The organism is Ornithinimicrobium cavernae (genome assembly GCF_003121625.1).
Classification (GTDB): Bacteria; Actinomycetota; Actinomycetes; order Actinomycetales; family Dermatophilaceae; genus Ornithinicoccus; species Ornithinicoccus cavernae.
This window is the reverse complement of sequence record NZ_QDDJ01000014.1, coordinates 55,351-148,941: the sequence shown is the minus strand read 5'-3', so window position 1 is coordinate 148,941 and position 93,591 is coordinate 55,351. Positions and strand designations below refer to the sequence as shown.

Below are 93,591 nucleotides of genomic sequence, written 5' to 3'. Positions count from 1 at the left end.
GAACAGACATCACAGCACCTCCGACAGCGCAGACAAGCAGCCCCAACGGCTGATACGAATGTCCTCCCGGATCACGTGCATAACAAGCAGAGTCGTGATGTCGCGACCCTCGAGAGAACAGCAAGCCCGCGCCGTGCGAGCAGTCCACCGGGGCTGCGGGCTGTATGCGATCGAGGTCCTGGCTGCTCTCCGCGGTCTGGTCAGACCGTCCGCTGCCGCATCCTGGAGCAGGGTGGCGGTCAGCAGAGGATCGCCTGCAGGCTGCGGGCGAGCCACTGCTCGTACCGGGCCGCGGACCAGCCGCAGCGCCGGAGCAGGCGGTCAGCCACCTCCGGCGACGTGAGCGTCCACACCACGTCGACGGCATCCTCCAACGACGTCCCGTCGGGCAGTCCGTGCCTCTCGCGCAGGGCCGTGACCATATGGGTGTTGCCGGTGCGCCGCTCGGCATCCATGGTGGACACGAGGTCGGCGATGACCCGGTCGGAGGCGGGGCCCGCATAGATCAGCTGCGCCAGGAGGGGCCCGACACCCACCATGATCCGCCGGCTGTGGGCGGCGTACGCGGCGAGCATCGTCGCGCGGTCGGGGGCCTCGGTCATCGCCAGGAACTCCGGCCGCTCGCTCATCGGCACCGGTGCCGTGTCGCCGGCCAGGAGCACGTCATACACCGCCTTGACGACGGCCGCCTTGCCGCCCACGGTGTTGTAGACGGTCTGGGGACTGACCCCCGCCGTGCGCGCGAGGTCGGCGACGGTCATCGTGCGGTAGCCGCCGGCGAGCAGCAGGTCCCTGGCCGCCTCGACGATCTTGCGACGGGTCTCCTCGACGCCGAGGTCACGCTTCGGGCTCCGGTACCGACGACCCATTGACAACCACCCTTTCGATGGAACACCATTCTAGTGGAAGTGTGTTCCACCCAAGGAGTACCTCATGTCGAACCCAGCCACGCCAGCCGCTCTCGCCGTGTTCGAGGCCATCAACACCGCGGACCTGAGCCGGCTCGACGAGTACGTGACGCCGACCTTCGTCGACCACGGCTCGCCCTTCCCCATCCCACCCGGCCCCGAGGGCTACCGCCAGATCCTCACCTTCGTCACCGGGGTCCTGAAGATCCGCTACACGCTCGAGGACCTCATCGAGACCGACGACCGGATCGTGGTGCGTGCGACGGCCCGCGGTGAGGGCGTGCCGAACGTGCACGGTCCCGCCGCGGCCGGCCGGTCCTACGCGATCACCACGGCGCACATCTATCGCACCGAGGGCGACCGGCTCGCCGAGCACTGGGGCGTCCGCGACGAGGTCGGCGCGATGGTCCAGATGGGCGTGCTACCCCCACCGGAACCGATGCCGGCCACCGCCTGACGCGACGCAGGCGGTCCTGCGCGGGCCAGTCGGGCGCCCAGCCGCTGGAGCCAGCGCCCTTGCCGCCGGCAGAGTGCGGGTGGACGATGAGGCATGGCCGTCAATCTCTGGCAGAGCGCGTTCGAGACCCTCCCGGAGCTGAGGTTCGCGCCGTGCGAGAAGCGTCTGCGCGCGTTCCGCGACGGTGACCCCGTCGCGGACACGACCTCGGCCCTGCTCGTGTGGGAGCCAGGTCGCCTCGTCCCGGAGTATGCCGTGCCGGCGGCAGACCTGCTCGTCACCCTGGTCCCGGCGCGGGTAGCGGAGCAGCCGGACCCCCTGCCCGAGGTCCTGGTGCCGGGGAACTTCGCCTGGCACTCCAGTCCCGGGACGCGACTGGCCCTCGAGGAGGGCGGCCCAGAGGTGGCGTTCCGGCCGGACGACCCGACCCTGGCGGGCAGGGTCGTCCTCGACTTCTCCGCGTTCGACTGGGTCGAGGAGGAGCAGGCGGTCCTGGGGCATCCCCATGACCCGTTCCAGCGGATCGACTGCCTGGAGAGCAGCCGGCACGTGGTCGTCCGGCTGGGTGACACGGTCCTGGCGGAGTCGACGCGTCCGGTCGCGCTCTTCGAGACGCACCTGCCACCCCGCTGGTACCTCCCGCGGGAGGACGTCCGACTGGACCTGCTGAGGGCGTCGAGCACGCACACGGTCTGTGCCTACAAGGGCGTGGCGAGCTACCTGGACAGCGACCTCGAGGGTGGCAGCGCCATCGCCTGGTTCTATCCGGACCCACTCCACGATGCCGAGCCCGTGCGGGACCTGATCTGCTTCTGGTCCGAGCGCTGCGAGGTCGTCGTCGACGGCGCCCCGGTCGCCGGGCGGATGCCCGGCATCTAGCCGGGCGGCACCGGCCCGCGCGGCAGCTCCACCCGGAAGGTCGCGCCACCGCCGGGGGTCGGCTGGTGACGGACCGTGCCCCCGTGGCGCGCCACGATCGAGGCCACGATGGACAGTCCCAGCCCGGTGCCGCCACCCCGACCCGGCTCCCGGCTGCGCGAGGGGTCGGCACGGTAGAACCGCTCGAAGACGCGGGCCGCCGCGTCGGGCGGGATGCCGGGCCCGTGGTCGGCCACCTCGATGACCGCCCGGTCCTCGGTCTGCCCGACCAGCACATCGACGGGAGTGTCCTCCGGCGTGTGAGCCACGGCGTTGGCCACCAGGTTCGTCAGCACCTGTCGCAGGGCGAAGTCGTCCCCGGGCACGACGACGGGGCCGTTCGGGTCGCCGTAGCGGCGCAGGGCGATGGTGCGCCCCGGGGCCCGCACGCGCGCGTCCTGGACGACGTCGTTCGCGACGACGGTCAGGTCGACGGCATCGTGCGGTCGGTGGGGTGTCGTGTCCAGCCGGGTGAGCATGAGCAGGTCCTCGACCAGTCGTGCCATCCGCGACGACTCGTCCTCGATCCGCCGCATCGCGCTCGCGACGTCCTCCGGGTCGGAGACGCCACCGAAGCGGTAGAGCTCGGCGTAGCCCTTGACGGTGGCCAGCGGTGTGCGCAGCTCGTGGGAGGCGTCCGCGACGAACTGGCGCATCCTCGCCTCGGAGGCCTCACGGACGGCGAACGACTGCTCGATCTGCGCGAGCATCACGTTGAGCGAGTCGGAGAGGGAGGCCACCTCGTCGTTGGCGTTGCGCTCGGGGATGCGCCGGGTCAGGTCTCCTGCGGCGATGGCCGCGGCGGTGTCCTCGATGCGGGTGAGGGGCCGGAAGGCGCGGCGCACCGCGAACCAGCCGATCAGGGCCACGGCGACCAGTGTCGCCAGCCCGACGACCGCTGTCAGCACGAGCAGCTGTTTGACCGTGTTGGTGACCGGGGACAGCGGCAGCGCGACGGCAACGGTGCCCTCACCGCTGGAGAAGCGGCCGAGCAGGACGCGCCACCGGGTGTCCCCGTCCAGGGACTCGACGGTGAACGGTCCCTGGCCGATCCGCGGATCGTCCATCGGGACCCGGCCGAAGTCGGGCACCTGGTCCCGACCGTGGGCGCTGACCTGGAAGGTCGTGCCGTTGGCTGCGGTGATGAGCAGGTAGTAGGGGCTGGGCGGCGCGCCACCGGAGGACTGGCCACGGAGCCCGTCGAGCGCGGACAGCGCCAGCGGCTCGATGTAGGCCTCCAGCTCGGAGTCGGTGCGGTCCGTCAGGTAGTCGCGCAGCAGGGTGGCGGTCAGCGCGGTGGTGATGACGTAGGCGGTGAGCACCAGCATCACGACGACGGTCACCAGGCGCGCCGTCAGCGACAGGTTGTGCAGCCGCGTGACGGCGGACCGGCGCGAGGAGCCGATCCACCCCACGGGGCTCAGGCGCTCTCGTGGTCGCGCGGCTCCCGTAGGACGTAGCCGACGCCGCGCTTGGTGTGGATCAGCGGCTCGCCCTCGGTGTCGATCTTGCGACGCAGGTAGGAGATGTAGGACTCCACGATCCCCATCTCGCCCCGGAAGTCGTAGTCCCAGACGTGGTCCAGGATCTGGGCCTTGGACAGCACCCGGTTGGCGTTGAGCATCAGATAGCGCAGCAGCTTGAACTCGGTGGGGGAGACATCGATGACGCGGCCGGCGCGGGTGACCTCGTGACGGTCCTCGTCGAGCTCGAGGTCGGCCACCCGCAGGGTGGTGTCCTCGTCGGCCGGCTCGAACGTCTGGGTCCGCCGCAGCACCGCGCGGATGCGGGCCACGACCTCCTCCAGGCTGAACGGCTTGGTGACATAGTCGTCGCCACCGACAGTGAGCCCCTTGAGCTTGTCGTCCAGGCTGTCCCGGGCGGTGAGGAACAGGACGGGGACGTCGCGCCCGTGGTCCCGCAGCTTGCGGGTGACGGTGAAGCCGTCCATGTCGGGCAGCATCACGTCCATGACGGCGAGGTCGATGTCGTGCTCCTCGGCCAACCGCATGGCGGTGTTGCCGTCCGGGGCGGCATGGACCTCGAAGCCCGCGAACTTCAGGCTCGTGGTGAGCAGCTCACGGATGTTGGTCTCGTCCTCGACGACGAGCAGGGTTGCCTCGGCGGTACTCATGACACCAGTGTGTGACCGAACTCTGAGAACTTCCTGACAAGGCGCTGGGGTGCCTGCTGTCGTCATCCCGTGCAGGCGCGTCGGTGAGCGCGTCGCCCAGGCTCTCCGCCTACCATGCATGGCCTGATGCGACGCCTGCCCCGGATGACGTCCCTGCCCGTGCTGGCGGGGGCGTTCGTCGTCGTCACCCTGCTGGCGGCGGGGCCGCTGCGCGACCTGGACCACGCCCTGCAGGCCTACTGGTCACGGCGGTACACCCCGAACTGGCACGAGTTCCTCGACACCGTGCCCAACGCGGTCGCCGGGCAGGCGGTCTGCCTCCCGGCGCTCGTGGCGGTGGCCGGCTGGCTCGCCGTGCGACAACGCACCTGGCACCCGGTCCTCGTGGCGCTGGCGGCCGAGGGTGCGTTCCTCGTCGGGGTCGGCGGGCTCAAGGTGCTGCTGGCGCGCACGTCACCGGCCGTCGGTGACGGCTCGTTCCTCTCCGGGGGCTTCCTCGAGCACGGCTGGTACGGCATGGCCTACCCCTCCGGGCACGCCGCGGAGGCGGTGCTGGTCTACGGGGCGGCGGCCTACCTGGTGCGCACCTACTCCCACCCCGACCTGCGCGTGCGGACGCGCACGTTCTGGCTCGTGCTGCTCATCGCGGCGGGGGCCCTCCTGGTCGCGTTCTACCTCGGCTTCCACTGGCCGACCGACCTGGTCGGTGGGGTCCTGGCCGGCGGCATGCTGCTGCGGCTGGTCGTCGACGTGGACCGGTCCGTCGCGGCACGTGCGCGCGACCGTCAGACCGGGTCGAGCGTGCCCAGCTCCTCGGCATCGACGATGCGGTAGGCGTAGCCCTGCTCGGCGAGGAACCGCTGCCGGTGCGCCGCGAACTCGGCGTCGACGGTGTCCCGGGACACGATCGTGTAGAAGTGCGCCGTCCGGCCGTCGCCCTTGGGGCGCAGCACCCGGCCCAGGCGCTGGGCCTCCTCCTGCCGTGAGCCGAAGGTGCCCGACACCTGGATGGCGACCGAGGCCTCCGGCAGATCGATCGAGAAGTTGGCGACCTTGCTCACGACAAGCAGGTTGATCTCACCGGTGCGGAACGCCGCGAAGAGCTTCTGCCGCTCGGCGACCGTCGTCTCCCCGGTGATCAGGGGCGCGTCGAGCCGCTCGGACAGGGTGGCGAGCTGGTCGAGGTACTGCCCGATGACCAGGGTCTGCTGCCCACGGTGCCGTTCGACCAGCTGGTCCACGACCTTGTCCTTGGCCGGTGCGCACGAGGCGAACCGGTAGCGCTCGTCGGGCTCCGCCACGGCATACGTCATCCGCATCGCGTCCGACAGGGTGACCCGCACCTCCACGCAGTCGGCCGGCGCGATGTAACCCTGCGCCTCGATGTCCTTCCACGGGGCGTCGTAGCGCTTGGGGCCGATGAGGGTGAACACCTCGGACTCCCGGCCGTCCTCGCGCACGAGCGTCGCCGTCAGACCCAGCCGGCGACGGGCCTGCAGGTCAGCGGTCATCCGGAAGATCGGCGCCGGCAGCAGGTGCACCTCGTCGTAGACGATCAGGCCCCAGTCGCGGGCGTCCAGCAGGTCCAGGTGCTTGTAGACACCGCCGCGCCTGGTGGTGAGCACCTGGTAGGTCGCGATGGTCACCGGGCGGATCTCCTTGCGGGAGCCGCTGTACTCACCGATCTCGTCCTCGGTGAGGCTGGTGCGCGCGAGGAGCTCGTCGCGCCACTGGCGGGCCGAGACCGTGTTGGTCACCAGGATGAGCGTCGTCGTGCCCGACTTGGCCATCGCCCCGGCACCAACCAGCGTCTTGCCGGCCCCGCAGGGCAGGACGACCACACCGGAGCCGCCGTCCCAGAAGCCGTTGACGGCCTGCTCCTGGTAGGGCCGCAGGGCCCAGCCGTCCTGGAAGAGGTCGATCGGGTGCTTCTCGCCGTCGACGTAACCGGCCAGGTCCTCCGCCGGCCACCCGACCTTGATGAGCTCCTGCTTCAGGTGGCCCCGCTCGGAGGAGTGCACGACCACCGTGTCGGGGTCGAGACGGTCACCGGTCAACGGCTTGATCTTCTTGTGCCGCAGGATCTCCTCGAGCACGGCACGGTCCGTGGTGCGCAGCAGCAGGCGCGACGGCTCCGTGGAGTCGTCCTTCTCCAGGGTCAGCCGCCCGTAGCGGTCCATCGTCTCGGCGATGTCCAGCAGCAGGGCGTTGGGCACCGGGTAGCGGCTGTGCGTCACCAGGGCGTCCACCACCTGCTCGGCGTCGTGGCCCGCGGCGCGGGCGTTCCACAGGCCCAGCGGGGTGATGCGGTAGGTGTGGACGTGCTCCGGGGCGCGCTCGAGCTCGGCGAACGGCGCGACGGCACGCCGCGCCTCCTGGGCGTCGGGGTGGTCGACCTCGAGCAGCAGGGTCTTGTCGGACTGGACGATCAGTGGGCCATTCATCGTGAGGTCAACGGTATGCGGACCCGCTGGCATTCCAGCAGCCGCCCGGCAACCCCTCGGGCGGGCCGGCTCCCGGGCCCCTCCGCGGATTGCCGGGAAAGACCGAGAACGAGTGCGTGACGGGGAGGGTGACCTGGCTCTACCATGAGGCATGGGCCTCCGTGACGGGCTTGGGTGTCTCTCCCCTCCTGTTGGCCTTCGAGAGAAGGATCCGGTCGGCTGGCCGACCGGGATGCTGCCATGAGCCAGGTCGCCGGCTCCGTCGACAGCGGACGTGTCGCGGCCGAGCAGGGACGGTGGCGGGACGCCTATGCCGCCTTCGCCGGGGCGGACCCGGAGCTGTTGTCGGAGGCTGACCTGGTGGCGTTCGGGGAGGCGGCGTGGTGGACCGGCCGGGCGGATGAGTCGATCAGGCTGCGGGAGCGCGCCTACCGGGCCTTCCTGGCCCGGGACGACCGCACGCAGGCGGCCCGGGTGGCGATCATGCTCGCGTGGGACCACGCCGCCCGGGGCGCCGAGGCCGTGTACCACGGTTGGATGGCCCGGGCCGAGCGGTTGCTCGAGGGGCTCCACGACTCCGCCGAGTTCGCCTACCTGGTGACGGTGCGCGGCTTCAACAACATGGAGGGCGGCAATATCGAGGAGGCCCTCGTCGACCTCGAGCGTGGCGAGGAGATGGGCGTCCGGCTCGCTGACCGGGAGGTCCAGGCGCTCGCGCGGACCTCCCGCGGACGGATCATGGTCCAGAGGGGCGAGGTCGACGAGGGTCTGGCCCTGCTGGACGAGGCCTCGGCCGCCGCGGTCAGCGGCGAGCTGCGCCCGTTCGAGTCGGGGCTCATCTACTGCGTCACGATCTCCTCGTGCCAGGAGGTCGGGGACTACCGCCGCGCAGCCGAGTGGACCGAGGCGGCCAACCACTGGTGCGACCAGCACGAGGTCACCGGCTTCCCGGGGGCCTGCCGGGTGCACCGGGCCCAGGTGCTGCGCCTGCGTGGTCTCTGGTCGGATGCGGAGGTGCAGTGCCAGGCCGCCTGCGACGAGCTGCGCGACTACAACCGGTGGATCACGGCTGACGGACTCTACGAGATCGGCGAGATCCGGAGGCGACGCGGAGACTTCGCCGCGGCGCTCGAGGCCTACCGGCAGGCGGCGGAGATCGGTCGTCCGGCACAGCCCGGGCTGGCCCTGCTCCGGCTCGCCGAGGGCAAGGTCGATGCGGCCGCAGCCGCGATGCTGCGCACGCTGGACGAGGTGTCCACGCCGCTCGCGCGGCTCGCCCTCCTCCCGGCGCAGGTCGAGATCGCCCTGGCAGCAGGTGACCTCCCCGGGGCGCGGGCGGCCGCGGACGAACTGGAGACCTCGGTCGCGAGATACCGGGTGGGGAGGCGCACCACGCCGGCGTTCGATGCGCAGCAGCACCTGGCCGCGGGACGGATCCAGCTCGCTGAGCGGGACTGGGCCGGCGCGGTCCGCAGTCTGCGACGGGCACGGGAGATGTGGCAACAGGTCGGGGCGCCCTACGAGGTCGCCCAGGCGCGGATGCTGCTGGGGATGGCCTACCGGCACCTGTCGGACGACGACGGTGCCACGGAGGAGTTCCAGGCCGCGGAGGCGACGTTCGCCCGTCTCGGTGCCCGGCTGGACGAGGAGCGGGTCAAGGAGCTGCTGGGGCGCCTGCAGACCCGCCGGACCTTCCTGTTCACCGACATCGTCGGTTCGACGACACTGCTCGAGACCGTCGGCGACGAGAAGTGGCGCAGGCTGCTCGCCCGGCACGACGAGCTGCTCCGCGCCCGCATCGTCGAGGCCGGCGGCGAGGTCATCAAGCAGACCGGTGACGGGTTCTTTGCCGCGTTCGCGCAACCGCAGGTGGCGGTCCAGGCTGCCGTCGCCATGCAGCGGGCCCTGTCCGAGGAGGTCTTCGCCCCCGACATCCGGATCGGTGTCCACACCGGCGGAGCGTTCCACGTCGGGGGCGATGCCGCAGACTACGGCGGCCAGGGCGTGCACATGGCGGCCCGGATCGGTGCCGCGGCCGGCAGCGGCGAGATCCTGGTCAGCCGGGAGACCCTCGATGGTGTGCCCATCACGGGGATCCGGTCCGAGCCGCGCGAGCTCACGCTGAAGGGGTTCGAGTCACCGGTGACGGTCGTGGCGATCGAGTGGCGCTAGCCCGGTGCCGGTCCGGGCCCTGCCGAAACCGGCTCGCGCGCGGACCCCACCTGCAGAACCATGGGGTGCGTGGCACTGGACGGCACGACCGACCGGACCCTCGTCCTGCTCGAGGGGCCGAGCGACGTCGCGGCCCTGACCGCCCTGCTCCGCCAGGCACCCACGGGTCCGGGGGAGCGGCCTGCGGGAGCCGGCCGTCCGGCATACGAGCTGGTCGACCTGGGCGGGGTGACCAACGTCGGGGCGCACCTGCGACGCGCCCGTGAATTCGACCCCGCGCCGCGGGTCCTCGGACTCTGTGATGCCGGCGAGGTGAGGGTGCTGCTGCGTGCGCTGCAGCGGGTGGGACGAGAGGTGGCCGAGCCGCAGGACCTGGCGGCGGAGGGGTTCTTCGTGTGCGACCGCGACCTGGAGGACGAGCTGATCCGGGCGCTCGGCCCGCAACGGTGCCTGGAGGTGCTCGACGAGCAGGGACTGGCCGACCGGTTCGCGACGTTCAGCCGGCAGCAGGCCTGGGCGGGCAGACCCCTGACCGAGCGGCTGCACCGGTTCAGCGGCATCGCCTCCGGGCGCAAGATCCTGCTCGCCGGTGCCATGGCCACCGCGCTGGAGCCGGACCGGGTCCCGCCCCCGCTCGAGGGACTGCTGCGGTGTCTGCTCGGTGCCGGTGCGCGGGCCTGAGAGGATGACGCCATGACGAGCAGGACACTGCCGATGACCGAGCCGGCCGCAGGCTTCCCGGAGCAGGTGACCATCTACGAGGTCGGCCCCCGGGACGGCCTGCAGAACGAGAAGGCCGTCGTGCCGGTGGAGGTCAAGGCCGAGTTCGTGCGCCGCCTGGTGGACGCGGGGCTGCAGACCGTCGAGCTGACCTCGTTCGTCCCGGCGAAGTGGGTGCCGCAGCTCGGGGACGCCGAGGAGCTGCTCGACCTGCTCGGCCCCGTCGCCGCCGGTCAGCAGCGACCGGTCCTGGTGCCCAACGAGCGGGGGCTGGACCGGGCGCTGGAGAAGGGGGTGAAGGCCGTCGCCGTCTTCGGCAGCGCCACCGAGACGTTCGCCCGCAAGAACCTGAACCGCTCCGTCGAGGAGTCCCTGGCGATGTTCGCACCCGTCGTGCAGCGCGCGCTGGACGCCGGTGCCTGGGTGCGCGGCTACGTCTCGATGTGCTTCGGCGACCCCTGGGAGGGGCCGGTCCCGGTGAGCCAGGTCGTCGACGTCTGCTCCCGCCTGATGGACCTCGGCTGCGACCAGCTGTCCGTCGGCGACACCATCGGGGTGGGGACCGCCGGCCACGTGAGCCGGCTCCTGGAGGCGCTCGACGCGGCGGGGATCGGCCCCGACCAGGTCGGCGTGCACTTCCACGACACCTACGGGCAGGCGCTCGCCAACACGATGACCGCGCTGTCGCACGGGGTCAGCGTCGTGGACGCCAGCACCGGTGGGCTGGGCGGCTGCCCCTACGCCAGGTCGGCGACGGGCAACCTGGCCACCGAGGACCTGGTCTGGGCGCTGGACGGCCTCGGCATCGAGCACGGTGCCGACCTCGACGCGCTGGTCGAGACCTCGGTGTGGATGGCCGGCCAGCTGGGCCGCCCGTCCCCGTCCCGTGTGGTCAGGGCGCTCTCCGGAGGCTGAGCACCCGCGGAGCCCGCTCAGGACTCCGGGTCGAGGGGGACGTCCTCCGGCGCATCGACGTCGAAGGCGAACTCGTCGCCGGCCGCGGGTGCCGCCACGGTCTCCACGTCCTCGTTGGCGCCCTGGGTCAGGGTGCCCTCGACATCCCGGACCTCGCCGCCGGTCTCGATGACCAGGCCCTCGTCGGTGTCGTCGTCGAAGCCGGGGATCGACGTGGTCAGGTCCACGGCCGCCTCGCCGGCGCCCGTCGCGTCACCGTCAGCGGTCGACTTCGTGTCGCCCACGTTCTCCTGCTTGTGGTTGGAGTTGAACAGGCCGCCTGCAATGCTCACGCGATCGCCTCTCGCTCGGTGTCCCCGCCGGTCACGGCCGGTGCTCCCTCGACCGTAGCCGCCAGGGAGCCCCTCGGCTAGCCCTCCCGTCCCGCATCGCGGGCGGGCGCCCCCTCGAGCCGCGCGAGGAGCCCGTCGCGCACGGCGGGCCACTCGTCCACCAGGACGGAGAAGACGGCGCTGTCCCGCCACGTGCCGTCGGCGCGGCGGCTGTCGCGCCGGGTGATGCCCTCGAAGGTGGCGCCGAGCCTGCTGATCGCGGCGCGGGAGCGGGCGTTGATGACGTCGGTCTGGATCCGCACCCGCCCGAAGCCGCACGTGTCGAAGGCGTGGGTGAGCAGGAGCAGCTTGGCCTCCGGGTTGACGGAGGTGCCCCACCACCGGGACCCGTAGAAGGTCCAGCCGAGGTGCACGTGCTCCCGGACCAGGTCGACGTCTCCCAGCGAGCTGGTGCCCACCACGGTCCCTGCCGCGCCGAGCTCACTGTCGGCGACCAGCCGGACCGTGTAGGCGGTGCGGCCGGTCCCGTCGGCCGCCCGTGCGGCGACCGCCTCCGCGACGGCCTGCCGGGTCTGGTCCAGCGACGTGTGCCGCCGGTCCATCGCATAGCCCTGCTCGTATGCCGCAGGGTCGCCGTAGACGGCCAGCAGTCCGTCCGCGTCGGCCGGGACGGTCGGGTCCAGCCGCACCATCGTGCCGATCAGCGGCTCCCCGGTCGGCGGCACGGGCGGTGTGTCGGTGGAGGTGACAGGGGCCATGGCGGAAGCGTAGTCACCGGGTCAGGATGTCGCGGCGGGAGTAGCCGAGCAGGCCGCCGGCGACCAGCAGCAGGGCGAGGGCCGTGGTCACCGCGACCGGCGTCCAGGCGAACGGCTCGACGGGCACCGCCGCCAGCTGCGCGAACGGGGTGAGGCCGGTCAGCCACCCCGGCAGACCGATGACCTCACCGAGCAGGCCGACCAGCAGCGACCACGCGACGACGGCCCACGGCAGCGGGGAGAGCCCGGGGAGGGTGCCGTGGACCAGGGCGCCGAGGCCGACCACGAGCCAGACGCCGGGCAGCAGGGCGGCGGCGCCCTGCCCCGCCGCCACGACGGGGCCCCAGCCGCCCGACGTGAGAGCCAGCGCGGTGCCGAGCAGCGCACCGACGAGGGGGAACAGCAGGGTCGGGACCCCGAGGGCCAGCGCCAGGTGGGAGGCGGCGAACCGGGTACGGGGCACCGCGGTCGCCAGGACGGCGTCGACGTGTCCGGACTCCTCCTCGTGGTGCAGCCGGCCCAGCACCTGCAGGGCCATGGCCGCCGCCATGATGACGAGGAGCCCGAGCATCGCGACGAAGAAGGCATCGGTCAGCACGTCCGCGTCCTGTCCCATCCGGCGCAGGGCCTCCGCCAGCTGGGGCGTGTCAGCGAGCATCTCCTCGAAGCCGGTCGCCACCGAGCCCATGAGGGCGCCGAAGACCAGCAGCCCGACACACCAGCCGGCGATGCTCCCGCGCTGCAGGCGCCAGGCCAGCCCGAGCGGTCCGGCCAGCCACGGTGCCGCCGTCGCCGCTCCGCGCCGCTCCGCCCAGAGGCCGGAGCCGTGGTCCCGGCGCGCCTCCAGGGTCACGGCGAGCCCGGTCAGCAGGAGGGTCAGGGCGAGGGGGAGCAGCAGGACCAGGGGCCGCTCACCCGCATACGGACGGCTCAGCGCCATCCACTCGACGGGGGAGGCCCAGGCCAGCGGCCGCAGGGCGGACCCCTCGGGGGCGCCGTCGGCGACGGCCCGGATCAGGTATGCCGTCACGAGGGTCGCGAGCGCAGCGCCGCGGGCCGCGCGGGCCGAGCTGGTGAGCTGGGCGGTGACCGCCCCCACGCCCACGAACACCGCCGCGGTGAGGGCCGTCCCCGCCCCGAACACCAGCGAACCGAGCAGTCCGGTCCGGACGACGGTCATCCCCGCGGCGACGAGCGTGCCGAGCACGAGACAGGCGCCGAGGCAGACGACCAGGGAGGCGGTGAGCGGTGCGTGTCGGCCGACCACGGCCGAGCGGACCAGCTCGGTCCGGCCGGACTCCTCGTCGGCGCGGGTGGTGCGGACGATGCCGAGGACGGCCATCACCCCCGCGACGGTGGCGGCGAAGGTCCCCACGCGCCATACGGTGAACCCGCCCGCCCCGACCAGAGAGGTCGGCGGACCGAAGATGGCCCGCATCGTCGGGTTGTCCGAGAGGCTCTCGATCGTGCGGGACGCCGCCGCGGGATCGGGGATGATCGTCTCGTAGGCCGTGGCGGTCAGGGGCACCACGGCGGCCAGCACGGCCAGCCACGCCACCCAGAACCACCGGCTCCGGCGCACGGCCAGGCCGATGAGGACACCGACACCCTGCACGTCCTGAACGCTACTCCGTTGCTGCTCCTGTCCGGGAGACCGCATACGGTTGGGGCAGTCACCGATCCGAAGGAGAACCGCTGATGAGGTCCGGAGTCCGCCGCGAGTTCATGAACCCGGCCGTCCGCGTGCAGGACGACCTGTTCGAGCACGTCAACGGCGGCTGGCTCGCCACCACCGAGATCCCGCAGGACAAGGGCCGCTACGGCGCCTTCGACATCCTGCGCGAGAACGCGGAGGCAGACGTCCGGGCCCTCATCGAGGAGAGTGCGACCGCCGGCGCCGACGCCGCCCCGGGCAGCGCCGAGCGCAAGGTCGGCGACCTCTACGCCTCCTTCATGGACACCGAGCGCATCAACGCCTTGGGGACGGACCCCCTGCTCGGGGACCTGCGCGCCATCGCCGCGGTCGCGGACCCGTCCCAGGTGGTCCGCGAGTCGGCCCGGCTGCAACGGGGCGGGGTGGACGCGCTGGTGTTCCTGTTCGTCACCGCCGACGCGGGCAACCCCGAGGAGTACATCGCCTACCTGCACCAGGGCGGCCTCGGGCTGCCGGACGAGGCCTACTACACCGACGAGGAGCACGCCGCCGCCCGGGAGGCCTATGTCGCCTACCTGGGGAGGCTGCTCGAGCTGGCGGCCCCGGCGCTGCAGGAGGCCGGTCTCGACCTGGGTCCGGACGCGGCGCAGCGGGTCTTCGACCTGGAGACCCGGATCGCCGCGGGCCACTGGGACCGGGTGACCGCCCGCGACGCCGTGCGGTCCTACACCCGGTGGTCGCGCGCCGAGCTCACCGAGGCCACGCCCGGCTGGGACTGGACGGCGTATGCCGAGGGGCTGGGTCTGCCCGACGGCGCCCTGGACCACGTCATCGCCCGGCAGCCGGACTTCCTCACCGCCACCGCCGAGGCGCTGCGCGACGTGTCGGTGGCCGACTGGCGGGCGTGGCTCACCGTGCGGCTGCTGGACAGCAGCGCGCGCTACCTGACCGACGACTTCGTCGAGGTCTCCTTCGACTTCCACGGCCGCACGCTGACCGGCACCCCGGAGAACAAGGAGCGCTGGCGGCGCGGGGTCGCCCTGGTCGAGGAGCTCATCGGGGAGGAGGTCGGCAAGCTCTATGTCGAGCGGCACTACCCGCCGGAGGCCGGTCAGCGGATGGCCCAGCTGGTCGACAACCTGCTCGCCGCCTTCCGGATCCGCATCTCCCAGCTGGAGTGGATGGGGGAGGCCACCCGGGCCAAGGCGCTGGACAAGCTGGCCGCCTTCCGGCCCAAGATCGGGCACCCGACGCGGTGGCGCGACTACTCGGCCTATGCCGTCGAGGCCGCCGACCTGCTCGGCAACGTCCGTCGTGGCAACGCGGCGGAGGTCGACTACCAGGTGGCGCGGATCGGTGGCCCGATCGACCGCGAGGAGTGGCAGATGACGCCGCAGACGGTCAACGCCTACTACCACCCGATGCTCAACGAGATCGTGTTCCCGGCCGCGATCCTGCAGCCGCCGTTCTTCGACGTGGAGGCCGACGACGCCGTCAACTACGGCGGCATCGGCGCGGTCATCGCGCACGAGGTCGGGCACGGCTTCGACGACCAGGGCTCACGCTATGCCGGCGACGGCTCGCTGACCGACTGGTGGACCGAGCAGGACCGGGCCGCGTTCGACGAGCGCGCCCAGCGGCTGATCGCCCAGTTCAGTGAGCTCGAGTCCCGCAGCGCCCCCGGCACCAAGGTCAACGGCGGGCTCACGGTCGGCGAGAACATCGGCGACCTGTGCGGTCTGGCCGTCTCCCTGGAGGCCTATCGCCTCGCCACCGACGGCGCCGCCCCCGAGATCGACGGCTGGACCGGCGACCAGCGGTTCTATCTCGGGTTCGCGCAGATCTGGCAGGGCAAGGCACGGCCGGAGGAGGCGCGGCGGCTGCTGGCGGTCGACCCGCACGCACCCGCCGACCTGCGGGCCAACCTGGCCCGCAACACCGACGCGTTCCACGAGGCGTTCGGGGTGCAGGACGGCGACGGCATGTGGCTGGCGCCGCAGGACCGCGTCCGGATCTTCTGAGCCCCGTGAACGCCTCGACCGCGCTGGCCCGGGTCCTGGTCGACGAGCTGGTCCGGTGCGGCGTGCGGGAGGTCGTGCTCGCGCCGGGCTCGCGCTCGGCCCCGCTGGCGTATGCCGTGCAGTCGGCCGAGCGGGCCGGCCGCCTGCGGCTCCACGTCCGGGTGGACGAGCGGTCGGCCGGGTTCCTGGCGCTCGGGCTGGCCAAGCTCAGCCGCCGGCCCGCAGTGGTGATCACCACCTCGGGGACCGCGGTCGCCAACCTGCACCCCGCGGTGCTGGAGGCCCACCACGCGGACGTGCCGCTGGTCGTGCTCAGCGCCGACCGGCCGGACGAGCTGCGGGGCACCGGGGCCAACCAGACGACCGTGCAGCCCGGGATCTTCGGGCCGGCCGTCCGCTGGCAGCACGACCTCACCCATTCTTGGGGAGGTTCGGACCGCTCTGAGCGTCTTCTTGGGGAGATTCGGACCGCCCAGACGAGGTGGCGCACCACCGTCGACCGCGCCTGGGCCGCTGCCGTCGGCGCGCTGGGCAGCCCGGGCCCGGTGCACCTCAATGTCGCCTTCCGTGACCCGCTCGCGCCCGACCTGCCTGGGGCGGACCGGGCCGTCTCCGCCGGGCACGCGCCGCCTCCCGACCCGTCCGCGCCCGACGTCGACCCGCTGCCGCCCGAGCTCGCCGGACGCCCGGACGGGCGCCCGTGGACGGAGGTGACCGTGACCGGGACCGGGCTCCCGGCGCCGGTCGGCGCCCTGGCCGACACGGGGCGACAGGTCCCCCCGGCGGAACCGGAGGACCCACCCGCGCACGACGACCCACGGGCGCCGCGCGCGCCGGAGCCGTCCCGGGTGCGGACCCTCATGGTGCTCGGTGACCTGCCCGATCCCGCGCTGACCGAGCAGGCGCTCACCGTGGCGGAGGCGCAGGGCTGGCCCGTCGTCGCCGAGCCCTATGGTGCGGGTGACCGGGCCGCGGTGCTGCCCCACGGCTCGCTGCTGCTGACGGCGTCAGCGTGGCTGGGAGCGCACCTCCCCGAGCGCGTGGTCGTGGTCGGACGGTGCACGCTGAACCGTGAGACCGGTGCCCTGCTGCGCTGGCCGGGGGTCCGGGTCGACGCGGTCACCGCGACCGACGACTGGGCCGACCCCTCCCATGCCGTGGACACCGTGCACCCGTGGTCGGCGCTGGTCACGGGTGCCCTCCGGGGGCAGGATCCGACCTGGGCGCAGGGCTGGCGGGAGGCCGGGCGGGCGATCACCGGGCCCGTGAGCGCCCTGGTGGCGGGCTCGTGGCCGTCCGGTCCGGCCGTGGCCCAGACCGTGCTGCAGACGCTCGGCGAGGCCGACGTGCTGGTGCTCGGCTCCTCCAACGCGGCCCGCGACGTGGACCGGGCCGGCCTGGCCGGACACCGCCTGCTGGTGACCGGCAACCGGGGGCTGGCCGGAATCGACGGCACGCTCGCGACCGCGGTCGGCATCGCGCTGACCCACGGGGCCACGGTCGCGCAGACCCGCGCGACCGACGCCTCCGCCGCGACCGCCCCGGGCCGTGGTCGGACGGTTGGCCTGGTCGGGGACCTCACCTTCCTGCACGACCTCAACGGCCTGCTCATCGGGCCGCTGGAGCCGCGCCCGGACCTGACCCTCGTCGTGGTGAACGACGACGGCGGCGGGATCTTCGGCACCCTCGAGTACGGCGAGCCGGAGCGCGCGGACGACTTCGAGCGGGTCTTCGGCACGCCCACCGGAGCCGACCTGCAGGCCCTCGCCACGGCATACTCCGTGCCGTTCGAACGGGTGAGGACCGCCGCCGCGCTCCGCGACATCCTGGACCAGCCGGCCCGGGGGGTCCGGGTCGTCGAGGTCACCGTGCCCCGCACGGGTCAGCGCCCGCTGCGCGCCGCCCTGACGGAGGGTGTGGCAGAGGTGCTGGCCGAGCTGCCGTGACGGTCAGTCCGCGGTGTCCCGGCGGTGCTCGCCGAGCACCATCCGGTCCATCTCGGCGTCCGTGAGCCCCTCCTGCGCCGACCGGTGCATCAGGTAGAACACCGCGCCGAGGACGACCCACACCGCGAGGGCGACGAGCGACGGGGCCCCCAGTTGGGCGGGGGAGCCGGGGGTCATCAGCAGCAGGAAGAAGCCCACGCCGGTGGCCGTGCCGAGACCACTCATCACCTTCTTGAAGGTCGAGCGGACCCCCTCGGGGTCGCCCGGACGTGCCGGTGAGTCGGACCACCGGAACATGCGGAACGCCGCGAGGCAGGTGTAGGTGTAGGCGATCGTCACGCCGACCGAGCTCATGTCGACGACCCAGACGAGCGCCTCGCGCCCGAACCACGGGGCGATGAGGCAGGCGGCGGTCACGAACCAGATGGCCAGCGCGGGCGTGCCGGTGTCCTTGTGCAGCCGGGCGAAGGCGGGCGGGATGGTGTGCGCGCGGCCCATGGCGAAGAGCAACCTGCTGGCTGAGACGTAGAAGCCGTTGAGGCCGGTGAACACGCCCATGCACAGGCCGAGCGCCAGGACGAGCAGGCCGAGGTTGCCGAACAGGGCGGAGACCGCGTCCGCGGTGCCCCACGCCGGGGCCCCGCCGACCAGCTCCGGCCAGGGGAAGGCGACCGCCGTGGTCAGCACCATGGCGACGTAGATGCCGGCCGCGACCAGGATGGCCATGATGATCAGCCCGAACGCCCGGCTCGGTGCGAAGTCGAACTCCTCCGCGGCCTGCGGGACGTTGTCGAAGCCGACGTAGGCCCACGGCGCGATCGCGACGATGGCCAGGACGGCGGGGAGGGCGCCGGTGCCCTCGGGGAACGCGGGGCTGAGGTTCGACAGCGGCGTGCCCGGGTGCAGCAGGGCACCGAGCAGCAGGAACCCGACGGCACCGAGCATGACCAGGCAGAAGATGAACTGCATCCGGCCCGAGAGCGTGGCGCCGCGGACGTTGAGGACGGCGAAGACCAGGAGGGCCAGGCTGGCCACGACGACCTCGCCGAGGTAGACCTGCCAGCCGGCGACCTCCCACAGCGGCACCCACTCCACCACCCACGGCACCATCCGCCGGAAGATCAGCGCGAAGGCGGAGGCGTTGAGGGCGACGATCGACATGTAGCCCAGGGTGAGGAACCAACCGCAGATGTAGGCGTTCAGCCGCCCGAACGCGGTGTAGGCGTAGGCGTACTCACCGCCGGAGACCGGGAAGGTGCGGATCAGGAACCCGTAGCTGACCGCGATGAGGCACATGAGGGCGCCGCCGAGCAGCAGCCCGATGACCGTCCCCAGCGGTCCGGCGGTGCTCAGCCAGTCGGTCGGCAGCACGAACGCACCCCAGCCGATGGCCGACCCCAGGGCGATCGCCCAGACCCACTGTGGCCTGAGCGAGCGCTTCAGCTCGGTGCGGGTCTCCGGTATCTCGGCTGTGCTCACAGTCGTTCACTTCCGTCGGTCAGAAAAAGAGCCTGGTCGACCGTATGCGGGTCGCGCCGCCTTTGCGAGTCGGCCACGCCCGAGGTGACCAGATGCATACGGAGGCGATGAGCCGGCCCGGTCAGTCGGCGGCGGCGACGCCGGAGATGCGGTGCAGCAGGAAGGTCCGTGGCGCGTCCTGGTCGGCGACCGTGCCGCGCACCCGTCCCTGCTCGACGGCGGTCGGTCGCAGCAGCAGCCGCTGGATGCCGCCGACCTCGTCCGCATAGCCGATCCAGACGGGTAGGCGCTCGGCCGCGGCCTCCCTCAGCATCGCGGAGGTGACCACGGGGTCGGTCGGCGCGGGCAGGCCGTTGCCGCCGCGGGGCCGGTTGGACTCGCCGCTGATCATCGTGGCGACGATCCGGGCTGCGGTCTCCGCGTCGACGGTGCTCACCCGGGTGGGCGCCATGGCCCGTCGCGTGGCCCGGTGGTCCTGGAGCGACACCAGCGTCAGGCCGCCGTCCTCCCCCTCGGGGACGGGGCCGTACCGGCCCTCGCGCAGGACGTCCAGGACCGTCGTCGCCGGCACGGGGCTGACCAGCACCGTCGGCGCGACGCGCCGCAGCTGCAGCAGCCCGAGATCGCGGTCGGCCAGGACCCGGTCCAGCAGCGCGGTGTCGTCCGAGCGCACGTAGGAGCCCACCGAACCGACCCGGGCGACCCCGTGCCTGCGGGCGACGTCGCGGACCAGGTACTCCAACGGCTGGGGCACGCCGGTGCGGCTGATCGCGGAGACCTCGCTGAGGACGCGGTCGGCGGACCACCCCAGGTCGAGCGCGCGGCGGATGCCGTCCTCGGTGATCCGGTGGACGGTGGCGCCCCCTCGGGACTCCACCTGACCGAGGAGCCGCATCACGGAGCGCGCCGGGCCGTCCAGGCGGCCGGGGGCGACGGCGGTCAGGTCCGCCTGCACCAGCACGTGCTCGACGGCCTCGGGGATGTGATCGCTCATCACCCGGCCGGCGTGTGCCGTGTCCCCGCTCAGGACGCCGCCGGCGGCGCTGGCGAGGGCGCCCCGACCGGTAAGGCCCGCCCACTCCGCCTCGCGCACGACCGTCTCCACACCGGGGTCGGGGGAGCGGCTCAGCCGGATCGGGTGGTGCCAGCGCAGCAGCTCGACCAGCCGGTCGGCGGTGGGGGCGGTGCCCGCCGGCAGTGTCGCAAGCACGGCCAGGGTGTCGTTGCGACGCTGCCGACCGTAGGGCCAGGACGTCTGTGGGCTGAGGGCGTTGACCCGGCCCGTGCCGTCGGGGGACCCGACCAGGGAGGGGGCTGCCGGCATACCGAGCCAGGCGCCGGCCAGGACGGACCACCGCTCCCCTGCAGGTCGCTCGGCCCAGTCGTCGGACTCCCCTGTCGGCATCCAGGCGGGCTCGCGCGACTCGTCCGCCGCGACCAGGCCGGCGGCTTGCAGCACCTCCACGAGCCAGGCGGTCTCGGCCGTCGTGGCCTCCAGCAGGGTTGCGGCACGGGACAGGTCGCGCACCGCCAGGCCACCGGTCCGCAGGACGCGCGGAGGGCGCGTGCCCCACTCGTCGAGCAGCTCAGCGGTCTGCTCGAGCAGCTGTGCGGCGCGGCCACCGGCCGTGGCATCGACCAGGTCGGTGTCGAGCAAGCGGTCGTCGCCGACCGGCGGTGACAGCTCCGGTCGGCGGTGCACGAGGCCGCAGCGCAGGCGGAGAGCCACCTGGCGGGGGAGCAGCACGTGGCTCTCGTCGGTGCGTCGCAGCAGGCGTCGCTCGAGCAGGTGCTGCCCGGCCTCCCACACCCCCCGGTCACCGCTGCCGCCGGAGGGCAGCACACCCACCGGCGGTCCCCACGTCAGGGCGTCCAGGATCGCCCGGGCCCGCCCGTCCAGGTCCTCGAGTGCCTCGGTGAGGCGGTCACCGGTGGGAGCGTCCTCCGTCTCGGGCCCCAGCCCGGCAGGAGCCCCGATCACCTCCTGCACCGTGCGCGCGGCGCGGTAGCCCTCCGGGCTCCGCCAGCACAGGGCCAGGTCTGCGAGACGGTCGACGAGCTCACCGACCCGCGGTGAGCGCGCTGGCTCCCCGAGGGCGGCCGCGATCGCCGTCACCGGGGCCGCGCCGAGGACGCAGATCACCTCGAGGGTCTGCAGGTGCGCCAGGTCCAGGCTGTCGAGCGCCCGCTGCACGCTGGCTCGCGTGGTGGCACGCGCCGCGAGGGTGGTCAGGTCCGCCGGGGTGGGTCGGGCCAGGTCCGGTCGGCGCACCAGCAGCGCGACCAGCTCTTCCGGTGAGCGTCCGCGCAGGTCGTCGGCGAGGCTCCGGGCACGGGTGGGCACCCGACTACGGTAGCCGCCGCAGGTCCGCCTGCCGCTATCGCGATCTCGGTCCCCACCGTGCCGCCTCCGAGACCTCGTGTGTCAGGCAGCGAGGGGGCCGGACCCAGGACCCTGACATCCAGGCGAGCGGGCGCGGGCGTGCGCGAGTCGCGCCGGCAGTGTCCTGCCTCAAAAGCGTGACGAGCTCCCTGCGCCGCTGAAGCTCCCGCCGCTGCTGCTGTAGCCGGACGTGGACCCCCCGGAGGACGCGGACCGGGCCTGCGCCACCTCCTGGGTCCCCGTGGAGTAGCCACTGGTGAAGGAGTTGATGCTGATCCAGGTCCAGGTGCGGTCGGTCGTGCTCAGGATGGTCGGCTCGGCGCGGGCCCGCTCCCGCCGGAAGGCGTCCTCCATGCTCTCCCGCTCCGACTCGTCCTCGCTGTACTCGCGGGCCACCGCCCCGGCGAGGGCGTCCAGGTGACCGCTCAGCGTGTCCCGCACGGCGCGCAACGCGTCCAGCGCGTCGTCGGGACTGGTCGCCCCGCTCGCCAGGTCACCCCGCAGCTGGTCGAGGTCCGCCAGGGCCTGCGAGGCGAACTCGCGCAGCGGCTGTGCCGCGTCCAGGCCGCGCACCTCCTCGTCCAGGGTCGAGGTGAGGAGTGGCTCCACGCCCTCCAGGTCCTCGCGCAGCGTGGCGACCTGTCGCTCCCAGGCCTCCGGCCAGGCGCGGTCGAGGTTGAGGAGCGCGGCGGTGTCGGCGATGACGTCGTCGAGCTCATCCAGCTCTTCCCCCGCGCCCTGGTACTCCGTGAGCACGGCCAGCGTCTCGGTCCTGTCGTAGGCGTTGGCCGGGATCGCGCGGGCGCGGTTGCCCAGCTCGGTCAGCTCACGGAAGGAACGTGTGTACTCCTGGTAGCGACCGAGCATCGCCCCGCCGTAGCGCGACTGCTCGGGGATGAGGTGGGCATGCACCTGCGTCTCCTCGTAGTCACGGACCACGTTGGCCATCGCGCGGTCCCCGGCCGCCCGCGCCGCGCGACTGCGGTCCCTCCTGCGCAGCCCGACGAACAGGTAGGCACCCGAGCCGGCCAGCGTGGCGGCCGAGAGACCGATGGCGCCGTTGACCCCTGCCCCGGACCGCGCGAACGGGCGGTTCATCCGCTCGGCGGCGGTCTCGATGCCGGCGATCGAGCCCTCGGTCCACCGGCCGCTGCGGAAGTCGTCCTTGGTGGCGTCCTGGATGTCCAGCTGGTTCTGCTCGCTGACCGCGCGGTTCTCCCCGAAGTAGGTGCCGACGAGTCGGCCCTCTGGATCGACGCCGAGGATGAACAGGTCATCGGCCCACTTCTGGCCGTTGCTGCTCAGCCAGTCGGTGCGGGTCTCGCGGGCGAAGGCGAGCGTCGCGTCGTTGAGCGCGTAGTCGTCGGTCAGCGCCTCCGCACCGCCCCGGTGGGTGAACACCGCCACGGTGGTGGGCTCGTAGAACTCGAGCCGCTCCACTGCGGCCCGCAGCTCGGGGGCGTAGAGGATCTGCGCCGTGTCCTCGACCTGGAGCACGGTGGCCGGGTGCTCGGGGCCCTGCGCGGCAAAGAGCCCGATCCCCGTCCCCACGACCCCGATGCTGGCCAGCCCTCCGATCAGTGCCCATTGCCGGATCGACATCCCGCCCTCCTCATGCCCGTTCCCCTGGTGTCACCCTGGCGCCGGATAGCACCCACTCCCCGAGCGGTCCCACTCTAGACAAGCGGTCGGAGCGTGCCGGCGGCTCCTCAGAAGTTGATGGCCGCGATGGGCTCCACGTCGCCGCGCATGGCACGCGACAGCTCGGCGGCGGCACCCGGCCGCAGCTCGGTCACCGCGCCGGCGGCTGCCTGCGCCGCGATCGGGCGCGACCCCAGGTAGGCGGCACCCAGCGCGGCGACCGGCAGCCGTAGGTCGGGCTCGTCGTCGGTCGGCACGCAACGCCCCACACCGTCCGCACCGGCCGTCAACCTCCAGCGTCGCTCGTTCCACGGACACACCGGGTCCACGACGTCCAGCACCACGTCCACGGCCTGGGCGTAGCCGCGGGCCGTCATCGCCTTGTCGACGTCCACGAGGCGAACCCACAGCGAGTCCCCGGACCGCAGCCTGGTCTGCCGCGGACCACCGGCCCACCACAGCAGCGGGTCGTCGATGCCCCGGCCGTGTACGGTGACCGTGGAGGTCAGGTCGAAGTCGACGAGCCGTTGTGCCAGCGCCAGCAGCGAGGCGGGGTCCACGGCCCCGATCTCGCGGACCGTCACCTCGCCACCGGGCAGGTTGTGCTCCCACTTCGAGCTCCGCCGGAAGAGCGCGTAGCCGGTCAGCTCGTCGCCCCGCGTGGCGAACATCGCCTGCAGTGGCTCCTTGTTCCCCCGCGCGGTGGGGTGGTCACGGAACCAGACGCGGGCCATGCTGTCGGTCCGGGTCACCGCGCCGAGCGTGTGGTCCGCCGCGCCCAGGTGGGCGCGCTGGATGACCTCCATCGCCTCAGGGGTGCCTGCAGGCACGAAGTGCGTGCCGACCTGCCGCGCCGCCTCCTCCAGCGCGGGGCCCGCACTGAGGTCCGCGCCCCGACCGAGGGTCAGGGTGACGTCGAGCGAGGCGGCGCCGTAGCCGAACCGGCCGTAGATCCCGGGCTCGGCCGCCTGGAGCCCGGCGACGGCCTCGCCATGGTCGTGCGCCGTGCCGAGGTGCTCGGTCATCATCTGCCGCAGGATCCCGCGCCGGCGGGCATCGGGGTGCACGCCCACCCAGGTGAGGCCGTTCATCGGGAGCCGGGCCAGCGTCCCCTTCGGCCCCGGCGCCGTCACCGCCATCGCCCAGGAGGCGTACATGCCCGCGAGCGGCGCGCCGGCTGCGGCCGCTGCCCCGAGCCGGGGCGCCGGGGAGGTCAGCTCGGCCCCGCGCGTCCGCTCGAAGTCGAGCTCCGCCAGGTTGTCCTCGACGCTGACGCCGGGTGCGATCTCGAACCAGACCAGGTGCTCCAGGGCCATGATCCGGTCCGCGTCGGCAGGGATCAGCGCGACCATGGTGGCCTGCGTCGTGGACTGTGCCGGGCCGGGTTCGGGCAGAGTGGCACCAGGGTCATTGCTCATCGGGCCAGTGTCACGCCCGAGGACGTCTGTGGGCCAGCGGTTATCGGACAGTCACCCGACGCGCGGGTGAAGGACAGGAGACCAGGTGGAGCACGCCCCCAACCCTCCCGGTGGGACACGCTCGGGGACGGCGGGCCGTCCGGCGACGACGTCGCGCGCGGGCTCGCCCGCTGCGGTTGCTGTGGTGTTCGGGGCGGCCGGGTTCGCCATGGCACAGACCCTCGCCCGCGTCCCCGCGCTGCGGGACAGCGTCGGAGCCTCCCAGGCCGAGCTCGGGATCGCCCTGGTGGGAGGCGGGCTCGGGTCCCTGCTGGCGATGCCGCACACCGCCCGCCTCGTCGACCGGTTCGGCAACCGCGCGGTCACCGCGGCAGCGCTCGCGCTGGCCTGCCTCGGTTGGGGGAGCCTCGTGCTCGCGCCGGACGTCTGGGTCCTGCTGGGGCTGTTCGTCCTGGCAGGGGCACCGGTCGGGCTCTGGGACGTGTCGATGAACATCCAGGGCTACCGCGTCGAGCAGCTCCGGGCCCGGACGCTCATGCCCTATCTGCACGCCGCCTTCTCCGGCGGAGCCGTCCTCGGGGCCGGCGTCGGGGCGCTCGCGGCGTGGCAGGGTGTGGGGCTGGTGCAGGTGCCCGTCGGGGCCCTCCTGGCCCTGGTGATCGGGATCGTCGCGGTGCGGGCGTTCGTCCCGGTGGAGCAGCACGACGACGCAACGGCTCCCCGGCCGCCGGGGAGCGTGGCTTCAGAGGGCCGGGACCGGCCACGCACCCTCACCCGGCTGGAGGTGCTCATCGGGCTGGTCTGCCTCGGCGCAGCCCTGGCCGAGGGAGCCGCCAACGACTGGCTGGCCCTGCTGCTCGTCGACGTGCACGGTGCCCCCGAGAGCTTCGGCGCGCTGGCCTACATGGCGTTCAACGTGACCATGATGGTCGGCCGGCTCCTGGGCGGTCCGGCGACCAGACGCTGGGGCCGCGACGGGTTGGCCCGCGCCGGGGGCCTGCTCGCCGCCGTCGGCATCCTCCTGGTCACGCTGGTGCCGTCGCTGCCGGTCGCGGTGGTCGGCGGCCTGCTCTGGGGTCTGGGTGTGTCCACGATCTTCCCGGCCGCGATGTCGGCAGCGGGGGAGGTGCCCGGTCGCGGGAACCGGGCGATCGGGGTGGTGAGCACGATCGCCTATGGCGCGTTCCTGTTCGGTGCGCCAACGATCGGGCTGCTGGCCGAGGTGTTCGGGCTGGATCGGGCGCTGTGGGTCGTGGTCGGCTTCCTGGTCCTCATGGTGGCGATCGCCGGCTCCCTGCGCCGCCGGTGACGGGGCGGCAGTCGCTCAGCGCGGACCGAGGTCGATCCAGTAGCGCCGCTTCGCGGCCTCGCCCGGGTCGCCGGGCCGGATGTCCTCCAGGACGCCACCGCAGGCCTCGATGGTGCCGATCGAGCCCAGGTTGTCGTCGTCGCAGGTGACCAGCGCCCGGTCGAGCCCCAGGCCGCGCAGCATCTCCAGTGACTGGCGCAGGATCTCGGTGGCGTGTCCCCGCCGGCGGCGCCCCGGACGCACGCCGTAGCCCACGTGACCGCCGACGGCGAGCAGGAAGTCGTTGAGCTCGTGCCGGACCGAGACCCGGCCCACGAGGTCGTCTCCCACGACCGCGAGGAGGAACGTCGCCGGCACCCGCCCCGCGGGCAGACCGGTGCCGGCACGCTCACGGGCGATCCGCGCGAGCCACTCGGCCCAGCACTCACCGTCCTGCATCAGCAGGAAGTCGAAGCCGTCGTCCGCCAGCTCTGCCTGGGCACGCCGTGCCTCGGCCTCGTCACCGACCGTGGGAGCGCGCAGGACCAGTCCACCTGAGGGGTCCGGTCCGATCCTCCCCGAGAAGGTGCTGGAGGCGGTCCGATCCTCCCTATTTTTGGGTTGGGGGCGGGGCACCGTCAGGACCCCAGCCCGAGGGCGTGGCGCATGGCCGCGAGCTTCACCTCGGTCTCGGCGAGCTCGGCCTGCGGGTCGGAGGCGGCGACGATGCCACCGCCGGCGAAGAGCCGCATCGACCGGCCACCGGGCGCCAGCTGCCCGCAGCGCAGCGCGATGCCCCAGTCACCGTCACCCGAGGCGTCGAGCCAGCCGACCGGACCGGCATACCGCCCGCGGTCCATGCCCTCCAGCTCGGCGATCAGCCGCGCCGCGTCCTCGGACGGCGTGCCGCACACCGCCGCCGACGGGTGCAGGGCCGCGGCCAGGTCCAGCGAGGTCGCGTCGTCGGTCGCCTCGCCGCTCAGGTCCGTCGCGAGGTGGTAGACGTCGGGCAGCTCGAGCACGAACGGCTTCTCAGGCACCTCGAGGCTCGCGCAGTGCGGGGCCAGGGCGTCGGCGACCGAGTGGACCGCGTAGGCGTGCTCCTCCAGCTCCTTGGCGTCCGACACCAGGTGCAGGCGGGGGTCGCTGGAGTGCGGCTCCTCCAGCTCGGGGTGGGCCTCCGTGACCGACGGTGCCGGGGTCCGGTCGCGGCGCACCGTGCCCGCCAGGACCCGCGAGCGGACCCGGCCGTGCTGCAGCCGCACGAGCATCTCCGGGGTGGCACCGATGAGGCCGTCGACAGCGAAGGTCCACGTGGCGGCGTAGCGCTGTGCCAGTCGGCGCAGCAGGAGCACGGGGTCGATCGGTGTCGGGGACGAGGCGACGACGTCGCGGGCCAGGACCACCTTGCTGACCTCCCCTCCCTCGATCCGGCTGATGGCCGAGGCGATGAGCGCGGGCCAGTCCTCGGGTGCGACCGCACCGGGACGCAGCCGTATGCCGTCAGCCGGGTCAGCGGTCCCGTCCGGCAGGTGCGGGCCGGCGGGGGAGACCGGTCCGGTCGCCGCGATGGGCGTGCTGGACGGGTCGACCGGCTCGATGCTGGTCACCCAGGCGCGGCCGTCCCGCTGCCCGGCGATGACGCGGGGCACGACGAGTCCGCCGCCGTCGGGGGACGCGGGGGAGAAGGCGAAGGACCCGAAGGCGACCAGGCCGGTCCCGGGCAGGTCGACCTCGTCGAGCACCTCGGCCCCGGCCACGACGTCCTCCCACCAGCGGACGGCCGCGTCGAAGCGGTCGGGACCACCCGTCATACCGAGGTCGCCGCTCGAGGCCGCTCGCCCCCAGCCGACCAGGCCGTCGCCCTCACGCACCCAGCTGACCACGGTGGTCGGGTCGGCGTCGGGTGGGAGCAGGTCGAAGAGGTCCGGCACCGGCGGCGCCTCGAGGGTGCGGGCGCGCAGGCGGGGAAGGACAGGGACGGTCACGGCAGGTCAGCCTATGCCGTGCCGGGATGGGAGGATGACGGGCATGAGTCGCGCGAGTCTGGACAAGGCCCCCCACGAGGTCGCCGAGATGTTCGACGGGGTGGCCGGTCGCTACGACCTGACCAACGACGTGCTGTCCCTCGGCCAGGACCGGCTCTGGCGCCGTGCGGTGGTCCGGGCCGTCGCCGCGCGCCCCGGTGAGCGGGTCCTGGACATCGCCGCCGGCACCGGCACCAGCAGCGAGCCGTTCGCCGACGCCGGTGTCGACGTCGTGCCCGCCGACTTCTCGCTGGGCATGCTGCGCCAGGGCAACCGGCGCCGACCCGACCTGGCCTTCACCGCCGCGGACGCGCTGGCGCTGCCGTTCGCGGACGGCTCGTTCGACGTGGTGACGATGTCCTTCGGCCTGCGCAACGTCGCCGACACCGGGGTCGCCCTCGAGGAGTTCCACCGGGTGACCAGGCCCGGCGGGCGCCTGGTCGTCTGCGAGTTCAGCACCCCGACCTTCGCCCCGTTCCGCACGGTCTACCAGGAGTACCTCATGCGGGCGCTGCCCGTCGTGGCCCGGCGGGTCAGCAGCAACCCCGACTCCTACGTCTACCTCGCCGAGTCCATCCAGGCCTGGCCCGACCAGGAGGGCCTGGCACGGCAGGTCCGTGCCGCCGGGTGGAGCGGGGTGCGTTGGCGCAACCTGTCGGGCGGGATCGTCGCGCTGCACCACGCGGTGCGCTAGCCGGGGGCGCGGCAATGGTCGGCGAGGTCACCGAGGTCGCGGACTTCCTCGCCGCCCACGAGCCGTTTCGCGAGCTGCCGCAGCCCCTGCTGTCCACGCTGATCCGCCGGTCCTCGGTCCGCTACGCACGTCGCGGGACCCGGATCCTCTCGGTCGGCGAGGACAACGACGTGATGTATGTCCTGCGCTCCGGCGCGGTCGACATCACCGACTCCAGCGGCGGGCTCGTCGAGCGCAGCGACCCGGGGACCTCCTTCGGCATGTCCACGCTCGTCGAGCGGGCCCCGTCGCGCTACGACTTCACCGCGATCGAGGACTGCCTGCTGCTCGTCGTCCCCGAGTCCGCGTTCCGTGACCTGTGCGAGCGCGACCCCGGGTTCGCCGCCTTCTACACCTCCGCGCACACGGCGCGGCTGCGACGGGCACTGGGGGTGTTGCACGCGGCGAACCGGGGCGGTGCGGTGCTGCGCACCTCGCTCGGCGACCTGGTGCGCAGGCCGCCCGTGTCGGCCGCGCCGACGACCTCGGTCCGCGAGGCGGCCCGGCTGATGGCCAAGGAGCACGTGTCCTCGGTGCTGGTGCTGGACCGCGGCGAGCTGGTCGGCATCGTGACCGACCGTGACCTGCGCAGCCGGGTCCTCGCCGCCGGTCGTGACCCCGCCGTGCCCCTGTCGACCGTGATGACGCCACGGCCGGCGACGGCGCGCCCGGACGCGCTGGCCTTCGAGGCCCTCATGGAGATGGTCGACCGCACCATCCACCACCTCCCGGTGGTCGACGTCGGCGGGCGGGTCCTCGGTCTGGTCAGCAGCACGGACCTGATGCGACTGGAGCACAACAACCCCGTCTACCTGGTCGCTGACCTGCAGGCCGCCCCCGGTGCTGCGGAGCTGGCGGGGCTCGCCCGCCGCATCCCGGTGATCCTGGAGCAGCTGGTGGCCGAGGACGCCACCGCGCAGGACATGGGGCGGGTGGTCACCTCACTGGGTGATGCGATCGTCCGCCGGCTCCTCGTGCTGGCCGAGGCGGAGCTCGGGGCACCGCCGGTGCCCTACTGCTGGGTGGTCCTCGGCTCGCAGGCGCGGCACGAGCAGGGTCTCGGGAGCGACCAGGACCACGCGCTCGTGCTGGCTGACGGGGTGACCCGCGAGCAGGACGCCTACTTCGCGGCCCTGGCCGACCGTGTGTCGGCGGGTCTCACCGCGTGCGGCTATCCGCCGTGCCCCGGTGACGTGATGGCCACCAACCCGCGGTGGCGGGTGCCGGTGAGCACCTGGCGCGGCCACTTCGCGCGGTGGCTGGACACCCCTTCGCCGCAGGCGGTGCTCAACGGCTCGATCTTCTTCGACATGCGGCCGCTGCACGGCACCCACGAGCTGGTCGGGGCCCTGCGGGCCGACGTGCTGTCGCGCACCGGCCGGGCCGACCTGTTCCTGGCCTACCTGGCACAGCACGCTGTCGCGCGGCGCCCGCCGCTCGGCTTCTTCCGTGGCCTGGTGCTGGAGAAGGAGGGCGCGCACCGGGACAACCTGGACCTCAAGGCCGGTGGGGTGGCGGCGGTCGTCGAGCTGGCCCGGGTGCACGCCCTCCTGAACGGGCTGGATGAGGTCAACTCGCAGGCCAGGATCGTGGCAGCCACCCGTGCCGGGTCGCTGTCCGAGGGACTGGGGGCCGACCTGCAGGACGCGCACGAGTTCGTGTCCTACCTGCGGCTGCGGCACCAGGGGCGGCGGGTGCGTGCCGGTCACGCGCCGGACAACTTCGTGGACCCCTCGACACTGACCGACTTCGAGCGGCGCCACCTGCGCGACGCGTTCCGGGTCCTGCGCACCGCCCAGCAGGCGCTCACCCAGCGGCTGCCGCTGGAGCACCTGTCGTGACCCGTCCCCGCCGGCGTGGCGGTGCCGACCGGGCGCGGCCCGTCGGGGACCTGGAGCTCCTCGCGCTGGACCTGGAAACCACAGGCCTCGACCCGGCCCGGCACGAGGTGCTGAGCATCGGCACGGTCCCGGTGCACGGGCTCACCATCGAGCTGGGCGGCGCGCGGCAGTATGCCGTACGACCGGCCGGGAGCTCGGGCGTCGGTGGGAGTGCGGTCGTGCACGGCATCACCGACGACGCCGCGGCGGCCGGTGCCGGGCTCGAGGAGGTGCTGCCCCTGGTGCTGGCCGACCTCGGTGAGCGGGTCCTGCTGGCGCACCACGCGGCGATCGAGGTCGGCTTCCTGCGGTCAGCCTGCCGGACGCACGGCCTGATCCTGTCGGACGTCGTCGTCGTCGACACGGTGCGGCTACAGCGGCGGGTCCTGCGCCGTGACCGCCCGCACGGCCACGTCACCGAGGACGAGCTCGGTCTGGCCGCGGCACGTCGGCACCTCGGGCTCCCGCGCTACCGCTCCCACGACGCCCTCACGGACGCGCTCGCCTGCGCCGAGCTCTACCTCGCCCAGGTGGCGGCGCTCGGTGAGGGGCTCACGCTGCGCCAGCTCGTCCGCTGACCCGGGGTCGGGGGGTTCGTGAGTGAGTTCAGCACCCCTCTGGGGGCCTGGAACTCACTCACGAGCGTCAGACCGGACGCCTGGGCCGGGTCGCCGGAGCGTAGACCCAGCTGACCGCCTCGTCGATCGCGTCGTTGCGGTGCATCACCCAGCGGTTCCACAGGGTGACCAGCCGCGGCGAGAGCAGCAGCACCGCAGCCAGCCCGAGCAGGATGCCGGTGATCTGCCAGGTCGTGGCCTGCCGGTCGAACAGGGCGATCACCAGGAGCAGCAGGCCCATCACGGCACAGAACCCACCGGCGGCCAGGCTGACCAGCCCCAGGCAGAACGAGGAGCCGACCGTGGCCTGCTCGTCGATCCGCGTGCGCAGACCAGGCAGGCCGCGCTCCAGCTGGCCCGGTCGGTGCACGGCCCAGCCGAACAGGGCCGCCCGGGCACGCCGTTCGCCCCGGGCGGCCAGTGCCGGGGCGACCACTGCGAGCAGGAGGAGGGAGGCGACGAGGCACACCGCGCTGACGACGAGCAGCAGCTGCAGCCCCGGGACCATGCCGAGCACGCCACAGACCAGGAACCCCCAGCCGATGACGAAACCGGCCACGGCGCTCCAGGTGGACAGTCGCTGCCAGCCCCGGCCTGCCGCCCGACCCACGGCGCGCCCGGACTCGAGCTCCTCGCGAGCCGGCCCGGGCAGCTGGGGCGGCCCCACGTCATACGAGCGGCCCCTGACCCTCGGGTTCTGGGTCTCCTGCCGCCACTCCTGCCAGCGCTCCCGGAACGCCGCCGCCTCCTGCAGGGCCGTCACGCGGTGCTCGGCGAAGTGCAGGGCGGCCCGCTCGCGCGAGGCGTCCGCGGGGAGCCCGCTGGAGCGCAGGTAGGCCGACACCTGCTCCTCCGACAGGTGCCCCATCACCAGCAACGACTGCTGGTGCGGGGTGAGGGTGTCGGCGGGTTTCGGGGACCACGGCGGCTCCGGGTCGTCCAGCCGGCGCCCCGCCGCCGCCCCCGTCAGCCGGCCCAGGGCCTCGCGTGCTCTCGGTCTCATGTCGGCGTCCAGTGTCCGTGACGGGGCGGCTGCACACGAGGTGAGGGTCACCTAACTCCGCACTCCCGAAACGTCGTCCTAGACTGGCGCGGAGTTCGTGAATCCCTTCACAAGCGAGGCAGCCCAGGTGTCCCAGCCCACCCCGAGTGGTCCCCCCGTCGCGGCGGACGAGCCGGTCGACGTCACTGTCGTCGGCGCCGGTCCCGGCGGTTCGACGACCGCGGCCACCCTGGCGGTGGACAGCCCGGACCCGCTGCCGGGGGAGAGGACCGTCTTCGTCCGTGGCCGGGTCGATGACCGGCTGATCACGGCACTCGCGAAGCCGGCCCCTGCGGCATGATGACCACTGTGACCCCTAGGATTGGGCTGCCGACCAGCCAGCGCCGAAAGGAGTGTGGGTGATGGACTACCACCCGTACCTGCCGCTGTTGTTCTTCTTCGCACTCGGCCTGCTGTTCGCTGGTGGCTCGATGGGTGCCGGTGCCGTCGTCGGGCGCAGGACCTACAACCGCGCCAAGTCCGAGGCCTACGAGTGCGGCATCATGCCCACCCCGCGCGCCGCGGAGGGCGAGCGGGTGCCGATCAAGTTCTACCTGACGGCGATGCTGTTCATCATCTTTGACGTCGAGGTGCTCTTCCTCTACCCGTTCGCGGTGGCGTTCGACCAGGTGGGGCTCTTCTCCCTGCTGGCGATGCTGCTGTTCCTGGTCGTGGTCTCCGTGCCGTTCGTCTACGAGTGGAGCCGGGGTGGCCTGGAGTGGGACTGACCACCGACCGATGGAGTATGCCGTGTGCCCGGGTGCGCGGGACCGCTGAGTGTTGTGAAGGGACGGTGTGAGACGTGGGTCTTGAGGAAAAGCTCCCCTCGGGCTTCCTGCTGACCACGGTCGAGGGCCTGGTCGGGCAGATGCAGGCCCGTTCCGTGTGGCCGGCGACCTTCGGTCTGGCCTGCTGCGCCATCGAGATGATGGCCGTCGGGACGCCCGACTACGACATCGCCCGGTTCGGCATGGAGCGGTTCGCCGCGACGCCGCGCCAGGCCGACCTGATGATCGTCGCGGGCCGGGTGAGCCAGAAGATGGCACCCGTCGTGCGACAGGTCTACGACCAGATGCCCAACCCCAAGTGGGTCCTGTCGATGGGTGTCTGCGCCAGCTCCGGCGGCATGTTCAACAACTACGCGATCGTGCAGGGTGTGGACCACATCGTGCCCGTCGACATCTACCTGCCCGGCTGCCCGCCGCGCCCGCAGATGCTGCTCAACGCGCTGCTGTCCCTGCACGACTCGATCCGGGACACCAAGTTCGGTGTCGACCGGGTCGAGGCGGCGCGCAGGGCCGAGGCCGCCGCGCTGGCCGCGACGCCGACGCACGAGATGAAGGGGCTGCTGGCATGACGCACCCCACCCACCCGACCGACGACCTGCCGGCCGAGCAGAGCGAGGACGTCGCACGGGCCGCCGGCGAGCCCGTCGTCGTGGGCCGCAGGGTCGGGATGTTCGGCCCCAGCAGCGGCGGCGACACCTCCGGCTACGGCGGCCTGCAGCGGGACATCCTGTTCCCGGGCGCCGCCGACCGCCCCTACGGCGGCTACTTCGACGAGGTCGCGGACGCTCTGGAGCGAGCGACCGGCCCGGCCTACACCGAGGGCGTCACCGTGGTCATCGACCGTGGGGAGATGACGCTCCACGTGGAGCGTGAGCACCTGCTGACGATCGTGTCCGCGCTCCGCGACGAGCCCGACCTGCGGTTCGAGCTCTGCCTCGGCGTCAACGGCGTGCACTACCCGCAGCTGACCGGCGCCGAGCTGCACGCGGTGTTCAACTTCCTGTCGATCACCAACGGTGGCCGGCGGGTCCGGGTCGAGGTGTCCTGCAGCGATGAGGACCCGCACGTGCCCTCGATCGTGCCCATCTACCCCGCCAACGACTGGCACGAGCGGGAGACGTGGGACATGTTCGGCATCGTCTTCGATGGTCACCCGGCACTCACCCGCATCCTCATGCCGGACGACTGGCCGGGGCACCCGCAGCGCAAGGACTACCCGCTGGGCGGCATTCCGGTCGAGTACAAGGGCGCCACCATCCCGGCGCCGGACACGCGCAGGAGCTACAGCTGATGTCGACCCGCACCCACCAGGACCTCTACGCCGACGGTGAGGACCTCGGCGCCCCCGTGTTCACCGCCAGCGGCGGTGACTGGGACCAGATCGCGGCCGACGCGGCGACGCTCGGCGAGGAGCGGATCGTGGTCAACATGGGGCCGCAGCACCCCTCGACCCACGGCGTGCTCCGCCTCGTGCTGGAGCTGGACGGTGAGACGGTCCGCGAGGCCCGCGCCGGCATCGGCTACCTGCACACGGGCATCGAGAAGAACATGGAGTACCGCAACTGGACGCAGGGCACCACGTTCTGCACCCGGATGGACTACCTGACCCCGATCTTCAACGAGGCGGCCTACTGCCTGGCCGTCGAGAAGCTGCTGGGCATCACCGACCAGATCCCTCAGCGCGCCAACGACATCCGCGTGCTCATGATGGAGCTCAACCGGATCGGCTCGCACCTGATCTGCATGGGCACCGGCGGCATGGAGCTCGGTGCCACGACGGTCATGACGATCGGCTTCCGTGAGCGCGAGCGCATCCTGCGGTTCTTCGAGGCGGTCACCGGCCTGCGGATGAACCACGCCTACATCCGCCCCGGCGGCGTCGCCCAGGACGTGCCGGCGGAGGCCCTGGACGCCCTCGAGGCCGAGCTGCCCGACCTGCGTCGCGGCATCCGCGACCTGGAGAACCTGCTGCTGGAGAACCCCGTCTTCAAGGGGCGCACGGTCGACGTCGGCCACCTGGACCTGACCGGCTGCATGGCGCTGGGCATCACCGGGCCGATCCTGCGCTCCACCGGGCTGCCGATGGACCTGCGCAAGACCGACCCCTACTGCGGCTACGAGACCTACGAGTTCAACGTCGTCACCCGGGACAGCGCCGACGCCTACGGCCGTGCCTGCATCCGCATCGAGGAGATGTGGGAGTCGCTCAAGATCGCCGAGCAGGCCATCGCCCGCCTCCGCGAGAGCGAGGGGCAGCCGGTCATGGTGGCCGACAAGAAGATCGCCTGGCCCGCCCAGCTGTCCGTCGGCGCCGACGGGCAGGGCAACAGCCTGGAGCACATCCGGGCGATCATGGGTGAGTCGATGGAGTCGCTCATCCACCACTTCAAGCTGGTCACCGAGGGCTTCCGGGTGCCGCCGGGCCAGGCCTACGTGGGGATCGAGTCGCCCAAGGGCGAGCTCGGCGTGCACGCGGTCTCCGACGGCGGCACGCGACCGTTCCGGGCGCACTTCCGGGACCCCTCGTTCCACAACCTGCAGGCGGCGTCCGTGATGGCGGAGGGCGGCCTGGTGGCCGACGTCATCGTCGCGGTCGCCTCGATCGACCCCGTGATGGGAGGCGTGGACCGATGAGCACCGACGCCCACACCGACGACCCGCTGCACCGCTACACCCCGCTCCAGGCGAGCGAGGAGCCGTATGCCGAGGACGTCCTTGCTGGTCTGCGCGCCGACGCGGCGCAGATCATCGCCCGCTATCCGCAGAAGCGCTCGGCGCTCCTGCCGTTGCTGCACCTGGTCCAGTCCGTGGACGGTTATGTCACCGGCCGGGGTGTCGACCTGTGCGCCGAGCTGCTGGACCTGACGCGGGCGGAGGTGTCGGGTGTGGCGACCTTCTACACGCAGTACAAGCGCCACCCCAACGGCGAGTACACCGTCGGTGTCTGCACCAACACGCTGTGCGCCGTCCTGGGCGGAGACCAGATCTTCGACGAGGTCAGTGAGCACCTGGGGATCGGGCACGACGAGACGACCCCCGACGGCAAGATCACCCTCGAGCGGGTCGAGTGCAACGCGGCGTGCGACTTCGCGCCCGTGGTGATGGCCAACTGGGAGTTCTTCGACAACCAGACCCCGGAGAGCACCAAGAAGCTGGTCGACGACCTGCGCTCGGGCGCTCCGGTCGCCCCCACGCGCGGCGCGTCCCGGGTCTGCACCTTCAAGCAGGTGTCCCGGATGCTCGCCGGCTTCGAGGACGGTCTCGCCGACGAGGGCGTGGGCGCCGGACCGGCCTCGCTGGAGGGGCTGCGGATCGCCCGCGAGCGCGGCTGGACCGCGCCGTCTCCCGAGGGCTCGACGAAGGACACCGCGACGGACGAGGAGAAGGACGCGTGAGCACGCAGCTGACCCCGATCCTGACCAAGTTCTGGGATCACCCCACGAGCTGGACCCTGCAGACCTACGAGGACAACGGCGGCTACCAGGGGCTACGCACGGCCCTGCAGACCGACCAGGCCGACCTGGTCCAGATGGCCAAGGACTCCGGACTGCGCGGCCGCGGTGGGGCCGGGTTCCCCACCGGCCTGAAGTGGAGCTTCCTACCCCCGCCGGACGGTGGTCCGCGCTACCTGGTCGTCAACGCCGACGAGGCCGAGCCGGGCACGTGCAAGGACATCCCGCTGCTGATGGCCGCTCCGCAGTTCCTGATCGAGGGGATGATCATCACCTCCTTCGCGATCGGCTGCAACCACGCGTTCATCTACCTGCGCGGCGAGGTCGCGCACGTCCACCGACGGGTCCAGCGGGCGATCCAGGAGGCGTATGCCGCGGGGTACCTCGGCAAGGACATCCTGGGCACCGGGTTCGACCTCGACATCACCCTGCACTCCGGTGCCGGCGCCTACATCTGTGGCGAGGAGACCGCGCTGCTGGACTCGCTGGAGGGCCGCCGCGGTCAGCCCCGCCTCAAGCCGCCGTTCCCGGCGGTCGCCGGTCTGTACGCCCGCCCGACCGTGGTCAACAACGTCGAGTCGATCGCCTCGATCGCGCCGATCGCGGCACACGGTGCCGACTGGTTCGCGGGCATGGGCACCGAGAAGTCCCAGGGCTTCGGCATCTTCAGCCTCTCCGGCCACGTCACCCGGCCGGGCCAGTACGAGGCACCGCTGGGCATCACCCTGCGCGAGCTGCTGGACATGGCCGGTGGCATCCGCAGCGGGCACAAGCTGAAGTTCTGGACGCCGGGAGGCTCCTCCACCCCGATCTTCACCGACGCCCACCTGGACGTGCCCCTGGACTTCGAGTCGGTGGCCGCCGAGGGCTCCATGCTGGGCACCCGTGCCCTGCAGATCTTCGACGAGACCACCTCGGTCGTCCGGGCGGTCTCCCGCTGGACCGACTTCTATGCCCACGAGTCCTGCGGCAAGTGCACGCCCTGCCGCGAGGGCACCTTCTGGCTGAAGCAGATCATGCACCGGCTGGAGGCCGGTCGGGGCAGCCAGGACGACATCGACAAGCTCGTCGACATCTGTGACAACATCCTGGGCCGCGCGTTCTGTGCCCTCGGTGACGGTGCGACCAGCCCGATCACCTCCGCAGTGCAGTACTTCCGCGAGGAGTTCGAGGCCGGGATGCACACCCCGGCGGCCGAGCTGTTCCCGCCGGAGCGCTCGACGCTGTTCGCGAAGGAGAGCCAGCCAGCATGACCGTCAACACCTCACCCGCAGCCGGGGGCAACGCCGTTACCGACGGGGGCAACGCCGAGGTCCCGGCCCAGCCGGACGTGCCCATGGTGTCCCTGACCATCGACGGTGTCGATGTCAGCGTCCCCGAGGGCACCCTGGTGATCCGCGCCGCCGAGCAGATCGGCGTGCAGATCCCACGGTTCTGCGACCACCCGCTGCTCGACCCCGTGGGAGCCTGCCGCCAGTGCATGGTGGAGGTCGCCACCCCGGACCGCGAGGGCAACGTCCGGCCGATGCCCAAGCCGCAGGCCTCCTGCACCCTCGCCGTCTCCCCGGGCATGCAGGTCAAGACCCAGCACACATCGCCCGTGGCCGACAAGGCGCAGCACGGTCAGATGGAGTTCCTGCTGATCAACCACCCGCTGGACTGCCCCGTCTGCGACAAGGGTGGCGAGTGCCCCCTGCAGAACCAGGCCATGTCCAACGGGCGGCCGACCTCGCGCTTCGAGGACATCAAGCGGACCTACCCCAAGCCGATCAACATCTCCTCGCAGGTGCTGCTCGACCGCGAGCGCTGTGTCCTGTGTGCCCGCTGCACCCGGTTCTCCGACCAGATCGCCGGTGACCCGTTCATCGCCCTGATCGAGCGTGGCGCGCTGCAGCAGGTCGGCATCTACGAGGAGAAGCCGTTCGAGTCCTACTTCTCGGGGAACACCGTCCAGATCTGCCCGGTCGGGGCCCTGACCGGCGCGGCCTACCGGTTCCGCTCCCGTCCGTTCGACCTGGTGTCCACCACGAGCGTGTGCGAGCACTGCGCCTCCGGCTGCTCCATCCGCACCGACCACCGCCGTGGCACCGTCCTGCGCCGCATGGCGCTGGAGGACACGGCGGTCAACGAGGAGTGGAACTGCGACAAGGGCCGGTGGGCCTTCACCTACGCCACCCAGCCGGACCGGCTGCGCGACCCCGTGGTCCGCGGCGCCGACGGGCAGTACCACGTCGCCACCTGGGACGAGGCGCTGGCCGCCGCGGCCCGTGGTCTGGCGGCGGCCCGGGCCGACGGTGGTGTCGGCGTGCTCGTGGGCGGCCGCAGCTCCGTGGAGGACGGATACGCCTACAGCAAGTTCGCCCGCACGGTCCTCGGCACCAACGACATCGACTTCCGCGCCCGGCCCCACTCGGCTGAGGAGGCCGACTTCCTGGGGTCCCACGTCGTGCGGAACACGTCCGTGACCTACGCCGACATCGAGGCCGCCTCCTCGGTGCTCCTGGTCGGACTGGAGCCCGAGGACGAGAGCCCCATCCTGTTCCTGCGGCTGCGCAAGGGCTTCCTGAAGAACAAGACATCGGTCTATGCGGTGGCGCCGTTCGCGACCCGCGGGCTCACCAAGGTGGGCGGCACCCTCATCCCCGCCGCCCCGGGCACCGAGACCGAGATCCTGCAGGCCCTGGCCGCGGACCGGTCCGGCGCCGCGGGCGACGGCACCGACCCGGTCGTCGCGGCGGCGGCCGGGCTGACCGCCGACTCGGTCATCCTGGTCGGCGAGCGTCTCGCGCTCGTGCCCGGTGGGCTGTCCGGTGCCGCGGCCCTGGCCGAGGCCACGGGTGCCCGGTTGGCCTGGGTGCCCCGCCGCGCCGGTGAGCGTGGCGCCGTCGAGGTCGGTGCCCTGCCCAACCTCCTGCCCGGTGGCCGGCCGGTGGCCGACGACTCAGCCCGTGACGCGGTCGCCCGCGCCTGGGGAGCCGGCCTGCCCGCCGAGCCCGGTCGGGACACCGACACGATCCTGGCGGCTGCCGCCGACGGTGCCCTGTCCGCGCTCGTCGTCGGTGGCGTGGACCCCGACGACCTGGCCGACCCGGCCCTGGCGCGGGCCGCCCTGGCCGGCACGTTCGTGGTCTCGCTGGAGTTCCGTGAGTCGGTCGTCCACGAGTTCGCCGACGTCATCCTCCCGGTAGCCCCGCAGCAGGAGAAGGCGGGCGCGTTCGCCGACTGGGAGGGGCGCCTGCGGACCTTCGACAAGGCCCTGGAGTCCAGCGCCCTGAGCGATCACGGTGTCCTGGACCTGGTGGCCGCCGAGATGGGCGTCCAGCTCGGCGCCCGGGACATCACGGCGCTCCGCCGCGAGATGACCGAGCTCGGTTCCTGGGACGGGACCAGCAGCCTGCGGCGCGTTCCCGCGGCGGAGCCGGCGCGGCCGGGTCACGGCGAGGCCGTGCTGTCCACGTGGCACCACCTGCTGGACAACGGGTCGCTGCAGGACGGCGAGCCGTTCCTGGCGGGGACCGCACCGCGCCCGGTGGCGCGGATCTCCGCGGCCACCGCCGAGGCGGCCGGGGTGGCCGACGGCGGGCCTCTTGCGGTCAGCACGGACCGGGGCACGATCACGCTGCCGGTGGAGCTCACCGTCATGCCCGACCATGTGGTCTGGCTCCCCACCAACTCTCCCGGGTCCGCCGTCCGTGCCACCCTCGGCGCTGAGTCCGGCGACCTCGTCCGGATCGGGCTCGGTGACGCCGGGTCCGCGGCATCCGAGAGCCACACCGTCACAGGAGGCCTGGCATGAGTGCGCTCAGCTCGGTCAGCGAGCTCGCTGTCCACGCCCCGTCGATGCTGGCGGCCGTCCCGATGGCGGACGGGCCGCGTGCCGACTTCAGTGACACGCCGTGGTGGCTGTCGGCGATCAAGGCCGTCGGCATCTTCGTCTACCTGCTCGTCTCGGTGCTCATCGTCATCTGGTTCGAGCGACGCGTCATCGGACGCATGCAGCAACGACCGGGACCCAACCGGTTCGGTCCCTTCGGGCTGCTCCAGACCCTGGCCGACGGGCTGAAGCTGATGATGAAGGAGGACGTCACCCCCAAGAACGCGGACAAGGTGATGTTCATCCTCGCCCCGTTCCTGGTGGGCGCCCTGGCCTTCGTCTCCTTCGGCATCATCCCGATGGGCGGTGAGGTGTCGGTGTTCGGGCACACCACGCCGCTGCAGCTGACGGACACCCCCGTCGCCACGCTGCTGGTGCTGGCGGTGGCCGGTGTCGGCGCCTACGGCTTCGTGCTGGCCGGTTGGTCGTCGGGCTCGACCTACCCCCTGCTGGGTGGTCTGCGCTCGACGGCCCAGGTGGTCTCCTACGAGATCGCGATGGGGCTGTCCCTGGTCGCGGTCTTCCTCTACGCCGGCTCGATGTCCACCAGTGAGATCGTGGCCGCTCAGGACCGCTGGTGGTTCGCCTTCCCGCTGTTCTTCTCGTTCGTGGTCTACGTCATCACGATGGTCGGCGAGACCAACCGGCTGCCCTTCGACCTCGCCGAGGGCGAGGGTGAGCTCGGTGGCGGTTTCCACACCGAGTACTCCTCGATGAAGTTCGGCATGTTCTTCCTCGGTGAGTACATCAACATGTTCACCGTCTCCGCCCTCGCCACGACCCTCTTCCTCGGTGGCTACCACGCTCCCTGGCCCATCGGCGCCATCAACGACGGGATGTTCAGCGAGGGCTGGTGGGGCCTGCTGTGGTTCACCGGCAAGATGTGGTGCTTCATCTTCTTCTACGTCTGGCTCCGTGGCTCCCTGCCCCGAGTCCGCTACGACCAGTTCATGAAGTTCGGCTGGAAGGTCCTCATCCCGCTGTCCCTCGTCTGGGTCGTCGCGGTGATCCTGATGCGCGCCGCCGACCCGGGTGTGGGCTACTTCGGCGAGGGCCGCCTGCCCGTCATCATCACCACGGCCCTGGTCATCATCGGGGTGGTCGGCGGCATCATGCTGCTCATGTCGCGGCTGGAGAAGAAGGAGGCGCAGACCCTCGAGGACCGGCGCCCCCCGGTCGAGGTCGACCCCTTCGCCGGCGGCTTCCCCGTGCCCCCGCTGCCGGGGCAGACGCTCGTCGAGCCGACCACCCGACGCCCGGCGGTGGCCGCCGCCCAGCCGGTCGCCGGCCACACCGGCGACGGGCTCGACCCGGCGACGACCGGCACCCGGACGAGCACGATCGTGGCCGACCACGACGACACCTCAGCTCCCGCAGAGAGCGACGACCCCTCTGCGCCCGCAGAACCCGACACCGACGGGGAGGACACCCGTGGCTGAGCGCAAGCCGCCCAAGCACGCCGACAACGGCGCCGCCGAGTCACCCACCGAGCCCGGCCAGGAGGTCGCCAGGGTCCCGGAGCGGGACCAGGCTCCCGCCCTGGTCACCCGGCCGGACGGGTCCCGCGAGAAGCCCGGCTTCCTGGAGGAGCTGTTCGCGCCCGTCGCCGGCTTCGGCGTCTCCTTCGGCACGATGTTTCGCAAGGTCTACACCGAGGAGTACCCCGAGAAGCCCCGCCCCACGGCCGCGCGTTTCCACGGCCGTCACCAGCTCAACCGGCACCCGGACGGGCTGGAGAAGTGCGTGGGCTGCGAGCTGTGCGCCTGGGCGTGCCCGGCGGACGCGATCTACGTCGAGGGCGCGGACAACACCGAGGAGGCACGGTTCTCGCCCGGTGAGCGCTACGGCCGCGTCTACCAGATCAACTACCTGCGCTGCATCTTCTGCGGCCTGTGCATCGAGGCCTGCCCCACCCGGGCGCTGACGATGACCAACGAGTACGAGCTGGCCGACAGCGAGCGGGCGCCGTTGATCTACGAGAAGCACCAGCTGCTCGCCCCGCTGCGCGAGGGGCAGCTGCCGCCGCCCTTCCCGATGGCGGACGGCACGAGCGAGCGCGACTACTACCGCGGCACGGTCACGGCTCCGACCCGGGCCCAGCGCGACTACGTCTTCTCCCGCGACAAGGCGGCCCAGCGGGCCGCGGAGGCCGACGGGGCCACCGGCACCGCGGGCCACGACCACGAGGAGGTGTCCCGGTGAGCGGTGGTGAGGCCCTGCTCTTCTGGGTGCTCGGCCCCACCTGCGTCCTGGGTTCCCTCGGGCTCCTGTTCGCACGCAAGGCGGTGCACGCCGCCATGGCCATGGCACTCGTCATGGTCGGGCTGGGCATCTTCTACATCGCCCAGTACGCCGAGTTCGTCGGGATCATCCAGATCTTCGTCTACTCCGGTGCGGTGATGATGCTCTTCCTCTTCGTCATCATGACGGTGGGCGTGGAGTCGACCACCTCGTCGGTCGAGACGATCGGCGGGCAGCGCATCTGGGGCTGGCTCCTGGCGCTGCTCTTCCTGGGAGTGGCGGCCTTCGGCCTGGGCCGGGTCACCTTCCCCGAGCCGGTCGGCCTCGACGCCGCGCAGACCGAGGGCACGGTCACGGCCCTGGCCCGCGAGATCTTCAGCCGGCAGGTCTTCAGCTTCGAGGTCCTCGGCTCGCTCCTGGTCATCGCCGTGATGGGCGCCATGGTGCTGGCCCACCGCGAGCGGTTGGTGCCGCGCCGCACCCAGCGCGAGCTGGCGGCCGAGCGCGTCCGGTCCAACTCCTTCGTCGCGGGCAAGCCGGCACCCGGCGTCTACGCCCGGCACAACGCCTCGGACACCCCGGCCCTGCTGCCCGACGGCACACCGGCCGCCGTCTCGGTCCCCCGGGTCCTGGTCGCCCGCGGTCAGGAGCACCCGGTGCCCTACCGCGGCATCGACCCGGCCGGTGACACCCCGGAGACCGAGGACGCTGACCTCCCGGCCCCGAGCCGGTCCGCCACGACCAGGGGGGAGCAGGCATGAGCCTGTCGGTCTACATCTACCTGGCCACGATCCTGTTCACGATCGGTGCGCTCGTCGTCCTGCTGCGCCGCAACACCATCATCGTGTTCATGGGTGTGGAGCTGATGCTCAACGCCTGCAACCTGGCCCTGATCACCTTCTCGCGCATGCACGGCAACCTCGACGGGCAGGTCTACACCCTGTTCGTGATGGTCGTCGCCGCCGCCGAGGTGGTCGTGGGTCTGGCGATCATCATGTCCATCTATCGGGCGCGCCGCTCGGCCTCGGTCGACGACGCCAACCTACTGAAGCTGTAAGGAGCGAGCCACGTGTCTGTGCTTGAGACATCGGCCGGCCTCGCGCTCGCCGATCCCAGTGCTGTCCGGGCCATCGAGGCCACGGGCACCTCTGCCCTGGCCTGGCTGCTCATCGCGCTGCCGCTGCTCGGTGCCGGGCTGCTGCTGGTCGGGGGGCGGGCGACCGACAAGTTCGGCCCCCTCCTGGCGACCCTGCTCTCCTGGGGCAGCTTCGTCGTCGGGGCACTGGTCGTGCTGCAGCTCGCCGGCCTGGGCGCCGAGGAGCGCTCCCTGTCGGTCCCGCTCTGGGACTGGGTGACCACGGGCAACCTGTCGGTCCACGCCGGGCTGCTCATCGACCCACTGTCCATGGCGTTCGTGCTGCTGATCACCTTCGTGGGCTCGCTGATCCACGTCTACTCGCTCGGCTACATGCAGCACGACCCCGACAAGCGCCGGTTCTTCGCCTACCTGAACCTCTTCGTCGCGGCGATGCTCATCCTCGTGCTGGCCGACTCCTACCTGTTGCTGTTCGTCGGCTGGGAGGGCGTGGGCCTGGCGTCCTACCTGCTCATCGGGTTCTGGAACCACAACCCGGCCTACGCGAGCGCTGCCAACAAGGCGTTCGTCGTCAACCGGATCGGTGACTTCGCGCTCATCATCGCGATGGCCTACATGCTCTACACCTACGGGGCGCTCGACTACGCAACGGTGCACGGTGAGGCGGGCTCCGCCGCCACCACCACGCTGACCGTCATCGGCCTGCTGCTCCTGCTGGGGGCCTGTGGCAAGTCCGCACAGTTCCCGCTCCAGAGCTGGCTGGGCGACGCGATGGCCGGCCCCACGCCGGTGTCCGCCCTCATCCACGCCGCGACCATGGTCACCGCCGGTGTCTACCTCGTCGCCCGGAGCCAGGCGATCTACGACCTCACGCCCGACGCCCGCCTCGCGGTGGCCATCGTCGGAGCGATCACCCTGCTCTACGGTGCGATCGTCGGCTGTGCCAAGGACGACATCAAGAAGGCCCTAGCCGCCTCGACGATGAGCCAGATCGGCTACATGATGCTCGCCGTCGGGCTCGGCCCGATCGGCTACATCTACGCGATCTTCCACCTCATCACCCACGGCTTCTTCAAGGCAGGGATGTTCCTGGGTGCCGGTTCGGTGATGCACGCGATGAACGACCGGGTCGACATGCGCCGGTTCGGCGCGCTGGGCAGGGAGATCAAGACCACCTGGATCACCTTCGGCGCGGGTTGGCTGGCCATCATCGGCTTCCCCTTCACCGCGGGCTGGTTCTCCAAGGACCACATCATCGAGTCGGCGTTCTCGGCGCCGGGCTGGCAGGGCTGGGTCTTCGGCCTCGTGGCGCTGCTGGGCGCGGGGATCACCGCCTTCTACATGTCGCGGCTGTTCTTCATGACCTTCCACGGCAAGGCCCGTTGGGAGGACGACGCCGCCCCGCACGAGTCGCCCCTGACCATGACCGTCCCGATGATGGTGCTGGCCGTCGGCTCGCTGGTGCTGGGTGCCGTCCTGTACCCGACCGGCGTCCTGACCGGCTGGCTGGAGCCCGTCTTCGGCCACGGCGAGGCGCACGAGTCGCTCATCCCGCTCATCGGGATCCAGGTGAGCGTGTTCGTGCTCATGGCACTGGGCGTCGCCCTGGCCTGGCTGCGCTACGGCCGTGACGAGGTGCCGGTCGTGGCGCCCGTCGGGTCGTTCGCGACACGGGCCGCCCGGCAGGACCTCTTCCAGGACGAGTTCAACGAGACCTTCCTGCGACGTCCCGGGGCCGGCCTCGTGGCCGGTCTGGAGGTCGCGGACAACGACGTCATCGACGGCGGCATGGTCGGCGGCACCAGCCGTGGCCTGGCCGGCGTGGCCAACGTCGTGCGGCAGGCCCAGAACGGCTTTGTCCGCTCCTATGCCCTGACGATGCTTGCCGGCATCGTCGCCATCCTCGGTGCTGTGTGGGTGATTCAGTGATGTCCGACATGCCCTGGTTGTCGATCATGCTGGCGGTGCCGGCGCTGGGCGCCCTCGCCCTGGTCCTCATGCCGCGTGGCTTCGCGAGGGCACGCGAGTTCGCCCTCGGAGTCTCGCTACTGACCTTCGTCCTGGCGCTGTTCGCCGGGCTGGAGTTCATTGTCGGCAACAGCAAGATGCAGCTGGTCGAGGAGTACTCCTGGATCCCGCAGTTCGGGGTCAGCTTCGCCCTCGGCGTCGACGGCATCGCGCTCTCGATGATCATGCTCAGCGTGATCCTGGTGCCGATCTGCCTGGTGGCCGCCTGGGACGACGTCCCCGCGGACGGCAGCCGCCGCCTCCAGGGCTACGTGGCCTGGATCCTGCTGCTCGAGGCGATGATGATCGGTGTCTTCGCGGCCACCGATGTCTTCCTCTTCTACATCTTCTTCGAGGCCATGCTGGTCCCGGTCTACTTCCTGATCGGTCAGTACGGCGGGCCGGACCGCGCCCGGGCGGCGACGAAGTTCCTGCTCTACTCGCTGCTCGGCGGCCTCATCATGCTCGTGGCCGTCATCGGCCTCTACACGGTCGGGCCCGGCGGCAGCGACGGCTTCCTGCTCGCCAACCTCACGGGCCTGGAGATCGGTGGCCTGACCGAGAAGCTGCTGTTCCTCGGCTTCTTCATCGCCTTCGCGATCAAGGCGCCCATGTTCCCGGTTCACACCTGGCTGCCCCATGCCGCGACCGAGGCCCGTCCGGCCACGGCGGTCCTGCTCGTCGGTGTGCTCGACAAGGTCGGCACCTTCGGCATGCTGCGCTTCTGCCTCCAGATGTTCCCCGAGGCGAGCCGCTGGGCCACCCCGGTGGTCATCGTGCTGGCGGTCACCTCGGTCATCTACGGTGCCCTGCTGGCAATCGCACAGAAGGACATGATGCGCCTGATCGCGTTCACCTCGATCAGCCACTTCGGCTTCATCGTGCTGGGCATCTTCGCCATGACGACCGTCAGCCAGACCGGGTCGACGCTCTACATGGTCAACCACGGCTTCACCACGGCGGCACTGTTCCTCATCGCCGGCATGCTGGTGGCGCGGCGGGGGTCGCGGACCATCGCCGACTACGGCGGCTGGCAGCGGGTCACCCCGCTCATCGCGGGCACGCTGCTGATCGCCGGTCTGTCCGGCCTGTCGCTGCCGGGGCTCAACGCGTTCGTCTCGGAGTTCCTGGTCATCGTGGGCACCTTCCAGCGCTACCCGGCCGCCGCCGTCCTCGGCGCGACCGGAGTGATCCTGGCGGCCCTGTACATCCTGCTCTGGTACCAGAAGATCGCCACCGGCCCGCGGCCCGAGGACGTGGCGAGCACCACGCGCGACATGACCGTGCGTGAGAAGTTCGTCGTGGCGCCCCTCATCGCCGCCTTCCTGGTGCTCGGTTTCTATCCCAAGCCCGTCATCGACCTGTTGGAGCCCGCGGTGACCACCACCCTGCAGCACGTCGGCGTCACCGACCCGGCGCCCACCGTCACGGCCGAGGGGAGCGAGGGCTGATGTTCGACGCCCCAGAGATCAACTACCTGGCGATCCTGCCGCTGATCATCGTCTTCGGCGGCGGGCTCATCGGCTGCCTGCTCGAAGGCTTCCTCGCCCGCGGCCAGCGCGTCCGCGTCCAGCTCTGGCTGACCGTGGCCACCCTCGTCGCCGCCCTGGTGGTGCTCGTCTGGCTGGCCCGCGACAACCAGGGCATCACCGCTGCCGGCACCGTGACGGTCGACGGACCGACCCTGATGATCCAGGGCCTGGTCCTCTCGCTCTCGGTCATCGGCGTCCTGGTCATGAGCGAGCGGCTCGGCGGCACCACGCCGGACGCGTTCACGCAGGCCGGCGTCTCGGTCCCGGGCTCCCACGAGGAGGCCGAGGCCGTTCGCCTGGGTGGCACGACCACCGAGATCTACCCGTTGACCCTGCTGTCGGTCGGCGGCATGATGCTCTTCCCCGCGGCCAACGACCTGCTCCTGATGTTCATCGCCCTGGAGATCCTGTCCCTGCCGCTCTACGTGCTGTCCGGACTGGCGCGTCGTCGCCGCCTGCTGTCGCAGGAGGCGTCGCTGAAGTACTTCCTCCTCGGCGCGTTCTCCTCGGCCTTCTTCCTGTTCGGTGCGGTGCTGCTCTACGGTTACGCCGGCTCCATGCGCCTGGATGCCATCGCCGACGCGATCGGCACCGAGACCGGCATGGACGGACTGCTGGTCCCGGGCATCTTGCTGCTGGCCTCCGGCCTGCTGTTCAAGGTCGGCGCGGTGCCGTTCCACTCCTGGACCCCCGATGTCTACCAGGGCGCGCCCACCCCGGTGACCGGCTTCATGGCCGCGTGCACCAAGGTCGCCGCCTTCGGTGCGATGCTGCGGCTGTTCTACGTCGGTCTGGAGGCCGCCCGTCTGGACTGGCAGCCGATCGTCGCCGCGATCGCCGCGGTCACGATGGTCGTCGGCGCGGTGCTGTCGATCGTGCAGACGGATGTCAAGCGGATCCTCGCGTACTCCTCGATCGCCCATGCCGGCTTCGTCCTGACGGGTCTGGTCGCGATGCAGGAGGTCGGGGCGTCGAGCACGATGTTCTACCTGGCCGCCTACGGCTTCATGACCATCCCGGCCTTCGCCCTGGTGGCGCTGGTCCGCTCGGCCGGCAGCGAGGCCACCCACATCAACCAGTGGTCCGGCTTGGGGCGGCGCTCACCCTGGATGGCGGCAGCCTTCTCGTTCCTGCTGCTGGCCTTCGCCGGGATCCCGCTGACCTCGGGCTTCACGGGGAAGTTCGCGGTGTTCGCGGCGGCCGTGGCCAACGACTACGCCTGGCTGGCAGTCATCGGTGTGCTGGCCAGCGCGGTGACGGCCTACATCTACTTCAAGCTGATCGTGACCCTCTACTTCGGGGACACGCGCAGTGACACGGCTGTCGTGGCTCCCTCCGCGCTCACCACGTTCGCGGTCGTCACCGGCGTCCTGGTGACGCTCGGCCTGGGGATCGCACCGGCGCCGGTGCTCGAGCTCGCCGCGAACGCCGCGCAGTTCCTGCGGTGACCGGGCAGGACGTGTCCACCCAGCTCGTCCCCGGGGTCGACCCGGCCCTGAACGACCGTCTGGTCGCGGGGCTCGAGGCGGTCCAGCACCGTCTGCACCAGGTCGTCGACCACGAGGACGAGTTCATCGCCGGCGCGTCGCGCTACCTCAGCGACGCCGGGGGCAAGCGGTTCCGACCCATGCTGACGCTGTTGGCCGCGGAGGTGGGGCGGTCGCCGATGGACGGCACGACGGCGAGTGCCGCGGTGGTCGACGCCGCAGTGGGGGTGGAGCTGACGCACCTCGCCTCGCTGTACCACGACGACGTCATGGACGAGGCCGAGCTGCGCCGAGGGATCCCCAGCGCCAACGTGGCCTTCGACAACTCGACCTCGATCCTGGTCGGCGACCTGCTGTTCGGCACGGCGTCCAAGATCATCTCGGGGCTGGGGGCCGAGGCCGTGGGCATCCAGGCCGACACCTTCGTCCGACTCTGCGCCGGGCAGATCCGGGACGACCGGCCCGTTCCGGCCGGGGTCGACCCGGTGGACCACTACCTGGGAGTCCTCGCCGACAAGACCGGTGCGCTGATCGCGACCGCGGCGCGCTACGGCGCCATGTTCGCCGGGTGCGACGGCGACACCGTCGACCTGCTCACGGAGTACGGCGAGAAGGTCGGCATGGTCTTCCAGCTGGCGGACGACCTGCTCGACATCGCCTCCGACTCGGCAGACTCCGGCAAGACGCCCGGGACCGACCTGCGCGAGGGCAAGGCGACCCTGCCGGTCCTCATCGCCCGCACGTCCACCGACCCGGCCGACGAGCGGCTCACGCAGCTGCTCGCCGGACCCATCCCGGACGAGGCCGAGCTCCAGGAGGCGCTGGAGCTGCTGCGTGCCCACCCGGCGATGGACGCCGCCCGCGCCCACACGCTGCGGGTGGCTGACGAGGCGCGGGCGACGCTCGCCCCGCTCCCGGACGGTCCCGCCGTCCAGGCACTCCGCGTGCTGGTCGACGGCGTCGCGCTCCGCTCGTCGTGACCGCGTGGCCCACCGCGGGCCGCACCGTCGTCGAGTGGACACCCCGTGAGGGACTCCCAGTCGTCGAGGACTGGCTGAGCGCCGAGGAGGTGTCCCGGTGGCACCGCCAGATCGCCCCGTCCGGTCTGCGCTGGGCCGCCGCGCGCTGCTGGGTCAGGGCCCGGCTGGCCGTGCGGCTCGGCTGTGACCCCCGCTCGGTCCCGATCTCGGTGGACGCGCAGGGGAGGCCCCGACTCGATGGAGCCCTCCGGTCAGGCGATCTCAACATCTCGCACACCGACAGTGTGCTCGTGCTCGCGGTCTCGGCGGAGCGGGTCGGGGTGGACGTCGAGGAGCCACCGCCGGTCGACGAGGACCTCCTCGTGCTGGCCCGTGTCGTCGCGACACCGGCGGAGCTGGAACAGCTGCGGGCCGTCGAGCCAGCGGGCCGGGCCAGCGCCTTCCAGCGGTGGTGGGTGCGCAAGGAGGCGGTGCTCAAGGCCGACGGCTCGGGCTTTCTGCGCGACCCGCGACTCGTGCACGTCGGGGTGACGCAGGTCCAGGCGCCGGAGCCGTGGGTCGTGACCGACCTGGGTGAGCTGCGGGACGCCTCCTCGACGTTGGCCTGGCCGCGCACCCTGCTGGCGACCGCGTCCCCGCGACCGGTCCCGGTGGACCCTCCGCAGGTCGTCAGGTCTGGGCACCGGACCCCGCCCGTCTGCTGAGCCACCGGGACCGGAACGGTCCCGACCCGCGGGGTGCGGGTCGGGACCGTGCCGTTCTCTGTGGGGCTCAGCCCCTGCCGCTGGCCCTAAGGCTCAACCCTGCCGTTGGTCCTGGGGGGCTCAGCCCCTGCCGTTGGCCTTGGGGCGGTAGGCGTGGAACACACCAGGTCGCGGCTGGCCGTCACCCAGGTAGGGGTAGGTGCTGACCGGGTTGGACGGGCTGGCCCCCGAGACCTCACCGGGGTGCTGGACTGCTGCCAGCACGGTGTTGTCGTGGAGGTCGATGTAGGGACCGCAGCACTCGGCCCCGACCGGCACCGAGAGGAACTGCTGCAGGTGCCCGGCCTCCGCGCCGTCCACCGGGTAGAGGTACATCGCGTCGCAGTTGCCGAGCGTGCCCGGCTGGCCGTCCGTGGCGATCCACAGGTGCCCCTCCGGGTCGAAGGCGACGTTGTCGGGGCAGCTGATCGGGGAGACGTCCTCGCGGTCGTACCCCAGGAAGTACGCCGTCGGGTCGTTCGGGTCGCCGGCCAGGAGCACGATGCGCCAGTGGAACGTCAGGCCGGTGTGGTCGTTGCCGTCCTCGGACATCTCGATGACGTGGCCGTGCTTGTTGCCGAGGCGCGGGTTGGCCTCGTCGACCTCGACGCGCCGGCTGTTGTTGGTCAGCGCTGCATAGATCCGGCCGTTGTGCACGTTGGGCTCGACGTCCTCGGGGCGGTCCATCTTGGTGGGGCCGACCTGGTCGGCGGCCAGACGCGTCCAGATGAGGACCTCCTCGACGCTGAAACCGGGGACGTGTGAGGCGCCGTCGACGACCAGCGGGATCCAGGAGCCGGAGCCGTCCCACTCACCGTCCTCGAGACCGTCACCGACGAACTTGGCGACGTAGAGGTCGCCCTCTGACAGCAGCCCCATGTTGTGCTGGCGGTGGGCAGGGCCCTCGCGGTAGGTGTCCCGTGACACGAACTTGTAGATGTAGTCGTGCCGCTCGTCATCACCCATGTAGGCCACGACGTGACCGTTGTCCGCGACGATGACGTTGGCCCCCTCGTGCTTGAAGCGACCCAGGTTCGTGTGCTTGACCGGGGTAGAGGTCGGGTCGGAGGGGTCCACCTCGACGACCCAGCCGAAGCGGTTGACCTCGTTGGGCTCGGTCGCCACGTGGAACCGGTCCTCGACGCGCTCCCAGCCGCGGCCGCCGCTGGTCAGACCGTAGCGCGCCAGCTTGCCCTCGGGGTCCGGGGCGCCGGTGGTGTCGAAGTACTGGTTGAAGTTCTCCTCGCCGGACAGGACCGTGCCCCACGGTGTCACGCCACCCGCGCAGTTGTTGAGTGTGCCGAGCACGAGTGCGCCGGTCGGGTCGGCGGAGGTGCGCAGCGCCTCGTTGCCGGCGGCCGGTCCGTCCACGGCGAACTCGGTCCAGGTGTGGATGCGACGGTTCGCGCTACCACCGCGGACGTACTCCCACGCCTCGTGCTTGTTCTGTCGCCGGACGTCGACGATGGTCATCCCGTGGGCGGCCATGACGATGCGGAGCTGCTCGTCGGTGAGGTCGTCGGAGCCGGAGACCTCGAACATCAGCTCGTCGTTGGTGTACTCGCTGTTGAACACCAGGACGGCCTTGTTACCGCCGTTGCCGTTGCGGATCAGGGTGACGTAGTCGGCGTTGTAACCCGCCTGCTTCAGCTGGGCCTCGGCGGTCTGGTTCCAGAAGTCGAACTCGGGAGCGCCGGCCTCGACCGGGTCGCCCCAGGAGATGATCGGCTTCCAGGTGAAACCCTCGGGCACCACGACGTCGTCCACCGTGCGTGGGGTCGGTGGGATGGCCTGGAACAGCGCGCTGCCCCTCGTGGACGGGGCGGCAGCGGCGGGCGCGGTCGCGCCCAGCCCGGCCAGGCCCAGCACCGCCGCACCGAGGCCGCCGGCCTTCAGGGCGTTGCGACGGGAGACGCGAGAGTTCACGACGTCACGGAACGTCCGGTTCGCCGAGGTGTTGGGGATCTCGTGGAAACAGGCGTCACCACAGCGGTACTTGCAGGTCATCCGGTCGCGGCCACCGTTGTGCACAGGGGTCAGCGACAACACGGGGAGCGAACGACGAGAGGTAGGGGCAGTCACGATCATCCTTTGCTTGGTCGAGTCAGGACGTGCTCGGTCCTGCGCAGGACGCTAGGGTGGCAGGATTGCCGGTCGGCATACGCCGGCGTAAACGGCAGGGGTCCACCTCGTGTCCGTTGGGGGTCGCGTCGGTCAGGGGCAGGTATGCCGGGGCGGCGGTGGTGTCACAACCGGTGGTCGGCCGGCGTCTTCATGGCATGACCCCGACGACAGGAGACAAGCTGATGAGCGGCAACACCCGCGTTCCCCGCACCGAGATGACCGGCGTCTACGGGGGGCTGCTCAAGGTCGCGATGCGCAGGATGCTCGGCGCCGTGCCGGAGGGCGCCGAGGTGATGTGGCACCACCCGAAGCTGTTCACCGACATGATGAGGTTCGGGGCCCGGACGGAGAAGTGGGACAAGCTCGACCGCAACCTCTCGACGTTCGCCGTGATGGCGGCAGCGGCGGAGATCGGCTGCGAGTTCTGCCTGGACTACAACTACTACCTGTCCCGCCACAAGGGGCTGGACGAGGCGAAGGCCCGTGAGGTGCCACGCTGGCGACAGTCGGATGTCTTCGGGACCGTGGAGCGACGGGTGATGGAGTATGCCGAGGCCATGTGCCAGACCCCGCCGACGGTCACGGACGAGATGTCGGCCGCCCTCCTCGACGACCTCGGGCCGGCCGGGTTGCTCGAGCTGACCGCCAAGGTGGCCTTCCTGAACTCCAGCGCCCGAGCGAACATCGCCCTCGGCATCCACTCCGAGGGGTATGCCGCGGCGTGCGGACTGGCGCCGCTGGCAACCGGCTCGCCGGTGCCGACGGACACCTAGCATGAGGTGCATGGGCGCCGACCCGTTCCTCTCCCACCGCAGCCTGCTCTTCACCGTGGCCTACGAGATGCTGGGCTCCGCGGCAGACGCCGAGGACGTCGTGCAGGACAGCTGGCTCAGGTGGCGGGACGTCGACCGGGCCACGGTCCGCGACCCGCGGGCCTACCTGGTCCGGATCGTGACGCGCAAGGCGCTCGACCACCTCCGCACGGTGACCCGGCGGCGGGAGGACTATGTCGGTCCCTGGCTGCCGGAGCCGTTGCTGACCAGCCCCGACGTGGCGGAGGACGTTGAGCTGGCGGACAGCCTGTCGACGGCGATGCTGCTGGTCCTCGAGACGCTGACACCGACCCAGCGGGCGGTGTTCGTGCTGCACGAGGTGTTCGAGGTCGGCTACGACGAGCTGGCGGAGGCCGTGGGCAAGACGGAGGCGGCGGTGCGCCAGATCGCCCACCGGGCACGCGCGCACGTGACCGAGCGTCGGCCGCGGGGTGGGACCTCGCGGGCCGCCACGCGGGCTGCCCTGGAGGCGTTCCGGACAGCGCTCGACACGGGTGACCTGCAAGGGTTGGCTGACGTGCTCGCTCCTGATGTCGTCCTGCTCGGCGACGGGGGCGGCATCAAGCAGGCGCTGCCCCGACCGGTGTCGGGGGCGGAGAAGGTGACCCGGCTGCTGGCGGTGGGGCTCGCCACCGTGCGCGGCGCGATGTCGGCCGAGCCGGTCCACGTCAACGGCTGGCCCGCTCTCCTGCTCCGCCTGGACGGTGAGGTGGACTCGGTGCTGACGGTGCGCGTCGAGGAGGGCCTGGTCACCGGGATCTACACGGTTCGCAATCCCGAGAAGCTGTCGCGCATCCTGGAGGAGGCGGTTCTCAGCCGCTGATCCGTGGCCCACAGGCAGCAGGCCGCCGGAGGGCAGCGGCCCCGTCGCACGAGGGGCCGCGTCAGGGGAGGGGGCTCGTCCGCCGTTAGCCTGAGCCGGTGACCTCCACGCGCGCCCGCCGGATGACCGCCGGTGCCTGGGCCATGCTGCCGTTCGGCGGGCTCCTGCTCGCGGCCGGCGTCTGGCCGCCACCGGACCGTGTGCCGACGCACTGGACCTCCGACCTGCCGGACGGCTTCGGCACCGGCGCCGGTGTGTTCTCCGTCGCGCTGTCGGTCGCCGGGTTCTGCGCGGTGGCTGCCGCCCTGGTCGCGGTCCTTGCTGCGGTCGTGCCCGCTGTGTGGAGCAGGTGGCTCATCGCGCTGCTGGCCGGTGTGGGAGGCGCCGCCGCGGCGACCTACGTCGGCTCGGCGTGGGGCACACACCTGGCAGGTGCACCGGAGAAGGTCCACGTCGTCTGGGCGCTCGCACCGTTTGCGGTCGGCCTGGTGTGGGCCGTGGTCGCCTACCTGCTCAACCGTCCGGGGCCGGTTGATCGTCAGACCGTGATCGACACCGTGCCCGAGCGCTCCAGGGTGGTCCCCGTGGCGCCCGGGGCGGACGCGCCGTGGGCCACGACCGTCCGGTCGGGCACCCTCACCGGCACCGCGGTCTTCGTGGGGGTCGTGCTCACCCTGACCGCGGTGCTGTCGTGGATGACCAGCCCCTGGATCGGGCTCCTCGTCTCACTCGTGGCGGTGGGAGCCACGGGACTCACCGCCGCGTGGTCGCGCGTCGAGATCCGCGTGGACGACCGAGGGCTGACCCTGCGCTCCCAGGTCCTGCCCGTCACGGTGCTCAGGGTCCCCGCCGAGGAGGTCCTCGGGGTGGAGGCCACCGACCTCGACCCGATGGCGTGGGGCGGGATCGGTCTGCGCTGGCTGCCGGACCGGACGGCCTACATCGTCCGTGGCGGCCCGGGACTGGTGGTGCACCGCGCCAGCGGACGACGGTTCGGCGCGGAGATCACCGAGGGCGAGCAGGTCGCCGCAGCGGGGGCCCGCGCCCTGCTGCGGTCGGCCGGTCAGGCCATGGCCGCCGGCGGCTCCTCGTAGCGGACGATCGACACCAGACAGCCGTAGTCGACCCGGAACACGCACCAGGTCGGTGTCGGCTCGGACGGCGCCGGAAACGGCGTGTTCTCGGCCGTCCAGCGGGCCAGCTCCTCGACGACGACCACGCCGGGGGAGGACTCGGTCAGCTCGTGCTGTGGCTGCAGCCGGATCCCCGAGCGCCGCAACCAGCCCCGCATCAGGTCGTGCCCGCGGCCGGTGCCACGGGGGCCACCGACCTCGACCTCGGGATGGCAGCAGGCAACGGCCGCCTCGATGTCCCCACCATTGACCGCCTCGTGCCAGGCGGTCACCGTCTCCACGGATGTGCGCATGCCTCCACCCTGGACCGCGGTGCCGGAGAGCACAACCGGACCCCGGCTCAGATCGCAGCGCCCTCGGCGGCGCGGGCCAGGCGGCGGGAACGGCCGGCCGAGAGCACGGAGTCCACGGAGAGCACGGTGAGAGCGACCCAGACCAGGGCGAAACCGAGCCAGCGTGAGGGTGGCATCACCTCGCCGAGCACGAGCACACCGCAGAGCAGCTGCAGCACGGGGGCGATGAACTGCAGGAGGCCGATGGTGACCAGGGGCACCCGTGTGGCGGCGGCGGCGAACAGGAGCAACGGGACGGCCGTGATGATGCCGGTGCCCACCAGCAGTGTCGTGTGCCCAGGGCCCAGGCCCACGAAGGTGGCCTGGCCGGTGACCCCGAGCCAGACGAGCAGGGCGATCGCGAGGGGCGTCATCACGACGGTCTCCCCGGTGAAGGACTGCAGCGCCGACAGCGACGAGCCGATCCGCTTCTTGAGCAGACCGTAGGTCCCGAAGCTGAGGGCCAGCGTCAGCGAGATCCAGGGCACCGTGCCGTAGTCGACCGTCAGGTACACACCGGCCACGAGGCCGGTGCCCACGGCCACCCACTGGGCCGGCCGCAGGCGCTCGCGGAGCACCAGGACGCCGATCGCCACGGTGACGAGGGGGTTCAGGAAGTAGCCGAGGGCGGCCTCTGTCACGTGACCCGACATCACCGCCACGGTGTAGACGGTCCAGTTGGTCGCGATGAGGGCGCCGGCGGCGGTCATCGTCAGCAGCAGCCGGCGGTCCCGGAACATGTCCAGGACCCAGCGGGCCTGTCGGGCGAGCGCGAGGACCAGGACGCACAGGAGCAGGGACCACACCACCCGGTGGGCCAGCACCTCCCAGGCCGTGGCCGGCTTGAGCACGGCGAAGTAGAGGGGCAGCGCGCCCCACACCAGATAGGCGAGGACGCCGTAGCCGGTGCCGCGGCGCACCTCGGCCTCGTCCGGGGCGCTCGGTGGGTCGGACGGACGGCTCGCCACAGACCCAGCGGACGGGACCGGCACACCAGCCGCTCCCGTCCCGGTGCTGCCGGCGGCCGGGACAGGAGCGACGGACCCCGTCCCGGGCGTGGGGCTCACCCCACGGTCCAGGTGTCACCGCCGCGCAGCAGCGCAGCCAGGTCGTCGTCGTCGGCGGGGCCACCGGCACCGGACCGGGCACCCTCCACCTGGGCGCGCACTTGGTCGTCATAGGTGGGGCGGTCGACGGAGCGGAAGATGCCCATCGGGATGTGCGTCATCGACCCGTCGTCGATCCGGGAGAGCGCGAAGGCAGTGGACGGGTCGCCGGTCCCGGCGTCGTGGATGAGGACGGACCCGGGAGCGGCCTCGCTCTCCGGCGCCACGGACAGGGCGCCATCGGCTCCCCGGACCACGACGTGCTCGGCACCGGAGCGCACCGGCTCACCGTGGACCAGGCTGAGCACCCGGGCCTCCTTCTCGTCGCGGTCCTTCAACAGCTGGAAGGCGCCGTCGTTGAAGATGGGGCAGTTCTGGTAGATCTCGACCAGGGACGTGCCGCGGTGCTCCGCGGCCGCCCGCAGCACCGTCGTCAGGTGCGCACGGTCGGAGTCCATGGTCCGGGCGACGAAGGTGGCCTCGGCACCGAGCGCGAGGGACACCGGGTTGAACGGGTGGTCCACCGAGCCGACCGGAGTCGACTTGGTGACCGAGCCGACGTCGGAGGTGGGGGAGTACTGCCCCTTGGTCAGGCCGTAGATCTTGTTGTTGAACAGCAGGATCGTCAGGTTGACGTTGCGACGCATGGCATGGATCAGGTGGTTACCACCGATGCTGAGCGCATCACCGTCGCCGGTGATGACCCACACCGACAGGTCCTCCCGGCTCGTCGCCAGGCCGGTCGCGATCGCGGGGGCGCGTCCGTGGATGGAGTGCATCCCGTAGGTGTCCAGGTAGTAGGGGAACCGCGAGGAGCAGCCGATACCTGAGACGAAGACGATGTTCTCGCGGCGCAGCCCCAGGTCGGGCAGGAAGCCCTGCACCGCGGCGAGCACGGCGTAGTCGCCGCAGCCGGGGCACCAGCGGACCTCCTGGTCGGAGGTGAAGTCCTTCTTGGTCTGCTTCGGGTCGTCGTCGCTGACCCGGGGCACGCCGACAAAACCCCTCGGCGTGGTGTTGCCGTTCCGGGCGTTCCCGGGGCCCGTGGGCGTGTCTGTGGTCACCCTCAGCGCACTCCTTCCAGCGTCTGCGCGACGGCCTTGTGGAGCACCTCGGCCAGGTCGGCGGCGGGGAACGGCAGGCCGCGCACAGCGGTGTGCGACTGCACGTCCACCAGGTAGGTCCCGCGCAGCAGCAGCGCCAGCTGCCCGAGGTTCATCTCGGGGACGACGACGTGGTCGTAGGCGCGGAGCACGTCGCCGAGGTTGCGGGGGAACGGGTTCAGGTGGCGCAGGTGGGCCCGGGCCACGGACACGCCGGTCGCCCGCACGAGGCGCGCGGCAGCCGCGATCGGGCCGTAGGTCGAGCCCCAGCCCAGGACCAGCACCCGGGCGTCGCCGGAGGGGTCCTCGACCTCGAGGTCGGGAATCGTGTCGGCGATGCCGTCGATCTTGCCCTGCCGCAACCGGGTCATCCTGTCGTGGTTGTCGGGGTCGTAGGAGATGTGGCCGGTGACGTCGGCCTTCTCGATGCCGCCGATGCGGTGCTCCAGCCCGGCGGTGCCGGGCACCGCCCACGGGCGGGCCAGGGTCTGGGGGTCGCGCAGGAACGGGTGGAAGACCGGCTCACCCGCGTCGTCGGTGTCGTTGGGGCCGGTGGCGAACTCGACGTCCAGCTCCGGCAGGTCCGCGACGGACGGCACCCGCCACGGCTCCGAGCCGTTGGCCAGGTAGCCGTCGGACAGCACGATCACGGGGGTCCGGTAGGTGGTGGCGATGCGCACCGCCTCGAGGGCGATGTCGAAGCAGTCGGACGGGGACTGCGGGGCGATGACGGCGACCGGGGACTCACCGTTGCGGCCGTGGATCGCCTGCAGGAGGTCGGACTGCTCGGTCTTGGTCGGCAGGCCGGTGCTCGGCCCGCCGCGCTGGATGTCCAGTATGACGAGGGGCAGCTCGGTGGACACGCCCAGCCCGATCGTCTCGGCCTTGAGAGCAAGACCCGGGCCCGAGGTGGAGGTGACCCCGAGGGCGCCGCCGAAGCTGGCGCCGAGGGCCATGCCCACGGCGGCGATCTCGTCCTCGGCCTGCAGGGTGGTCACGCCGTAGCGCTTCATCCCGGACAGGGTGTGCAGGATGTCGGAGGCAGGCGTGATCGGGTAGCTGCCCAGTACCAGCGGCAGGCCGGTGCGGTGCGCGGCCGTCACCAGACCGAGAGCCATCGCGGCGTTGCCGGTGATGGTGCGGTAGGTGCCCGGTGGCATCGTCGCGGGGGCCACCTCGAACCGGACCGCGAAGTCCTCGGTGGTCTCGCCGTAGTGGAAGCCGGCCCGCAGGGCCGTGAGGTTGGCCTCGAGGATCTCGGGTGCCCGGGCGAACTTGGCGCGCAGGAACGCCTCGGTGCCCTCGAGCGGCCGGGAGTACATCCAGGAGAGGAGGCCGAGGGCGAGCATGTTCTTGGCCCGCTCCTTCTCCTTGCGGGTCAGCCCGAAGTCGGCGAGGGCCTCGACGGTGATCGAGGTCAGGGCGATCTCGTGGACGTGCCACGACTCCAGGCTGCCGTCCTCGACGGGGCTGGCCTGGTAGCCGACCTTGGACAGGTTGCGCTTGGTGAACTCGTCGGTGTTGACGATGATCGTGCTGCCCCGGGGCAGGTCCGGCAGGTTGGCCTTGAGCGCCGCGGGGTTCATCGCGACCAGCACGTCCGGGTGGTCCCCGGGGGTCAGCACGTCGTGGTCGGCGAAGTGGAGCTGGAAGCTCGAGACGCCGGGCAGGGTGCCGGCAGGGGCGCGGATCTCGGCCGGGAAGTTGGGCAGCGTGGAGAGGTCGTTACCGAGCGCCGCGGTCTCGGAGGTGAACCGGTCGCCGGTCAGCTGCATCCCGTCGCCTGAGTCTCCGGCGAAGCGGATCACGACACGGTCCAGCTTCTGCAGGGGCTTGCTACTCATGCCGGGAGGGTCACCAGATCTCGTGTCGCGGGGGATGTCCCTCCCATGGTAGGCCCGTTCGCGGTGGGGAGCCCTCTCCGGCTGCGGTTGTGTGACCTGGGGAACAGCCCCCGTCAGGGCTACCGTGGAGCGGGACCGGGCGGTGTCGCTGTCAAGTGGCAGGGTAGGCCCATGATCCGCACGATCGCGGTGCAGGGGTACCGCTCGATCCGTGACCTCCAGCTCGAGCTGACCGGCCTGGACGTGGTCACCGGTGCCAACGGCGCGGGCAAGTCCAACCTCTACCGGGCGCTGCGGCTGCTCGCCGGCTGCGCGGACGGCTCCGTGGTCGCGGCCATCGCGCACGATGGTGGCCTGGGCTCGCTGCTGTGGGCCGGCATGGAGCGCCCGACCAGGGACGTGGTCGCCGGTCGTGCTCCGGCACAGGGCACCGTCCGCAGGGGTGCGGTCGCCCTGCGGCTCGGGTACTCCGGCGACGGGCTCGGCTACCTCGTGGACCTGGGCATCCCCCCGCCGGGGCACAGCCCCTTCGTCAACGACCCGGAGATCAAGCGTGAGCAGATCTTCCACGGGCCGGTGGCCCGCCCGGGCAGTCTGCTCGTCGACCGGCACGGGGCAGTGGTCCGCGTGCGCGACGAGGCGTGGCGCACCCTGGACCAGCAGGCGGCTCCGCAGCAGTCGGTCCTCGCCGAAGCCGCCGGGGTGGAGAGCGCCCCGGAGATCGCCTCGGTCCGTGACGGCATCCGTGGCTGGCGCTTCTACGACCACTTCCGGACCGACCCGCACGCGCCCGCACGGCAGCCGTGCATCGGCACGGCCTCACCCGTGCTGGATCCCGACGGCGCCAACCTGGCGGCCGCGCTCGCGACCATCGACTTCCAGGGGGACCGGGACGGCGTGGCGTCCGCGGTGGAGGCGGCGTTCCCGGGCTCGACCCTGTCCGTGGACGCCCTCGACGGCGGCCGGGTGCGGGTGCTCCTGCACCAGCCCGGGCTGCTGCGGCCGCTGGTGCCGCGTGAGCTCTCCGACGGCACCCTGCGCTACCTGCTCCTCGTGGCTGCCCTGCTGACGACGCGGCCTCCGGGACTGATGGTGCTCAACGAGCCGGAGACGAGCCTGCACCGCGACCTGCTGCCTGCGCTGGCGGGGCTGATCGCGGACGCGGCCCGGGCCACCCAGGTCGTGGTCGTGACGCACGCCCCGGAGCTGATCGCGGGCCTCGCGCAGCGCGGCGCCCGCCGCCACGAGCTGGTCCGCGACCCCGGCGGCACGTCACTGGCCGGTGCAGGGGGTCTGTTCGACGGGCCGCGCTGGGCCTGGCCCACCCGCTGAGCGGCTGGTCGGCACCACGTGCCGAGGGGTCAGAAGCGGGTCGCCGCTTCCGGTGCCGACCAGTGGCCCGGGCTGGGCTGCGTCGGGAACGGGAAGGTGGGCTCCTCGCTCGGGTCCTCGGTCGGGTCGTCCGGCGGCGGCAGTGTCGGCTCCGGCGGGAGTGTCGGTTCGGGCTCCGTGGGCTCGGGTTCCGTGGGCTCCGGCTCGGTCGGGTCCTCGGTCGGGTCGTCCGGCGGCGGGGGCGGCGGCGGTGGTGTGTAGGGCGGGGGTGGTGTGTAGGGCGGTGGCGGGGTGTAGGGCGGGGGAGTGCCGGTCGGCTCGACGGGCGGGTCCACCGGCTCCTCGGTCGGCTGTGTCGCCGAGGGCAGCGTCGGCTCCACGATCGGCTGGGGGTCGGCCTCGGCCGGGGGAGCGATCTCGTGGTCGAACAGGGCCAGCTGGACGATCTGTGCCCACCGGGCCGCGCCGGCCAGGTTGACGGACAGCGGGTCGCGGGTGGAGACGGTCAGGAAGGTGAGTCCCTCGTCATCGAACACCTCCGCGACGTCGATCACGGGCGCGTCCGCCTGCTCCGCCCACTCCCGGGTGATCTCGGTGAGCTGTTCGAGACCGTCCTGGCGCGGCGGCTGCACGACCGTCCGGAGCTCCGCGTCGCTCTCGTCCTCCAGGGCCGACCAGAGCTGCTCGAGCTCGTCCTCGAGGTCGTCACTGCTGTTGGAGCGTCCGAAGTTGAGCAGGACGGCGTCCGTGCCGCCGGGCAGGTACAGATCGAGCCGCTCCGCGGCATACTCGGGGGTGCCGCCGACCAGGCTCGCGTTGAAGACGTGGATCGTCGACTCGCCACTGCCGAGCACGACCGGGTCGCCGTACACCGTGGGGTCCGACACGGTGGGCGTGCGGTACTCGACCGTCCGCTCCTGGGCGAGCAGCTCGGCCCAGGCCCGGACCCAGTCGGCGGGGTCCGACCCCGTCTGGTCACCCAGCACCACGACGGTGAGGTCCTCACCGTCGGCGTACCGGCCCGCCAGGCCCGCAGGCTCCGTCGCGGTCTCGGTGCGGGTGGGAGGCGGCACGGCGGTCCACGTCGGTGCGGGGGGCGCGGTCTCGGACACGTCGTCGGGTGCCGGCCCCTCCAGGTCGGTGGGCGCGGCGTCGTCGGGGTTGAACAGCTCGGACACGCTCCGACTCGAGGTCGCGATGACGAGCGCTGCCACCAACAGGATGTTCATCATGATGATGACCAACCCGAGGCTGGCACCCCGTACTCTGCGCGTCGTCACCAGTTCATCGTCCCTCATGATGCGGATAGGCCCCGAAATGAGGATAACGCGGGCGGGGCGACCGGAACGCATTCCTGCGGGTGAGCGCCCTCACACGAGCGGGACGCCGCCGGGCGCCCGGGTCTACTCCTCGTCCGCTCGTGCGGCCTCGGCCATCGCGACACCCTTGGCGATCTCCTTGCGCAGGATGCCCTCGGCCACCTCGTGCTTGCCGTTGGCGACGTTCCACGCCCACCAGCGGTACATCGTCGCGGTCTCGCCGGCGGGCCCGTCCTGGACCAGCTCGCCGTTGTGGAGCCAGATGGCCCGGGTGCAGGTCTGCTCGACGGTCTTGCCGGAGTGCGTCACGAGGAAGACGGTGCCGGCCTGCTCCCGGATCTGGGCCATCCGCTCCTCGGCCCGGTTGCGGGACGTCTCGTCACCGGTCGCGAGGGCCTCGTCGATCAGCAGGATCTCCGGCTGGCTGGCTGCCGCGATGGCGAACCGCAGGCGTGACCCCATGCCGGAGGAGTAGGTCTTCATGGGTCGGTGGATGGCGTGTCCCAGGTTCGCCTGGGTCGTGACCTGAGCGATGGCCTCCTCCATGGCCTCCGGGGAGAAGCCCATGGCGAGCAGCCCGAGCCGGGCGTTGGCCAGGCCGGACAGCTCGGGCTGCAGCGCCGCGTTGACCCCCAGCAGGACGGGCTGGGACGACGCGGTCACCGACCCCCGGGTCGGCACGTCCAGCCCGGCGATGAGGCGCAGCAGCGTGCTCTTGCCCGAGCCGTTGACGCCGATGACGCCGATCGACTCGCCGGACTGCGCGACGAAGGACACGTCCTTCAGGGCCTCGAGCTTGACCGTCGGCCGCCAGCCGAACCGCGCGAGCGCCCGCGGGAGGGGACCGAGCTCTCGGACCCGCTCCAGGCTGGGGACCCGGAAGGTGCGACTGACCCGGTCGACGACGACGGTCGGGTGGGTCTCACTGCTGCTGGGCATAGCTCTCCTCACCCTGCCAGAAGTAGAGGAAGGCCATCACCGGGGTCAGGACCGCCCAGGCGGTCAGGATCATCCAGCTGCGCGCGGTCGGCAGCGCGTCGTAGAGCAGGATGTCGCGGGTGATGTCGAGGACCAGGTACATCGGGTTGGACTGGAGGACCGCGACCCAGAAGTCGTCCTGGACGAAGCGGGTGATCGGGAACATGACGCCGGAGCCGTAGAACCAGATCCGGGTGACGAAGCCGATGAAGAACTTCAGGTCCGGGAGCGCGGCACCCAGGCGGGCGCAGTAGAGCACGACCCCGGTGTTGAACAGGGTCTGCAGCACGAAGACGAGGGGGAACAGCAGCCAGGTCCAGGTGACTTCCACCGGTGACTTGGCAGGGGCCAGCACGAGGATCAGGAAGGCCATCGTGGCCAGCACGGGGGCCATCGAGATCGCCTCGCGGGTCAGGACGGCCAGGGGGATCGAGGCGCGGGGGAAGGCGAACGACTGGAGCAGGTTGCGGCTGGAGATCATGGCGCTCACGGCGGAGTTGGTCGCCCGCGTCGTGAACGTGAACATGAAGATCCCGATGAGCAGGAACCCCACGAAGTTGTCCATGCCCCTGTCGATTCGCAGGATGAGAGCGAAGATGATGTAGTACGTGATCCCGTCCAGGATCGGCTTGCCGATGAGCCACAGGTTGCCCAGGATGTAGTCGCGGTTGCCGGAGAAGGCGCGCGCCCGGGAGTCGGCATAGATGAAGTGCCGTCGCTGCCACAGGTCGCTGAGGTAGGTGCCCAGGGACGGCCGACGGCCGATCGGTCGCAGCCGCGGCGCCGCGGTCGCCCGGGTCGTGTCGTGGCGGGGTGTCACGCCCGGCTCACCTCCTGGTAGATCTGCTGGTAGCGGCGCACCAGCTCCGGCCACGTGTGCCTGCGGGCCACCCGGCGTCCCTCCTGCGCCAGGGCGTCCCGCAGGGCGTCGTCGGAGGCCAGGCGCAGCACCGCGTCAGCCAGGTCGGGGGGATGTCCGGGAGCAACCACGAGCCCAGTCTGCCCGTCCGTCACGATCTCGGTGAGCGCCGGTAGCGCGCTGACGATCACGGGCCGCCCCGCCCCCAGGGCCTCCATCACCTTCAGCGGGGGCACCAGCTGGGTGACCTCGTGCTGCTGACGGGGCACGGCGACCACGTCCAGCCGGGCCAGCCAGCGGCGTGCCTCCTCACGCGACACGCGCCCCGGCAGGTGCACCACGTCCCGCAGCCCCAGCTCGTCCACCTGGCGTGCCAGCTCCGGCCAGGCCAGTCCGTCGCCGACGATCGCCGCCCGGACGTCGGCCCCCGCCTCCCGGGCCAGGGCGACGGCCTCGAGGAGCACAGAGAGCCCCTCGTAGTGCACGACCGAGGTCACCGCACCGACCCAGGTCCCGGCCCGCGGGAGGCCGTCCTGCTCGCGCACCGCCGCCGCGTCGCCAGGGAGGTCGAGGACTTCCGGGCCGATCCCGTTGGGGACGATGGTGATGCGCTCGGCGGAGACTCCCCGCGAGATGAGGTCCGCGCGCATGGGTCCGGAGAGCGTGACGACCCGGTCCGCCGCCGCCGCGACCTCGGCCTCGCGTGCGCGCCAGGCCGTGTAACGGCTGCTGGCGTAGGGGTCCGGGTCCCCGGCGTGGGAGCGCCGGGAGGCCCAGGTCCGCTCGAGCTGGCCGCGGACCTCGTGGACCCACGGCAGGTCCAGGGCGGCGGCCGCGGCCTGCGCGGCGAGCGCCGTCGGGTAGTGCGTGGTGGAGTGCAGGTGGGTGGCGCCCTCGCGGGCGGCCAGCGCCGTCAGGTCGAGCGCCCACTGGTCCACGCGCCCGGCCTCGCCCGGCGCCATGGGCAGCGGCATGCTGCGGTGGTAGGTGACGTCGTCGATCCGGTCCGACGGTCCGGACCGCCAGCGCCCGATCGTCGCGGGGTAGCCGGGCCGCGTCATCGCGGACACGGGGATGCCGGCCGCCTGCTGCGCGGTGAGGATGTCGTGGGTCCGCAGGGTGTAGCCGGAGCGGGTCCACGGCAGGGAGTTGGTCAGGACGTGCAGCACCCGCGGTGTGCCGTCCGCCCTCCAGGTGCGGGTGGCGTCGGGGAGCGGGCGGGGGCCCGGCTCCAGGGCTGCGATGTCACCGAGGGCCCGGTGGCGCTGCCGCCGGGAGGCCGTCGTGGCTGCGCCGGAGGCGGTCTCCAGGTCACCGGTCAGCCAGCCCCACCGGGCGGCGTGGCGTGCCGAGTCCGGTGAGGGTGGCAGGCCGGCGTGCAGCGCGAGGGAGTCGGCGAGGGGTCCCCGCCGGCCCTGCGCGAGCAGCTCCCGCGCCTGGGCCGGCTGGTCCATCAGCAACCGTCCCCACGCGGCGGCGGTGGTGCCTCCGGTGCGCGTCGCCAGGCTCCCCAGCCGGGTGCGCACGGGTGCCGGCAGCGTCCGCCCGGCCTGGACCAGGAACCACGCGGGATCGTCCAGGGCGAGCGACCCTGCGGCCGCGAGGACGGCGCAGCCGTGCTGGAGCCGTTGTCGCAGTGCCGCGATCACCGGTCCGCCGCCGCGAGGGCGTGCAGGATCTCCAGGTAGTCGCTCGCGACCCGCGACTCCTCGGCGTACTCGCGCACCCACCCGCGCATCTGCTCCTGGTCCGGCTCGGCGGGAAGCCGCTTGGCCAGGGCGATCCACTCGGCAGCCAGGGCCTCCGCGTCACCGGGAGGCGTGGCGAACCCGGCGCCCGTCGCGTTCACGATGCGCGCGGCCTCGCCGTCGACCGACGCGGAGACGTGCATGCCGAGCTCGAGGGCCTCGTAGAGCTTGGAGGGCACGGTCATGCTCAGGGCGGGCCACTCGCGCAGCATGATCAGGAACGTGTCGGCCCACCGGTAGTGCAGGTGGATCTGGTCGCGGGACTGGGCGCCGCGCACCGTCACCGGGACCCCGAGCGCCTCGGCCGCCTGCTGCACGCGGGTCTTGCCCGCACCCGTGCCGATGACCCGCATCGCCACGTCGACCCCCGCGTCCTGGACGATGCGCAGGGCGCGCACGGCGGTCTCCAGCCCCTGGGCGCGCCCGACCGTGCCGACGTAGACGATCCGCAGCTGGCCGTCGGGCTGCCGGGGCTCGTGCTCGGTGTAGTTGGGCAGGGGGTGGGCGGTGTTGCGGACCACGTCGACGTTGGCCACGCCGCGTCCCTGGAGCACCTCGGCGAAGGTGGCGGTGGTGGTCACGACATAGTCGGCGGAGCGTTGCAGCAGGGTGATGAAGCGGGCGGCGAAGCGGGCGAGCAGGTACTTGGCGTGCGGGTGGCGGCGGTTCTCCCCGCCCTCCCAGCGGTCGACGACCGCCAGCAGGTCGGGCCAGGCGTCCCGCACCTCCAGCAGCAGGGGCTTGCGCAGCAGCCGGGCGAGCAGCCAGCCGGCTGCCAGGGTGGGGAGCGCCGGGGCGGTCGCGACGATGACGTCCGGCGCGAGGTCCCGCCGGCGCAGGACGGTCACGACGGAGGAGACCGCCGAGGTCAGCTGGTCCCACATGATCGACCCGACACTGCCTGACGTGGCCCGGAACCGGACGCGGTGCACGGTCTCCCCGTGGCGGCCCTCCTCCGTGGAGCCGGCGCCGCCGCCCTCATAGGTGTCCAGCAGCCGGCCGAGCGGATAGTGGGGTGGCGGAGCCACTACGTCCACCTGATGACCCGCCCGCACGAACTCGCGCACGAGGCTGGACCACCGCAGCTGTGGCGGTCCCGTTTCAGGGTCGTAGTAGTGGGTCAGGAGGAGGATCCGCAATCCCTCGAACCTTCCCGTTGGCTGCTCTCTCGTTCCCGGCTGGGCGGGGTCACTCTAGCCGTTTCCGGCCGCGGCGACACGCACGCCGTGCCACGGCATACCGAGAAATGACCCGCCGCCTCTCCACCGCAGCGGTTCCCGGCGGTGCGGCCCGTGTGCCGGAGGCGGCCCGCGCACCTCGTGGGCTCCTGCCGCCGGGCGCCTCCGCGCGTTAGGCTCCACCTGATGACCGACTACCTCGTGGTGCTCGCCGTGACCGTGACCGGGATCCTCCTGGTCGTGGCTGCAGCGGGTGCCCGCAGGCTGCTGGCACCGCACGATCCCCAGCCGCGCAAGCTCACCACCTACGAGTCCGGTGTGGACCCCGTCGGCTCCGGGTGGGGGCAGGGCGCGGTCCGCTACTTCGTCTACGCCCTGCTCTACGTGGTGTTCGCCGTCGACGTCGTCTACCTCTTCCCGTGGGCGCTGGTGCTGCGCACGGACCTGGGGGCGGCGTCCCTGGCGGAGATGGGCATCTTCCTGGGCGTGATCCTGGTCGGGCTCGGCCACGTGTGGCGGCGCGGTCTGCTGAGGTGGGTCTGATGACCGTCGACCTGCCGACCCCGCGCGTGGGACGCGCCGCCGAGGCCGCGCCGCAGGCGGTCCGGGTCGTGCTCAACTGGGGCCGGCGCTACAGCCTGTGGGTGTTCAACTTCGGGCTCGCCTGCTGCGCCATCGAGTTCATCTCCGCGTCGATGGCCCGGCACGACTTCATCCGGCTCGGCGTCATCCCCTTCGCCCCCGGGCCGCGCCAGTCTGACCTGATGGTGGTCTCCGGCACGGTCACCGACAAGATGGCCCCGGCCGTGCGTCGGCTCTACGACCAGATGCCCGAGCCGAAGTACGTCATCTCCTACGGAGCCTGCTCCAACTCCGGCGGGCCCTACTGGGACTCCTACTCGGTCACCAAGGGCGTGGACCAGATCATCCCGGTGGACGTCTACGTGCCCGGCTGCCCGCCCAGGCCCGAGGCGCTGCTGCACGGCATCCTGACCCTGCAGGAGCAGATCGCCGCCGAGACCCCCGGCCGGGCCAGGGCCCGCTCCCGACCTCGACCGTATGCCGAGCAGCCGGCCTCTGCGGGCGAGGTCACCCGAGGCCTGTTGTCGCCCCCCGAGGAGACGTCGTGATCACCCGCGACGTGGAGCCCGCGGAGTGGGCCGAGCAGGTGCGCGCGGCGCGCGGGGAGGGGTTCGACTTCTTCGACTGGCTCTCGGCGGTCGACCAGACCGATGCCGAGGAGTCGCCGGGGCTGGACGTCGTGTGCCACCTCATCCGCACCCACCCCTGGGAGCGGGTCCTGCTGCGCACGCGGGTCGCCGAGGGGGCGCCGCTGGCCAGCGTCACCGACACCTTCCGGGGTGCGGCCTGGCACGAGCGCGAGACCCACGAGATGTTCGGGATCGACTTCCCCGGTTTCGATGACGGGACCGGTCACGGTCTGCGGCCGCTGCTGCTGCCCGACGGGTTCGAGGGCACGCCGCTGCGCAAGAGCTTCCAGCTGGCGGCCCGTGCCTCCAAGGCCTGGCCGGGTGCCAAGGAGCCCGGGGAGGGCGGCGGCGACCAGGCACCTGCACCGCGCAAACGCGCCCGGCGCCGGCTGCAGCCACCCGGGGTGCCCGACGAGTCGTGGGGTCCGCGCTGATGGAGCTGCCGCTCACTCTCGAGATCATCCTCAAGGCCGTGGTGGTGCTGGCGGCCTTCCTCACCCTGCCGCTGGCGATCGGGCAGACCGAGCACAAGGTCATGGCGCACATGCAGGGGCGGCTCGGGCCGATGGAGGCCGGCCCGCACGGCATCGCCCAGCTGGTCGCCGACGGCATCAAGTTCGTCCAGAAGGAGGACGTCACGCCGGCCGCGGCCGACCGGTGGGTCTTCCGGCTGGCGCCGGCGGTCGCCCTCATCCCCTATCTCATCGCGCTCGCGGTGATCCCGTGGTCGGCCGCCTGGGTCGCCGCCGACGTGCCCGCCAGCCTCCTGTTCGTCCTGGCCGTGACCTCGGTCGGCATCTTCGGCACCCTGATGGCCGGGTGGGGCAGCGGCAACAAGTACTCCCTCGTCGGTGGGATGCGCGCCGGCGCCCAGCTGGTGAGCTACGAGCTGCCGATGGTGCTCGCGGCCGCCTCGGTCGCCATGGCCGCCGGCACGCTGTCGCTGACGGGCATCGCGCAGGCCTGGTCGTGGTGGTGGCTGGTGTGGCAGCTGCCCGGGGCACTGGTCTTCCTCGTCGCGGCGGTCGCCGAGCTGCAGCGGGTCCCGTTCGACTCACCGCTGGCCGACTCCGAGGTGGTCTTCGGCCCCTACACCGAGTACACCGGGCTGCGGTTCGCGTTCTTCCTCCTGGCGGAGTACGCCGGCATCGTCGTGATGTCCCTGCTGTTCACCGTGCTCTTCCTCGGCGGCTGGGCGGGGCCGTGGTCCGACACGCTCGGACCCGTCTGGACGCTGCTCAAGGCGACCCTGGTGGCCATACTCATCCTGTGGTTGCGGATCGCCTGGCCCCGGGTGCGGGAGGACCAGCTCCAGCGCCTGGCCTGGATGGTGCTGGTGCCGCTGGCGCTGGTCCAGCTGGCCCTGACCGGCGTGGGAGTGGTGGTGTGGGGATGACTGAGCAGAAGCCCGGTGCGCTGGACCTGCTGCGCGGCCTCGGCAAGGGGCTGGCGACCACCGCCAGGACCCTGGCGACACCCGCACACACGCGCCAGTACCCGCACGTCGAGCCCGACCTTCCTGAACGGTCCCACGGGGTCATCGCCCTGCTGGAGGAGAACTGCACCTCGTGCATGCTGTGCGCCCGGGAGTGCCCGGACTGGTGCATCTACATCGACTCGCACAAGGAGACGCTCGAGCCCACGACCGAGGGCGGACGTGCCCGCCAGCACAACGTGCTGGACCGCTTCGACATCGACTTCTCGCTCTGCATGTACTGCGGCATCTGCATCGAGGTGTGCCCGTTCGACGCGCTGTTCTGGGCGCCGGACTTCGCCTACGCCGAGGGCGACATCCGCAACCTGTTGCACGACAAGCCGAAGCTCGGCACCTGGATGGAGCGCGTGCCCGAGTCCGCGCTGCCCGAGTCCGCGGCGCCCGAGTCCGCGGTGCCGGAGGCCGGTGCGGCCGGGTCCACGGCGCCGCAGGCCGGGGCGGCAGTGCCGGAGGCCGACGAGTGACCAGTCGCGACGTCCTGTTCGCGGCAGTGGGGTTGATCACCGCTGCCGCTGCCGTGCTGGCGGTCACCAACCGTCGCGTGCTGCACGCCGGGCTCTGGCTGGTCGTGGCCCTGGGCGGCCTCGCCGGCTGCTACCTGGTGCTCGGTGCCGAGCTGGTCGCCCTCGTGCAGCTGCTCGTCTACGTGGGCGCGGTCGTCGTGCTCGTGCTGTTCGCCCTCATGCTCACCCGTGCCGGCGCGGGTGAGGTCGACACGTCCGTCGCCCACCGCTGGCTCGCCGCAGCCGTCGGGGCCGGCGTGACGGTGCTCCTCGGTGGGACGCTCGTCGCGGCCTACGGCTGGGAGAGCCGCGCGGTGGCGGGCGCCTCCAACGAGGTCATCGGCGCACAGATCTTCGGCACCTGGGTGTGGCCGTTCGAGCTGCTCTCCCTCCTGCTGCTGGCGGCGCTCGTGGCGGCGGTCGCCGTGGCCACCACCGGGCACGGCCGGCAGGGTCGCTCGTGAGTCCCGCGCTGCCGCTGCTGCTCGCGGCCCTCCTGGCCGGCACCGGCACCTACGGCGTGCTCGCGCGGCGCCATGCGGTGCTCATGCTCATCGGGGTGGAGCTGCTGCTCGGTGCGGCGGGGCTCCTGCTGGTCACGGTGGGACAGTTCGCCCCCGACCCCCTGGCCTCCGGTGCGGTGCTGACCCTGTTCGTGATCACCATCGCCGCGGCGGAGATCGTGGTGGCCCTCGCGGTGATCATGGCGATGTTCCGCACCCGGGGTGATGTCGACCTGACCGGCGAGGCCCTTTCCGCCGACGAGGCCGGCTCGACCGCTGGCGGCACCGCGACCGGTGAGGCCACACCGGCCGTTGAGGCCCCGACCGGCGACGCTGCCACGGAGCCGGAGACGGTGGCGCCGTGAACGAGGTGCTCGACCTGCCCTGGCCGGACTGGGAGATCCCCAGGCTGCCGCTGCCGCACCTGCCCGACATCCCGCTGCCCGACCTGCCGGTCACCCCCGCCCAGGTGGCGGTGCTGCTCACGGTGGTCGCCGCCGTCCTCGGGCTGGCCGTGGGCAGGCGGGCCTCCCGGCCCGCTGCCTGGGTGGCCGTCCTCACCTCGGGACTCGTGCTGGCCACGACCGTCTGGCAGCTCTACGTCGTCTACGAGCTGGGCGGCGTCCAGGTGTCGCGCACGGTCGGCGCGCTGGCCTTCGGCGAGCTGAGCGTCCCGCTCGAGCTGGTCGCCACCCGCCTGAGTGCGCTCGTCGCGGCGGTCGTGGCGCTGGTGGCGCTCGTCGTGCAGGTCTTCGCCCGCTGGTACCTCTGGTACGACCCGCGCTACCGCCAGTTCTCGGCGACCGTGTCCCTGTTCACCGCCGCGATGCTCCTGGTGGTGCTCTCCGGCGACGTGGTGCTCACCCTGATCGGGTGGGAGGTCATGGGCTGGTGCTCGTTCCTGCTGATCGGGCACCTGTCGGCCAAGGACTCCGCCAACCGTGCCGCGGTCAAGGCGCTGCTGGTCACCCGGTTGGCCGACGTCGGCTTCGTCATCGGGCTGATCTGGCTCGCCGCCGGTGCCGGCTCGACCTCGATCGAGCGGATCATCGGGCACTGGACCGGCGTGGGACCTGACGGCACCGCCACGAGGGTTCCGGAGGCCGCTCAGGGGGCGCTTGCGCTGGCGATGATCTGTGTCGTCATCGGCGTCGTGGGCAAGTCGGCGCAGCTGCCGTTCCAGGACTGGCTGCCCGACGCGATGGAGGGCCCCACCCCCGCCTCCGCCCTGATCCACGCCGCGACCATGGTCGCCGCCGGCACGGTCGTGCTCGCCCAGCTGTTCCCGTTGCTGCAGGCGGCCGGGCCGGCGCGGTTGCTGCTCGCGGTGCTCGTGTCGGTCACCATCGTCCTGGCGGCGCTCCTCGCCTTCGCCCAGCCGGACCTCAAACGCCTGCTGGCGTGGTCGACCGTCAGCCAGGTGGGGCTCATGCTCGCGGCGCTGACGGTCGTCCCGTCGGGAGCCGGCCCGGACGTCGCGATCACCCACCTGATCTCCCACGCCTGGTTCAAGGCGCTGCTGTTCCTCACGGTCGGCTGGATGGGGGTCCTCACCGGGGGCACGGTGGTGCGGTATGTCGTGTCCTCCACCAAGCGGTACCGCTCGCTGCGGCGACCGATGGGGATCGGTCTGCTCGCCCTGGCCGGGGTGCCGCCGATGGTGGGTTTCGTGTCCAAGGAGCTGGTCCTGGCGCAGGCCGAGCACGGGGTGCAGGACGGTGTCGGGCCGGCGGGCACGATCGTGCTGGCCGCGGTGGGCGCCAGCGTCCCGCTGACTGCGGCCTACTGCATGCGCGCCTGGCTGATCCTCGACCGCGGCCCCCGGCGGGCCCCCGCCCCGGCACCGCGCCGGGCGCAGGAGCACCAGATGATCGACGACTTCTTCGAGGAGCCGGACGTGGTGGAGGAGGCCATCGGCATCGAGGAGGCCGAGTCGGCGATCTCCTCCTCCGCGCGGGCCGCGGTGGCCCTCCTCGGCTTCTTCTCCGTGGTCGGCGGCATCGTGGTCTTCACCCCCCGGCTGCAGCTCGACGTGACGATCAACCTGCAGCTGCTCGTCGCGGCCCTGCTGCTCATGGCGCTCGCTGCCCTGGCGGTGTGGGTGGTCTCCCGCGGCGTGGGGTCCCGCGACGCCGCGGCCCGGCTGCCGATGCGGGTCAGCCTCGCCGGTGAGCGCGGCCTGGGCTTCGACCGGCTCTACCGCGTGCTGGTCGCCGGCCCGGTGCTGTCCCTGGCCCACGGCGTGCAGTGGCTGGACCGGGAGGTGCTGGATGCCTACGTCCGTGCGGCCGGCCCGGCAGCGCGGTTGCTCGGCGCCGTCCTGGAGCGCACCCACCCGCGCCGCCCCGCACCAGGCCTGGTGCTGGTGCTCGGCGGCGTCCTCGTGCTCGGCCTCATCGGGGTGGTGCTCACGTGAGTGTCCTGGAGGCCCTGGCCCTGCCCGTGCTCGTGCTGACCCCACTGGTCGTCGCCGTCTGGCTGCTCGTGGCGGACCGGGTCGGCACGCCACCCCGCCCGGGCACCAGCCGCGGGATCGCGGTCGGCGCCGCGGTGCTCGTGGCCGCCGCCGCCGTCGTCGTGGTGTGGCGACGGCCGGAGGTCGACCTGCTCTGGGTCGACAGCCTCGGCGTCCGGCTGGACCTCGGCGTCGACGGCCTGAGCGCGCCGTTCGTGCTGCTCACCGGGCTCATGGCGCTCGTCGCCACGCTGGTGCCCTACCACCACCCGCTCACCGACGCCCGGCTCGGGGAGCCCGGTCGGCACGAGCCCACGGTGGCGCTGCCCGTGGTCGGTGCCGACCTGCCGCGGCCCCGTGCGATCGCCACCTACTACGCCTGCCTGCTGGTGGTGGTCGGCGGCTCCCTGCTGACCTTCCTGACCCGCGACGCCGTCGTCTTCTTCGTCGCCTTCGAGCTGGTGCTCGTCCCGATGTGGGTGCTCATCGCGCGGCACGGCGACGCGACCAGCCGGGCCGACCGGGACGGCGCGGCCCTGCGCTTCCTGCTCTTCACGGCCACCGGGTCGATGCTCATGCTGATCGGGATCCTGGCCCTGTGGGGCGCCACGGGGACGACCGACCTGGCGCGGTGGGCCGAGCTCGCCGGTGGATCCCTGGGCCACGGCACGCAGGTGACGGTCACCGTCATCCTGCTCCTCGGGCTGGGCATCAAGGTGCCGGTCTGGCCGCTGCACACCTGGCTGCCGTGGGTGCACGCCACCGCGCCGACCGCCGGGTCGGTGCTCCTGGCCGCCGTGCTCCTCAAGATGGGCGCCTACGGCATGATCCGGCTGGTCGCCGCGCCGCTGCCCGACGGGCTGACCACGGTGGCTCCGGTGCTGGCCGGTCTCGCCGTCACCGGCATCCTCTGGGCCGGGCTCGCCTGCCTGGTCGAGCAGGACCTCAAGCGGCTCATCGCCTGGGCCTCGATCGGCCACCTCGGGTTCGTGGTCCTGGCGATCGCGACCGGCTCGGAGACCGGGCTGCAGGCCGCGATCTACGGCAACATGGCGCACGGTCTGATCTCGGCGCTGCTGTTCGTCCTCGTCGGCTCGCTGAAGCACCAGTGGGGCGGTGCGGACCTCGGGTCGCCCCGGGCGGCGCTGCGCGAGGTCAGCCCGCGGTTCGGCTTCGCGCTGGTCCTGGGGATGGCGGCCGCGATGGGGCTGCCCGGCCTCGCCGGGTTCTGGGGCGAGTGGGGCGCGCTGTATGCCGCGTGGGACCCGGGCCCCGGCCGCACCGTCTGGTGGTTCCGCGGCTTCGCGGTCGCGGCGGCCCTCGGTGCCGTCCTGGCCGCGGCGTATGCCGTGCGGGTCCTGCGGGAGGTGTGGGCCGGCGACCGCCGCAGCCCGGCCATCCGTGACGTGCGCGGGGTCGAGCTCGGCGTCCTGTTCGTGCTGGGCGTGGGCATCGTGGCACTGGGTGTCTACCCCGTCGCCCTCCTCGACCTCACCGCGCCGGCGGCAGAGGCCCTCGTGACCACCCTGGGGGTGGGCCGATGACCCTGGAGCTCAACCTCTCCGCGCTCTGGCCCGTCCTGGCGCCGGCGCTGGCCGCGGTCCTGGTCCTCGTGCTCGACGTGGTCCTGCCCCGCGCACACGCCACCCACCTCTGGGTCGCGGCGGCCGGCCTGGTCGGTGGCGCGGTCGCGACCGTGCCGGCGATCGGTCAGGGCAGGGGCGACTCCACCGGCGCCTTCTGCCTGCCCTCCGGGGACTGCCTGTATGCCGTCAGCTCGCTCACCGGCGGCCTGCAGCTCCTCGCCCTGGCCAGTGCCCTGGTGGTGCTGGTGCTCACCTGGTCCCGGTGGCGCCGGGCCGCGCGGGGGGACCGGACCAGCGCTCCCAGGGTCGTGCTCGTGGGGCTGTTTCTGGCCGCCACGGCGGGCGTGGCCGCGGTGCCCGCGGCCCGTGACCTCGGCACTCTGCTGGTCGCCCTGGAGCTGGCGACGCTCCCGGTCGTCGGGCTGGTGGCGCTGGAGCGCCGCGCGCACCGGCACGCGGGGGCGGTCGCGGGTGCCGTCGCCCTCCTCATGACCTCGCTGGTCTCCTTCGCGCTGCTCGCGCTCGGCGCCGCGCTCTGGGTCGCGGCCACCGGGACGGCTCTCCTGTCACCGGCGGCCGCGGCCGCGGCGGCTGCCGTGCCCGAGCAGGCGGCGCTCCTGCTGCTGGCGGCCGTGTTCGTGCTCGCCGGGCTGGGCTTCAAGCTCTCCACGGTCCCCTTCCACGCCTGGACACCGCTGACCTACGCGACCGCGCCGCTGCCGGTCACGACCTACCTGGCAGGCACCTCCAAGGTGGCCGCCCTCGGCGGCATGATCGTCCTCGTGCAGACGCTGGCCGGCACCTCCGGTTTCGCCCTGGTCGCCGTCGCGGTGCTGGCCGCGCTCACCATGACCCTCGGCAACGCGATGGCGCTGCGACAGACCGACCTGGTCCACCTGCTGGCCTGGTCGGCCGTCGCGCAGGCCGGCTGGCTGATGCTGCCGCTGGCCTCGCTCTCCTCCCGGGCGGTGCACGCTGCCGGGGGCTACCTCGCGGTCTATGTCGTCGCCACCGTCCTGGCCTTCGTCGTGGTGACCGCCGTGGCGCACCGCCCGGGCGGTGGGACGTCCCTGGACGACCACCGCGCGCTCGCCCGGAGGCAGCCGCTGACCGCGGCCGCGCTGGGGTTCGCCCTCCTGACCCTGGCCGGGCTGCCGCCGGCGCTCATCGGCCTGGTCGCCAAGGTCGTCGTCCTGCGTCCGGTGGCGGCGGACGGCACCTGGTGGCTCCTCGTCGTCGCCACGCTCAACATCGCCCTCGGGATCGCCGTCTACGTCCGGTGGCTGGCGGCCCTCATCGAGCGGACCGCCGAGGAGCAGGCCGGTGCCGCGGTCGTCGCCGCCGCGATCACCGGGTCGGGTGAGCCTGCCGAGCAGGCCGGCTCAGCGGCATACGCCATGCCGTGGTCGCACCGGGTGCTGATCACCGCCCTGGCGGCGCTGCTGCTGCTCGGCAGCATCGCGCCCGTCGGCATCTTCTGACCGCGGAACACGACGGGTGGATGGAGCGTTTCCCCAGCATGCACAAGCACTACAACGGCCTGAAGACCGCGCTGCTGTTCGGCGCGATCTGGGCCCTGCTCCTCGGGCTCGGCGCCGTCATCGGCAACGGCCGCTTCATCTGGCTGTTCGCCCTGATCGGTGTCGCCACGACCGCCTACGGCTATTGGAACTCCGACAAGCTCGCGATCCGGGCGATGAAGGCCTACCCCGTGACGCCGGAGCAGCAGCCGGCGATGTACCGCATCGTCGAGGAGCTGTCGGCGCGCGCCGGCCAGCCGATGCCCCGGCTCTACGTGAGCCCGACGGCCGCGCCCAACGCGTTCGCCACGGGCCGCAACCCGCAGAACGCCGCGGTGTGCTGCACTGAGGGGATCCTGCACCTGCTCGACGAGCGCGAGCTGCGGGGCGTGCTCGGGCACGAGCTGATGCACGTCTACAACCGCGACATCCTGACCGGCTCGGTGGCCGCCGCGATCGCCGGCGTCATCACCTCCGTTGCGCAGATGATGCTGTTCTTCGGCGGCGGTGGAGGGGAGAACCGGCCCAACCCGCTCGCGATGATCGCGATGGCGCTGCTCGCGCCGATGGCCGCCATGCTCATCCAGCTCGCCATCACCCGCACCCGGGAGTATGACGCGGACGAGGACGGCGCGACGCTCACCGGTGACCCGCTCGCCCTGGCCAGCGCCCTGCGCAAGATCCACTACGGCGCCCAGGCCGCACCGCTCGCCCCCGAGCCGCAGCTGGTCAACGCCAGCCACATGATGATCGCCAACCCGTTCCGCGCCGGTGACGTGAAGAGCCTCTTTGCCACGCACCCGCCCATGGAGGACCGGGTCGCCCGCCTCCAGGCGATGGCTGGTCGACAGGGCTGAGGCACCCGCTCCGCCACAACGGCTGGCAGTTCGGCGACGGACCTGCCGCTGCAGCGCTGGGACCTGCGGTGATGCGCGCTGGGCCTGGGTGGGACGTCCGAGCTGCCAGTCCGTGTGGTGAGGTCACCTCCGCGGCGAGCCTGTGCGGCGGGACGCTGGGGCGGTCGGCTCAGGGCTCGCCGCGGACGGCCAGCCTCGGGGGCCGGTCGCCCCGGATCGTGGCGACCATGTCGACCACCCGGCGGGTGGCGCGCACGTCGTGGGCCCGGAACACGGTGGCCCCCAACCAGGCCGCGACCGCCGTGGCAGCCAGCGTGCCCTCCAGCCGGTCATCCGGCCCCAGGTCGAGCGTCTCACCCACGAAGTCCTTGCGGGACAGGGCCTGCAGGACGGGATAGCCGAGCGCGGCCAGGTCCCCGGTGTGGCGCAGCACCGTGAGGCTGTGCCGCGTGGTCTTGCCGAAGTCCAGCGTCGGGTCGATCAGCACCCGTTCGGCCGGCACGCCCGCCTCCACAGCGGCCGCGGCACCGGCCGCGAGCACGCGCAGCACGTCCCGGACGACGGCCAGCTCGTCCTCGCCCTCGGCATCGGCGTACCGGACCGCGACCGGGTCGGTCCGGGGCGGCAGCCCACCGGTGTGCGAGACCACCATCCCGGCGCCGGTCGCGGCCGCGACGTGCACCAGGGCGGGGTCGTGTCCCGCCCACGTGTCGTTGACCAGGTCGAGGCCGACGGTCGCGGCCTCGCGGGCGACCTCGCTGCGCCAGGTGTCCAGGCTGAGCACCAGCTCGGGGAACTCTCCGCGGGCGGCCTCGAGGAAGGGCATCACGCGACGCAGCTCCTCGGCGGCGTCCACGACCTCGCCCTCCTGCCCCGCGCGGACGCCGCCGACGTCCACGATGTCGGCTCCGGCAGCCACCGCCCCCCGCAGGGCCTCCAGCGCCGAGTCGAGCGCGGCGTGCCGGTTGCCGCCCCAGAACGAGTCGGGCGTGCGGTTGATGATCGCCATCACGGCGGGGCGGGCCGCGTCGAAGGTCCGTCCCCTCAGCCGCAGCGGGGGCGTGCGCGGCAGCTCGGGTGGGTGGACCGGTGCCGGTCCGGCTGGGGTCGAGGGCGTGGTCACGTCGTCATCGTGCCACTCGTCGGAGGGGTGACGCGCCAGGACCAGCAGGTCCGCGAGGAGTCGCCCGCCGGGCCCGGACCGGGTCTGCGAGGATCGGGGGATGAGGATCGGTGTGCCCCGGGAAGTCAAGAACCGCGAGTACCGCGTGGCGCTCACCCCGATCGGGGTCCATGAGCTCGTGGCCCACGGCCACGAGGTCGTCATCGAGCAGGGCGCCGGCGCGGGCTCGCACATCCCCGACGAGGACTACGTCGCGGCCGGGGCCCGGATCCTGGCGTCGGCGGACGACGTGTGGGGGAGCGCGGAGCTGGTCCTCAAGGTCAAGGAGCCGGTGGCGCAGGAGTACCCCCTGCTACGCGAGGGCCAGGTGCTCTTCACGTTCCTGCACCTCGCCGCCAACGGCGACCTGACCCGCGAGCTGGTGGACCGCGGCGTCACCGCCATCGCCTACGAGACCGTGCAGCTGCCCTCGGGTGTGCTGCCGCTGCTCTACCCGATGTCCGAGGTGGCCGGGTGCCTGGCGCCGCAGGTCGGCTCGCACGCCCTGCTCCGGGCCAACGGGGGCAGGGGTGTCCTGATGGGAGGCGTCGGCGGCGTGGCCAGCGCCAGGGTGGTCATCATCGGCGCCGGCGTCGCCGGGCAGAACGCGGCGAATATCGCCGTCGGCATGGGGGCCGAGGTGACCCTGCTCGACACCGACGTGGAGAAGCTGCGGACGGCGTTCTGGCGCTCGCAGAACCGCGTCAGGGGGCTGGCGTCCTCGGAGCTGACCCTCCAGGAGACCGTGCTGGAGGCCGACCTGGTGATCGGTGCCGTCCTGGTCCCTGGTGCCGCGGCCCCCAAGCTGGTCAGCAACGACCTGGTCGCGCGGATGAAGCCGGGGTCGGTGCTCGTCGACATCGCCATCGACCAGGGCGGGTGCTTCGCGGACAGCAGGGTCACCACCCACGACGACCCGACGTTCACGGTCCACGACTCGATCTTCTACTGCGTGGGCAACATGCCCGGCGCGGTGCCGCACACCTCGACCTACGCGTTGACCAACGCCACGCTGCCGTATGCCGTGGCGCTGGCTGACAAGGGATGGGCGCAGGCCCTGCGTGACGACCCGACGCTGGCCCGGGGGCTCAGCACCCATGCCGGCCGGCTGACCAACGCGGCGGTGGGCCGGGCGGTCGGGCTGGAGTCCGTCGCCGTGGAGAGCGTTCTCGACGCCGGGTGATCGGGCCCGGGGGAGCCTACGAGGCCCCTACGAAAATGGGGGCGTGGCAGGCTTGGCGACCATGTCCTCCCTCACCCGCACGGACGCCGAGGCGCGCTCCGGACTGCTGGACGTCACGGCATACTCCGTCGAGCTCGACCTCACCGGTGGCGACACGACCGAGCACGTCACCTTCGGCTCCCACAGCACCATCACCTTCACCGCGGTCCCCGGCGCCAGCACGTTCCTGGACGTCCGGGCCGTCGAGGTCCACGCGATCACCCTGAACGGCACCCCGGTCGACCCGGCCGCCGTCACTGACGGGCGGGTGGTGCTGGGCGACCTCGTGCAGGACAACACGGTCGTCGTCGAGTCGACGATGGGCTACAGCAACGACGGGCAGGGGCTGCACCGCGCGGTCGACCCGGCCGACGGGCTGGCCTACGTCTACGGCCACCTGTTCCTGGACGCCGCCCCCAGGGTCTTCGCCTGCTTCGACCAGCCCGACCTCAAGGCGCCCTTCACGATCAGCGTCACCGCCCCGGAGCACTGGACCGTCCTGGGCAACGGGGCGGCGGTGCAGAGCGGGCCGGGTCGCTGGGAGCTGGCCACGACCAAGCCGCTGGCCACCTACTTCGTCACGGTCTGCGCGGGCCCCTACGCCTCCGTGACCGACGAGCACGACGGCATCCCCCTCGGGATCCACGCCCGGGCCTCCCTCGCTGAGGAGCTGCGCGCCCAGGCCCCGGGGATGCTCCGGGTCACCAGAGAAGCCTTCGACCACTACCACCGGCTGTTCGGCATCCGCTACCCGTTCGGTTCCTACCACCAGGTGTTCGTGCCGGAGTTCAACGCCGGCGCCATGGAGAACCCCGGCTGCGTGACCTTTCGCGACGCCTACCTCTTCCGCGGTGCCGCGACCGAGGACGAGCTGCTGGGCCGCGCCAACACCATCTGCCACGAGATGGCCCACATGTGGTTCGGCGACCTGGTCACCATGCGGTGGTGGGACGACCTGTGGCTCAACGAGTCCTTCGCGGAGTACATGGCCCACCGGACCCTCACGGCGATCACCGGGTCGGACGACGCGTGGGTCGACTCGACCGTGTCGCGCAGGGCCTGGGGCTACGCCGCGGAGCGGGCACCGTCCACGCACCCGGTCGCCGGGGCACCTGCCCCCGACGCCGACACCGCGCTGCAGAACTTCGACGGCATCTCCTACGCCAAGGGCGCCGCCGTGCTGCGCCAGCTGGTCGCCCACCTGGGTGACGACGCCTTCGTGACCGGTGTGACGGCATACCTCACCGGTCACGCGCACGGCAACGCCGCCCTGACCGACTTCCTCGCCGCCATGGAAGAGGCGTCCGGCAGGGACCTGACCGGCTGGGCCCGCGCCTGGTTGACTACCGCCGGGGTGGACGCGATCTCCGCCGTCCCGACCGGCAGCGGCGTGCGGCTCACCCGCACCCGGCCGGACACCGAGCCGGCCGACCGGCCGCACACGCTGGACGTCGCCGGCTGGACCGACGGCCGGCAGGTGCTGCACGTCGCAGCGACGGTCGACCGCGACGAGATCGTCGTGCCCGCGGAGGTCGACGGCGTGGCCGGCCTCGTCATCCCCAACGCCGGGGACCTCACCTGGGCGCGGTCCGTGCTGTCGCCCGAGAGCGTGGCCGCCCTGCCCGCACAGCTCGGCCGGGTGCGCGAGGCGCAGCACCGGGCGGTCGTGTGGGTCGCGCTGACCGACGGCCTCGCCACCGCCACCGTCGACCCGTGGCTGGTCGTGGACACCTTCGCCGCGGCCTGGCCGGTCGAGGACAACGCCTCGGTCCTGAGCCGCGCGGGACTGCTGCTGACCACCCGGGTCCTGGGGGAGTACCTCCCCGACGAGACGGTCCCCGCCGCCCGCGCGACCGTCGCGGACGCTGCGCGGAGGCGGCTGGAGTCCTCCCCGCCCGGCTCCTCCCGGGCCCTGGCGGCCGCGCGGGTCCTGGCCTCCTCCACCCCGGACACCGAGCTGCTGCACCGCTGGGGCGCAGGCCACGACCTGCCCGAGGGGCTGGCCGGCGACCGGGACTTCCGCTGGCTGGTGCTGCGCTCCCTGGCCGTGGCCGGCGCCGTGACCGCCGACGAGATCGACCGGGCGCGGGCCGCCGACAACTCCATGCAGGGCAACCTCGGTGCCCTCACCGCCCGGGCCGCCCTGCCGACGGAGGCCGACAAGGCCTGGGCGTGGGACCAGCTGGTCGGTGACCACGGCCGGTCCAACCACGAGCTCAATGCGCTGGCGAACGGGTTCTGGGCCGGACGGCACACCGATCTGGTCCGGCCGTATGTCGCTCGCTTCCACCGCGACGTCCCTGCCCTGGAGGGGCGGGTCGGCCAGGACGCGCTGGCGCGGGTCGCGGTGCTGGCCTATCCGCGGACGGTCGTGGAGGAGGCGACGGCGGCCGCCACCGACGAGCGGATCGCCGCCGGTGACCTGTCCGCCGCCGTGCGCAGGGCCCTCACCGACCAGCAGTCGGTGCTGCGTGAGGTGCTGGCCTCGCGGCGGACGTTCGCCCGGGCCGACTGACGGCCGACGCCTGTCCCGACTGACGGCATACGCCAGTCCTGGACGCGCAGCGGGTGCCGCGCTGTGAGCGCGGCACCCGCTGGTCACCCCGGCCCCGTCCGGGTCAGGGAGCGAAGTCCAGGGCGTCCTCCGCGAGGCCGAGCACCTGCCAGTGGTGACCCTCGTCGTCGGAGAGGTGGTAGACCGGCACGAGGTACTCGGTGCCGTCCCACATGCTCAGCACGCCGGTGCTCAGCTCGGCCCGGGTGACGGTCGACTCCGACATCGGGAAGGGGATCTGGTCGCCGGGTGAGAGTGCCGGCAGCGGAGCGGGCTCGGTCCACTCCTCCAGGTAGGTCTCGCCGTACTCGACGTCGGGAATGTAGACGCCGATCTGCTGGAAGCGGGTGTCGGTCGCGCGCTCCACGGCCTCGGTGGCCGAGATCACAGGGTAGTCACCGAGCTCGACCAGGTCGCCCAGCTGCAGACTGGCGTAGGCCAGGCCGCCGCCCGTGACCGAGAAGTGCCAGGACCGGTAGTCGGTCAGCGGCGCCGCGGTGTTGCGGGCGATGATCGGCAGGTCCGTGATGCCCTCGACCGGTTCCTCGATCGGCAGAGGCTCCGGCTCGCCCGTGGCCACGGACGCGTCGTCCGGGGCGGCGGTCGCGCTGGCGGTGTCGTCGCCCTCCATCGCGCTGCCGGCGAGCATCTCGTGGTACATCGGGTCGGTGCTGAACTCGTAGCCGGTGTAGTCCACCCCCGCCTGGTCCAGGAACTCCTTGACCGTCGCGATGGCACTCTCCTCGTCCGGGAGCGGGCCCGCGGGGACGCAGGTCAGGTCCTCCAGCGCCGGTCCGCCCGGGCCGAACCAGCCGTAGCCCGAGTCGCCGGACTCGGCCTTGGACTGCTCGCAGTAGGGGTCGACGGCAGGGTTGCTGTAGTCGAGCGAGGTCAGGCCGCCGTAGCTGTTCACGTGCACGCTGCGCGCGTCCGTGGCGTCCGTCATGTCGGCGGCACGGTCGTAGTCGTTGACCTGGCCCTCCATCCCCAGCCCCGCGGCATACTGCTCGAGCAGGTCCGTCGGGTCGGCGCCCTGCCCGCCGGCCGGGGCATAGACCGTCCCCGACGTGCGCTCCGTGGACAGTCCGTCACCGGCCACCGGGATGACCGGCCCGGCGTAGCCGCCGCTGTCGGATCCGGACTCGACCGCGACTCCCATGTCCCCGTCGCCGCCCATCGCCTCGTCGCCCGCCGACTCACCGACACCGATGAGCTCCGGCGCCTCCTTGTCGGCAGTCAGGCCGTCCTCACGTTGGCCGCCGGCGTCCTGGGTGCCGGCGACCGTGGTGACGGTGTCGTCGTCGGAGCCGGCACTCAGCCCCGCCGCGAAGCCACCGCCACCCAGCGCGAGGGCCGCAACCGACGCGGCCACCAGCAGGCCGGCGCGGCCGGTCCTGACGCCTGGGTCCGAGACGTGGACGGCCGTGTCGCTGGTCGTGGAGAAGGCGTAACCGGACGGGCGGCCGCCCTCGTCGCGGCTGCTGCCCAGAGGTGTCCGCCCCCGGAGCTTCTCGGAGATCCTGTGCAGATTCGGGTGTGCCCCCGTGGCGGGGTCCGCGGCTCGGAGCCGGGCCAGCGCCTCGTCGTCCTCGAAGTCATCCATCATGTGTCCTCCCTGTCGGGGCCAACAGGCCGGTGGTCCCTGCACCATCTATGTTCCGGAGCGGGCGTGTGTTGCCGGTGCGGCTCACGTCGCCCACGCCTCGCGCAGCCGTGCGCGTGCGCGGGACAGGGCCGCCGCGGCCCCGCCACGGGTCACCCCGAGGGCCTTGGCCAGGCCCTCGCCGTCCAGGCCCTCCCAGGCGTGCAGCATGAGCACCTTGCGGTCGCGAGGGCTGAGCCTGGCCAAGGCCTGCCGCACGTCGTCGTCCTCCACCACGAGCTCGGCCGGGTCGACGCTGGCGCTGCGCTCGTCGGACTCGGAGCCGTAGTCGGCCAGCAGCGTCAGGGTCGGCTTGCGGCGGTGGTTGGACAGCACGTAGGAGGCGGTCTTGTAGAGCCAGGGGAGGACGAAGTCCTCCGGGATGCTGTCCCGGCGGCGCCAGGCCACCGCGAACACCTCGGCGGCGAGGTCCTCGGCCTCCTGCCGCGGGGCGCGGCGCACGAAGTAGCGGTGCAACGACACCGCGTGCTCCGCGAACAGCTGGTCGAACCACGCGGCGTCGCGGACAGGTGGTCCCGTGCCGTTCGCCTCTGACATCCCGAGTACCACCGCGGCCTCCATCGCTCGATCGGCCTCACCACGGCGGAGGCCCTATCCGTCCAGTGTCAGCCGGGGGACAGGTGTTGCACCGGTTCCGTGCAGGGTGTTCGCGAGATCGTGACCTGCTCCGGGGGCGGGTGCGGCCCGGGTCAGCGGTAGTTGGTGAACTGCACCGCGAAGTCGAGGTCGGCGCCCTTGACCAGGCGCTGGACCTCCTGCAGGTCGTCGCGGGACTTGGAGGTGACCCGCAGCTCGTCGCCCTGGATCTGGGCCTTGACGGACTTGGGGCCCTCGTCCCGGATCAGCTTGGAGACCTTCTTGGCGTTCTCCGAGCTGATGCCCTCGGTGAGGGCGGCGTCCAGGCGGTACTCCTTGCCGGACGGGCGGGGCTCGCCGTCGTCGGAGTAGTTCAGCGACTTGAGGGAGACGCCCCGCTTGACCAGCTTGGTCTGCAGGACATCGAGCACAGCGAGGCACCGCTCCTCGCTGTTGGCGCGCATCGTGATCGTCTCACCGGACAGCTCGACGGACGCGCCGATGTTGCGGAAGTCGTAGCGCTGGCTGATCTCCTTCGCGGCCTGGTTGACGGCGTTGGCGACCTCCTGCTTGTCGACCTTGCTGACGATGTCGAACGACGAGTCGGCCATGGTGCTGCTCCTCCGTAGGGGTCCGGGTCTGGTTCGGACGTGGTGTGCTTCCCCTGTTATCCTTTCACCCGCCAGTCACGGCAGGTTGTCCGAGTGGCCAATGGAAGCGGACTGTAAATCCGCCGGCGTACGCCTACGCAGGTTCGAATCCTGCACCTGCCACCACGCCCCGAGGGCCCTGACCACACGGTCGGGGCCCTCGGGCGTTCCCGACGTCCGCCGTGCTGTCGGTGCCCGGTCCTAGTCTCGGTGGGATCCGAGCAAGGGGAGAGACATGAGCACTGCGGCAACGGGCACAACGGACTGGCACCAGCTCGCGATCGAGCAGCTGACCTGGCACTGGGAGCACGCGCGGCACCGGTTGGACGGGCTGACCGACGCGGAGTATCTCTGGGAGCCGGTCGAGGGCGCCTGGAGCGTCCGTCCACGGGGCACCGCGGCCACTCCGCAGGCAGCGGGCGCCGGCGAGTGGGAGGTCGACTTCGCGCTCCCCGAGCCGACACCCGCACCGGTCACCACCATCGCCTGGCGCCTCGCGCACCTCATCGTCGGGATCTTCGGGGCGCGGGCGGCGTCCCACTTCGGGTTCCGCACCTGTGACTACCAGTCCTGGGAGTATGCCGGCACCGCGGCAGGTGCCCTGGCGCAGCTGGACGAGACGTATGCCGCGTGGCTCGCTGGGGTGCGCGGCCTCGACCCGTCGGCCCTCGCCCGCCCCGTGGGTGAGGCGGAGGGCCCGTTCGCCGAGCACCCGATGGCCGAGCTGGTGCTGCACATCAACCGCGAGGCGATCCACCACCTGGCCGAGATCGCCCTGCTCCGCGACCTCTGGGCCCACCGCCCCGTATTGTCGTAGTGGTTTCGTCGGTGGCGCCCGTACGTGCGTAGCGGTTTCGTCGGTGGCTCCCCGGGTTTGGTCGTGCCTCCGCACGTCGATTCGTGGTTCGGGGCACCGCGTGTTCGCTGTGGGTGGCTTTGGATCTAGTCTTGGCCCATGACCGACACCACCTCGCTCCCGCAGACCAACGCAGCGTTCATCGAGCTCGAGGACCGCGTCGCGGCACACAACTACTCCCCGCTCCCGGTCGTCGTGGCCGAGGCCGAGGGCGTGTGGGTGACCGACGTCGAGGGCAACCGTTACCTCGATGCGCTGGCGGGCTACTCCGCGCTCAACTTTGGCCACCGCCACCCCGACCTCGTCGCGGCGGCCAAGGCACAGCTCGACCGGTCCACGCTGACCAGCCGCGCCTTCCACAACGACCAGCTCGGCCCGTTCTGCCGCGACCTGGCCGAACTCGTCGGCAAGGACCAGATCCTGCCGATGAACACCGGCGCCGAGGCCGTGGAGACCGCGATCAAGCTGGCCCGCAAGTGGGGTTACCGCGTCAAGGGCGTCGAGCAGGGCAAGGCCCACATCATCGTGATGGACGGCAACTTCCACGGCCGCACCACCACGATCATCAGCTTCTCCGACGACCCGGAGGCGCACGACGACTACGGCCCCTACACCCCGGGCTTCACCGCCGTGCCCTACGGCGACCTGGCCGCGATCGAGTCCGCCATCACCGATGACACGGTGGCCGTGCTCGTCGAGCCGATCCAGGGCGAGCAGGGCGTGCAGATTCCCAAGGAGGGCTTCCTGCCGGGGCTGCGCGAGCTGTGCACCGACCGCAACGTGCTGATGATCGCCGACGAGATCCAGTCCGGGCTGGGGCGCACCGGCACCACGCTCGCCTGCGGCTACGAGGGCGTCGAGGCCGACATCTACACCCTCGGCAAGGCGCTCGGCGGCGGCATCGTGCCGGTCTCGGCCGTCGCGGCCAACGAGGACGTCATGGGCGTCATCACCCCCGGCACCCACGGCTCCACCTTCGGTGGCAACCCGCTGGCTGCCGCCGTGGGTCACGCCGTGGTCAAGATGCTCCAGACCGGCGAGCCGCAGCAGCGGGCCGCTGACCTGGAGGCCACCTTCCGCGACGGTCTCGAGGCCCTCATCGGCAAGGGTGTCGACAGTGTGCGCGTGCGCGGTCTGTGGGCCGGCATCGACATCGACCCGGCGCTGATGTCCGGCAAGGACGCCTGCAAGGGCCTGGCCAAGAAGGGTGTCCTGGCCAAGGACACCCACGGCTCGACCATCCGGCTGGCCCCGCCGCTCACCATCACCGAGGAGGAGCTCCGCCAGGTGATCGACGCGCTCGCGGCCGTGCTGTCGGAGGCCTCCGACAGCTGACCCCTGGCACGTGCACGGGGACTACCCCCTGTTCTGGCCGGATGTGGGCAGGCCCCTGGCACGTGCACGGGGACTACCCCGTGTTCTGGCCGGATGTGGGCAGGCCCCTGGCACGTGCACGGGGACTACCCCGTGTTCTGGCCGGATGAGGGTAGTTCCCGGGCACGTGCCTCGACCGCTCAGTCCGGTCCGCCGGCTGAGGCCATCGGCTCGACGCCTCAGCCCTCGAGCATGGCCGAGCCCAGGAGCTGCTCGGGGACGCCCATGCCTTCCACGAGCGGGAGGGCGAGGGGCCGCAGCTCCTGGCAGAGCTGGTTGATCGCGGGGACGATCGCCTTGGCGCGGGCCGCTGACATCCGGCCGTGCTCCTGGAACCAGCCGCGGTCGCCGGCCAGGTTCTCCAGCGCATAGAGGTCGCACAGCCTGTTCAGCACCGCCGCGGTCTCCTCGTCCTCGCAGGCGTCGATGCCGGCGATGAACGACTCCAGGACCACCCGGTCGATGTGGGCGCGGGCCGCCAGGAGCAGGTGGTCCTGGGTGGCGTTGAACGCCTCGAAGGCCCTGGACTCGTCCCTGCCCGCGGTCCGCATGCGCTGCGCGAGGCTGTCCAGGACGTGCTGCTCGCGCTCCTCGAACATCGTCACGTGCCAGCTCCGCTCAAGCACGGTCTCGGCGTCGGACCTGCGCTGGGCCGTGGCCAGGATCCGCTCGATCGCGGGTCGGGCCGCGGTCCGCTCGATGACCGTGCCGGTGAAGGTGCGCGCGGCGGCCTGGACCATGCCGAGCATGTCCAGGTCGCCCCACATCTCCTTGTAGTTGGTGAGCAGACCCTTCGCGACGAGCTGGAGCAGCACCGTGTTGTCACCCTCGAAGGTGGCGAACACGTCAGCATCCCGGCGCAGCTCGGTGAGGCCGTTCTCGGCCATGTAGCCCGCCCCGCCGCACGCCTCGCGGCACACCTGGATCACGTCGTTCGCGAAGCGGGTGCTGACCGCCTTCATCCCGGCGGCGCGGGTCTCCAGCTCGCGCTGGGCCTTCTGGTCGCGCTCGCCGACCGGCCTGGACTGCACCTCCTGGAGCGTGTCGGTCAGCTCGTTCTGCGCGAAGGCAAGGGCGTAGGCCGTGGCGATGGCCGGGAGCAGCTTGCGCTGGTGAGCCAGGTAGTCCAGGAGCAGCACCTCGCCGTCGCGGCCCGGGGCGTCGAACTGCCGGCGCTGCAGCGCGTAGCGGGTGGCGATCGACAGGGCCTTGCGGGCCGCCTGCCCCCCGGCGCCGGACACGCAGATCCGACCGCGCACGAGGGTGCCGAGCATGGTGAAGAAGCGGCGGTTCTGGTTGTCGATGCTCGAGTGGTAGCTGCCGGAGTCGTTGACACCGCCGTAGCGGCTGAGCAGCATCGTGCGAGCCACCCGCACCCCGTCGAACCGGAGGGTCCCGTTGTCGACGCCGTCCAGCCCGCCCTTGGCGCCGTTGTCGCCGATCGTGACCCCGGGCAGCGCGGCGCCGGCCTCGTCCCGCACGGGCACCAGCACCGCGTGGATGCCGTGGTTCTGACCGGCCACCTCGAGCTGGCCGTAGACCACGGCCATCCGGGCGTCCTCGGCCGCGTTGCCGATGTAGGTCTTGGTCGCGGACTCGGTGGGGGAGTGCACGACCAGCTCGTCGGTGTCCCGGTCGTAGGTGATGGTCGTCTCCAGCGCCTGGACGTTGCTGCCGTGCCCCACCTCGGTCATCGCGTAGGCGCCCGGCAGGTCGAGACTGATGACCCTGGGGACGAACTCCTGCAGCTGCTCCTCGGTGCCGAGGCTGGCGATCGCGCCGCCGAAGAGGCCGAAGTGCACGCCGACCTTGACGGTGAGGGACAGGTCGGCGAGGGCCAGGCTCTCGAAGTTGACGACCGAGCTGGCCAGCAGCCCGTCTCCCCCGACGGAGGTCGGGAACCCCGCGCCGCCGCGGCCGCTGTCGGCGATCGCGCGGATCGCGGTGCGGGTCCACTCGCGGGCCTCGCTGATCGACATGCCCGGGTCCCGGGTGAGGGCGTCGCGGACCAGGAGCGTGCGCATCCCGGCGCGCACCTCGCCGTACGTGCCGTCGGCCGCCGCGCGGAGCGCCGCTCCCAGCGGCGTGAGGCGCTCCTCGCCGACGTCGACCTGGTTGCTGTCGATCGGCTCGGTCCTCGGGGCGGTGGCGGCGTCGGTCTGGGTGCTCATGCGTCTGGGTCCTCACGGTCGGTGGAGCGGTCGGTCCGGGCAGTGCTGCCCGAGGGGTGTGCTGGAGTGCTGTGACTGGGGTATGCCGCGGGGCCGGCTCCCGAGAGAGCGGGCGCGAAGAGTGTGGTCACGTCGGCGACGACGGCGCTGCGCGGCCGGGCCATCTCGGTGCTCAGCCACTGGTCCGCGGCCGCGCGGACGAAGCCGACCAGGCCGTGGCCCCACGTCGGTGCACACGCGGTGTCGCGGCCCTGCCTGCGCAGGTGGGCCTCGAGTGCGCGCGTCACCTGCTCGCCGATCCGGTCGGCCAGGCCGACGACGGGATCGTGCTCGACGGGGCCGTCGACCAGGGGCCGGGTGACGACGAACCGGTAGATCTCCGGGTCCTTCTCAACGAGCACCAGATAGGCATCGACCATCGGGGCGACGAGGGCCAGCGGGTCCTCGGTGGCCGGGTCGCGGCCCGCCGTTGCGGCCCCCAGGCTGTCCAGGATGCGCTGGTCGACGGACTCGACCACGGCCGCATACAGCCCGGTCCGCCCTCCGAAGTGCCGGTAGACCACGGTCTTGCTGGTGCCTGCCTCGGCCGAGATGTCGTCCATCCCCACGGTCGGGCCGTGCCGTCGGATCGCCCGGAGAGCAGCCTCGACGAGCTCCCGGCGCCGGGCCGCGCGGTGCTCGACCCAGCGGGTGTCCCGGCCGTCGGCTTGGGTAGTCATGCCACCACAGTACCTAGTACCGGGCGTACCTGCTACTGTCGGTATCGGATAGTGATCTCGTGTCCGCCCCGTTCCCACAGGAGTTCCTGATGGCTCAAGCCCGCAACGCCGTGATCGTCGGCGGCAACCGCATCCCGTTCGGCAAGGCCGGAGGCGCCTACGCGGCCGCGTCCAACCAGGACATGCTGACCGCCGCGCTCGACGGCCTGGTCGCCCGGTTCGGCCTGGCCGGTCAGCGGGTCGGCGAGGTGGCCGCCGGTGCCGTGCTCAAGCACAGCCGGGACTTCAACCTGACCCGAGAGACCGTCCTCGGCTCCGCGCTCGATGCGACCACGCCCGCCTACGACCTGCAGCAGGCCTGCGGGACCGGCCTGGAGACCGTCATCCAGGTGGCCAACAAGATCCAGCTGGGCCAGATCGACAGTGCGATCGCAGGAGGTGTGGACAGCGCGAGCGACGCGCCCATCGCGGTCGGTGAGGGGCTGCGCCGGGCGCTGCTGCGGGCCAACCACGCCAGGACGGCCCTGCAGCGTGCCCGGGCCCTGGCGTCGATCCGTCCGGGCGACCTGGCTCCGGAGACGCCGCGCAACTCCGAGCCGCGGACCGGCCTGTCGATGGGCGAGCACCAGGCTCGCACGGCCAGGGAGTGGGGGATCACGCGCGAGGCCCAGGACGAGCTGGCGGCCGCGAGCCACCACAACCTCGCCCGCGCCTGGGACGAGGGCTTCTTCGACGACCTGGTGACCCCGTTCCGACGGCTCAGCCGGGACCAGGGGCTGCGCCCCGACACGTCCGTGGAGAAGCTGGCCGCGCTCTCGCCGGTCTTCGGCAGGGGCGAGGGGGCCACGATGACTGCCGGCAACTCCACGCCGCTGTCCGACGGCGCCGCCCTCGTGCTGGTCGCCTCCGAGGAGTGGGCCGCGGAGCGCAACCTTCCGGTGCTGGCGCGCTTCGTCGACGCCGAGGTCGCGGCGGTGGACTACGTGGACGGCAGCGAAGGCCTGCTCATGGCACCGGCCTATGCCGTGCCCCGCCTGCTCGCCCGGCAGGGGCTGAGCCTGCAGGACTTCGACCTCTACGAGATCCACGAGGCCTTCGCCTCGACCGTGCTGTCCACCCTCGCAGCCTGGGAGAGCCAGGAGTTCTGCACCGAGCGGCTCGGGCTCGACGCCGCACTGGGCTCGATCGACCGCAGTCGCCTCAACGTCAACGGGTCCTCCCTGGCGGTGGGTCACCCCTTCGCCGCAACCGGTGGGCGGATCGTCGCCTCCCTGGCCAAGCTCCTGTCCGAGAAGGGACCCGGCTCGCGCGGCCTGATCTCCATCTGTGCTGCCGGCGGCCAGGGTGTCGTCGCGATCCTGGAGGCGGTGTGATGACCAAGGTGCTCGATGTGCTGACCGGCAACCCGGTGGCCAAGGCTGTCGGCAAGCAGCTGGGGGTGCCCCAGGCGACCGAGCTGCGCCGGGGGCGCGAGCTGCCCGCGGGTGACGTCGTCCTCGCGGTGCTGGACGGTTCCGGCGCGAGCAGCGGGGCGACCTCCGAGGCCCTCGCGGCCCTCGGTGTCACGACCGCCGACGCCGTCCGTGACGAGCCGGCCACCCGCACGACCGGTGCGGACGGCCGAGCCGTGCCCCCCGCATACGAGGCAAAGATCGGTGCGGTCGTGGTGGACGCCACGGCCCTGGCCACCGTCGGTGAGCTCGAGGGTGTCCGCGCAGTCCTCCGCCCGGCGCTGCGCGCCCTGGGCCCCAGCGCCCGGGTGGTCCTCGTGGGGACGGCGCCGGAGCTGGTCGAGGCCCCCGAGGCCGCCGCGGTCCAGCAGGCACTGGAGGGCATCACGCGCAGTGTCGGCAAGGAGCTGCGCACGGGCGGCACGGCCAACCTCGTCCTCGTCTCGACCGCGACGACCGGCGCTGCGCTGACCTCCACCCTGTCGTTCCTTCTCGAGGGCCGGTCGGCCTACGTGTCGGGGCAGCCGTGGCGCGTGCTGGGCGGTGCGCCCGGTGAGGTGCCGAGCGACCCCGCAGCGCCGTTCGCCGGCAGGATCGTCGTCGTGACCGGTGCCGCCCGTGGCATCGGCGCCGGCATCGCCGAGGTGCTCGCCCGCGACGGGGCGCAGCTGGTCGTCGTCGACATCCCGGCCGCGGGTGAGGCGCTCACCAGGGTCGCCAACCGGCTCGGCGGCACCGCCCTGCAGCTGGACATCACCGCCCCCGACGCCGGGCACCGGATCGCGGCCCACGTGGCTGCCCGGCACGGCAGGGATGCGCGGCTCCATGCGATCGTCCACAACGCCGGCATCACCCGTGACAAGCTCCTGGTCAACACGGACGAGGACCGCTGGGGCAGCGTGCTGGAGGTCAACCTCGCGGCCGAGATCCGGATCAACGAGGTGCTGCTGGACGCCACGGTGGCCGGTGGTCTGGCCGAGGGGGGCCGCATCGTCGGCGTCGCCTCCACCTCCGGTGTCGCCGGCAACCGCGGCCAGAGCAACTACGCGGCCAGCAAGGCGGGTGTGATCGGCCTGGTGCGGGCCGAGGCGCCCCTGGTCGCTGATCGCGGCATCACCGTCAACGCCGTGGCACCCGGGTTCATCGAGACCGAGATGACCGACCGGATCCCGTTCGCGACGCGCGAGTTCGGCCGTCGCTTCAACAGCCTGAGCCAGGGCGGCAAGCCGGTCGATGTGGCCGAGACCATCGCCTACCTGGCCGCGCCCGGCAGCGGGGCCGTCACCGGTCAGGTGATCCGCGTGTGCGGTCAGTCCCAGATCGGGGCGTGACCGTGCCCGCCAGCGCGCAGGACATCGAGGTCGAGCTGCTCGAGGAGCTGCCCAGCATCGGCAGGGAGATCGCCCGGGCCCTGGTCCCCACCCGTCGTGGTGGTCCGGACGGCTCGCTGCCGGACCGCCGGGTGATGGTCACGGACCTGGTGCAGGACGCCGACCGCTTCGCTGCCTACTCACGGGTGTGCGGCTTCACGCTGCGCGACACCGTGCCGGCCACATGGCTGCACGTGCTGACCTTCCCGCTGCAGGTGCACCTGATGGCCTCTGCGGACTTCCCGCTCGCGCTGCCCGGTCTGGTGCACGTCTCCAACCGGATGCGGCTGCACCGGCCGGTCGGCGTCGGGGAGGCGGTGACGCTGTCCAGCAGCGCCGCCGACCTGCGGGCGCACGGTTCCGGGACCCAGGTGGACCTGCTCGGCGAGGCCCGCGTGGGCGATGAGGTGGTCTGGACCGGACGCAGCACCTACCTCGCCCGCGGCAAGCGTCCCAGTGACAGCCCGGCGCAGGACGCCACCGGTCCGGACCTCCCCAAGAATGCGCCGGAGGCGGTCCGAACCTCCCCAAGAAATGGGGGGGAACCGTCCGCGCTGTGGCGGCTCGGGGGCGGGCTCGGTCGGGAGTATGCCGCGGTGTCGGGGGACGTGAACCCGATCCACCTGACCCCGCTCACCGCCAGGGCGTTCGGCTTCCCGCGCACCATCGCCCACGGGATGTGGGTCCACGCCCGCACCCTGGCGGCGCTGGAGGGTCGTCTCCCGGCGGTCTACGAGGCCGCCGTGGAGTTCCGCAAGCCGGTCCTGCTGCCGTCCACGGTCGGCTTCTCCTTCGCCCGCGAGGGCGGCGGCCTGGGCCTGTGCGTCACCGACCGGGCCGGCTCGAGGGTCCATCTCACCGGCTCGGTGACCTGACCGCAGCCCGCCCGGCGCC

Annotated in this window: 81 protein-coding genes and 1 tRNA gene; 52 read left to right on the top strand and 30 right to left on the bottom strand. The window is 72.2% G+C overall.

Going from position 1 to position 93,591, the window contains the following annotated elements:
• Positions 1-239: 239 nt before the first annotated feature.
• Positions 240-869: a TetR/AcrR family transcriptional regulator gene (locus DA085_RS16330; RefSeq protein ID WP_109474038.1), complete on the bottom strand. Its 630-nt coding sequence runs from the start codon at positions 867-869 to the stop codon at positions 240-242.
• 64 nt (positions 870-933) lie between these two features.
• Here DA085_RS16330 and DA085_RS16325 point away from each other — a divergent pair, with 64 nt between their 5' ends.
• Together DA085_RS16325 and DA085_RS16320 are read left to right on the top strand one after the other, a co-directional pair.
• The gene (locus DA085_RS16325; protein ID WP_109474037.1) at positions 934-1,365 is read left to right on the top strand and encodes an ester cyclase; all 432 of its coding nucleotides are present in this window, start codon (positions 934-936) and stop codon (positions 1,363-1,365) included.
• A gap of 93 nt (positions 1,366-1,458) precedes the next feature.
• Positions 1,459-2,244, top strand: coding sequence for a DUF427 domain-containing protein (locus tag DA085_RS16320; RefSeq protein WP_109474036.1), 786 nt, complete (start codon positions 1,459-1,461; stop codon positions 2,242-2,244).
• On the opposite strand, the gene DA085_RS16315 is transcribed toward DA085_RS16320, so the two are convergent.
• Together DA085_RS16315 and DA085_RS16310 are read right to left on the bottom strand one after the other, a co-directional pair.
• Positions 2,241-3,698: a sensor histidine kinase gene (locus DA085_RS16315; RefSeq protein ID WP_237565567.1), complete on the bottom strand. Its 1,458-nt coding sequence runs from the start codon at positions 3,696-3,698 to the stop codon at positions 2,241-2,243. The genes DA085_RS16320 and DA085_RS16315 overlap by 4 nt on opposite strands.
• A gap of 5 nt (positions 3,699-3,703) precedes the next feature.
• A complete protein-coding gene (locus DA085_RS16310; RefSeq protein ID WP_109474035.1) occupies positions 3,704-4,417 on the bottom strand; it encodes a response regulator transcription factor in 714 nt (237 codons plus the stop codon).
• 126 nt (positions 4,418-4,543) lie between these two features.
• Between DA085_RS16310 and DA085_RS16305 the strand changes: the two genes are divergently transcribed.
• The gene (locus tag DA085_RS16305; protein WP_161958522.1) at positions 4,544-5,251 is read left to right on the top strand and encodes a phosphatase PAP2 family protein; all 708 of its coding nucleotides are present in this window, start codon (positions 4,544-4,546) and stop codon (positions 5,249-5,251) included.
• Here the strand turns inward: DA085_RS16305 and DA085_RS16300 are convergent.
• Positions 5,203-6,861, bottom strand: a complete 1,659-nt coding sequence (locus DA085_RS16300; RefSeq protein WP_109474033.1) for a DNA repair helicase XPB — start codon at positions 6,859-6,861, stop codon at positions 5,203-5,205. The two genes, DA085_RS16305 and DA085_RS16300, sit on opposite strands and share 49 nt — an antisense overlap.
• 240 nt (positions 6,862-7,101) lie before the next feature.
• On the opposite strand from DA085_RS16300, the gene DA085_RS16295 reads away from it, so the two are divergent.
• The 3 genes from DA085_RS16295 to DA085_RS16285 all read left to right on the top strand — a co-directional run bounded on the left by DA085_RS16295 (position 7,102) and on the right by DA085_RS16285 (position 10,668).
• On the top strand, positions 7,102-9,033 hold the full coding sequence (locus DA085_RS16295; RefSeq protein ID WP_109474032.1) for an adenylate/guanylate cyclase domain-containing protein: 1,932 nt from the start codon (positions 7,102-7,104) through the stop codon (positions 9,031-9,033).
• Between the two features lie 69 nt (positions 9,034-9,102).
• Entirely contained in the window at positions 9,103-9,714 is a 612-nt protein-coding gene (locus tag DA085_RS16290; protein WP_237565566.1) for a hypothetical protein, read from the top strand.
• Positions 9,715-9,726: 12 nt separating this feature from the next.
• A complete protein-coding gene (locus DA085_RS16285; RefSeq protein ID WP_109474030.1) occupies positions 9,727-10,668 on the top strand; it encodes a hydroxymethylglutaryl-CoA lyase in 942 nt (313 codons plus the stop codon).
• A gap of 17 nt (positions 10,669-10,685) precedes the next feature.
• On the opposite strand, the gene DA085_RS16280 is transcribed toward DA085_RS16285, so the two are convergent.
• The 3 genes from DA085_RS16280 to DA085_RS16270 form a co-directional block, all read right to left on the bottom strand.
• Positions 10,686-11,000, bottom strand: a complete 315-nt coding sequence (locus DA085_RS16280) for a hypothetical protein (protein WP_109474029.1) — start codon at positions 10,998-11,000, stop codon at positions 10,686-10,688.
• Between the two features lie 77 nt (positions 11,001-11,077).
• Positions 11,078-11,758 carry a GNAT family N-acetyltransferase gene (locus tag DA085_RS16275; protein ID WP_109474028.1) on the bottom strand — a complete coding sequence of 227 codons (681 nt, stop codon included), beginning with the start codon at positions 11,756-11,758 and terminating at the stop codon, positions 11,078-11,080.
• A gap of 13 nt (positions 11,759-11,771) precedes the next feature.
• Complete coding sequence (locus DA085_RS16270; protein WP_109474027.1) at positions 11,772-13,373, bottom strand: ABC transporter permease; 1,602 nt, start codon at positions 13,371-13,373, stop codon at positions 11,772-11,774.
• An 83-nt stretch (positions 13,374-13,456) separates the two neighbouring features.
• On the opposite strand from DA085_RS16270, the gene DA085_RS16265 reads away from it, so the two are divergent.
• Together DA085_RS16265 and menD are read left to right on the top strand one after the other, a co-directional pair.
• Positions 13,457-15,433, top strand: a complete 1,977-nt coding sequence (locus tag DA085_RS16265; RefSeq protein WP_109474026.1) for a M13 family metallopeptidase — start codon at positions 13,457-13,459, stop codon at positions 15,431-15,433.
• A gap of 5 nt (positions 15,434-15,438) precedes the next feature.
• Positions 15,439-17,379, top strand: a complete 1,941-nt coding sequence (gene menD, locus DA085_RS16260; protein WP_109474025.1) for a 2-succinyl-5-enolpyruvyl-6-hydroxy-3-cyclohexene-1-carboxylic-acid synthase — start codon at positions 15,439-15,441, stop codon at positions 17,377-17,379.
• A 3-nt stretch (positions 17,380-17,382) separates the two neighbouring features.
• Here menD and DA085_RS16255 read toward each other — a convergent pair whose 3' ends face one another.
• The 4 genes from DA085_RS16255 to DA085_RS16240 all read right to left on the bottom strand — a co-directional run bounded on the left by DA085_RS16255 (position 17,383) and on the right by DA085_RS16240 (position 24,300).
• Positions 17,383-18,858: an APC family permease gene (locus DA085_RS16255; protein WP_109474024.1), complete on the bottom strand. Its 1,476-nt coding sequence runs from the start codon at positions 18,856-18,858 to the stop codon at positions 17,383-17,385.
• Between the two features lie 121 nt (positions 18,859-18,979).
• Positions 18,980-21,202, bottom strand: coding sequence for a helicase-associated domain-containing protein (locus DA085_RS16250; RefSeq protein ID WP_109474023.1), 2,223 nt, complete (start codon positions 21,200-21,202; stop codon positions 18,980-18,982).
• A 168-nt stretch (positions 21,203-21,370) separates the two neighbouring features.
• The gene (locus tag DA085_RS16245; RefSeq protein WP_109474022.1) at positions 21,371-22,843 is read right to left on the bottom strand and encodes a DUF5129 domain-containing protein; all 1,473 of its coding nucleotides are present in this window, start codon (positions 22,841-22,843) and stop codon (positions 21,371-21,373) included.
• 107 nt (positions 22,844-22,950) lie between these two features.
• The gene (locus DA085_RS16240) at positions 22,951-24,300 is read right to left on the bottom strand and encodes a GNAT family N-acetyltransferase (protein ID WP_109474021.1); all 1,350 of its coding nucleotides are present in this window, start codon (positions 24,298-24,300) and stop codon (positions 22,951-22,953) included.
• A gap of 85 nt (positions 24,301-24,385) precedes the next feature.
• Between DA085_RS16240 and DA085_RS16235 the strand changes: the two genes are divergently transcribed.
• Positions 24,386-25,609, top strand: a complete 1,224-nt coding sequence (locus tag DA085_RS16235) for an MFS transporter (protein ID WP_154402232.1) — start codon at positions 24,386-24,388, stop codon at positions 25,607-25,609.
• Between the two features lie 15 nt (positions 25,610-25,624).
• On the opposite strand, the gene DA085_RS16230 is transcribed toward DA085_RS16235, so the two are convergent.
• Positions 25,625-26,224 carry a GNAT family N-acetyltransferase gene (locus DA085_RS16230; protein WP_237565565.1) on the bottom strand — a complete coding sequence of 200 codons (600 nt, stop codon included), beginning with the start codon at positions 26,222-26,224 and terminating at the stop codon, positions 25,625-25,627.
• Between the two features lie 2 nt (positions 26,225-26,226).
• Positions 26,227-27,576, bottom strand: coding sequence for an isochorismate synthase (locus tag DA085_RS16225; protein WP_109474019.1), 1,350 nt, complete (start codon positions 27,574-27,576; stop codon positions 26,227-26,229).
• Positions 27,577-27,619: 43 nt separating this feature from the next.
• Between DA085_RS16225 and DA085_RS16220 the strand changes: the two genes are divergently transcribed.
• The 3 genes from DA085_RS16220 to DA085_RS16210 are packed head-to-tail and all read left to right on the top strand — an operon-like array spanning position 27,620 to position 30,806.
• Positions 27,620-28,309, top strand: a complete 690-nt coding sequence (locus DA085_RS16220) for a demethylmenaquinone methyltransferase (protein ID WP_109474018.1) — start codon at positions 27,620-27,622, stop codon at positions 28,307-28,309.
• Between the two features lie 14 nt (positions 28,310-28,323).
• On the top strand, positions 28,324-30,189 hold the full coding sequence (locus tag DA085_RS16215; RefSeq protein WP_109474017.1) for a DUF294 nucleotidyltransferase-like domain-containing protein: 1,866 nt from the start codon (positions 28,324-28,326) through the stop codon (positions 30,187-30,189).
• Complete coding sequence (locus tag DA085_RS16210; protein ID WP_109474016.1) at positions 30,186-30,806, top strand: 3'-5' exonuclease; 621 nt, start codon at positions 30,186-30,188, stop codon at positions 30,804-30,806. The genes DA085_RS16215 and DA085_RS16210 overlap by 4 nt, the downstream gene beginning before the upstream one ends.
• 67 nt (positions 30,807-30,873) lie before the next feature.
• On the opposite strand, the gene DA085_RS16205 is transcribed toward DA085_RS16210, so the two are convergent.
• Entirely contained in the window at positions 30,874-31,848 is a 975-nt protein-coding gene (locus tag DA085_RS16205; RefSeq protein ID WP_109474015.1) for a hypothetical protein, read from the bottom strand.
• A gap of 127 nt (positions 31,849-31,975) precedes the next feature.
• Between DA085_RS16205 and DA085_RS21385 the strand changes: the two genes are divergently transcribed.
• The 17 genes from DA085_RS21385 (at position 31,976) to DA085_RS16120 (ending at position 50,048) form a co-directional block, all read left to right on the top strand.
• The gene (locus DA085_RS21385) at positions 31,976-32,188 is read left to right on the top strand and encodes a hypothetical protein (protein ID WP_109474014.1); all 213 of its coding nucleotides are present in this window, start codon (positions 31,976-31,978) and stop codon (positions 32,186-32,188) included.
• A 61-nt stretch (positions 32,189-32,249) separates the two neighbouring features.
• Entirely contained in the window at positions 32,250-32,615 is a 366-nt protein-coding gene (locus DA085_RS16195) for an NADH-quinone oxidoreductase subunit A (protein ID WP_109474013.1), read from the top strand.
• Between the two features lie 74 nt (positions 32,616-32,689).
• Positions 32,690-33,244, top strand: a complete 555-nt coding sequence (locus DA085_RS16190) for a NuoB/complex I 20 kDa subunit family protein (protein WP_109474012.1) — start codon at positions 32,690-32,692, stop codon at positions 33,242-33,244.
• The gene (locus DA085_RS16185; RefSeq protein ID WP_109474011.1) at positions 33,241-33,966 is read left to right on the top strand and encodes an NADH-quinone oxidoreductase subunit C; all 726 of its coding nucleotides are present in this window, start codon (positions 33,241-33,243) and stop codon (positions 33,964-33,966) included. The genes DA085_RS16190 and DA085_RS16185 overlap by 4 nt, the downstream gene beginning before the upstream one ends.
• Complete coding sequence (locus DA085_RS16180) at positions 33,966-35,309, top strand: NADH-quinone oxidoreductase subunit D (protein ID WP_109474010.1); 1,344 nt, start codon at positions 33,966-33,968, stop codon at positions 35,307-35,309. Before DA085_RS16185 ends, DA085_RS16180 begins: the two co-directional genes overlap by 1 nt.
• Positions 35,306-36,070, top strand: a complete 765-nt coding sequence (nuoE, locus tag DA085_RS16175) for an NADH-quinone oxidoreductase subunit NuoE (RefSeq protein ID WP_109474009.1) — start codon at positions 35,306-35,308, stop codon at positions 36,068-36,070. The genes DA085_RS16180 and nuoE overlap by 4 nt, the downstream gene beginning before the upstream one ends.
• A complete protein-coding gene (gene nuoF / locus DA085_RS16170) occupies positions 36,067-37,380 on the top strand; it encodes an NADH-quinone oxidoreductase subunit NuoF (protein WP_109474008.1) in 1,314 nt (437 codons plus the stop codon). The genes nuoE and nuoF overlap by 4 nt, the downstream gene beginning before the upstream one ends.
• The gene (locus DA085_RS16165) at positions 37,377-39,923 is read left to right on the top strand and encodes an NADH-quinone oxidoreductase subunit G (RefSeq protein ID WP_109474007.1); all 2,547 of its coding nucleotides are present in this window, start codon (positions 37,377-37,379) and stop codon (positions 39,921-39,923) included. Before nuoF ends, DA085_RS16165 begins: the two co-directional genes overlap by 4 nt.
• Positions 39,920-41,440 (top strand): NADH-quinone oxidoreductase subunit NuoH, encoded by a 1,521-nt coding sequence (nuoH, locus tag DA085_RS16160; RefSeq protein ID WP_109474006.1) that lies wholly within the window; start codon positions 39,920-39,922, stop codon positions 41,438-41,440. The genes DA085_RS16165 and nuoH (DA085_RS16160) overlap by 4 nt, the downstream gene beginning before the upstream one ends.
• Positions 41,441-41,540: 100 nt before the next feature.
• Positions 41,541-42,203 carry an NADH-quinone oxidoreductase subunit NuoI gene (gene nuoI, locus DA085_RS16155; protein ID WP_109474052.1) on the top strand — a complete coding sequence of 221 codons (663 nt, stop codon included), beginning with the start codon at positions 41,541-41,543 and terminating at the stop codon, positions 42,201-42,203.
• Positions 42,200-43,003 (top strand): NADH-quinone oxidoreductase subunit J, encoded by an 804-nt coding sequence (locus DA085_RS16150; RefSeq protein ID WP_109474005.1) that lies wholly within the window; start codon positions 42,200-42,202, stop codon positions 43,001-43,003. Before nuoI ends, DA085_RS16150 begins: the two co-directional genes overlap by 4 nt.
• Positions 43,000-43,299, top strand: coding sequence for an NADH-quinone oxidoreductase subunit NuoK (gene nuoK / locus DA085_RS16145; protein ID WP_109474004.1), 300 nt, complete (start codon positions 43,000-43,002; stop codon positions 43,297-43,299). Before DA085_RS16150 ends, nuoK (DA085_RS16145) begins: the two co-directional genes overlap by 4 nt.
• An 18-nt stretch (positions 43,300-43,317) precedes the next feature.
• Positions 43,318-45,267 carry an NADH-quinone oxidoreductase subunit L gene (gene nuoL / locus DA085_RS16140; protein ID WP_109474003.1) on the top strand — a complete coding sequence of 650 codons (1,950 nt, stop codon included), beginning with the start codon at positions 43,318-43,320 and terminating at the stop codon, positions 45,265-45,267.
• Positions 45,267-46,796 carry an NADH-quinone oxidoreductase subunit M gene (locus DA085_RS16135; RefSeq protein ID WP_109474002.1) on the top strand — a complete coding sequence of 510 codons (1,530 nt, stop codon included), beginning with the start codon at positions 45,267-45,269 and terminating at the stop codon, positions 46,794-46,796. Before nuoL ends, DA085_RS16135 begins: the two co-directional genes overlap by 1 nt.
• Complete coding sequence (gene nuoN / locus DA085_RS16130; RefSeq protein WP_109474001.1) at positions 46,796-48,325, top strand: NADH-quinone oxidoreductase subunit NuoN; 1,530 nt, start codon at positions 46,796-46,798, stop codon at positions 48,323-48,325. The genes DA085_RS16135 and nuoN overlap by 1 nt, the downstream gene beginning before the upstream one ends.
• Positions 48,322-49,344: a polyprenyl synthetase family protein gene (locus tag DA085_RS16125; RefSeq protein WP_237565564.1), complete on the top strand. Its 1,023-nt coding sequence runs from the start codon at positions 48,322-48,324 to the stop codon at positions 49,342-49,344. The genes nuoN and DA085_RS16125 overlap by 4 nt, the downstream gene beginning before the upstream one ends.
• Positions 49,341-50,048, top strand: coding sequence for a 4'-phosphopantetheinyl transferase family protein (locus tag DA085_RS16120; RefSeq protein ID WP_109474000.1), 708 nt, complete (start codon positions 49,341-49,343; stop codon positions 50,046-50,048). The genes DA085_RS16125 and DA085_RS16120 overlap by 4 nt, the downstream gene beginning before the upstream one ends.
• Positions 50,049-50,168: 120 nt before the next feature.
• Here the strand turns inward: DA085_RS16120 and DA085_RS16115 are convergent, their stop codons facing one another.
• A complete protein-coding gene (locus DA085_RS16115; protein ID WP_237565570.1) occupies positions 50,169-52,136 on the bottom strand; it encodes a PhoX family protein in 1,968 nt (655 codons plus the stop codon).
• A 257-nt stretch (positions 52,137-52,393) separates the two neighbouring features.
• Between DA085_RS16115 and DA085_RS16110 the strand changes: the two genes are divergently transcribed.
• The 3 genes from DA085_RS16110 to DA085_RS16100 all read left to right on the top strand — a co-directional run bounded on the left by DA085_RS16110 (position 52,394) and on the right by DA085_RS16100 (position 54,961).
• The gene (locus DA085_RS16110; RefSeq protein ID WP_109473998.1) at positions 52,394-52,984 is read left to right on the top strand and encodes a carboxymuconolactone decarboxylase family protein; all 591 of its coding nucleotides are present in this window, start codon (positions 52,394-52,396) and stop codon (positions 52,982-52,984) included.
• A 10-nt stretch (positions 52,985-52,994) separates the two neighbouring features.
• Positions 52,995-53,867 carry an RNA polymerase sigma-70 factor gene (locus tag DA085_RS16105; protein WP_202619273.1) on the top strand — a complete coding sequence of 291 codons (873 nt, stop codon included), beginning with the start codon at positions 52,995-52,997 and terminating at the stop codon, positions 53,865-53,867.
• A 98-nt stretch (positions 53,868-53,965) separates the two neighbouring features.
• Positions 53,966-54,961, top strand: a complete 996-nt coding sequence (locus tag DA085_RS16100; protein WP_154402231.1) for a hypothetical protein — start codon at positions 53,966-53,968, stop codon at positions 54,959-54,961.
• On the opposite strand, the gene DA085_RS16095 is transcribed toward DA085_RS16100, so the two are convergent.
• From DA085_RS16095 to DA085_RS16080, 4 genes are all read right to left on the bottom strand, one after another.
• Positions 54,931-55,293: a nuclear transport factor 2 family protein gene (locus DA085_RS16095; RefSeq protein WP_154402230.1), complete on the bottom strand. Its 363-nt coding sequence runs from the start codon at positions 55,291-55,293 to the stop codon at positions 54,931-54,933. The two genes, DA085_RS16100 and DA085_RS16095, sit on opposite strands and share 31 nt — an antisense overlap.
• 47 nt (positions 55,294-55,340) lie before the next feature.
• Entirely contained in the window at positions 55,341-56,300 is a 960-nt protein-coding gene (gene rarD, locus DA085_RS16090) for an EamA family transporter RarD (protein WP_109473994.1), read from the bottom strand.
• Between the two features lie 95 nt (positions 56,301-56,395).
• Positions 56,396-57,502 (bottom strand): 2-oxoacid:ferredoxin oxidoreductase subunit beta, encoded by a 1,107-nt coding sequence (locus tag DA085_RS16085; RefSeq protein ID WP_202619272.1) that lies wholly within the window; start codon positions 57,500-57,502, stop codon positions 56,396-56,398.
• A 2-nt stretch (positions 57,503-57,504) separates the two neighbouring features.
• A complete protein-coding gene (locus tag DA085_RS16080) occupies positions 57,505-59,385 on the bottom strand; it encodes a 2-oxoacid:acceptor oxidoreductase subunit alpha (RefSeq protein WP_109473993.1) in 1,881 nt (626 codons plus the stop codon).
• A gap of 171 nt (positions 59,386-59,556) precedes the next feature.
• Here DA085_RS16080 and DA085_RS16075 point away from each other — a divergent pair, with 171 nt between their 5' ends.
• Positions 59,557-60,717 carry an AAA family ATPase gene (locus DA085_RS16075; RefSeq protein WP_109473992.1) on the top strand — a complete coding sequence of 387 codons (1,161 nt, stop codon included), beginning with the start codon at positions 59,557-59,559 and terminating at the stop codon, positions 60,715-60,717.
• Positions 60,718-60,746: 29 nt separating this feature from the next.
• On the opposite strand, the gene DA085_RS16070 is transcribed toward DA085_RS16075, so the two are convergent.
• The 5 genes from DA085_RS16070 to DA085_RS16050 all read right to left on the bottom strand — a co-directional run bounded on the left by DA085_RS16070 (position 60,747) and on the right by DA085_RS16050 (position 66,760).
• Entirely contained in the window at positions 60,747-61,997 is a 1,251-nt protein-coding gene (locus DA085_RS16070; RefSeq protein WP_154402229.1) for an SGNH/GDSL hydrolase family protein, read from the bottom strand.
• A gap of 123 nt (positions 61,998-62,120) precedes the next feature.
• Positions 62,121-62,975: an ABC transporter ATP-binding protein gene (locus DA085_RS16065; protein WP_109473990.1), complete on the bottom strand. Its 855-nt coding sequence runs from the start codon at positions 62,973-62,975 to the stop codon at positions 62,121-62,123.
• A complete protein-coding gene (locus DA085_RS16060) occupies positions 62,959-63,834 on the bottom strand; it encodes an ABC transporter permease (RefSeq protein ID WP_161958521.1) in 876 nt (291 codons plus the stop codon). The genes DA085_RS16065 and DA085_RS16060 overlap by 17 nt, the downstream gene beginning before the upstream one ends.
• Entirely contained in the window at positions 63,831-65,522 is a 1,692-nt protein-coding gene (locus tag DA085_RS16055; RefSeq protein WP_109473989.1) for a glycosyltransferase family 4 protein, read from the bottom strand. The genes DA085_RS16060 and DA085_RS16055 overlap by 4 nt, the downstream gene beginning before the upstream one ends.
• A complete protein-coding gene (locus DA085_RS16050; RefSeq protein WP_109473988.1) occupies positions 65,519-66,760 on the bottom strand; it encodes a glycosyltransferase family 4 protein in 1,242 nt (413 codons plus the stop codon). The genes DA085_RS16055 and DA085_RS16050 overlap by 4 nt, the downstream gene beginning before the upstream one ends.
• A gap of 225 nt (positions 66,761-66,985) precedes the next feature.
• On the opposite strand from DA085_RS16050, the gene DA085_RS16045 reads away from it, so the two are divergent.
• The 11 genes from DA085_RS16045 to htpX are packed head-to-tail and all read left to right on the top strand — an operon-like array spanning position 66,986 to position 76,929.
• Positions 66,986-67,342 carry an NADH-quinone oxidoreductase subunit A gene (locus tag DA085_RS16045; protein ID WP_109473987.1) on the top strand — a complete coding sequence of 119 codons (357 nt, stop codon included), beginning with the start codon at positions 66,986-66,988 and terminating at the stop codon, positions 67,340-67,342.
• On the top strand, positions 67,342-67,929 hold the full coding sequence (locus tag DA085_RS16040; RefSeq protein WP_202619271.1) for an NADH-quinone oxidoreductase subunit B: 588 nt from the start codon (positions 67,342-67,344) through the stop codon (positions 67,927-67,929). The genes DA085_RS16045 and DA085_RS16040 overlap by 1 nt, the downstream gene beginning before the upstream one ends.
• The gene (locus tag DA085_RS16035; RefSeq protein ID WP_109473985.1) at positions 67,926-68,444 is read left to right on the top strand and encodes an NADH-quinone oxidoreductase subunit C; all 519 of its coding nucleotides are present in this window, start codon (positions 67,926-67,928) and stop codon (positions 68,442-68,444) included. The genes DA085_RS16040 and DA085_RS16035 overlap by 4 nt, the downstream gene beginning before the upstream one ends.
• Positions 68,444-69,406, top strand: coding sequence for an NADH-quinone oxidoreductase subunit NuoH (gene nuoH / locus DA085_RS16030; protein WP_109474048.1), 963 nt, complete (start codon positions 68,444-68,446; stop codon positions 69,404-69,406). The genes DA085_RS16035 and nuoH (DA085_RS16030) overlap by 1 nt, the downstream gene beginning before the upstream one ends.
• On the top strand, positions 69,403-69,969 hold the full coding sequence (locus DA085_RS16025) for a NuoI/complex I 23 kDa subunit family protein (protein WP_109473984.1): 567 nt from the start codon (positions 69,403-69,405) through the stop codon (positions 69,967-69,969). Before nuoH (DA085_RS16030) ends, DA085_RS16025 begins: the two co-directional genes overlap by 4 nt.
• Positions 69,966-70,472: an NADH-quinone oxidoreductase subunit J family protein gene (locus tag DA085_RS16020; protein ID WP_109473983.1), complete on the top strand. Its 507-nt coding sequence runs from the start codon at positions 69,966-69,968 to the stop codon at positions 70,470-70,472. Before DA085_RS16025 ends, DA085_RS16020 begins: the two co-directional genes overlap by 4 nt.
• On the top strand, positions 70,469-70,876 hold the full coding sequence (gene nuoK / locus DA085_RS16015) for an NADH-quinone oxidoreductase subunit NuoK (protein WP_109473982.1): 408 nt from the start codon (positions 70,469-70,471) through the stop codon (positions 70,874-70,876). The genes DA085_RS16020 and nuoK (DA085_RS16015) overlap by 4 nt, the downstream gene beginning before the upstream one ends.
• A complete protein-coding gene (locus DA085_RS16010) occupies positions 70,873-72,927 on the top strand; it encodes an NADH-quinone oxidoreductase subunit 5 family protein (RefSeq protein WP_237565563.1) in 2,055 nt (684 codons plus the stop codon). Before nuoK (DA085_RS16015) ends, DA085_RS16010 begins: the two co-directional genes overlap by 4 nt.
• Complete coding sequence (locus DA085_RS16005) at positions 72,924-74,510, top strand: complex I subunit 4 family protein (RefSeq protein ID WP_237565562.1); 1,587 nt, start codon at positions 72,924-72,926, stop codon at positions 74,508-74,510. Before DA085_RS16010 ends, DA085_RS16005 begins: the two co-directional genes overlap by 4 nt.
• A complete protein-coding gene (locus tag DA085_RS16000; protein ID WP_109473981.1) occupies positions 74,507-76,033 on the top strand; it encodes an NADH-quinone oxidoreductase subunit N in 1,527 nt (508 codons plus the stop codon). Before DA085_RS16005 ends, DA085_RS16000 begins: the two co-directional genes overlap by 4 nt.
• A gap of 38 nt (positions 76,034-76,071) precedes the next feature.
• Positions 76,072-76,929 carry a zinc metalloprotease HtpX gene (gene htpX / locus DA085_RS15995; RefSeq protein WP_109474045.1) on the top strand — a complete coding sequence of 286 codons (858 nt, stop codon included), beginning with the start codon at positions 76,072-76,074 and terminating at the stop codon, positions 76,927-76,929.
• A gap of 169 nt (positions 76,930-77,098) precedes the next feature.
• On the opposite strand, the gene folP is transcribed toward htpX, so the two are convergent.
• The gene (folP, locus tag DA085_RS15990; protein ID WP_419866519.1) at positions 77,099-78,052 is read right to left on the bottom strand and encodes a dihydropteroate synthase; all 954 of its coding nucleotides are present in this window, start codon (positions 78,050-78,052) and stop codon (positions 77,099-77,101) included.
• Positions 78,053-78,152: 100 nt separating this feature from the next.
• Here folP and ald point away from each other — a divergent pair, with 100 nt between their 5' ends.
• Positions 78,153-79,274, top strand: coding sequence for an alanine dehydrogenase (ald, locus tag DA085_RS15985; RefSeq protein ID WP_109473980.1), 1,122 nt, complete (start codon positions 78,153-78,155; stop codon positions 79,272-79,274).
• Positions 79,275-79,335: 61 nt separating this feature from the next.
• Positions 79,336-81,828 (top strand): aminopeptidase N, encoded by a 2,493-nt coding sequence (pepN, locus tag DA085_RS15980; protein ID WP_109474043.1) that lies wholly within the window; start codon positions 79,336-79,338, stop codon positions 81,826-81,828.
• A gap of 103 nt (positions 81,829-81,931) precedes the next feature.
• On the opposite strand, the gene DA085_RS15975 is transcribed toward pepN, so the two are convergent.
• The 3 genes from DA085_RS15975 to DA085_RS15965 form a co-directional block, all read right to left on the bottom strand.
• Positions 81,932-83,473, bottom strand: a complete 1,542-nt coding sequence (locus DA085_RS15975) for a hypothetical protein (protein ID WP_109473979.1) — start codon at positions 83,471-83,473, stop codon at positions 81,932-81,934.
• 81 nt (positions 83,474-83,554) lie between these two features.
• Entirely contained in the window at positions 83,555-84,067 is a 513-nt protein-coding gene (locus DA085_RS15970) for an RNA polymerase sigma factor (protein WP_109474042.1), read from the bottom strand.
• A 152-nt stretch (positions 84,068-84,219) separates the two neighbouring features.
• A complete protein-coding gene (locus tag DA085_RS15965) occupies positions 84,220-84,717 on the bottom strand; it encodes a YajQ family cyclic di-GMP-binding protein (protein ID WP_109473978.1) in 498 nt (165 codons plus the stop codon).
• A gap of 79 nt (positions 84,718-84,796) precedes the next feature.
• On the opposite strand from DA085_RS15965, the gene DA085_RS15960 reads away from it, so the two are divergent.
• The 3 genes from DA085_RS15960 to rocD all read left to right on the top strand — a co-directional run bounded on the left by DA085_RS15960 (position 84,797) and on the right by rocD (position 86,947).
• A tRNA-Tyr gene (locus tag DA085_RS15960) sits at positions 84,797-84,882 on the top strand.
• A 109-nt stretch (positions 84,883-84,991) separates the two neighbouring features.
• The gene (locus DA085_RS15955; protein ID WP_109473977.1) at positions 84,992-85,573 is read left to right on the top strand and encodes a DinB family protein; all 582 of its coding nucleotides are present in this window, start codon (positions 84,992-84,994) and stop codon (positions 85,571-85,573) included.
• 138 nt (positions 85,574-85,711) lie between these two features.
• Complete coding sequence (gene rocD / locus DA085_RS15950) at positions 85,712-86,947, top strand: ornithine--oxo-acid transaminase (protein ID WP_109473976.1); 1,236 nt, start codon at positions 85,712-85,714, stop codon at positions 86,945-86,947.
• A gap of 218 nt (positions 86,948-87,165) precedes the next feature.
• Here the strand turns inward: rocD and DA085_RS15945 are convergent, their stop codons facing one another.
• Together DA085_RS15945 and DA085_RS15940 are read right to left on the bottom strand one after the other, a co-directional pair.
• Positions 87,166-89,157 (bottom strand): acyl-CoA dehydrogenase family protein, encoded by a 1,992-nt coding sequence (locus tag DA085_RS15945; protein ID WP_109473975.1) that lies wholly within the window; start codon positions 89,155-89,157, stop codon positions 87,166-87,168.
• Positions 89,154-89,876 (bottom strand): TetR/AcrR family transcriptional regulator, encoded by a 723-nt coding sequence (locus DA085_RS15940; RefSeq protein WP_109473974.1) that lies wholly within the window; start codon positions 89,874-89,876, stop codon positions 89,154-89,156. The genes DA085_RS15945 and DA085_RS15940 overlap by 4 nt, the downstream gene beginning before the upstream one ends.
• A gap of 89 nt (positions 89,877-89,965) precedes the next feature.
• Here DA085_RS15940 and DA085_RS15935 point away from each other — a divergent pair, with 89 nt between their 5' ends.
• From DA085_RS15935 to DA085_RS15925, 3 genes are read left to right on the top strand one after another with little or no spacing between them, the layout of a single operon-like run.
• The gene (locus DA085_RS15935) at positions 89,966-91,249 is read left to right on the top strand and encodes an acetyl-CoA C-acetyltransferase (RefSeq protein WP_109473973.1); all 1,284 of its coding nucleotides are present in this window, start codon (positions 89,966-89,968) and stop codon (positions 91,247-91,249) included.
• On the top strand, positions 91,249-92,658 hold the full coding sequence (locus DA085_RS15930; protein WP_109473972.1) for a 3-oxoacyl-ACP reductase: 1,410 nt from the start codon (positions 91,249-91,251) through the stop codon (positions 92,656-92,658). The genes DA085_RS15935 and DA085_RS15930 overlap by 1 nt, the downstream gene beginning before the upstream one ends.
• Entirely contained in the window at positions 92,655-93,572 is a 918-nt protein-coding gene (locus DA085_RS15925; RefSeq protein WP_109473971.1) for a MaoC family dehydratase, read from the top strand. The genes DA085_RS15930 and DA085_RS15925 overlap by 4 nt, the downstream gene beginning before the upstream one ends.
• Positions 93,573-93,591 lie beyond the last annotated feature (19 nt).

Bases quoted from the DNA above. Each gene is read 5' to 3' on its own strand.
- DA085_RS16330 (WP_109474038.1), bottom strand. From the start codon at position 869: ATGGGTCGTCGGTACCGGAGCCCGAAGCGTGACCTCGGCGTCGAGGAG.
- DA085_RS16325 (WP_109474037.1), top strand. From the start codon at position 934: ATGTCGAACCCAGCCACGCCAGCCGCTCTCGCCGTGTTCGAGGCCATC.
- DA085_RS16320 (WP_109474036.1), top strand. From the start codon at position 1,459: ATGGCCGTCAATCTCTGGCAGAGCGCGTTCGAGACCCTCCCGGAGCTG.
- DA085_RS16310 (WP_109474035.1), bottom strand. From the start codon at position 4,417: ATGAGTACCGCCGAGGCAACCCTGCTCGTCGTCGAGGACGAGACCAAC.
- DA085_RS16305 (WP_161958522.1), top strand. From the start codon at position 4,544: ATGCGACGCCTGCCCCGGATGACGTCCCTGCCCGTGCTGGCGGGGGCG.
- DA085_RS16300 (WP_109474033.1), bottom strand. From the start codon at position 6,861: ATGAATGGCCCACTGATCGTCCAGTCCGACAAGACCCTGCTGCTCGAG.
- DA085_RS16295 (WP_109474032.1), top strand. From the start codon at position 7,102: ATGAGCCAGGTCGCCGGCTCCGTCGACAGCGGACGTGTCGCGGCCGAG.
- DA085_RS16285 (WP_109474030.1), top strand. From the start codon at position 9,727: ATGACGAGCAGGACACTGCCGATGACCGAGCCGGCCGCAGGCTTCCCG.
- DA085_RS16275 (WP_109474028.1), bottom strand. From the start codon at position 11,758: ATGGCCCCTGTCACCTCCACCGACACACCGCCCGTGCCGCCGACCGGG.
- DA085_RS16265 (WP_109474026.1), top strand. From the start codon at position 13,457: ATGAGGTCCGGAGTCCGCCGCGAGTTCATGAACCCGGCCGTCCGCGTG.
- DA085_RS16245 (WP_109474022.1), bottom strand. From the start codon at position 22,843: ATGTCGATCCGGCAATGGGCACTGATCGGAGGGCTGGCCAGCATCGGG.
- DA085_RS16240 (WP_109474021.1), bottom strand. From the start codon at position 24,300: ATGAGCAATGACCCTGGTGCCACTCTGCCCGAACCCGGCCCGGCACAG.
- DA085_RS16220 (WP_109474018.1), top strand. From the start codon at position 27,620: ATGAGTCGCGCGAGTCTGGACAAGGCCCCCCACGAGGTCGCCGAGATG.
- DA085_RS16215 (WP_109474017.1), top strand. From the start codon at position 28,324: ATGGTCGGCGAGGTCACCGAGGTCGCGGACTTCCTCGCCGCCCACGAG.
- DA085_RS16205 (WP_109474015.1), bottom strand. From the start codon at position 31,848: ATGAGACCGAGAGCACGCGAGGCCCTGGGCCGGCTGACGGGGGCGGCG.
- DA085_RS16195 (WP_109474013.1), top strand. From the start codon at position 32,250: ATGGACTACCACCCGTACCTGCCGCTGTTGTTCTTCTTCGCACTCGGC.
- DA085_RS16185 (WP_109474011.1), top strand. From the start codon at position 33,241: ATGACGCACCCCACCCACCCGACCGACGACCTGCCGGCCGAGCAGAGC.
- DA085_RS16180 (WP_109474010.1), top strand. From the start codon at position 33,966: ATGTCGACCCGCACCCACCAGGACCTCTACGCCGACGGTGAGGACCTC.
- nuoE (WP_109474009.1), top strand. From the start codon at position 35,306: ATGAGCACCGACGCCCACACCGACGACCCGCTGCACCGCTACACCCCG.
- DA085_RS16165 (WP_109474007.1), top strand. From the start codon at position 37,377: ATGACCGTCAACACCTCACCCGCAGCCGGGGGCAACGCCGTTACCGAC.
- nuoH (WP_109474006.1), top strand. From the start codon at position 39,920: ATGAGTGCGCTCAGCTCGGTCAGCGAGCTCGCTGTCCACGCCCCGTCG.
- nuoK (WP_109474004.1), top strand. From the start codon at position 43,000: ATGAGCCTGTCGGTCTACATCTACCTGGCCACGATCCTGTTCACGATC.
- DA085_RS16135 (WP_109474002.1), top strand. From the start codon at position 45,267: ATGTCCGACATGCCCTGGTTGTCGATCATGCTGGCGGTGCCGGCGCTG.
- nuoN (WP_109474001.1), top strand. From the start codon at position 46,796: ATGTTCGACGCCCCAGAGATCAACTACCTGGCGATCCTGCCGCTGATC.
- DA085_RS16110 (WP_109473998.1), top strand. From the start codon at position 52,394: ATGAGCGGCAACACCCGCGTTCCCCGCACCGAGATGACCGGCGTCTAC.
- DA085_RS16105 (WP_202619273.1), top strand. From the start codon at position 52,995: ATGGGCGCCGACCCGTTCCTCTCCCACCGCAGCCTGCTCTTCACCGTG.
- DA085_RS16095 (WP_154402230.1), bottom strand. From the start codon at position 55,293: ATGCGCACATCCGTGGAGACGGTGACCGCCTGGCACGAGGCGGTCAAT.
- DA085_RS16080 (WP_109473993.1), bottom strand. From the start codon at position 59,385: ATGAGTAGCAAGCCCCTGCAGAAGCTGGACCGTGTCGTGATCCGCTTC.
- DA085_RS16075 (WP_109473992.1), top strand. From the start codon at position 59,557: ATGATCCGCACGATCGCGGTGCAGGGGTACCGCTCGATCCGTGACCTC.
- DA085_RS16065 (WP_109473990.1), bottom strand. From the start codon at position 62,975: ATGCCCAGCAGCAGTGAGACCCACCCGACCGTCGTCGTCGACCGGGTC.
- DA085_RS16045 (WP_109473987.1), top strand. From the start codon at position 66,986: ATGACCGACTACCTCGTGGTGCTCGCCGTGACCGTGACCGGGATCCTC.
- DA085_RS16040 (WP_202619271.1), top strand. From the start codon at position 67,342: ATGACCGTCGACCTGCCGACCCCGCGCGTGGGACGCGCCGCCGAGGCC.
- nuoH (WP_109474048.1), top strand. From the start codon at position 68,444: ATGGAGCTGCCGCTCACTCTCGAGATCATCCTCAAGGCCGTGGTGGTG.
- DA085_RS16025 (WP_109473984.1), top strand. From the start codon at position 69,403: ATGACTGAGCAGAAGCCCGGTGCGCTGGACCTGCTGCGCGGCCTCGGC.
- DA085_RS16000 (WP_109473981.1), top strand. From the start codon at position 74,507: ATGACCCTGGAGCTCAACCTCTCCGCGCTCTGGCCCGTCCTGGCGCCG.
- htpX (WP_109474045.1), top strand. From the start codon at position 76,072: ATGCACAAGCACTACAACGGCCTGAAGACCGCGCTGCTGTTCGGCGCG.
- ald (WP_109473980.1), top strand. From the start codon at position 78,153: ATGAGGATCGGTGTGCCCCGGGAAGTCAAGAACCGCGAGTACCGCGTG.
- pepN (WP_109474043.1), top strand. From the start codon at position 79,336: ATGTCCTCCCTCACCCGCACGGACGCCGAGGCGCGCTCCGGACTGCTG.
- DA085_RS15975 (WP_109473979.1), bottom strand. From the start codon at position 83,473: ATGATGGATGACTTCGAGGACGACGAGGCGCTGGCCCGGCTCCGAGCC.
- DA085_RS15970 (WP_109474042.1), bottom strand. From the start codon at position 84,067: ATGTCAGAGGCGAACGGCACGGGACCACCTGTCCGCGACGCCGCGTGG.
- DA085_RS15965 (WP_109473978.1), bottom strand. From the start codon at position 84,717: ATGGCCGACTCGTCGTTCGACATCGTCAGCAAGGTCGACAAGCAGGAG.
- DA085_RS15955 (WP_109473977.1), top strand. From the start codon at position 84,992: ATGAGCACTGCGGCAACGGGCACAACGGACTGGCACCAGCTCGCGATC.
- rocD (WP_109473976.1), top strand. From the start codon at position 85,712: ATGACCGACACCACCTCGCTCCCGCAGACCAACGCAGCGTTCATCGAG.
- DA085_RS15945 (WP_109473975.1), bottom strand. From the start codon at position 89,157: ATGAGCACCCAGACCGACGCCGCCACCGCCCCGAGGACCGAGCCGATC.
- DA085_RS15940 (WP_109473974.1), bottom strand. From the start codon at position 89,876: ATGACTACCCAAGCCGACGGCCGGGACACCCGCTGGGTCGAGCACCGC.
- DA085_RS15935 (WP_109473973.1), top strand. From the start codon at position 89,966: ATGGCTCAAGCCCGCAACGCCGTGATCGTCGGCGGCAACCGCATCCCG.
- DA085_RS15930 (WP_109473972.1), top strand. From the start codon at position 91,249: ATGACCAAGGTGCTCGATGTGCTGACCGGCAACCCGGTGGCCAAGGCT.